General features: G+C 60.6%; 107 protein-coding genes (1 of these 107 only partly in view). 46 read left to right on the forward strand and 61 right to left on the reverse strand.

Translation table 11 applies throughout. From position 1 onward, the window contains the following. From ACI3GR_RS14905 to ACI3GR_RS14915, 3 genes are all read left to right on the forward strand, one after another. A partial coding sequence (locus ACI3GR_RS14905; RefSeq protein WP_407495599.1) for a hypothetical protein occupies positions 1-789 on the forward strand: 789 nt, incomplete at its 5' end. Positions 790-930: 141 nt separating this feature from the next. Next, positions 931-2,619: a ShlB/FhaC/HecB family hemolysin secretion/activation protein gene (locus ACI3GR_RS14910; protein WP_407495601.1), complete on the forward strand. Its 1,689-nt coding sequence runs from the start codon at positions 931-933 to the stop codon at positions 2,617-2,619. Between the two features lie 20 nt (positions 2,620-2,639). Beyond that, complete coding sequence (locus ACI3GR_RS14915; protein ID WP_407495603.1) at positions 2,640-3,218, forward strand: invasion associated locus B family protein; 579 nt, start codon at positions 2,640-2,642, stop codon at positions 3,216-3,218. 58 nt (positions 3,219-3,276) lie between these two features. Here the strand turns inward: ACI3GR_RS14915 and ACI3GR_RS14920 are convergent, their stop codons facing one another. From ACI3GR_RS14920 to ACI3GR_RS14930, 3 genes are all read right to left on the reverse strand, one after another. Continuing rightward, on the reverse strand, positions 3,277-3,954 hold the full coding sequence (locus tag ACI3GR_RS14920) for a CoA transferase subunit B (RefSeq protein ID WP_407495605.1): 678 nt from the start codon (positions 3,952-3,954) through the stop codon (positions 3,277-3,279). Further along, positions 3,951-4,670, reverse strand: a complete 720-nt coding sequence (locus ACI3GR_RS14925; protein ID WP_407495606.1) for a 3-oxoacid CoA-transferase subunit A — start codon at positions 4,668-4,670, stop codon at positions 3,951-3,953. The genes ACI3GR_RS14920 and ACI3GR_RS14925 overlap by 4 nt, the downstream gene beginning before the upstream one ends. A 192-nt stretch (positions 4,671-4,862) precedes the next feature. Continuing rightward, positions 4,863-5,744 (reverse strand): LysR family transcriptional regulator, encoded by an 882-nt coding sequence (locus ACI3GR_RS14930; RefSeq protein ID WP_407495608.1) that lies wholly within the window; start codon positions 5,742-5,744, stop codon positions 4,863-4,865. Positions 5,745-5,959: 215 nt separating this feature from the next. Here ACI3GR_RS14930 and ACI3GR_RS14935 point away from each other — a divergent pair, with 215 nt between their 5' ends. The 10 genes from ACI3GR_RS14935 to ACI3GR_RS14980 all read left to right on the forward strand — a co-directional run bounded on the left by ACI3GR_RS14935 (position 5,960) and on the right by ACI3GR_RS14980 (position 17,202). Further along, complete coding sequence (locus tag ACI3GR_RS14935) at positions 5,960-7,027, forward strand: ABC transporter substrate-binding protein (RefSeq protein WP_407495610.1); 1,068 nt, start codon at positions 5,960-5,962, stop codon at positions 7,025-7,027. A gap of 9 nt (positions 7,028-7,036) precedes the next feature. Further along, on the forward strand, positions 7,037-8,611 hold the full coding sequence (locus ACI3GR_RS14940; RefSeq protein WP_407495611.1) for a sugar ABC transporter ATP-binding protein: 1,575 nt from the start codon (positions 7,037-7,039) through the stop codon (positions 8,609-8,611). Next, entirely contained in the window at positions 8,608-9,543 is a 936-nt protein-coding gene (locus ACI3GR_RS14945) for an ABC transporter permease (protein WP_407495613.1), read from the forward strand. The genes ACI3GR_RS14940 and ACI3GR_RS14945 overlap by 4 nt, the downstream gene beginning before the upstream one ends. Before the next feature lie 2 nt (positions 9,544-9,545). Further along, positions 9,546-10,514 (forward strand): ABC transporter permease, encoded by a 969-nt coding sequence (locus tag ACI3GR_RS14950; protein ID WP_407495615.1) that lies wholly within the window; start codon positions 9,546-9,548, stop codon positions 10,512-10,514. Positions 10,515-10,534: 20 nt separating this feature from the next. After that, on the forward strand, positions 10,535-11,296 hold the full coding sequence (locus tag ACI3GR_RS14955; RefSeq protein ID WP_407495617.1) for an alpha/beta hydrolase: 762 nt from the start codon (positions 10,535-10,537) through the stop codon (positions 11,294-11,296). A 210-nt stretch (positions 11,297-11,506) separates the two neighbouring features. Beyond that, entirely contained in the window at positions 11,507-13,084 is a 1,578-nt protein-coding gene (locus tag ACI3GR_RS14960; protein ID WP_407495620.1) for an ABC transporter substrate-binding protein, read from the forward strand. Positions 13,085-13,232: 148 nt separating this feature from the next. Continuing rightward, positions 13,233-14,219 (forward strand): ABC transporter permease, encoded by a 987-nt coding sequence (locus ACI3GR_RS14965; RefSeq protein ID WP_407495622.1) that lies wholly within the window; start codon positions 13,233-13,235, stop codon positions 14,217-14,219. 10 nt (positions 14,220-14,229) lie between these two features. Beyond that, a complete protein-coding gene (locus ACI3GR_RS14970; protein WP_407495623.1) occupies positions 14,230-15,180 on the forward strand; it encodes an ABC transporter permease in 951 nt (316 codons plus the stop codon). An 11-nt stretch (positions 15,181-15,191) separates the two neighbouring features. Then, complete coding sequence (locus ACI3GR_RS14975; protein WP_407495624.1) at positions 15,192-16,199, forward strand: ABC transporter ATP-binding protein; 1,008 nt, start codon at positions 15,192-15,194, stop codon at positions 16,197-16,199. Then, positions 16,192-17,202, forward strand: coding sequence for an ABC transporter ATP-binding protein (locus ACI3GR_RS14980; RefSeq protein WP_407495626.1), 1,011 nt, complete (start codon positions 16,192-16,194; stop codon positions 17,200-17,202). The genes ACI3GR_RS14975 and ACI3GR_RS14980 overlap by 8 nt, the downstream gene beginning before the upstream one ends. A 44-nt stretch (positions 17,203-17,246) precedes the next feature. On the opposite strand, the gene ACI3GR_RS14985 is transcribed toward ACI3GR_RS14980, so the two are convergent. The 6 genes from ACI3GR_RS14985 to ACI3GR_RS15010 all read right to left on the reverse strand — a co-directional run bounded on the left by ACI3GR_RS14985 (position 17,247) and on the right by ACI3GR_RS15010 (position 21,677). Further along, positions 17,247-18,113 carry a VOC family protein gene (locus tag ACI3GR_RS14985; protein WP_407495628.1) on the reverse strand — a complete coding sequence of 289 codons (867 nt, stop codon included), beginning with the start codon at positions 18,111-18,113 and terminating at the stop codon, positions 17,247-17,249. Continuing rightward, on the reverse strand, positions 18,113-18,562 hold the full coding sequence (locus ACI3GR_RS14990; protein ID WP_407495631.1) for a DoxX family protein: 450 nt from the start codon (positions 18,560-18,562) through the stop codon (positions 18,113-18,115). The genes ACI3GR_RS14985 and ACI3GR_RS14990 overlap by 1 nt, the downstream gene beginning before the upstream one ends. An 82-nt stretch (positions 18,563-18,644) precedes the next feature. Beyond that, the gene (locus tag ACI3GR_RS14995) at positions 18,645-18,950 is read right to left on the reverse strand and encodes a hypothetical protein (RefSeq protein WP_407495632.1); all 306 of its coding nucleotides are present in this window, start codon (positions 18,948-18,950) and stop codon (positions 18,645-18,647) included. A gap of 167 nt (positions 18,951-19,117) precedes the next feature. Beyond that, a complete protein-coding gene (gene ygiD / locus ACI3GR_RS15000; RefSeq protein WP_407495634.1) occupies positions 19,118-19,948 on the reverse strand; it encodes a 4,5-DOPA-extradiol-dioxygenase in 831 nt (276 codons plus the stop codon). A gap of 81 nt (positions 19,949-20,029) precedes the next feature. Next, positions 20,030-21,058, reverse strand: a complete 1,029-nt coding sequence (locus ACI3GR_RS15005; protein WP_407495636.1) for an MBL fold metallo-hydrolase — start codon at positions 21,056-21,058, stop codon at positions 20,030-20,032. A gap of 43 nt (positions 21,059-21,101) precedes the next feature. Beyond that, a complete protein-coding gene (locus ACI3GR_RS15010; protein ID WP_407495637.1) occupies positions 21,102-21,677 on the reverse strand; it encodes an NADPH-dependent F420 reductase in 576 nt (191 codons plus the stop codon). Between the two features lie 123 nt (positions 21,678-21,800). Here ACI3GR_RS15010 and ACI3GR_RS15015 point away from each other — a divergent pair, with 123 nt between their 5' ends. Then, on the forward strand, positions 21,801-22,697 hold the full coding sequence (locus ACI3GR_RS15015; RefSeq protein ID WP_407495638.1) for a LysR family transcriptional regulator: 897 nt from the start codon (positions 21,801-21,803) through the stop codon (positions 22,695-22,697). An 18-nt stretch (positions 22,698-22,715) separates the two neighbouring features. Here ACI3GR_RS15015 and ACI3GR_RS15020 read toward each other — a convergent pair whose 3' ends face one another. The 15 genes from ACI3GR_RS15020 to ACI3GR_RS15090 all read right to left on the reverse strand — a co-directional run bounded on the left by ACI3GR_RS15020 (position 22,716) and on the right by ACI3GR_RS15090 (position 41,480). Further along, complete coding sequence (locus tag ACI3GR_RS15020; protein ID WP_407495640.1) at positions 22,716-23,750, reverse strand: precorrin-2 dehydrogenase/sirohydrochlorin ferrochelatase family protein; 1,035 nt, start codon at positions 23,748-23,750, stop codon at positions 22,716-22,718. 10 nt (positions 23,751-23,760) lie between these two features. Next, positions 23,761-24,711, reverse strand: a complete 951-nt coding sequence (locus tag ACI3GR_RS15025; protein WP_407495641.1) for a glycosyl transferase family protein — start codon at positions 24,709-24,711, stop codon at positions 23,761-23,763. Further along, positions 24,708-27,350, reverse strand: coding sequence for a molybdopterin-dependent oxidoreductase (locus ACI3GR_RS15030; protein WP_407495642.1), 2,643 nt, complete (start codon positions 27,348-27,350; stop codon positions 24,708-24,710). The genes ACI3GR_RS15025 and ACI3GR_RS15030 overlap by 4 nt, the downstream gene beginning before the upstream one ends. Continuing rightward, positions 27,350-27,679, reverse strand: coding sequence for a nitrite reductase small subunit NirD (gene nirD, locus ACI3GR_RS15035; RefSeq protein ID WP_407495643.1), 330 nt, complete (start codon positions 27,677-27,679; stop codon positions 27,350-27,352). Before nirD ends, ACI3GR_RS15030 begins: the two co-directional genes overlap by 1 nt. Further along, positions 27,676-30,111 carry a nitrite reductase large subunit NirB gene (gene nirB / locus ACI3GR_RS15040; RefSeq protein ID WP_407495645.1) on the reverse strand — a complete coding sequence of 812 codons (2,436 nt, stop codon included), beginning with the start codon at positions 30,109-30,111 and terminating at the stop codon, positions 27,676-27,678. Before nirB ends, nirD begins: the two co-directional genes overlap by 4 nt. Further along, positions 30,108-30,533: a globin family protein gene (locus ACI3GR_RS15045; protein ID WP_407495646.1), complete on the reverse strand. Its 426-nt coding sequence runs from the start codon at positions 30,531-30,533 to the stop codon at positions 30,108-30,110. The genes nirB and ACI3GR_RS15045 overlap by 4 nt, the downstream gene beginning before the upstream one ends. Before the next feature lie 5 nt (positions 30,534-30,538). Then, positions 30,539-32,218 (reverse strand): ABC transporter ATP-binding protein, encoded by a 1,680-nt coding sequence (locus tag ACI3GR_RS15050; RefSeq protein WP_407495648.1) that lies wholly within the window; start codon positions 32,216-32,218, stop codon positions 30,539-30,541. A 47-nt stretch (positions 32,219-32,265) separates the two neighbouring features. Then, positions 32,266-33,348 carry an ABC transporter permease gene (locus tag ACI3GR_RS15055; protein ID WP_407495650.1) on the reverse strand — a complete coding sequence of 361 codons (1,083 nt, stop codon included), beginning with the start codon at positions 33,346-33,348 and terminating at the stop codon, positions 32,266-32,268. A gap of 144 nt (positions 33,349-33,492) precedes the next feature. Next, entirely contained in the window at positions 33,493-34,857 is a 1,365-nt protein-coding gene (locus ACI3GR_RS15060; RefSeq protein ID WP_407495651.1) for a CmpA/NrtA family ABC transporter substrate-binding protein, read from the reverse strand. Positions 34,858-35,120: 263 nt separating this feature from the next. Beyond that, positions 35,121-36,296, reverse strand: a complete 1,176-nt coding sequence (locus ACI3GR_RS15065) for an ABC transporter substrate-binding protein (RefSeq protein WP_407495653.1) — start codon at positions 36,294-36,296, stop codon at positions 35,121-35,123. Next, the gene (locus ACI3GR_RS15070) at positions 36,293-36,877 is read right to left on the reverse strand and encodes an ANTAR domain-containing response regulator (protein WP_407495655.1); all 585 of its coding nucleotides are present in this window, start codon (positions 36,875-36,877) and stop codon (positions 36,293-36,295) included. Before ACI3GR_RS15070 ends, ACI3GR_RS15065 begins: the two co-directional genes overlap by 4 nt. 226 nt (positions 36,878-37,103) lie before the next feature. Next, a complete protein-coding gene (locus ACI3GR_RS15075; RefSeq protein ID WP_407495656.1) occupies positions 37,104-37,868 on the reverse strand; it encodes an ABC transporter permease in 765 nt (254 codons plus the stop codon). Further along, positions 37,868-38,671: an ABC transporter ATP-binding protein gene (locus ACI3GR_RS15080; RefSeq protein ID WP_407495657.1), complete on the reverse strand. Its 804-nt coding sequence runs from the start codon at positions 38,669-38,671 to the stop codon at positions 37,868-37,870. Before ACI3GR_RS15080 ends, ACI3GR_RS15075 begins: the two co-directional genes overlap by 1 nt. 45 nt (positions 38,672-38,716) lie before the next feature. Further along, positions 38,717-39,736, reverse strand: coding sequence for an ABC transporter substrate-binding protein (locus tag ACI3GR_RS15085; protein ID WP_407495659.1), 1,020 nt, complete (start codon positions 39,734-39,736; stop codon positions 38,717-38,719). Between the two features lie 250 nt (positions 39,737-39,986). Beyond that, positions 39,987-41,480 (reverse strand): fused MFS/spermidine synthase, encoded by a 1,494-nt coding sequence (locus tag ACI3GR_RS15090; protein ID WP_407495660.1) that lies wholly within the window; start codon positions 41,478-41,480, stop codon positions 39,987-39,989. 213 nt (positions 41,481-41,693) lie between these two features. On the opposite strand from ACI3GR_RS15090, the gene ACI3GR_RS15095 reads away from it, so the two are divergent. The 5 genes from ACI3GR_RS15095 to ACI3GR_RS15115 all read left to right on the forward strand — a co-directional run bounded on the left by ACI3GR_RS15095 (position 41,694) and on the right by ACI3GR_RS15115 (position 47,149). After that, positions 41,694-42,473, forward strand: a complete 780-nt coding sequence (locus ACI3GR_RS15095) for a helix-turn-helix domain-containing protein (protein ID WP_407495663.1) — start codon at positions 41,694-41,696, stop codon at positions 42,471-42,473. Between the two features lie 198 nt (positions 42,474-42,671). Next, a complete protein-coding gene (locus ACI3GR_RS15100; RefSeq protein WP_407495664.1) occupies positions 42,672-44,243 on the forward strand; it encodes a sulfatase family protein in 1,572 nt (523 codons plus the stop codon). Between the two features lie 64 nt (positions 44,244-44,307). Then, the gene (dctP, locus tag ACI3GR_RS15105; protein ID WP_407495666.1) at positions 44,308-45,324 is read left to right on the forward strand and encodes a TRAP transporter substrate-binding protein DctP; all 1,017 of its coding nucleotides are present in this window, start codon (positions 44,308-44,310) and stop codon (positions 45,322-45,324) included. A 2-nt stretch (positions 45,325-45,326) separates the two neighbouring features. Beyond that, positions 45,327-45,860: a TRAP transporter small permease gene (locus ACI3GR_RS15110; RefSeq protein WP_407495668.1), complete on the forward strand. Its 534-nt coding sequence runs from the start codon at positions 45,327-45,329 to the stop codon at positions 45,858-45,860. Further along, on the forward strand, positions 45,857-47,149 hold the full coding sequence (locus ACI3GR_RS15115; protein WP_407495669.1) for a TRAP transporter large permease: 1,293 nt from the start codon (positions 45,857-45,859) through the stop codon (positions 47,147-47,149). The genes ACI3GR_RS15110 and ACI3GR_RS15115 overlap by 4 nt, the downstream gene beginning before the upstream one ends. A 156-nt stretch (positions 47,150-47,305) precedes the next feature. On the opposite strand, the gene ACI3GR_RS15120 is transcribed toward ACI3GR_RS15115, so the two are convergent. From ACI3GR_RS15120 to ACI3GR_RS15135, 4 genes are all read right to left on the reverse strand, one after another. After that, on the reverse strand, positions 47,306-48,370 hold the full coding sequence (locus ACI3GR_RS15120) for a 4-oxalomesaconate tautomerase (protein WP_407495671.1): 1,065 nt from the start codon (positions 48,368-48,370) through the stop codon (positions 47,306-47,308). 34 nt (positions 48,371-48,404) lie between these two features. Next, positions 48,405-49,076: a 4-carboxy-4-hydroxy-2-oxoadipate aldolase/oxaloacetate decarboxylase gene (locus ACI3GR_RS15125; RefSeq protein ID WP_407495673.1), complete on the reverse strand. Its 672-nt coding sequence runs from the start codon at positions 49,074-49,076 to the stop codon at positions 48,405-48,407. 68 nt (positions 49,077-49,144) lie between these two features. Continuing rightward, positions 49,145-50,110: a VOC family protein gene (locus ACI3GR_RS15130; RefSeq protein WP_407495675.1), complete on the reverse strand. Its 966-nt coding sequence runs from the start codon at positions 50,108-50,110 to the stop codon at positions 49,145-49,147. Positions 50,111-50,132: 22 nt separating this feature from the next. Further along, complete coding sequence (locus ACI3GR_RS15135) at positions 50,133-50,864, reverse strand: PIG-L deacetylase family protein (RefSeq protein ID WP_407495676.1); 732 nt, start codon at positions 50,862-50,864, stop codon at positions 50,133-50,135. Between the two features lie 134 nt (positions 50,865-50,998). On the opposite strand from ACI3GR_RS15135, the gene ACI3GR_RS15140 reads away from it, so the two are divergent. From ACI3GR_RS15140 to ACI3GR_RS15155, 4 genes are all read left to right on the forward strand, one after another. Further along, on the forward strand, positions 50,999-52,186 hold the full coding sequence (locus ACI3GR_RS15140; protein ID WP_407495677.1) for a LysR family transcriptional regulator: 1,188 nt from the start codon (positions 50,999-51,001) through the stop codon (positions 52,184-52,186). Between the two features lie 115 nt (positions 52,187-52,301). Then, positions 52,302-52,802 (forward strand): TRAP transporter small permease, encoded by a 501-nt coding sequence (locus tag ACI3GR_RS15145; RefSeq protein ID WP_407495678.1) that lies wholly within the window; start codon positions 52,302-52,304, stop codon positions 52,800-52,802. After that, positions 52,799-54,106, forward strand: a complete 1,308-nt coding sequence (locus ACI3GR_RS15150; protein ID WP_407495680.1) for a TRAP transporter large permease — start codon at positions 52,799-52,801, stop codon at positions 54,104-54,106. The genes ACI3GR_RS15145 and ACI3GR_RS15150 overlap by 4 nt, the downstream gene beginning before the upstream one ends. 36 nt (positions 54,107-54,142) lie before the next feature. Further along, the gene (locus tag ACI3GR_RS15155; RefSeq protein ID WP_407495681.1) at positions 54,143-55,114 is read left to right on the forward strand and encodes a TRAP transporter substrate-binding protein; all 972 of its coding nucleotides are present in this window, start codon (positions 54,143-54,145) and stop codon (positions 55,112-55,114) included. Positions 55,115-55,193: 79 nt separating this feature from the next. Here ACI3GR_RS15155 and ACI3GR_RS15160 read toward each other — a convergent pair whose 3' ends face one another. The 5 genes from ACI3GR_RS15160 to ACI3GR_RS15180 form a co-directional block, all read right to left on the reverse strand. Continuing rightward, complete coding sequence (locus tag ACI3GR_RS15160) at positions 55,194-55,883, reverse strand: GntR family transcriptional regulator (RefSeq protein ID WP_407495683.1); 690 nt, start codon at positions 55,881-55,883, stop codon at positions 55,194-55,196. Between the two features lie 159 nt (positions 55,884-56,042). After that, positions 56,043-57,014: a branched-chain amino acid ABC transporter permease gene (locus ACI3GR_RS15165; RefSeq protein ID WP_407495684.1), complete on the reverse strand. Its 972-nt coding sequence runs from the start codon at positions 57,012-57,014 to the stop codon at positions 56,043-56,045. 3 nt (positions 57,015-57,017) lie between these two features. Beyond that, positions 57,018-57,878 (reverse strand): branched-chain amino acid ABC transporter permease, encoded by an 861-nt coding sequence (locus ACI3GR_RS15170; RefSeq protein ID WP_407495686.1) that lies wholly within the window; start codon positions 57,876-57,878, stop codon positions 57,018-57,020. Positions 57,879-57,881: 3 nt separating this feature from the next. Continuing rightward, a complete protein-coding gene (locus ACI3GR_RS15175) occupies positions 57,882-58,586 on the reverse strand; it encodes an ABC transporter ATP-binding protein (RefSeq protein WP_407495687.1) in 705 nt (234 codons plus the stop codon). Then, complete coding sequence (locus ACI3GR_RS15180) at positions 58,579-59,337, reverse strand: ABC transporter ATP-binding protein (protein ID WP_407495689.1); 759 nt, start codon at positions 59,335-59,337, stop codon at positions 58,579-58,581. Before ACI3GR_RS15180 ends, ACI3GR_RS15175 begins: the two co-directional genes overlap by 8 nt. A gap of 138 nt (positions 59,338-59,475) precedes the next feature. Between ACI3GR_RS15180 and ACI3GR_RS15185 the strand changes: the two genes are divergently transcribed. From ACI3GR_RS15185 to ACI3GR_RS15195, 3 genes are all read left to right on the forward strand, one after another. Next, entirely contained in the window at positions 59,476-61,098 is a 1,623-nt protein-coding gene (locus ACI3GR_RS15185; RefSeq protein ID WP_407495691.1) for a bifunctional 3-(3-hydroxy-phenyl)propionate/3-hydroxycinnamic acid hydroxylase, read from the forward strand. A 29-nt stretch (positions 61,099-61,127) separates the two neighbouring features. Beyond that, positions 61,128-62,411, forward strand: coding sequence for an ABC transporter substrate-binding protein (locus ACI3GR_RS15190; RefSeq protein ID WP_407495693.1), 1,284 nt, complete (start codon positions 61,128-61,130; stop codon positions 62,409-62,411). 74 nt (positions 62,412-62,485) lie between these two features. Next, on the forward strand, positions 62,486-63,451 hold the full coding sequence (locus tag ACI3GR_RS15195; RefSeq protein WP_407495695.1) for a VOC family protein: 966 nt from the start codon (positions 62,486-62,488) through the stop codon (positions 63,449-63,451). Positions 63,452-63,469: 18 nt separating this feature from the next. Here the strand turns inward: ACI3GR_RS15195 and ACI3GR_RS15200 are convergent, their stop codons facing one another. Then, positions 63,470-64,672, reverse strand: a complete 1,203-nt coding sequence (locus ACI3GR_RS15200; RefSeq protein WP_407495697.1) for an MFS transporter — start codon at positions 64,670-64,672, stop codon at positions 63,470-63,472. Positions 64,673-64,979: 307 nt separating this feature from the next. Between ACI3GR_RS15200 and ACI3GR_RS15205 the strand changes: the two genes are divergently transcribed. Further along, the gene (locus ACI3GR_RS15205) at positions 64,980-66,026 is read left to right on the forward strand and encodes a TRAP transporter substrate-binding protein (protein WP_407495699.1); all 1,047 of its coding nucleotides are present in this window, start codon (positions 64,980-64,982) and stop codon (positions 66,024-66,026) included. A gap of 197 nt (positions 66,027-66,223) precedes the next feature. Continuing rightward, on the forward strand, positions 66,224-66,688 hold the full coding sequence (locus tag ACI3GR_RS15210; protein ID WP_407495701.1) for a MarR family winged helix-turn-helix transcriptional regulator: 465 nt from the start codon (positions 66,224-66,226) through the stop codon (positions 66,686-66,688). A gap of 13 nt (positions 66,689-66,701) precedes the next feature. Here the strand turns inward: ACI3GR_RS15210 and rraA are convergent, their stop codons facing one another. The 4 genes from rraA to ACI3GR_RS15230 all read right to left on the reverse strand — a co-directional run bounded on the left by rraA (position 66,702) and on the right by ACI3GR_RS15230 (position 70,625). Continuing rightward, the gene (gene rraA, locus ACI3GR_RS15215; protein WP_407495702.1) at positions 66,702-67,229 is read right to left on the reverse strand and encodes a ribonuclease E activity regulator RraA; all 528 of its coding nucleotides are present in this window, start codon (positions 67,227-67,229) and stop codon (positions 66,702-66,704) included. Continuing rightward, the gene (locus ACI3GR_RS15220; protein ID WP_407495703.1) at positions 67,226-68,878 is read right to left on the reverse strand and encodes an FAD-dependent monooxygenase; all 1,653 of its coding nucleotides are present in this window, start codon (positions 68,876-68,878) and stop codon (positions 67,226-67,228) included. The genes rraA and ACI3GR_RS15220 overlap by 4 nt, the downstream gene beginning before the upstream one ends. A 10-nt stretch (positions 68,879-68,888) precedes the next feature. Beyond that, positions 68,889-69,965, reverse strand: coding sequence for a cupin domain-containing protein (locus tag ACI3GR_RS15225; protein WP_407495705.1), 1,077 nt, complete (start codon positions 69,963-69,965; stop codon positions 68,889-68,891). A 189-nt stretch (positions 69,966-70,154) separates the two neighbouring features. Next, entirely contained in the window at positions 70,155-70,625 is a 471-nt protein-coding gene (locus tag ACI3GR_RS15230) for an Lrp/AsnC family transcriptional regulator (RefSeq protein ID WP_407495706.1), read from the reverse strand. A gap of 124 nt (positions 70,626-70,749) precedes the next feature. Between ACI3GR_RS15230 and mdeB the strand changes: the two genes are divergently transcribed. Genes mdeB through lpdA form a run of 3 tightly spaced genes read left to right on the forward strand, consistent with a single transcriptional unit; the run spans position 70,750 to position 76,440 of the window. Further along, a complete protein-coding gene (gene mdeB / locus ACI3GR_RS15235) occupies positions 70,750-73,422 on the forward strand; it encodes an alpha-ketoglutarate dehydrogenase (RefSeq protein WP_407495708.1) in 2,673 nt (890 codons plus the stop codon). Positions 73,423-73,430: 8 nt separating this feature from the next. After that, positions 73,431-74,735, forward strand: a complete 1,305-nt coding sequence (locus tag ACI3GR_RS15240; protein ID WP_407495709.1) for a 2-oxo acid dehydrogenase subunit E2 — start codon at positions 73,431-73,433, stop codon at positions 74,733-74,735. A gap of 10 nt (positions 74,736-74,745) precedes the next feature. Continuing rightward, a complete protein-coding gene (lpdA, locus tag ACI3GR_RS15245; RefSeq protein WP_407495711.1) occupies positions 74,746-76,440 on the forward strand; it encodes a dihydrolipoyl dehydrogenase in 1,695 nt (564 codons plus the stop codon). A 66-nt stretch (positions 76,441-76,506) separates the two neighbouring features. Here lpdA and ACI3GR_RS15250 read toward each other — a convergent pair whose 3' ends face one another. From ACI3GR_RS15250 to ACI3GR_RS15260, 3 genes are all read right to left on the reverse strand, one after another. Then, complete coding sequence (locus tag ACI3GR_RS15250; RefSeq protein WP_407495713.1) at positions 76,507-77,805, reverse strand: TRAP transporter large permease; 1,299 nt, start codon at positions 77,803-77,805, stop codon at positions 76,507-76,509. Positions 77,806-77,807: 2 nt separating this feature from the next. Then, the gene (locus ACI3GR_RS15255; RefSeq protein ID WP_407495714.1) at positions 77,808-78,350 is read right to left on the reverse strand and encodes a TRAP transporter small permease; all 543 of its coding nucleotides are present in this window, start codon (positions 78,348-78,350) and stop codon (positions 77,808-77,810) included. A gap of 112 nt (positions 78,351-78,462) precedes the next feature. Then, entirely contained in the window at positions 78,463-79,302 is an 840-nt protein-coding gene (locus ACI3GR_RS15260) for an IclR family transcriptional regulator domain-containing protein (protein WP_407495715.1), read from the reverse strand. 325 nt (positions 79,303-79,627) lie between these two features. Between ACI3GR_RS15260 and ACI3GR_RS15265 the strand changes: the two genes are divergently transcribed. Genes ACI3GR_RS15265 through ACI3GR_RS15285 form a run of 5 tightly spaced genes read left to right on the forward strand, consistent with a single transcriptional unit; the run spans position 79,628 to position 84,850 of the window. Beyond that, entirely contained in the window at positions 79,628-80,608 is a 981-nt protein-coding gene (locus ACI3GR_RS15265) for a VOC family protein (RefSeq protein ID WP_407495717.1), read from the forward strand. A gap of 39 nt (positions 80,609-80,647) precedes the next feature. Next, the gene (locus ACI3GR_RS15270; RefSeq protein ID WP_407495719.1) at positions 80,648-81,490 is read left to right on the forward strand and encodes a fumarylacetoacetate hydrolase family protein; all 843 of its coding nucleotides are present in this window, start codon (positions 80,648-80,650) and stop codon (positions 81,488-81,490) included. A 24-nt stretch (positions 81,491-81,514) separates the two neighbouring features. Further along, entirely contained in the window at positions 81,515-83,227 is a 1,713-nt protein-coding gene (locus ACI3GR_RS15275) for an FAD-dependent monooxygenase (RefSeq protein WP_407495721.1), read from the forward strand. After that, a complete protein-coding gene (locus ACI3GR_RS15280) occupies positions 83,214-84,209 on the forward strand; it encodes an NAD(P)H-quinone oxidoreductase (protein WP_407495722.1) in 996 nt (331 codons plus the stop codon). Before ACI3GR_RS15275 ends, ACI3GR_RS15280 begins: the two co-directional genes overlap by 14 nt. A gap of 20 nt (positions 84,210-84,229) precedes the next feature. Further along, a complete protein-coding gene (locus ACI3GR_RS15285; protein WP_407495724.1) occupies positions 84,230-84,850 on the forward strand; it encodes a glutathione S-transferase family protein in 621 nt (206 codons plus the stop codon). A gap of 42 nt (positions 84,851-84,892) precedes the next feature. Here the strand turns inward: ACI3GR_RS15285 and ACI3GR_RS15290 are convergent, their stop codons facing one another. The 8 genes from ACI3GR_RS15290 to ACI3GR_RS15325 form a co-directional block, all read right to left on the reverse strand. Beyond that, positions 84,893-85,690: an SDR family NAD(P)-dependent oxidoreductase gene (locus ACI3GR_RS15290; protein WP_407495725.1), complete on the reverse strand. Its 798-nt coding sequence runs from the start codon at positions 85,688-85,690 to the stop codon at positions 84,893-84,895. Positions 85,691-85,886: 196 nt separating this feature from the next. Further along, positions 85,887-86,879: a TRAP transporter substrate-binding protein gene (locus ACI3GR_RS15295; RefSeq protein ID WP_407495727.1), complete on the reverse strand. Its 993-nt coding sequence runs from the start codon at positions 86,877-86,879 to the stop codon at positions 85,887-85,889. 102 nt (positions 86,880-86,981) lie between these two features. Further along, on the reverse strand, positions 86,982-88,289 hold the full coding sequence (locus ACI3GR_RS15300; RefSeq protein WP_407495729.1) for a TRAP transporter large permease: 1,308 nt from the start codon (positions 88,287-88,289) through the stop codon (positions 86,982-86,984). Continuing rightward, the gene (locus ACI3GR_RS15305) at positions 88,286-88,798 is read right to left on the reverse strand and encodes a TRAP transporter small permease (protein ID WP_407495730.1); all 513 of its coding nucleotides are present in this window, start codon (positions 88,796-88,798) and stop codon (positions 88,286-88,288) included. The genes ACI3GR_RS15300 and ACI3GR_RS15305 overlap by 4 nt, the downstream gene beginning before the upstream one ends. 94 nt (positions 88,799-88,892) lie before the next feature. Beyond that, positions 88,893-90,542 carry a bifunctional 3-(3-hydroxy-phenyl)propionate/3-hydroxycinnamic acid hydroxylase MhpA gene (gene mhpA, locus ACI3GR_RS15310; protein WP_407495731.1) on the reverse strand — a complete coding sequence of 550 codons (1,650 nt, stop codon included), beginning with the start codon at positions 90,540-90,542 and terminating at the stop codon, positions 88,893-88,895. A 126-nt stretch (positions 90,543-90,668) separates the two neighbouring features. Beyond that, positions 90,669-91,493: a helix-turn-helix domain-containing protein gene (locus ACI3GR_RS15315; RefSeq protein ID WP_407495732.1), complete on the reverse strand. Its 825-nt coding sequence runs from the start codon at positions 91,491-91,493 to the stop codon at positions 90,669-90,671. Between the two features lie 358 nt (positions 91,494-91,851). After that, complete coding sequence (locus tag ACI3GR_RS15320; RefSeq protein WP_407495734.1) at positions 91,852-92,721, reverse strand: beta-keto acid cleavage family enzyme; 870 nt, start codon at positions 92,719-92,721, stop codon at positions 91,852-91,854. An 11-nt stretch (positions 92,722-92,732) separates the two neighbouring features. Further along, the gene (locus tag ACI3GR_RS15325) at positions 92,733-93,308 is read right to left on the reverse strand and encodes an NADPH-dependent FMN reductase (RefSeq protein ID WP_407495736.1); all 576 of its coding nucleotides are present in this window, start codon (positions 93,306-93,308) and stop codon (positions 92,733-92,735) included. A 340-nt stretch (positions 93,309-93,648) separates the two neighbouring features. Between ACI3GR_RS15325 and ACI3GR_RS15330 the strand changes: the two genes are divergently transcribed. The 6 genes from ACI3GR_RS15330 to ACI3GR_RS15355 are packed head-to-tail and all read left to right on the forward strand — an operon-like array spanning position 93,649 to position 98,737. Further along, on the forward strand, positions 93,649-94,047 hold the full coding sequence (locus ACI3GR_RS15330; RefSeq protein ID WP_407495737.1) for a YciI family protein: 399 nt from the start codon (positions 93,649-93,651) through the stop codon (positions 94,045-94,047). Positions 94,048-94,084: 37 nt separating this feature from the next. Further along, entirely contained in the window at positions 94,085-95,155 is a 1,071-nt protein-coding gene (locus tag ACI3GR_RS15335; RefSeq protein ID WP_407495739.1) for a C4-dicarboxylate TRAP transporter substrate-binding protein, read from the forward strand. Between the two features lie 20 nt (positions 95,156-95,175). Next, positions 95,176-95,760, forward strand: coding sequence for a TRAP transporter small permease subunit (locus ACI3GR_RS15340; protein ID WP_407495741.1), 585 nt, complete (start codon positions 95,176-95,178; stop codon positions 95,758-95,760). Positions 95,761-95,774: 14 nt separating this feature from the next. Further along, complete coding sequence (locus tag ACI3GR_RS15345; protein WP_407495743.1) at positions 95,775-97,088, forward strand: TRAP transporter large permease; 1,314 nt, start codon at positions 95,775-95,777, stop codon at positions 97,086-97,088. A gap of 40 nt (positions 97,089-97,128) precedes the next feature. After that, positions 97,129-97,857 carry a GntR family transcriptional regulator gene (locus ACI3GR_RS15350; protein WP_407495746.1) on the forward strand — a complete coding sequence of 243 codons (729 nt, stop codon included), beginning with the start codon at positions 97,129-97,131 and terminating at the stop codon, positions 97,855-97,857. A 40-nt stretch (positions 97,858-97,897) separates the two neighbouring features. Further along, positions 97,898-98,737 carry a fumarylacetoacetate hydrolase family protein gene (locus tag ACI3GR_RS15355; RefSeq protein WP_407495747.1) on the forward strand — a complete coding sequence of 280 codons (840 nt, stop codon included), beginning with the start codon at positions 97,898-97,900 and terminating at the stop codon, positions 98,735-98,737. 46 nt (positions 98,738-98,783) lie between these two features. On the opposite strand, the gene ACI3GR_RS15360 is transcribed toward ACI3GR_RS15355, so the two are convergent. Further along, positions 98,784-99,725 (reverse strand): AraC family transcriptional regulator, encoded by a 942-nt coding sequence (locus ACI3GR_RS15360; RefSeq protein ID WP_407495748.1) that lies wholly within the window; start codon positions 99,723-99,725, stop codon positions 98,784-98,786. A gap of 233 nt (positions 99,726-99,958) precedes the next feature. On the opposite strand from ACI3GR_RS15360, the gene ACI3GR_RS15365 reads away from it, so the two are divergent. Further along, the gene (locus ACI3GR_RS15365) at positions 99,959-100,903 is read left to right on the forward strand and encodes a nuclear transport factor 2 family protein (protein WP_407495750.1); all 945 of its coding nucleotides are present in this window, start codon (positions 99,959-99,961) and stop codon (positions 100,901-100,903) included. Between the two features lie 44 nt (positions 100,904-100,947). Here ACI3GR_RS15365 and ACI3GR_RS15370 read toward each other — a convergent pair whose 3' ends face one another. The 5 genes from ACI3GR_RS15370 to ACI3GR_RS15390 form a co-directional block, all read right to left on the reverse strand. After that, on the reverse strand, positions 100,948-101,790 hold the full coding sequence (locus ACI3GR_RS15370) for a DUF1932 domain-containing protein (protein WP_407495752.1): 843 nt from the start codon (positions 101,788-101,790) through the stop codon (positions 100,948-100,950). Between the two features lie 220 nt (positions 101,791-102,010). Then, a complete protein-coding gene (locus ACI3GR_RS15375; RefSeq protein ID WP_407495977.1) occupies positions 102,011-102,097 on the reverse strand; it encodes a hypothetical protein in 87 nt (28 codons plus the stop codon). Positions 102,098-102,283: 186 nt separating this feature from the next. Beyond that, on the reverse strand, positions 102,284-103,174 hold the full coding sequence (locus ACI3GR_RS15380) for a VOC family protein (RefSeq protein ID WP_407495754.1): 891 nt from the start codon (positions 103,172-103,174) through the stop codon (positions 102,284-102,286). Between the two features lie 33 nt (positions 103,175-103,207). Next, positions 103,208-104,062 (reverse strand): fumarylacetoacetate hydrolase family protein, encoded by an 855-nt coding sequence (locus tag ACI3GR_RS15385; protein ID WP_407495755.1) that lies wholly within the window; start codon positions 104,060-104,062, stop codon positions 103,208-103,210. Positions 104,063-104,471: 409 nt separating this feature from the next. Next, positions 104,472-105,182 carry a TetR/AcrR family transcriptional regulator gene (locus tag ACI3GR_RS15390; RefSeq protein ID WP_407495756.1) on the reverse strand — a complete coding sequence of 237 codons (711 nt, stop codon included), beginning with the start codon at positions 105,180-105,182 and terminating at the stop codon, positions 104,472-104,474. A gap of 32 nt (positions 105,183-105,214) precedes the next feature. On the opposite strand from ACI3GR_RS15390, the gene ACI3GR_RS15395 reads away from it, so the two are divergent. Beyond that, positions 105,215-105,820 carry a flavin reductase family protein gene (locus tag ACI3GR_RS15395; RefSeq protein ID WP_407495757.1) on the forward strand — a complete coding sequence of 202 codons (606 nt, stop codon included), beginning with the start codon at positions 105,215-105,217 and terminating at the stop codon, positions 105,818-105,820. A gap of 44 nt (positions 105,821-105,864) precedes the next feature. Beyond that, positions 105,865-107,070 carry an acyl-CoA dehydrogenase family protein gene (locus tag ACI3GR_RS15400; protein ID WP_407495758.1) on the forward strand — a complete coding sequence of 402 codons (1,206 nt, stop codon included), beginning with the start codon at positions 105,865-105,867 and terminating at the stop codon, positions 107,068-107,070. A 205-nt stretch (positions 107,071-107,275) separates the two neighbouring features. On the opposite strand, the gene ACI3GR_RS15405 is transcribed toward ACI3GR_RS15400, so the two are convergent. Beyond that, on the reverse strand, positions 107,276-107,659 hold the full coding sequence (locus ACI3GR_RS15405; RefSeq protein ID WP_407495760.1) for a winged helix-turn-helix transcriptional regulator: 384 nt from the start codon (positions 107,657-107,659) through the stop codon (positions 107,276-107,278). Between the two features lie 2 nt (positions 107,660-107,661). Between ACI3GR_RS15405 and ACI3GR_RS15410 the strand changes: the two genes are divergently transcribed. Continuing rightward, positions 107,662-108,846, forward strand: coding sequence for an NAD(P)/FAD-dependent oxidoreductase (locus ACI3GR_RS15410; protein ID WP_407495762.1), 1,185 nt, complete (start codon positions 107,662-107,664; stop codon positions 108,844-108,846). Positions 108,847-108,929: 83 nt separating this feature from the next. Here ACI3GR_RS15410 and ACI3GR_RS15415 read toward each other — a convergent pair whose 3' ends face one another. The 5 genes in view from ACI3GR_RS15415 to ACI3GR_RS15435 are tightly spaced (at most 34 nt apart) and all read right to left on the reverse strand, a layout consistent with a single transcriptional unit that may run on beyond the window. After that, a complete protein-coding gene (locus ACI3GR_RS15415) occupies positions 108,930-109,739 on the reverse strand; it encodes an ABC transporter permease (RefSeq protein ID WP_407495763.1) in 810 nt (269 codons plus the stop codon). Next, the gene (locus ACI3GR_RS15420) at positions 109,739-110,518 is read right to left on the reverse strand and encodes an ABC transporter ATP-binding protein (RefSeq protein WP_407495765.1); all 780 of its coding nucleotides are present in this window, start codon (positions 110,516-110,518) and stop codon (positions 109,739-109,741) included. Before ACI3GR_RS15420 ends, ACI3GR_RS15415 begins: the two co-directional genes overlap by 1 nt. Positions 110,519-110,547: 29 nt before the next feature. Further along, positions 110,548-111,564, reverse strand: coding sequence for an ABC transporter substrate-binding protein (locus ACI3GR_RS15425; RefSeq protein ID WP_407495767.1), 1,017 nt, complete (start codon positions 111,562-111,564; stop codon positions 110,548-110,550). Positions 111,565-111,598: 34 nt separating this feature from the next. After that, entirely contained in the window at positions 111,599-113,335 is a 1,737-nt protein-coding gene (locus tag ACI3GR_RS15430) for a hydantoinase B/oxoprolinase family protein (RefSeq protein ID WP_407495769.1), read from the reverse strand. Beyond that, positions 113,335-114,039: the end of a hydantoinase/oxoprolinase family protein gene (locus ACI3GR_RS15435; RefSeq protein WP_407495770.1), read on the reverse strand. The gene runs 1,374 nt beyond the window's last position; 705 of the gene's 2,079 nt are visible here — the last part of the coding sequence; its start codon lies beyond the right edge, outside the window; it ends in the stop codon at positions 113,335-113,337. The genes ACI3GR_RS15430 and ACI3GR_RS15435 overlap by 1 nt, the downstream gene beginning before the upstream one ends.

Raw genomic sequence — 114,039 nt, forward strand, 5'->3', positions numbered from 1 at the left:
GGCGGCGGAGATACCTCCGGCGGTGGCGACAACACTGGTGGCGAAGATACCTCCGGCGGTGGCGACAACACGGGTGGTGGAGATACATCCGGCGGCGGCGACAACACGGGCGGTGGAGATACCTCCGGTGGTGGTGACAACACGGGTGGTGGAGATACGTCTGGCGGCGGCGACAGCACGGGTGGCGGAGATACCTCCGGCGGTGGTGATAACACTGGTGGTGGAGATACCTCCGGCGGCAGCGATAACACGGGTGGCGGAGATACGTCCGGTGGCGGCGACAACACGGGCGGTGGAGATACGTCCGGTGGCGGCGACAACTCGGGCGGTGGAGAGACCTCCGGTGGTGGTGACAACACGGGTGGCGGAGAGACGTCCGGTGGCGGCGACAATACGGGCGGTGGGGATACGTCCGGCGGTGGCGACAACACGGGTGGCGGGGATACATCCGGTGGTGGTGATAGCACGGGCGGCGGTGACAATACTGGCGGCAACGGTTCGTCCTCGAACGGCGGAAGCTCTGCCGGGACCGGATCCAGCACCACTGGCGCGACCAGTGCACCGTCCAGCAGCGGATCGCGCGGGACTGAGCAGGGGGTTAGCGATCCCTTTGGCTCCAAGGCGCCTGAACAGGGTGCGAAGCCCGGAAACGATGATGATCCGCGTGACACGCGCACATCCGAGGACGACACGACCTACGACGGCGACAAAGAGGATGAAGAGGACGAGGAAGAAGAAGAGGAGAGCGACGGCGAGGGTGATGAAACAGAGGATGCGCGGAGAGAATGATCGTCTGGCGGTTAGGTTGCGGCAAATCTGCCACAAGCCCGCGCGGTGCGGCGCGGTTGTCACAAAACGTCGCGAATCCAGAGGCTTGGTCTGTTAATGTCGCCGGAAAGCAGAAAAATACGATTGCAGGCCTTTGATCTTATGTTGACCGCGTCCCGTCCGTTCGCCCTGTTCCTTGCCGTCCCCCTTTTTCTGGCCGCCGCTGCCCATGCGCAAAGCGTTGACCTGAACGCCGCAGATGCGGTGGATACACAGGTCGAGACCCAGACCGAAACACCCCAGACGGCGGACGAAGCGGGCCAAGCGGCTGCCGCCGCCGAAACGGCGGGCGAAGCGGCGGACACCACGCCCACCCAAACGGCACCCAGCAAACAACGCACCGCTGCCAAGCCGCAACCGCGTCGCGCACCGCAGGGTGTGCTGATCCGCGATGTCGTTTATTCCGGCCCCTCCAGCTATCTGAGCGAGTCAGAGCTGGCCAAGATCGAAGCCGGGCTGGTGGGCCGTCGCTATTCCAACGCGGGTCTTGCGCTGATCCCGCAGGCGATTAACCAAGCTTACGCCGAAAAGGGTATCGTTACCGCCCAAGCCATCCTGCGCAGCGTCGCCGGGGGCCGGGCCGAAGTTGAACTGCTGGAAGCACGCATCGGGGCGGTTCGCGCCTCTGGCGGGCTGGTGTCCGACGATTACGCGCGGTTCCGGCTGCAACTGCCCGCAGGCACGCTGGCCGATAACCGCGTCATCTCGACCCGTGTCGAACAGCTGGCCCTGACGGAAAACCTGCCGCTGGATATCGGCTATGCCCCCGGTCAGGCCTATGGCACCACCGATCTGACCGTCGCCTTCCCGCCGCAGAAACGGCATTTCACCAGCGTGACGGTCGACAACTATGGCTCTGCCAGCTCGGGCGAGGCGCAGATGACCATCGCCCACACCGTGCGGTCGCTGACCGGTTGGAACGACCCGCTTAGCCTGTCGGTTCTGCTGCGCAAGGGCGCGACGGGTGGCACGATCAGCTATGCCCGGACGATCACGCCCTCGGGTGGGTTCATCAGCCTTGTCGGTGCCTACACGAAGTCCAAAAGCATCACCGGCCCCAATATCCGTGGCGAACAGAAAAGTCTGGATATGGCCTTTACCCAGCCGCTGGTGGTGGAGCGGGCGTATCGCACATCGCTTGGTTTTGGCCTGACCGCCTTTGCCGAAACCTCGTCCCTGCTGGGTGTGCAGACCCTGAACCACCGCGGGACAGAGCTGTCGCTGAACGCCTCTTATTACCGTGCGGGCGAGGGGTGGAGCGTCACCTACGCCCCGCGCGCAATCTTTGGCACCTATGACGACGCGGTCACGCCGCGGGCCAACATCAGCTATGCGGCGGCGCAGGTGAACCTGTTTGCCTCGGTCGCGCTTGGCGCGGATGCGGTTGGATCGGTCACCGCGTCTGGTCAAAAGCGCGGCTGGGGCGTGTTGCCGTCGCAGCGGAAATTTACGGTCACCAGCCCGGCGGGTGTGCGAGGTTACCCGACCAACCTGTCGTCCGGCGACAGCGGCTATTACGCCCGCACACAGGTGGAAAAGCTGACACCCTATGCCATTTCGGGTGACTTCGGTCTGCGCCCGTTCGCGTTCTACGACATGGGCGAAGCCTACGACAGCACCGACACCGGGCTTGGCTTCGCCTCTAGTGTCGGGATCGGCGCCAGCTTTGGCGTGGGCAACACCGCCTTTGGCGATGTCTATGTTGCCAAACCCCTGACCACTGGTATCACAGGCTGGGCTGCACCCAGTCGAGCGCCTGTTTTCGGCGCCTCTGTGTCCATCACCTTCTGATTGATTTGAAAGGAGTTTTTATGTCCTCTTTTGTTTCCCGGTTCGCCCCGGCGCTGGCGCTGATGCTGGCCGTTTCCGTCCCTGCTGCCATGGCGCAGGACACTGACGCGGCCGCCACGACCGACGACAGCGCTGCCGCAACCGCCCCGGTGCGTATGGCGAATGGTCAGCGTTTCGGCGCATGGACCGTGACCTGTGAAGCACTGGCCGTGAACGAAACCGCCTGTGTGCTAAGCCAGACGCTGGTGCAGACCGAAGGCAATAATTTCCTGGCTGAAATTCTGGCGTTCTGGTCGGGCGACGGCTCCTCTAGCTACATGGCGGCGCGGGTGCCGAACGGGGTCTATTTCCCGTCGGGCTTTGCGTTCAAGCCGGAAGACAGTGAAGAGCGTCAGACTTTTGTCTGGCAAAGCTGTTCGCGCGAATTGTGCGAAGCGCTGATCGAGATTGATGCCGAAACGCTGAAAGAGCTTGAGGCCGGCGCACCGGTCTTTGCGGGCTATCGTCCCCGTCTGGGCGCGGACCCGATGGTGTTCCAGCTGAACTTGGATGGGATCGGCGAAGGCATGGACGCGCTGCAGGCTGCGCTGTCGAACTGAGCCTAATCTTCAAGGATTTAAGAGGGCCGCGCCGGGTGATCGGCGCGGCCCTTTTCGTTCAGTCCAGATCGGGCACGTCCAGATCGCCGATGCCGCCGTCGACATGCAGCGTGGCCCCGGTGACCGCCTGAAGATCGTCAAAGGACATCGCCGCCAGCTTTTCGCGTAGGACAAAGCCACGCTCGGTCACATCGACCACCGCCAAAGAGGTGTAGACCCGAGTTACACAGCCAAGGCCTGTGAGCGGGAAGGTGCATTCTTCGACCAGCTTGGGTTTGCCGTCCTTGGTCACGTGGTCCGTCACGACCGCGACGTTCTTGGCCCCGTGCACCAGATCCATCGCGCCGCCCACGGCCGGAACACCCTTTGTGCCGACGCGCCAGTTGGCAAGATCGCCGTTCTGCGCGACCTGATAGGCGCCCAGAACCGCCAGATCCAGATGGCCGCCGCGCACCATGGCAAAGCTGTCGGCATGGTGAAAGAAGGACGCGCCGGGGTTCAGCGTGATCGCCTTTTTACCCGCATTGATCAGGTCCCAGTCTTCCTCGCCCTTCTTCGGGGCGGGGCCAAAGCCCAGCACGCCGTTTTCGGTGTGATAGATCACCTCGCGGCCCTCGGGCTGGAAGGTGGCGATCATCTCGGGGAAGCCGATGCCAAGGTTCACATAGGTCCCGTCTTCGATGTCCTGCGCGGCGCGCCATGCGATCTGGGCGTTGGTCAGTTTGGGATGTGTCATGCGACGGCTCCTGCCTGCACAAGCAGTTCTTCTTGTTGCGGATCCGCGACCTTGACGATCGCATCGATAAAGAGACCGGGGGTCACGACGATCTGCGGGTCGATATCACCTGGCGTCACGATGTCCGACACCTGCAAAACCGTGCGATCGGCGGCCATGGCCATCAGCGGATTAAAGTTGCGCGCGGCCATTCGGTAGGTCGTATTGCCCATCGTATCGGCGATATCGCCCTTGATCAGAGCCACATCAGCCTTGAGCCAGCGTTCGCGCACATACATGCGACCGTCGAAGTCTTCGGTCGGTTTGCCTTCGGCCAGTTCGGTCCCGAAGGATGTCGGCGTGTAGAAGGCCGGGATGCCAGCGCCCGCGGCGCGGATGCGTTCGGCCAGCGTGCCTTGGGGGACCAGCTCCAGCTCGATCTCTCCGGCTGCGTATTTTTCGTTGAACGCCTCGGCATTGGACGAGCGGGGGAAAGAGCAGATCATTTTCCGCACCATGCCCGCGCGGATCATCGCGGCGATGCCGACGTGGCCATTGCCCGCATTGTTGTTGACGACGGTCAGGTTCTTGGGGCTGCCGGTTTCGCGAAAGCGGTCGATCATCGCGTGGATCAGTTCGATCGGAGATCCCGATCCGCCGAACCCGCCGATCATCACGACGGCGTCGTCCTTGATATCGGCAACCGCCTCGGCCACCGAGGAGAGGGTTTTGTCCATAGTCCCGTCCATCCTTACTGTTGCTGGGCTGCGGTATACCATCGTAGACCGCTTCGCGGCAGACCATAGCCCTTTGCGCGTCCGTGGCCAGCGCGAAAACAAGATGTTTCACTGTGACAGGTGGCAAGAAAATCCGCCGCGGGTCCCTTAGGTCACCGCATGGACATTCATGCAGATCACGCGTCCGTTCAGCTAGTCCAAATCGTGAAATTCCTGACGGAAGGCCTGAAGCAGTTGGGTGTCCGCCGTCCGGCTCCACGCCATGGCGATGGTCAGCTCTGCGTCCAAGCCCTCGACTTCGTGGATTTCCAGCGTTGCGGGTAGGTTTTCTTTGATCGACATCGGATAAAGGGTCACCCCCCGACCGGCGGCGACCCGTTGAAAGATCACGTGCACATCCCACGCCTCATCAACAACCTTCGGAACAAGGCTGGCGGCGTCACAGGCAGCATCAAGGATCATCCGGAAAGACCGCCAATTTTCACGAAGACCCATGACAAAATTCATGTCCCGCAGGTCCTGCAGGGTAGGTTGGCCGTGACCGTTTGGGCAGATCACGCCGATCCGCGTGGTCCAAAGTGGGCTTTGCGCGATCTCATCGTCTGCAACGCTTGGGTGCGACAGCAAAAATCCCACGTCGATTTCGCCTGTTCTTAACGACTGCATCATCACGTCGGTCGACAGGACATGCATTTCGATCTGAACGTCTGCCAGCCGGTTGTTGAACGCTTCAAGCCCCGGAGAGAATTGCTGAGGCGCCGCCAGTGCAGAATAACCGACGATGATGTGACCTTTGGTGCCTTCGCCATCGTGGCGCGCGGACCGGATCGTGCGCAGAAACTGGGCCACCACTTTGCGGGCGTCATCCAGAAATCGGCTGCCATTTTCGGTCGCCGAGATGCCATTAGGGTGGCGATCAAAAATCCTGTAGCCAAGGTCGGCTTCGGTATCCTTTACGCTTTTGGACACCGCGGGCTGCGACACGTTCAGCGCCTTTGCCGCCCCCCGGAACCCACCGTGGTCGGCGACCGCCAAGACATAGCGCATGTGGCGAATATCAATCCTAGTCAGCATCACGACAGACTTTTCACGATAACCTAAGTCGATAGCTTTTGGTTATCAGGGTATGAAAAGTTACGATTTGTCAACCTACCGACAGGTCAGCAAAAGTTTTCCAAGGGCCGGGCACTGGTTCGGGATTGTCGCACAACGTTTTGATCTGACTGGCTTTGGTCGGATGGCTGACCAGTGACAAACCTGGGCGAATACGGCCATTGGGAGGATCAAAAATGATTATCAAAGCTTGGGGCATGCGCGCATGCCTTCTGGCCGGGTGCGTGAGTTTGTCATCCGGCGCGGCCTTGGCCGAGGATCTGCTGGCACCGGGCCTTCTTGACCCGACAACGGATGAAATGACCGCCGAAGGCGCGTTCGCTAAGGAAGGTCCCTACACGATCGGCATGTCCTTCCCCGGATTGGGGAACACTTGGATCGTGCAGATGGTGCAGGAAACCAAATACGAGGCCGCCAAGACCGACGCGATCGAGGAGTTCATCTTTACCGAAGCCGGTTGGGCCTCGGCCAAGCAGGTCGCTGACATGGAAGATTTGATCGCACGTCAGGTCGATGCGATCATTGTCGCGCCGATGGCACCTGCGACCGTCAAGAACCAGGTCGACGCGGCTATCGATGCGGGCATTCTGGTGACGACCTATGGATCATCCGAAGGTGTCCTGAATTCCGCGGTCGAGCTGAACCTAGGCGGCAAGGCCTTTGGCCGGGCTGGCGGTGAATGGCTGAAGGAGAAGCTGGGCGGCACCGGCACGATCTGGGCGTTCCGCGGGATCGCTGGCGTGAACGAAGAAACGCTGCGCTACGAAGGCTTGATGGAAGCTTTGGAAGGCACCGACATTAAGATCGGGTCCGAAGTTTTTGGGGACTGGAACTATACCAAGGGCAAGCAGCTTTGCGAAAACCTTGTGCTGTCCGGCCAGCCGGTGGACGCCATCTGGTTTTCGGGCGCCGACATGACCCGCGCCTGCGTTGACGTGTTCAAGGACGTCGGCAAACCGCTGGTTCCGATGACGGGCGAAGGGAACAACGGCTTCCTGCGCATCTGGACCGAGAATGAGCTCGACTCTGTCGCGCCGGTCTACACCCCCGGCATCGGGCCGGCGCTGGTGCGGGCGACGGTTGCCCTGCTGGAAGGCAAGCAGCTTTACAAAAGCTACTATTCCGATCCGGCCCCGATCACCAATGAGACTGTTCAGGATTACTACCGTCCGGAGTTGAACGATGCGTTCTGGGTCACCTCGACCTATCCGGAAGACGAAATCATGAAAAATTTCGCCAAGTAAGAGCGATTGATGTCGAAGGACACTGAACAGTCTGTCGCCGGCCCGGAGGCCGTAAAGTCTCCGGGCCGGCCTTTTGTCGAATTCGCCGATATCACCAAGCGGTTCGGGTCGAACACAGCCTTGTCAGAGGTATCGGTCACTGGCGCATACGGATCGGTCCATGCGGTGACAGGCGAAAACGGGGCAGGAAAATCGACCCTGATGAACCTGTTGGCGGGGGTGCACCGGCCGGATGGCGGCACGCTGCACCTGCAGGGCGAGGCTGTGACGCTTGGGTCGCCACAAGATGCGCGCAGGCACGGGATCTCAACTATTTTTCAGGAGCTTACGCTTCTGCCCAACCTGACCGTCGCCGAAAATATGTTTCTGGGGCGCGAACCGCGCCGCTTTGGGCTGGTTGATCGGCGCGCGATGCGGCGTGCCGCGCAGACAGCGCTGGATCGTCTGGATAGTCAGATTTCGCCAGACACCTATTGCGAAGCCCTGTCCGTCGGCGAACAGCAGATGGTCGAAATCGCCAAGGGGATCGCAGCCGATGCCGAGGTCTTTATCCTCGACGAACCAACCGCCGCGTTGAACGGGCCAGAGGTTGAAAAGCTGGCCCGCCTGATCGGGCAGTTGAAAGATCAGGGAAAGCTGATTTTCTACATCAGCCACCGGCTGGACGAGATTTTTCAGTTCTGCGACGTCGTATCAGTGCTTAAGGACGGGCGGCACGTCGCAACGCACCCCACTTCTGAACTGGATCACCAGCGCCTTGTGTCGCTGATGGTCGGGCGCGAGGTTGGCACGCTTTACCCGGGCCGGCCCCAGCCATCGGCCAATGCCACCCCCCGTATGAAGGTTGACGCCCTGACGCCAGCAGCCTTCGGGCGCGAGGTTTCGTTCCAGCTTTTCGCCGGTGAAATTCTGGGCCTTGCGGGGCTGGAAGGTCAGGGGCAGCGGTCGATCATCCGCGCCCTTGCCGGGATCGAGCCGCCGTCGCGCGGGTCGGTCCATAAGGTGGATCCCCAGTCTGACGCGCTGACGGTTTTGCCGCCCTCTATCGTTGCGACGGCGCGGGCGGGCGTTGGGTTCATCCCCGAAGACCGCAAGACCGAAGGGCTCTACCTGCCGTTGTCGATCCGGCAGAACGTCGGCCTGGGCATGTTGCGCGATCAGGGGATCTGGCACCGGGCGCGTGTCAGCGGATCACAGATCGAACAGCTACTGGCCAAGATGCGGGTTGTCTCGGTCGGGTCGGGGCAGGCTGTTGGCGCGCTTTCGGGGGGTAACCAGCAGAAGGTGATGATCGGGCGCTGGCTGGCATCGGGCGTGGACGTCCTGCTGATCGAAGAGCCGACGCGCGGTGTCGACGTGGGCGCCAAGGCCGAAATCTACAAGCTGCTCCGCGAATTCGCTGATGCCGGTGGGGCCGTGCTGATCACGTCCAGCGAACTGACCGAAGTGCTGGGCCTGTGCGATCGCATCCTGACGGTGCGCGGCGGGGCGCTGGTAGCGGAATTCATGGGCGCGGAGGCCACCGAAGAACTGGTGATGCACGCCGCGCTGACAGGCACCATAGAACAGGAGGCAGTGGCATGACCCTGCAGCAGATGATCCGGTTCCCCGGACGATCGGGCCTTGGGCTGGTTGCCTTGGGTATCCCGGTTGTGATGTTCGTGTGCCTCAGCTTTACCGCGCCGAATTTTGCGACCGTGCAGAACTACACCAATGTGAACGCCCAGATCGCCGCGCTGCTTCTGGTGGCGCTTGGTCAGATGATCGTGGCGATTTCTGGCGGGATCGATCTGTCGGTCGGGTCAGTGCTAAGCGTCACCAGCGCGATCATCGTGTCGGTCGATCCGGCGCTGGCCGTGCCCGCCGCGTTGATGGCCGGGCTGTGCATCGGTCTGGTAAACGGGATCGGCGTGACGATTTTCGCGGTGCATCCGTTGATCATGACGCTGGCAACGATGACCTTCGTGCAAGGTCTGGCCCTGCTGATCCTGCCGGTGCCCGGCGGCGATGTGCCCGACTATTTAGAAGCAATGGTGCGGTTCAGTTTCCTTGGCCTGCCGGCGGCATTTTATTGGTGTGTATTGGCGGCGGCTTCGGCATGGCTTTTGATCAGCCGCACCCGCTTTGGTCTGCGGATCTTTGCGGTGGGTGCGAATGACAATAACGCCGCACGAAACGGGGTGAACGTCACCTTGCACCGCATCGCTTGCTATGTGCTGTGTTCCTTTGGCGGGGTGTTCGCGGGCCTGTTCCTGTCGGCGCGTGTCGCATCGGCCGAACCGACGATGGGCGTCCAGTTCGCGCTGGAGTCGGTCACGGCCATTGCCATGGGTGGCGTCATTCTGGCGGGCGGGATCGGCAGCGTGCCGGGAGTGATCGCGGGCACGATCGCGCTTGGCCTGATGACCAACGGCATGAACCTGATCGGCGTGTCCCCCTTCATCCGCGCGGCGGCGACGGGGGTGCTGTTGTTGACAGCCGTTAGCCTGCAACCCCGCAAGACGATCGGCGCATGACAATGACGACCCGACCCGATGTGCCGCGCCTGCGTGCGATGGATGTGCTCCGCTATGTGATGAACCTGCCGTTCGCCTATCTAGGGACGGCGCTGCTGTTGCTGTTTGCCTATTTCACCCGGCCGATGCTGTTGTCGCCGCTGCTTTTGCTGCTGATCGTCAGACAGGCCGCACCTCTTGGCATTGCGGTGATCGGTCAATCGATCTGTATGCGGGTGCTGTCGCTGGATTTGTCCATCGGCGGCGTGATCGTCGCCGTCAGCTATATCCTGACCAGCGGCGCGCTGGATTTCCCGCCGCCCGTGCTGATCGCGATCTGTATCCTGTTCGGGATTGCCGTGGGTCTGACCAATGCGTTTTTCATCACCCGCCTGCGGGCCTCGTCGGTCATCGTGACGCTGGCCATGGCGATGATCCTGTCCGGCGTGGTCATATCGCTTGGCCAGTTCTACGCCCCCGGTGATGCGCCCGAGGTTCTGAAGTTCATCGGTCAGAAACGGATCGGCATCGTTCCGATCGCGCTGCTGGTCTGGCTGGCGCTGCTGGTTCCCTTCGCGCTTTTCCTGCGGTTTTCAGTCTTTGGCCGCTATGTGGATGCGATTGGATCGAACCCCAACGCCGCATGGGTATCGGGCATTCCCTACATCCGTGTCCTGACCATCGTCCATGTGATGTCGAGCCTGTTCGCCGTGGCCAGCGGGATGCTGTTGGTCGGCTTTGTCGGGGTCGGCAGCATGGATATCGGCAGCGATCTGGCGCTGAATTCGCTGGCTGCCGTGATCCTTGGCGGGGTGACCTTCGGATCGGGCCGGGGCGGCGTTCTGGGCCCGGCCGTTGCCGCCTTTATGCTGACCTTCAGTTTCAACCTGCTGACATCGCTAGGCCTTGGGGAACCAGGTAAGCTGATGCTGCAGGGCGCAATCATCGCCGTCGCGGCCATGGCCTATGCCGTGCGGATGAACAAAACCTGATCGATAAGACGGAGAATAGAATGACGGAATACATGCCCGGCGCAGAGCCGTTCGAATTCAAGGGCGATGGCTGTTCGGTCTTGGTTCTGCATGGCTTCACAGGCTCGACCCAAAGCATGCGGTATCTGGGTCAGACGCTGAACGAAAAATTCGGCTTTCACGTCTTGGGCCCCTGTCTTGCGGGCCACGGCACATCGCCGGACGAGATGGAGAAGACGGGCTTTCAGGATTGGATGGCATCCGCCGACGCCGCATTTCAGCAATTGGCGGCGCGGGGCAAACCGGTCTTTGTGACGGGGCTATCTATGGGCGGAATGCTGACCCTTGGGCTGGCCGAAGTATATGCAGACCAGATTGCTGGCGTCATTCCGATCAACGCCATCGCTGGCGAAAACGACGGCGGGTTGGCCGAACTTATTCTTGCCCCCGAAGCCCCGCCGCGCATTCCCGGCATCGGGTCCGATATCAAGGCCGAAGGCGTCGAAGAACTCGCCTATGCAGAGGTGCCGGTCAAATGCCTGCGCGATGTCTATCTGGCACAGGCGGCCATCGGGGATCGGCTGGATAAAATCAGCTGCCCCGTCATGATCATCCAATCGCGGGAAGATCACGTCGTCCGCCCGATGAACGCGCACCGCATCATGACGCGGGTCGGATCTTCGGATGTTCGCCTGCGGTGGCTGGATAATTCTTACCACGTTGCGACCTTGGACAACGACAAAGACCTGATCGCCCAGACTACCGGACGTTTTATTCAAGAGGTCTTGGCCGGCGACGGCTGAACATCAGGCCCAATCTGAAAACCGCAAGACGGGCAGGGGACGTTTTGAACCGCTCCTCTGCGCGTCATTTGGTGTGCCTGCTGCTAAGAAAGCAATCACGGGTTTGTGAAGAGCCTGCGCCTCGGGGCAAGAATTGACTTGTTGGTCAAACCTGTATCTCTTCTGCACCATTGCCTGATTAAAATGGCAAATTACCAACAGGAGACGACCATGACCAAGCTACCACGCGCCCTGAGCCTTTCGGCTTCAGTCCTCGCGCTGGCCCTGGCCGCCGGAACTGCTTCGGCCGAGACGCTGCGGTGGGCCCGTGTGGCCGATGCGCTGACGCTCGACCCGCACAGCCAGAACGAAGGGCCGACGCTGGCCCTGCTACGCCACATCTACAGCACCCTCGTGTCGCGCAGTGTCGACGGCACGCTGGAACCGAACCTTGCCACCAGCTGGGAAATCCACCCCGACGATCCGTCGATCTGGGTTCTGACCCTGCGCGAAGGCGTGACCTTCCAGGATGGCTCTGCCTTTACTGCCGAAGACGTCGTGTTTTCCTACGAACGCGTGCTGCACGAAAGCTCGGGCTTCCGCGCGATTCATGCGGATGTCGAAGGCGCCGAGGCGATCGACGACTATACCGTGCATGTGAAGATGTCCGGCCCGTCGCCGCTTTATCCAAACAACCTGACCAACTTCTTTATCGTCGATAAAGACTGGGCCGAAGCCAACAATGTGGTCGCACCGCAGAACTTTGCCGCAGGCGAAGAAAACTACGCGGTCCGCAACACCAATGGCACTGGCCCTTACCAGCTGGTGTCCCGCGACCCCGAAGTGCGCACCGTACTTGAAGCCTTCGACGGCTACTGGGGCGACGCACCTGCCGTGACCGAGGTGATCTATCAGCCGATCCCCGAAGCCGCGACCCGGATTGCGGCGCTGCTGTCGGGCGAAGTCGACTTTGTTCAGGACGTTCCCGTGCAGGATATCGCACGTCTGGAGCAGACCGACGGTGTCGAGGTCGTCACTGGCCCTGAAAACCGGAACATCTTCTTTTCCTACGACATGACGTCGGAAACGCTGCGGTCGTCCAACGTGGATGACAACCCGTTCTCGCATCCCGAAATCCGCGAAGCCATGGCGCTGACGCTGGACCGTGACGCGATCCAGCAGGTTGTCATGCGGGGCCAGTCGCAGCCCTCTGCCGCGCCGCTGCCGCCCTTCGTCAATGGCTGGACGGAAGAGATGCATGCCTATGATGCACCCGATGTCGCCCGCGCGACCGAACTGGTGCAGTCGGTCTATCCCGACGGCTTCTCGGTCCAGCTGGACTGCCCGAACGATCGGTACCTGAATGACGAAGCGATCTGTCAGGCGGTTGTCGGCATGATGGGCCGGATCGGCATCGATGTGTCGCTGAACGCACAGTCGCGGTCGCTGCACTTCCCGCTGATCGAGAACTGGGAAACCGACTTCTACATGCTGGGTTGGGGCGTTCCGACCTTCGATTCCGCCTATATCTTCAACTTCTTGGTGCACACCCGCGAAGATTCCTACGGGGCCTACAACGGTGGCAAGTACTCCAACGAAGAGGTCGATGCGAAGATCGAACAGATCGCGACGATGACGGACCTTGAGGCCCGCAACGAAGTGATCGGTGAAATCTGGGATCAGGTGATGGAAGACCGCGTCTTCCTGAACGTGCACAACCAGCTTCTGGCTTATGCCGTGAAGGAAGGGGTCAACATCGACGTGCACCCCGAGAACTCGCCCACCATGTGGACGGTGACGTTCGACTAAACTGATCGGTTACGATCTGCGCCCGGCCGACCATCATGGTCGACCGGGCGTTTGCGGTTGCGGCGCCAAGCCGTCCGCCTTTACGATCCGACCCGGCTATCCTAACGCCCCAAGCCCCGCCACGCGCGCAACATGACGGGACAGACCAATGATCGCTTTCATCATCCGCCGCCTGCTGCAGTCGATCATCGTTATGGTCGCCGTTGCTGCCGTGTCCTTTGCCCTGTTCCGCTTTGTCGGGGATCCGATCAGTTCGATGGTCGGTCAGGAGGCGTCGATCGACGACCGTCAGGCACTGCGCGATAGCCTTGGGTTGAACGATCCGATCCTCACGCAGTTCGGCCGCTTTATCGGCGGCGCCCTGCAAGGAGAGTTCGGGATCTCCTATCGCCTGCAGATGCCGGTCACTGAACTTATCATGCAACGCCTTCCGGCCACGCTGGAACTGGCGCTGGTGTCTGGCACACTGGCGTTCGTCACCGGCCTTGGCCTTGGCGTTTACACCGCGCTGCGACGGCGGGGTGTGCTGTCTAACATCATCATGACCGGGTCATTGATCGGCGTGTCGCTGCCCACCTTCCTGATCGGCGTCCTGTTGATCTGGGTGTTCGCGGTTGAACTCCGCTGGCTTCCCTCAAACGGACGAGGAGAGGTCGTATCCCTTGGCGGATGGTGGACCACCGGGTTCCTGACCACCTCCGGGCGGTTGGCCTTGATCCTGCCCGCGATCACGCTTGGGTTGTACCAGATGACGCTGATCATGCGGCTGGTGCGCGCCGAACTGCTAGAGGTGCTGCGTGCCGACTATATCAAGTTTGCCCGCGCCCGCGGTCTGTCCGCCCGCGCGGTGAACTTTGGCCACGCGCTGAAAAACACGCTGGTGCCTGTCATCACGATCACCGGGTTGCAACTTGGGTCGATCATCGCCTTCGCGATCATCACTGAAACCGTGTTCAACTGGCCCGGGGTCGGCGCGCTGTTCATCAGCTCAGTCCGGTTCGTCGATGTGCCTGTGATGTCGGCCTACTTGATGATGATCGCGCTGATCTTTGTCGTCATCAACCTGATCGTTGATCTTCTTTACTACGCGGTCGACCCCCGTTTGCGCATCGACCGCGCCGCGCAAAACCATTGAGGAGCCGCCGATGACTCCCGAAACTCAGATACCGGAACCCAAGGCGCCCAGCCGTTTGTACCGCGCGTGGGACAGTGATCTGGCCTATGCCTTCCGTACGGCGCCCGTTGCCATAGTGGCGACGCTGGTGGTGCTGGTCGTGGTCTTTTGTTCCATCTTCGCGCCGCTGATTGCGCCGATGAACCCCTACAACCCGGCCGCGCTGAATCTGATGAACGGCTTTACCCCACCGATGGAGCCGAACGCCTTTACCGGTGAGGTCTTTCTGCTTGGGGCCGACGGGCAGGGCCGCGATATGCTGTCGACGATCATGTACGGCACCCGCACCTCTCTGTTCGTGGGGGCGATGGCCGTGTTGTTTGCCATGGTCATGGGCATTTCCATCGGGCTGTTCGCCGGATGGCGCGGCGGCTGGGTGGACAGCACGCTGATGCGGATTGCGGACGTGCAGCTGGCGTTTCCGGCGATCCTGATCGCGCTGCTGGTCTTTGGCATCGCGCGGGGGTTCATTCCCGACGGATTGCGCGACCAACTGGCCATCTGGGTCCTGATCGTCGCTATCGGCCTGTCCGACTGGGTGCAGTTCGCCCGCGTGGTGCGCGGGGCGTCGATGGTCGAGAAGAACAAGGAATACGTGCAGGCCGCGCAAGTGATCGGGGCGCATCCGCTTAAGATCATGTTCCGCCACATCCTGCCCAACGTCATGGGGCCGGTGCTGGTTATCGCGACGATCAGCCTTGCGCTGGCTATCATCGCCGAAGCGACGCTGTCGTTCCTTGGCGTGGGCGTGCCGCCGACCCAGCCCAGCCTTGGGACGTTGATCCGGGTGGGGCAGGGGTTCCTCATCTCGGGCGAATGGTGGATCCTGCTGTTCCCCGCCGTGACGCTGCTGGCACTGGCGCTGTCGGTCAACCTTCTGGGTGACTGGCTGCGCGACGCCTTGAACCCGCGCCTGCGATAAGGGGACCGAAGATGAGTGATGCAAAGACCGATCCGCTTTTGTCTGTCCGCGATCTTGTGGTGGAATTCCCGACCCGCCGGGGCGTGCTGCGCGCGCTGGACCGGGTTAGTTTCGACATCATGCCCGGCGAAGTGCTGGGCATGGTTGGGGAATCCGGTGCGGGCAAGTCGATCACCGGGGCGTCGATCATCGGCCTGATCGAACCGCCGGGCCGCATTGCCAGTGGCGAGATACGGTTGAAAGGTGAACGGATCGACAACCTAAAGCCCGACGCCATGCGCCGCGTGCGCGGACGGCGCATCGGTATGGTGTTTCAGGATCCGCTGACCTCTCTCAACCCGCTTTATACTGTGGCGCAGCAGTTGATCGAAACGATCCGGACCCATATCGACGTGTCCGAAAGCGAAGCGCGCAAACGGGCCGTCGCCCTGCTGGACCGGGTCGGCATTCCCGCCGCCGCCCGACGTATCGACGATTATCCGCACCACTTCTCGGGCGGGATGCGGCAGCGCGTGGTCATCGCGCTGGCGCTTTGTGCCGAACCAGAGCTGGTGATCGCGGATGAACCGACCACCGCACTGGACGTATCGGTCCAGTCGCAGATCATCGAGGTGCTGAAAGACATCTGTGCCGAACGCGGTGCGGCGGTTATGCTGATCACCCATGATATGGGCGTCATCGCCGAAACCGCTGACCGCGTCGCTGTTCTTTATGCCGGGCGCATGGCCGAGGTGGGCCCTGTGCGCAAGGTCATTACCGAGGCGATGCACCCCTATACCGCCGGTCTGATGGGATCGATCCCGACCCTGACGCAGGAAACGGACCGGCTGGTTCAGATCCCTGGGACAATGCCCCGGCTGCACGCAATTCCGCAGGGCTGCGCCTTTAACCCGCGCTGCGATAAGGTCTTTGCCGCCTGTCGTGAGATTAGGCCAGACCTGATCGATCAGGGCGACGGACGCGAAGTTGCCTGTTTGCTTTACGATCCCGCCCGAACAGGAGAGACGCAAAATGTCTGATCCGCTTCTTAAGATCGATGGCCTGACCCGCCGGTTCGACGTGTCGAAACCTTGGTTGAACCGGGTGATCGAACGGGACGAGAAACAATACCTGACGGCCAATGCCGACGTCAGCTTTGAGATCGCCAAGGGCGAAACCTTCGCGCTGGTCGGGGAAAGCGGATCGGGGAAATCGACCATCGCCAAGATGGTGGTCGGACTGCTGAAACCCTCGGCCGGAACGATCACCTTTGACGGGCAGCGGGTCGATGCAGGCGCGGGTATCCCGCGTAGCCTACGGCGCAGATTCCAGATGATCTTTCAGGATCCCTTTGCCAGCCTCAATCCGCGGTGGAGGGTCGGAGAGATCATCGCCGAACCGATCCGCACTTTCGGATTAATGAACCCCACCGACGCCCGCGCCGAAGCGGCGCGGCTGCTAGAGGTCGTCGGCCTGTCGGCCTCGGATCTGACGAAATATCCGCATGAGTTTTCGGGCGGTCAGCGGCAGCGGATCGCCATCGCGCGGGCCTTGTCGTCGAAACCGGAATTCATTGTTTGCGACGAACCCACATCGGCGTTGGACGTGTCTGTGCAGGCGCAAATCCTGAACCTGATGCGCGACCTGCAGGACGAATTCGGCCTGACCTACCTTCTGATCAGCCACGATCTGTCCGTGGTTCGGCACATGGCCACCAGGATTGGGGTTCTGTATCTGGGTCGCTTGGTCGAGGTCGCGCAGGGCAAACGCCTGTTTTCAGAGCCGCAGCATCCATACACCCGGATGCTGCTGGATGCTGTGCCGGACCTTGCCCTTTCGGGCCGTCGTCGCCGCCCGGTCGAAGGGGAGATCCCGAATCCGATCTCTCCGCCCCCGGGATGCGCCTTTCACCCGCGCTGCCCCTTGGCTTTTGACCGCTGTCGGGTCGAAATTCCTCAACCTCGGATTACACCGACCGGTCAGGCCGCGTGCCATGCGCTGGACGACATGCCCCGGCCCGAGTTGGCAGCGGCCAAGGTATAATGCGGCCCCATCTTCGCTAAAGGGGCCGCAGGCGACGGGCCGGATCAGACCAGATTGATCCGGGTTCCCCAATCGTCCTGAAACTGACCAATGGCCCCGCCATCGCGCCTGCGCAGTTCGACGAAATCCAGACCCGTGGCGTTTTCGGAACGCAAACCCGCCCCGGCGCTAAGCCATTCATTGACAGCGACGTGGTGGTGATAGCCGCCGGTCGATAGAAACACCGCGTCATCGCGGGTGCTGACCGCGTCGAAGCCCATAGTGTCCTGCCACCATTGCCCCGCGCGGGTGGCATCACCGACTTTCAGATGCACATGGCCAATTGACGTACCCTCGGGCGCGCCGCGCCACATCGGCGGCAAAAGCCCAAGCGTGCCCATTATGCCTTCGACGTCCAACTGGAAGGTCCCCATCTGGACCTCGCCGTTTTTCCATTCCCAAGTGTCCTGCGGCATGTCCGCGTAGATCTCGACCCCGTTGCCCTCTGAATCGGTCAGGTAGATCGCTTCACTGACGCGGTGATCGGCGGTGCCCGACACGGGAACCTGTTGATCGATGGCCATGCTGATCCAATTCGCCAGATCGCGGCGTGAGGGCAACAGGAAGGCGGTGTGGAACAACCCCGCTTCGCGACGGTCAGCCAGTGTCAGGCGGCTGTCTTCTGTCAGCGCCAGCAAACGCTCCGTTCCGACGCCCAGCCAAAGGGTCGATCCGTCCCGCTCCAGTTCGCGCAGGCCTACGGCCTGTTGATACCAGAGCGACATGGCTTCGGCGTTCTGGACCCGCAGACCAACCGTGCCGACATGGATTGGCGCGTCCAACGGTAGGCTGTTGGACGCCGTCGCCAGACCCGGAAGAGTGGAGGCGAGCGCCGTGGCGCCCGCTCCTTTCAGAATGTCCCGACGGTTCATTACACTTCCTTTCGCAGCAGGCGATCCACAGAATATCGGCCGCCGCCCCGGGCGACAAAGGTCAGCGTGATCGCCGCCCAAAGCCAGGCAAGCTCTGCCCCGCGATAGCCCTGATCCAGTTGCACCCAGTGGAAATAGGTGGCCACCAGCAGAATCACGGTGGTTCCTGCGGCGGCGACGCGGGTCAACAGGCCGATGACCAGAAGGACACCCCCAAAGAACTCGGTCGCAGACAGCAGGATGGACCACAGCCAGCCGGGCGCGAAGCCAAGGCCGGATACCATATCGGCCGCGCCGGTGGGGTTCAGGATCTTGGGCCAGCCATGAACCATCAGCGCCACGCCGCACACCACGCGCAGCCAAAGGTTGGTTAGGGGTACTGCGGCTTCATAGATGGGGGCAAGCGCCGGAAGCAGCAGGGTGGGTCGGGTGTTTGTCGTATCAGTCATCTTAATATCTCCATTAGGCGCGATCGCCCGCGGGCGTCGCTTGTCTCAAAGCACCTCTGGTGCCGTTGCAGGTGGGTGGAGATCAGATGCGTGGGGGTCGGTGGTCCGGTGGCACGACCCGGTCAGAACCGGCCGCAAAGCGGATCGCCGGGCTTAGCGAAAGCTGCGCATAAGCCGGGGCGCGCAGGGCTGCGGCGGCGGGGAGAACACAGGTGAGACATGGTTTTTCAAGGCTGACGCGCGAGGGTGCCGAAGGCGCGGGCGCGGGGCAGACGTCCAGCGCCGTAACCTCGCTTGCGCAGGCAGAAGGCGCGGCGGCCTGAACCGGCAAAAGCATCGACACCAGCAGCATTGCAACCGTTGCGCATATGATAAGCGGCTTCAGCATCCTCGGCCCGTTCGTCCCTCTTTCCGCTTGGTTAGCCGGGTTCGTTTCCTGACCTCAATGGCAGAGCATTACGGCTCTCATCTTTGTGACCCGCCGCGTGGTTTTGTGCGTGACGACCGCCTGATCCTGCGGCACGCCGGGCGACGCAGGATCAGGAAATCGGGACATTATCTGGCGTGGAAGACGTACGACCGCATCGAGACAGAGGCCAGATCGATGGCGTCCGTCATATAGGTCAGGTCGTCCCGGTCATCCGACGCCCCGGCGATGGTCAGCGCGGGCATGTAGTGATCGACCGACGGATGCGCCATCTTCAACAGCGACCCCAGACCTTTGCGGTCGGCCAGCGTGGCAAAGTCCCGTTCCGTCAGGCGGTTGGCAAAAAGCGTGTCGAATTCCAGCGCGAAGTCATGCGGTTTGCTTTTCGGGCCCCATTTGATGGCCTGAAGGTTGTGCACCACGTTGCCCGACCCAAGGATCAGAACGCCACGGTCGCGCAATTCCGACAGGGTGCGGCCAATTTCTAGCTGGTGGGCCAGATCGCGGCTCATGTCGATCGAGACCTGAAAAACCGGAACATCCGCGCCGGGGTAAAGGAACTTCAGCACTGTCCATGCGCCGTGGTCCAGACCCCATGTGTCGTCTTCTTCGGCATGGTGGCTGGCCAGCAAGGTGGTCACTTCGCGCGCCAGATCCGGTGCGCCGTGGGCGGGGTATTGCTGGGCGAACAACTCGTCCGGGAAGCCGTAGAAATCGTGGATGGTCTTTGGCATGGCCGAGACATCGACCAGCGTGGTGCGGCGGGTCATCCAGTGAGCCGAGACGACCAAGATCGCGCGCGGGCGGGGCAGGCTTTCCCCCAGCTTGGTCCAGGCGCGGCTATAGGCGGTGTCCTGAATAGCGTTCATCGGGCTTCCGTGGCCAAGAAAGACCAGCGGCATGCGGTCAGACGGGGCAAGACGCTCTTTCAGGTTTTCAAGTTTCTGCTTCACAGACATGGGTCACGATCTTTCTTGGGTCCGAACTTCGGAAAAGGTGGACCGGCGCCGGGACAGATCCCGGCGCCGGTAGGTCACTGATTAACGGTACGAGAACATGTACATCCCGACCATTTCGGCGTTCTTGGGCGTAGAATATTCGAAACCGTAATATTCGCCATACTCCGGACGCAGCTTATCGGTCGCGTAATCGCCCACCGCGTCGATCCAGGTCGACAGATAGGCGGTGTGGCCGTTCAGTTGCGACGGGTCTTCGACGGTCGAGCCAAAGGCGATGGTGCCAAGTGCTTCGCCCACGGCGGCCTCTAGGTCGTCGAGGAACCGGTTGTAAAAGGCGATGTCATCGCGCGAGCCGACGTTGCCGTGGCCACCGGACAGATAATCCCATTTTAGCCCGTCGATCTGAGCGATCAGGTCGCGATAGCCCAAGTAGCTGTCAGCCCCGGCAAAGGACCAGAACGGCGGCTGATCGGGGTTGATGACATCCGGCACGTGCACGACGCCCGTGCCTTCCAGAACAAATGCCGCGTGGTCATGGGCGTGTGCTTCGGCGTCCAGCGGTACAACGCGGATCGTCAGGTCCTCGAAAGTGATGGTGTTGGTTTCGGTCGACACGACCTCGGTTGGGCGGGGCAGGTTGGAGCCCAGACGCTCCATCAGCTCGACCGTGCCTTCGGTTGCGATGACGCGCAGGTCGGGGTTGGCCTCAATCAGCTTGCCCGCGTCGGCGATGTGGTCGGCGTGGTCGTGGCTATAGACCAGTGCGGTGATCGGCAGATCGGTCACTTGGGCCACAGCGGCCTGCAGGGCCTCGGCCGAGCCTTCCAGCGCGTCGATCACCAGCACGCCTTCTTCACCGACGTAAAAAACCGTGCCGTAAAAGCTGCTTTGGAAGAAATACACGCGATCGGTCAGCTTTTGCAGGATGAACTGCTGCGTGGTGTTCTTGGTGAACAGGTTTTCGATTTTTTCGCCGGGGGCCAGTGCGGTGGTGGCGGATTCAGCCACATAGGTCGCGTCGACCGTCGACGGGGCTTCGTTTGCGGCCATTGCCGGCGTGAACGCCACGGACAGGGCAATGGCAGAGGTCAGGGTCAAAGTGCGGAACATGGTATTTTCCTTTAAGTTTTGTGGTGTTGGGGAAGGGGTTGGATCAGGCGATCTGCCATTGCGGCGCGATTTCAGCGCCCAAGCCAAGGACATAGCCAAACTGGATATTCATGAAGCCAAGCGGTTCGAGGAACCGGGCGTTTTTCAGCGGACCAGCCGCCACCGGGTCCAGCCCGATGTCCGTGGCCAGCGACATCACCGTGGCTTGGGCGGCTTCGTCATCTGCGGCGACAAAGGTTTGGATCTTTGCGCCGTTGATCGTCAGGTCGCCTGCGTAATGCTGGGCAAAGACGGTGTTGAAGGCTTTCACGACCGTGGCGTCCGGCATCAAAGCTGCGATGCTTTCCGCGGCAGAGGTGTCGTGACCAACTGACAGGCCCGAGAAGTCTTCGGTGATGGGGTTCGACACGTCGACGACGATCTTGCCCGAGAAATCGGCTGACTTCGCGACGTCTTCGGCCGCGCCGAACGGGGTGGAGAGGATGACGACCTGGGCTGCGCTGACAGCAGCGGCGAGATCGTCGGCTTTGTCATAGGCTTGTGCATCGTGACCCGCGCGGGTGAGTGCCGCTGTCAGGCCTTTGCCGATGTTGCCGTTTCCGATGATGGCGAGTTTCATGGGCTTTCCTTTTCTGCCGCTCGGGGCGGCGCTTTGTTTCGTTGACCAAAGCTAGGACTTGCCATTGCGTTATAAAATGGAGACTTTATTGAATGACTTTCCACAATTTGTTCGTAATGAAAAATGGACCTCACCGTTGAACTTCGCGCCTTCGTGGCGACGGCCAAGACAGGCTCTTTCACCGCTGCGGCGGACCAGCTGGGGATTTCCAACCGGCTGACATCGAAATACGTGGCCGAGCTGGAGCACCGCCTTGGCGTGCGGCTGTTGCAACGCACGACGCGCAAGGTCGGGCTGACGCCTGCCGGGGAAAACCTGCTGGCACGGGCCCCGGCGCTGCTGGACGAATTGGACGATATTCTGGTCGAAGTGTCCGAAGGGTCGCGTGGGTTCACCGGGGCGATCCGCATCTCGGCCCCGGTGACTTTCGGCGAAGAATACGTGGCGGCGATGTTAGGTCGGTTCGCGGCGCAGAACCCCGGACTGACGATCGATCTGCGATTGGACGACGGGTTCGTCGATCTGGCCGGGGACGGGATCGACGTGGCGTTCCGGATCGGACTATCCCAGATGCTGTCGCTGAAAACCCGAAAGCTGGGCGAGATTTGTACGATCGCCGTCGCCAGCCCAGATTACATCGCGAACCGGGGTGCGCCGAAGCGGCCCGACGACCTTGCCGACCACGACTGCATTCTGGATACCAACCGCCGTATCCCGCGCCGCTGGAGTTTCTTCCGAAACGGAGACGAGCACATCGCAGAGGTGCAGGGCCGTTTTCAGATAAATTCCGCCCGCGCGGCGGCCGATCTTGCGATCTCTGGTCTGGGTATCTGCTATGCCCCGCGCTTTGCCGTGGAAAAGGCGGTGCGTGCGGGCAAACTGGTCCGGGTTCTGGAAGATTTCGACGGCGCCGTGACCCCGGTCAGCGCGGTGTACCTTGAGGGCCGAAGCCTGCCCCGAAAGGTCCGCGCCTTGATCGATTTCGCGTTGGAAGATATCGCCCGGTCGGACCTTCTGTAACGCCCAAGAACTTGCCAATCATCGTTCGGAAAGCATCGTGGGCGCAGCACCGTGCGCGTCGTCGGATCGGTGGTCAGAGCTGTGTCCATGCGCAAGTACTTCGATGTTTGCGTGATCTTCGATCGCATAAGGGCCGACACCTTTCGAAAAGGTCGCGCGATTTGCAATCCATACGGCGGACTGGCCCGGTTTCACATGCGCCTGCATCAACCCCGACAACCCGCCCGCAAACCGGCTGTCTGCATTGACATGCACCCGTGCCGCATCACGCCGGGCAAGCTCTAGGATGTCGGAATTCGTCTCTGCATCGCAAAAGATCACATCCGCGTCCTGTAGCCGTTTCACCATGCGCAACGTCAGCAAATCGGTCGAGCGGACGCTGCCTTCGATGATTGAGAACGCGGCAGGCTCATCTTCCGGTGTTTTGCCCTTCGCGATGGCGGTTTTGGTGATGGCTGCGGCCTCACGCTCGGCCCCGCGGGTCCAGGCGGCGCGCGGGGTGGAGGTGAAGAACCACGTCCAGAACCGGCGGCGATCTTCCCGCCGCAAGGACCGTGCAACGGCGGGGCGCAGACGACCTGCAAGTGCCGCCAGCGCGCCAAGGCGAGGAGAGAGCATGACCTCAATCTGGGTCTTGATCTCTCGGGTCAGGATCGGTGCGGTGCCTTCGCTTCCGATGGCGATCACCACCGGGTCGCGGTCCACGATCGCGGGCGTCGTCAGATCACAAAGCTCAGGCCGATCCACGACATTGACGGGGCAGCGGGCCGCCGCACGGGCAAGAGCATGGGCCGATGAGTCCAGAGCGGGGCATTCAGTGGCGATGAAGGCCATTGCGGCGTCGTCAAAGACCTCTGCCGATAGATGCGTCTCGTGCTCGGCGCGTCCGTCGTTGACAATGGCGGCCACCTCGTCATCCAGATCGAAGGCGACAAAGACCAGTTTGGCGTCCGTCTTCAACATCAGCCGGGCCTTTTGCGCAGCCTGTTCGCCCCCGCCGACAATCACGACGCGGCGGTCTGTGGTTCTGATGAACATCGGAAAGGCTTTCATGGGCGAACTCCTAAAGGGCGGGGCAGGGGGACCGATTGGCCCAGAGGGTTGAGGCGTGATCCATCGGGGCCGGATGGCCCAAAGTGGCCAGAGCAAGTGCGGCGGTGCCCAACACGACCTCGGTTTCGAAGGCGTCGGTCGCGGTGCCGGACCAGAGGTCACCAAGGCCAGGGGCGCTTTCAGAGGTCAGGCGGCGCGTTTCGTCGATCAGGTTGGGCGCCACGTCATGCCATGGGTGGCCGCCTCGCAGGCCAAAGGCCGCGATATCCTTGCCGGGGTGCCGCTCAAATTCGCCACCACCGCCTTTGATGACGCTTAGGTTTTGCCAGCCAAGCAATGCTGCCGCATCGGCCTGCAACAGGCGATAAGACGGATGAAAGACACCTTGCACGCTGGCAGTGGCACCACAGGGGTTGAGCATCCGACAAACGGTGTTGATACAGGACCGAAGACCCAGCACGCTGCGTAGCCGCAGAAGGTCAAACAGCGCGGGATGGATAGTCTCCAACGGGGCGTAGGCGATGATGTCCCGATCCAGCAGGCGGGCGGCATCGTCGGTGGATTGGGCAACACTGATCCCCGCTGCGGCCAGACCGTCCCGCACCTGAGCGTCCGCGCCGTTCCAACCATGGATCAGAACCCGAGTGCCCGACTGGGCCAGAAGTTTCGCCGACAGCAGGAAATAGGGCTGACCACGGGTGCGGCCTGCGGCATAGCTGGGCCAGTCCAGATCGGCCGTTGGCATCGCGCCAAGGCTGGCCTGCGCCTGACCGGCAAGGCCTGCGATTTCCTCTGCCGTTTCGCTCTTCATCCGCAGCAGCATCAACAGCGCGCCGACAGCTTCGGGGGCCGCGTCGCCGGACAGCATCAGACGCATGGCATCTGCGGCCTCTTCCTGTGTCAGGGATCGGGACCGACCGGGGCCGCGCCCCAAGGTTCTGACATGGGTATCAAGGCTCATTCCGCTGCGGCCTTCTGGTGCAGGCTTTGTAGCAGTTCAGCGATCTCTGGCCGACAGGACCCGCAGTTGGTGCCTGCGCCCAAGGCTTCTCCGACGGCTTCGACGCTCATCAGCGATTGGGTTTCGACCGCCTGCAGGATCGTGTTCACACCGATGCTGAAACAGGAACACAGGATCGGACCGGGGGCTGGCACGTTGGCGGGCGGATGGCCGGTCAGCGCGTCCGCAGTCGGTGTTCCGGGCAACGTCACAAGGTAATCGCGCGTCACCGCGACCGGCTGGGCCGAGACATAAAGCGCCCCGATCAAAACCCCGTCCTGCATCAGAACCACCCGCGCCATACCACGGCGGGCGTCTGACACGATGGCCGCTTGCGCATCGGGCGCGTTGAACAGGCGGCGGGCTTCGGCTTCCCAATCCTCGATCTCGGATATCCCCGCCATTTCAGCGCGATAGCCCTGCGCGGTGCGGGCCTGCGCCCAGTACTCAGCGGTCAGGTCCATGGCGTCGCGCGACACGGCGAACCCGTACCATTTCGCGTCCAGCCGGGCCGCGGCCACGGCGCTGGCCTTGCTTTCCGGTTGGCCGGACACTGGATCGACGACGCCCGCAACCACGGCGTCGATCCGCGCGGCCGGAGCCGTTTCGCCGGTCCAGTGCATCGGCGCAAAAACCTGACCCGGCTGCACCGCATCGGTGATCCGGGCGCGCAGGATCGCGCTGCCCTGTGGGCTTGTGATGCGGACCAGATCAGCGGCTTTGATGCCCTTGGTCGTGGCGTCCTGAGGGTGAATTTCCAAAAACGGCTCGGCCAGATGGGCGGACAGGCGGGGGCTAAGGGCCGTGCGCGTCATCGTGTGCCATTGGTCGCGGACCCGCCCGGTGTTCAGCCGGAAGGGAAAGCGTCGTCCGGTGCGGGCCGCAGGCGGGCGCCAGCTGACAGGGAGCAGCCGGGCCTTACCATCGGGGTGAAAGAATTGCCCATCGGCAAAGAACCGACCGCCTTTGCGGGCCTTGGTGATGGGCCATGCCTGCGGGGTCAGCGCGTCGTATTCCGCGTCGCTGATATCGGCGAGCGCCGAGATATCGAAATCGCGGCCGAACTGGCCTGCCACACCGGACAACGCTGCATATTCACGAAAAATCTCGGCCGGGGACTGATAGTCAAAGGCTTTGGCAAAGCCCATACGCTGACCGACCTCGGCCAAAATGGCCCAGTCGGGGCGGGTGTATCCGGGCGCGGGCAGGGCCGCGCGTTGGCGGCTGATCGTGCGGTCGGAATTGGTGACGGTGCCCGATTTTTCGGCCCAAGCAGTGGCGGGCAGCAGCACGTGGGCCAGCCGGGCAGTGTCGGTTTGGCCGGTCACATCGCTGACCACCACGAAATCGCAACCCGCAATGGCGTCGCGGACGGCATCCGCATCCGGCATCGACACAGCGGGATTGGTGTGGATGATCCACAGCGCTTTGATCCGCCCGTCGCCGACGGCCCGGAACATGTCCACCGCCTTCAGCCCCGCAGCATCCGGCGCCTGCGGCGCGTCCCAAAAGTCGCGCACGGCGCTGCGGTGATCAGCGTTTTCCAGATCCAGATGGCAGGCCAGCATATTGGCCAGCCCGCCGACCTCTCGTCCACCCATAGCGTTGGGTTGACCCGTGACCGAGAAGGGGCCGCATCCGGGCTTGCCGATCCGCCCCGTCGCGAGGTGGCAATTCAGGATCGCGTTGACCTTGTCGCTGCCAGACGTCGATTGGTTCACGCCTTGGCTGTAGATCGTCACGACGTTTTCTGTTTCGACCCACAGCTGGCAGAAAGCGGCAATCTGGTCATCGGTCAATCCCGTGGCGCTGCTGTCGTCGTTGAAAGCGGCGCGTAGGGCATCGTCAAAGCCGGTCGTGTTCAGCAGAAATTTCGCATCCGTTGCACCTTTTTCGTGGATCGACGCCAACAGCCGATTGAACAGCGCAACGTCCCCCCCCGGCGCGATGGGCAGATGCAGGTCCGCCCCGTCACAGCTGGCCGTGCGGCGCGGATCGATGACCACGATCTTGGTGCCGCGCGCCTTACGGGCGGCCAGCAGCCGCTGATACAGCACCGGATGGCACCACGCGAGGTTCGATCCCACCAGCACCACCAGATCGGCCTGATCGATGTCTTCGTAAGAGCCGGGCACGGTGTCGGTGCCAAAGGCGCGTTTGTGACCCGCGACCGAGGACGCCATGCAAAGCCGCGAATTGGTGTCGATATTGGCGGATCCGATAAAGCCCTTCATCAGCTTGTTCGCGACGTAATAGTCTTCGGTCAGCAACTGACCCGAGACATAGAAGGCCACGCTGTCGGGCCCGTGATTCGCGATGGTCTGTTTGAAACGGTCTGCCACAAGGTCCAGCGCGCTGTCCCAGTCCGTCGCCTGACCGTTGACCTGTGGCGCCATCAGCCGATGCCCCAGGCCGACGGTTTCCCCAAGGGCCGAGCCTTTGGAACACAGACGCCCGCGGTTTGCCGGATGATCCGGGTCGCCGCGCACTTCTAGCCCACCCTGACCGTCCGCACGCAGCAACACGCCGCACCCGACCCCGCAATAGGGGCAGGTTGACCGGGTCTCGGGACCGATATCTGTCAGACCGGCCCCGTCCATCAGGCAGCGCTTTGCGCGATCAGCCGGGTGCCGTCGATCAGCACGCGGCCGGCTTCGACGCGGGCGAGGAAGGTGGCGATCTGACCATCTTCGGCCCGTGCTTGGCCGGTGTTCAGATCGAACACCCAGTTGTGCAGCGGGCAGGTGACGGACTGGCCGTGCACGATGCCCTCGGACAGGGGGCCGCCCTTGTGGGGGCAGCGGTCCGAGGTGGCAAAAACCTCGTCCTTGTCGGTGCGGAAGACGGCGACGCAGCCAAGCGCGGTTTTTACCTTGCGGGCCCCGCGCAGGGGGATGTCGTCGATGGGTCCGATGTCGATCCAGCTCATTCCGCGGCCTCCAGTGTCAGGTCGGCCAGCGGCTGATAGCGCTTGGCCTCTTTCGCGTGTTCTGCCCATGGGTCTTTGCGATAGATGGATTGGGACAGTTCGAACGCCTCAATCAGACGGGCACGTTCGGTCAGGTTTTCGACGACCTGTTCCTTGACCCAGTCCAGCCCCACCTTGGCGACCCATTTGTAGGGGCGATCCAGATATTTGGCGTTCTCACGATAGAGCTGGATGAAGGCCACGGTCAGGTCGATGGCTTCCTGCTCGGTCGTGGCATTGGCCAGGCGTTCGGTTTCCTTCAGGTCCATGCCCGCTGCACCCGCGACGCCGATCTGGTAGCCGCTGTCGACGCAGATGATGCCGACGTCCTTGCAAGTCGCCTCGGCACAGTTGCGGGGGCAGCCAGACACGGCGAGTTTCACTTTATGCGGCGTCCAAGAGCCCCAGAGGATCTCCTCAAGCTTGATGCCCAGCCCTGTGCTGTCCTGTGTGCCAAATCGGCAGTGATCCGTGCCGACGCAGGTTTTCACGGTGCGCAGACCCTTGGAGTACGCGTGCCCCGAAACAAGACCAGCGCGGTTCAGATCTGCCCAGATGGCGGGCAGATCTTCGCCTTTGACGCCCAGCAGGTCGATGCGCTGGCCGCCGGTGACCTTGACGGTCGGGACGTTGTACTTCTCTGCCGCGTCGGCAATGGCGCGCAGTTCGGACGGGTTGGTGATGCCGCCCCACATGCGCGGCACGACGCTGAAGGTGCCGTCCTTCTGAATGTTGGCGTGTTTGCGTTCGTTCACGAACCGCGACTGCGGATCGTCCTGATACTCCAGCGGCCAGTCCGCCAGCAGGTAGAAGTTCACCGCCGGTCGGCAGACGTGGCAGCCATTGCGGGTTTTCCAGCCCAACTCCTGCCAGACCGCTTCCTGAGACTTCAGTTCCTGCGATTTGATCAGGCGGCGGACGTCTTCGTGGGTCAGATCACAGCAGGCGCAGATCGGCTGCTTGGTCGGCATGGAGAACTCATCGCCAAGCGTCACCTGAAGCAGTTGTTCGACGAGGCCCGTGCAGGTCCCGCAGGAGGCGCTGGCCTTGGTCTGTTGCTTGACCGCGCCAAGGTCGGTCGCGCCGCCTTCGATGGCCTGAACGATGGTGCCTTTGCAAATGCCGTTGCAGCCGCAAATCTCCGCCTCAGGCGGCAATGCTGCAACGGCTGACAAAGGGTCCGCGGCGGCACCCCCCTGATAGGCCGGACCAAAGATCAGCGTCTCGCGCATCTCGTCGATGTCGGTGGCATCCTTGATCAGGTTGAAGAACCAGTTGCCGTCGGCGGTGTCGCCGTACATCACGGCGCCGATCAGACGGTTGTTTTCGATGATCAGCCGCTTGTAGACGCCGCGCGACGGGTCACGGAACACGATGTCTTCGCGCCCCTCACCATCGGCGAAATCGCCCGCACTGAACAGATCACACCCGGTAACCTTCAGCTTGGTGGACAGGCTTTTCTGTTTGAACGCCGCCTCTTGGCCCACCAGCGTCTGTGCGGCAACCTTGGCCTGTTCGTAAAGCGGCGCGACAAGTCCAAAGACCGCGCCATCATGTTCGACGCATTCCCCAAGGGCCAGCACATCCGGCACAGACGTGTTCATCTGGTCATCCACATGGATGCCGCGTCCAACGGCCAACCCTGCGTCGACCGCCAGCTGCGTGTTGGGGCGGATACCCACCGCCATGACCAGCAGATCACAGGGCAGTTCGGTGCCATCATCCAATTGCAGCGCCCGGACATGACCGTTTTCGCCAAGGATCGCCTTGGAGTTCGCCTGAAGGCGGATGGTGATCCCCTTATCCTCAAGCGATTTCTTCAGCAGGTAACCCGCGGCTTCGTCCAGTTGACGCTCCATCAGGTGGCCCATGATGTGCACGACAGTCACGTCTACACCGTGCGCGGCCATGCCAGCCGCAGCTTCCAGCCCTAGCAGACCGCCACCGATGACAACGGCGCGCTTGCCTGCGCCAAGCGACATCATCCGCTGCGTATCCTCCAGATCGCGGTAGGCGATCACGCCATCCAGATCGTGGCCGGGCAGGGGGATAATGAAGGGGTTCGAGCCTGTCCCGAACACCAGCTTGTCGTAGGCCAGCTTGTCGCCAGCTTCGGTCGTGACGGTCTTGGCCGTGGTATCAATCGCTGCGATTTTTTCGCCGAAACGGCAGGTGATGTTGTGCTGTTCGTAAAAGGCCTCGTCGTGGGTGACGATCTCTTCGTAGGTCTTTTCGCCGGACAGAACGGGCGACAACATCAGGCGGTTGTAGTTGCCGCGCGGCTCTGCGTTGAAGAGAGTGATGTCGTAGGCATCGGGCGTGTTTTCCACCAGATGCTCGATCATCCGGCCCGACGCCATGCCAGCGCCGATAACGATCAGTTTCGCGGTCATTGGGCGGCCTCCGTGCCATAGGCGGCGTCGATCATGACGCCGGAAAGAGTGGTATATGCGGTAATCCAGGCGTCTTTGACCTCTGGTGTGAAGCCGTCGCCCAGACCCTTTTCCAGAGTGCGCAGAAGGGAAGCCCCGACAGCCGCGTAGTCTTCGGCTTTGACGCCATAATCGACGTGCTTCACAGCCAGATCCTGCGCCACCGGAACGATGGCCGGCAGATTGCGCAGACCGTTGACGACGATGCCTAGGGTCATCATCAGCTTGGACCCCTGTTCGGCCATATTCGCGTTGGCGAAATAGGGTTGCACATGCGGGGCGGTTTCAAACAGGTCGGCATAGAAAATCTCGGCCGCGGTATCCTTGATTGGCACCACCTGCGCGAAACTGTCCTGAACCAATGTGATTGTCTTGTCGTCCATCAGGCTTACTCCGCTGCGATTGCCTTGGGGGCGGTTTTGGGTTTGGGCTTGGCGCCGTGTTCGTATTCCTCAAGGAAATCCAGAACTTCTTGGCGATAGGCGTAGTAATCAGGATGCTCCAGCAGCGCCTTGCGGGTGCGGGGGCGGGGCAGATCGACATTGGTAATCTTGCCGATGGTGGCCTGCGGGCCGTTGGTCATCATGACGACGCGGTCGGCCAGCAGGATCGCCTCGTCCACGTCGTGGGTGACGCAGATCGCGGTGACCTTGGTGCGGGACCAAACCTCCATCAGCACTTCCTGCAGCTCCCACCGGGTGAGGCTGTCGAGCATGCCGAAAGGTTCATCCAGCAGCAGCAGCTTGGGCGACAGGGCAAAGGCGCGGGCGATGCCGACGCGCTGCTTCATGCCGTTCGACATCGACGACGCAGGCTGGTTCATCGCATCGGCCAGACCGACGCGTTCAAGGTAATACTCGACCACGTCCTGCCGTTCCTGCATCGACGCTTTGGGGTAGACCTTGTCCACACCGATTGCGACGTTTTCCTTGGCGGTCAGCCATGGGAACAGGTTGGGCGATTGGAACACCACCGCACGTTCCGGATCCGCGCCGCGCACCTCGTAGCCGTCCAGCTTGATGACGCCCTGAGAGATGTCGTTCAGACCGGCGACCATGGTCAGCACCGTGGACTTGCCGCAGCCCGAATGTCCGATCAGAGAGATGAACTCGCCACGGTTCAGTTTCAGATTGAAATCTTCGACCACGGTCAGCGGGCCTTTGGGCGTCGGATAGACCTTGTGAAGATTATCGAAGCTTAGGAAGTTCTGATCGATCATCCCCTTTTGCGCGTCTTCGACGGCAGAAGGCAGATGGTTCGGCTTGACGTTCGGCAGGGTGCGGATCCCTTCGGCCTTGGCCGCGATCCCGACATCCATCAAATAGGTGGTGACGCGGGCGCGCAGGGATTTGAACACCTCGTCATGGTTCATGGCGGACCGGTCGCGCGGGCGGGGCAGGGTGACCTTGAACTCTTCGCCCAACGTGCCGTCGGGATTGAGCGCGATGATGCGGTCGGCCAGCAGGATCGCTTCGTCCACGTCGTTGGTGATCAGGACGCAGGTCTGCTTTTCCTCGTTCCAGATCGCCTCGATCTCGTCCGCCAGATTGGCGCGGGTCAGCGCGTCGAGGGCCGAAAGCGGTTCGTCCAGCAACAGGACCTCGGGGTTCATGGCCAGCGCACGGGCCACGTTCACCCGCTGGCGCATGCCGCCCGACAGTTCCGCGGGACGGCGGTTGGTAGCATGGCTCAGCCCCACCATCTTGACGTAATGCGCGACCTTTTCGGCGCGGTCTTTTGCAGGCAGGTTCGGAAAGATCGTGTCGACCGCCAGCCCGACATTTCCGTTCACCGTCAGCCACGGCATCAGCGAATAGTTCTGGAAGATCACGCCGCGTTCGGGGCCGGGACCGGTGACAGGTTTTCCCTTATAGGAAACCTGCCCCTTGGTCGTCTTTTCCAGACCCGCCATAAGGTTGATCAACGTGGTCTTGCCGGTGCCGGAAAAGCCCAGCAGGACTAAGAATTCGCCTTCCTCAACGCTCAGGTCGATGTTTTTCAAAACGTGCTTGGCGTGGGTGCCCTCGCCAAAGCTTTTTGAGACGTCTTTGAATTCGATAATACCCATGGTGATCTCCTTAAGTGCGCTTGTTGCGGTGCGGGCTTAGGCGCAGGTCACCGGTTGTTGGTGAAGGTGAAGAGGGATTGCAGGGCGTACATCACACGGTCCAGCAGGAAGCCGATGATGCCGATGGTGAAGACGGCAACCATGATCTTGGCCAGCGATTGCGACGACCCATTCTGGAATTCATCCCAGACGAATTTGCCAAGCCCGGGGTTCTGAGCCAGCATTTCGGCGGCGATCAGAACCATCCAGCCCACACCAAGCGACAGGCGCAGCCCGGTGAAGATCAGCGGCAGGGCCGAGGGCAGGACCAGCTTGGTGATCTTGGTCCAGGTGTTCATTTTCAGAACCTTGGACACGTTGACCAGATCCTTGTCGATGGATGCCACGCCAAGCGCGGTGTTGATCAGCGTCGGCCAGAGCGAACACAGCGTTACGGTGATCGCCGAGATCAGGAAGGATTTGGCAAACAGCCCGTCGTTGGTGGTGTACACGGCGGCCACGATCATGGTGACGATGGGCAGCCACGCCAGCGGAGAGACCGGTTTGAAAATCTGGATCAGCGGGTTCAGCGCGGCGTTTGCGGTGGGCGACAGGCCTGCTGCGATGCCCATGGGCACGGCCACGGCAGTGGCGATCAGGAAGCCGAAGAACACGGTCGTGATTGAGGTCCAGATCTGCTGGTAGTAGCTGGGCGCGCCGGTATAGGCGACGTTCTTAACCTGATCCTCTTTGCCTGCGGCGATCAGCTTTTCGTTCCGCTTGGCGACCATCTCTTCGAACTTGGCCTGTTTGGCGGCCTTGGCCTGCGCGTCTTCGTGCAGGTTCACGACCTCGGTCCAGACCTGCGCCGGGCCGGGGACCGCGCCAAGCGATGTCTGAACCTTGGGCGCAAGGGTGGCCCACATCAGCAGAAAGGCACAGATCGCCAGCAGCGGCACAATGGCCAGACGCCAGATCTCTTTGACCTGCGCCTTGGGGTTGTCCCCGGCGGCGGCTTTAAGCATCGGGGTGATCCAAGCCAGCCCCAGAACCTGGAACCACTTGTCGGCAGAGTTGATGCGGGTGAACAGCCGGGCGCGGCGTGCTTCGCGGTCGGCGGTTTCGGTGAAGTTCGGATCGACGGTGGTCATATCTGCGGTCCTCGCGAAGAAAGAATTCAGGGCGGTGGCGTAGGGTGGGTTTGCAACCCACCGCGCATCGGCGGTGGCTGGGAAACCCGCCCGGTCTGGGCTGGCAAGGCGGGGTTTTCCCCCGCCCTACCGGATGTGTTCAGGTCAGCCTTTGACCTCGGTCCCTTCGACGGTCTGGCCGCCCTTCAGGCCGATCGGCAGGCTTTCCAGATAGGCGTTGGGGGTGCGGCCGTCGTAGGGGATACCGTCGATGATGTCGGCAGCAGGCGTCGGCTCTTTGTAGCCATCGCTGTCCCAGGGGAAGTCGGCTTCGTTCGCCAGACCTTCGTCGACCAGCATACGGGCCGCTTCAAGGTAGATGTCAGGGCGGTACACCGACTTGGCGACCTCATCATACCACTCGTCCGATTTGGCTTCGGCGATCTGGCCCCAACGGCGCATCTGGGTCAGGTACCAAACAGCGTCCGAGTAGAAGGGGTAGGTCGCGTTGTGGCGGAAGAAGACGTTAAAGTCGGGCACGTCACGCTTGTCGCCCTTCTCGTATTCGAACGTCCCGGTCATGGAGTTCGCGATCACCTCGGCATCGGCGCCCACGTATTCCGGCTTGGCCAGCATCTCGACCGCGTCCATGCGGTTGGCGTTGTCGTTTTCATCCAGCCACATCGCGGCGCGGATCAGCGCCTTGGTAACGGCCTTGGTGGTGTTGGGGTACTGCTCTGCAAACTCGGCCGAGATGCCAAAAACCTTCTCCGGGTTGTTCTTCCACAGCTCGTAATCGGTTATGACCGGAACGCCGATGCCTTTGAACACGGCCTGCTGGTTCCAGGGCTCACCCACGCAATAGCCGCTGATGGTGCCTGCTTCCAAAGTGGCGGGCATCTGCGGCGGAGGGGTCACGGACAAAAACGCCTCGGCGCCGATCTGGCCGGTCACGTTTTCGGGGCTGTAGTAGCCGGGGTTGATCCCGCCCGCTGCCAGCCAATAGCGCAGTTCGTAGTTGTGGGTGGAGACCGGGAAAACCATGCCCATGTTGAAGGGCTTGCCTTCGGAATTGAACTTTTCAATCACCGGCTTGAGGTGCGAGGCCGAGATCGGGTGCGCGACCTTGCCGTCGTCATTGGTGGGCAGGTTCGGCTTCATCATCTCCCAGACCTCATTCGACACGGTGATACCGTTGCCGTTCAGGTCCATTGAGAAAGGAGTGATGATGTGCGCTTCGGTGCCATAGCCGATGGTCGCGGCCAAAGGCTGACCCGCCAGCATATGCGCGCCGTCCAGCTGACCGCCGATCACACCGTCCAGCAGAACCTTCCAGTTGGCCTGCGCCTCTAGCGTGACGAACAGGCCTTCATCCAGGAAGTAGCCGTTTTCATAGGCCACGGCCAAAGGTGCCATGTCGGTCAGTTTGATAAAGCCGAAGGTCAGTTCGTCCTTTTCCAGTTCCATTTGCGCAAAGGCCGGGCTGGCCAAGGCGGTGGCGGCGGCGAACGCCATCAGAAGCTTCTTCATCTTTGGTCCTTTCGATCCACCCGGCAGGGAGAGGGCCGGGATCAAAACGCAAAAAAAGGCCGTCCACTAACCGTCGAATTTTCGACAGAAAGCGAGCGACCTTGCTCAGGGATATTCCCGATCATTGGGAAAGAATTCCGACCGACCCACGCCATTGTGCGTCGATGGGTTACTTGTGCCGCACTGCAGCGCCGTCGGGAAGGAAAAGTTGCAACCTTGGCATTGCATTTCGGGGCGCGCGGGCCCCGCTGCTTAAAATTTTGTCAGTTGTCTGCGCCGGGGTCGAAAATCTGACCGTCGAAAAAACGATCCGGCATCAAACTCAGCGATCCCTGAGCCGAGGCCACGGCGGTGGCATGACGAATCGAGCCTTCCAGCTTTTCCGACGCGCCGGGCAGGTCGTTTCCGGCAATATCCAGATGATCACGATAAAGATCGCTGCGAAACGCCTGCGCCAGATCCTCTAGTGACCGGCCGTTGCCCGGCCCATGGGTCAGGCGCAACCGGCTCGCGATCCATTTCGCCTGCGACCGCCACGGGAAGGTCGCGGCCCCCCTGTGGAAACGAACAAAGCCGTCGACCTGCCGCTGCTCTCCTCGACTGGAAATGGTGATATGTCCGGTCAGGGCGCGGTCGATAAGCTCGGGCGGCAGATCAAGGTAGATTTTGCGCGACAGGATTTCGGCTGCGGTGGTGCGGCTTTCGTCGCGGGCAAGCCAGCGTCCCGCCTGCCACGTGGCGCGCATCAGGCGGCCCAGCAGGTCGGGTTCCGTTTCAGCCCAGTCCCGGCGGGTGGCCAGAACCTTTTCCGGCGCGAACTCCCATATGGCACGTCCGGGCAACAGCAACGCGCCCGCCCCGTTTTCGACCGAGACAGAGCCCCATGGTTCGCCCACACAGAAGGCATCGACCTCTCCGGCGGCAAGTGCCGTGGCCATCAACGGCGGCGGCACGGTGCGGATCACGATGCCATCCGCCCCGAGATCGGTCGCTGCCCCCCAGTAGCGCAACAATTCGACATGCATCGAGAAAGGGAAGGGAACGCCAAAAGTGATCGGCCCGTCGCGAACGGCGGCCAAGGCTGCGGCGGCGGCCACCGGGTCCGCAAAGTCAAATCCATATCCATGGTCGCGCAGCTTCTGTTCCAGATCCTGCCCGACGCCGATGACATTGCCGTTCACCGACAAGACCGACACCGCAGCCAGTTCCGTCGCCACGCCGCCCAGCCCCATGCCCATGGCGATCGGCACGGGCGACAACATGTGCGCCGCATCCACACGGCCAAAGGCCAGCATATCGCGCACCGAAGACCACGACGGCGCGGCGATCAGATCCAGCCCGATTCCTTCGGTCGCCGCAAACCCCATTTCCTGCGCGATGATCAGCGGTGCCGCATCCACCAGCGGCATATAGGCGACAGGCAGGGTAACCATATTCATCCCAGCAGCCCCGACGCGGTAACCAGCGCCTCGGCTACGTCCGCGACGCGACGGCCCTGATCCATGGCGGTCTTGCGCAACAACGCATAGGCCGCATCTTCATCGATCCCCTTGGCTTTCATCAGCAGGCCTTTGGCCCGGTCGATGACCTTGCGTTCTTCCAGCGCGCGTCGGGTTTCCGCCAGCTCGGTCCGCATCTGGCGGAACAGCCCGAACCGCGCGATTGCCGTATCGATGACTGGCTTCAGTCGGTCGGGGTTCAACCCGTCGACCACGTAGGCCGATACGCCCGCCTCGATCGCCTGCTGCGCCAAGCCGCCGGCGGCACCGGATACGAACATCGCGACGGGCCTCTCTAACGGGCCAGAGGCCAGCGTCAGCTCTTCCAGCATATCGCGGGTTGGATTATCGACGTCGATCAGCACGACATCGGGCATATGACCGGCAATTTTCTTGGCCAGACCAGAGGTGTCAGAGATCACGTGGACCTGATGATCCCCGCTTTCGCGCAACGCGTTCACGATGCCAATCGCGCGATCACGATCTTCTTCGACAACGACAATGGTAAGCGTGGTGGCCATGTTTTCCTAATGTCGCTGCGCAGCGACGACAGCAAGGTTCCTTTGAGACAAAGATTTGGGGCGGTCGAGGAAAAGGCCCTCGTCAGTGCGCTTTGCCTGAATTCTCATCGAATAGATGACTGAAGGGGCGGATGGTCCAATGTCTTGCGGGCGCTTGCCATGTGACACGGCCTCGGGATTGGGCGTCAGCAGCCAATCGTTCGGACCGCTGACGACGATCTTTTGTCTAGCTCTGCGGACGCTCTGCCCAACCGGCGAAAATCTTCTCCAGCATCACGACGACGTAGTAGAGAATGATCCCCAAAACGGCGAGCGCGATGAGAACGGCGAACATCAGCGGATAGTTAGAATTCGTCTGCCCCGACAGGAACAACGCCCCCAAACCCCGACCGTGAGGAGAGATAATCTCGACCAGGTTGGTGCCGATAAAGGCCAGCGTGACCGAGACTTTCAGCGCGCCAAAGAACTCTGGCAGGGTCTTGGGCAGGGCGATCTTGCGGAAGATCGTCACCCGGCTGGCCCCGAGGGACCGCAGGATATCGCGGTATTCAGGCTCTAGCGTCGACAAGCCGATGCCCACGGACACGGCGATTGGGAAGAACGAAATCAGAAAGGCCATCAGCACCGTGTTGAAGTTGTGCTGCCCGATGAACAACAACGCCAGAACGGGGACAAGCGTGGCCTTCGGGATCGCATTGAAGCCGACGAGAATGGGATAGAGCGCGTCGCGGGCGATGCGCGAAAAGCCCATGATCATCCCCAGCAGCGTGCCGAACAATACGGCTAGGGCCAGCCCGGCGACCGTGCGCCAAAGCGTCTGCCAGCTTCCGATCAGGAACAGGTTCCAGAACTTGCTGTAGGCCGCAGGCAGGTCAGACGGCGATGCCATCACGTAATCGGGCCAGTTGTTGGCCCACACCAGAAATTCCCACAAGGCCACAAAGATGATGATGGCAACGAAGGGAATTGCGATCTTTTGGAACGACTTCATCAGTGACCTGCCGGTTCTGCGTTTCGCCCTTGGGCGATCTTTATCTGCTCGCGCAAGGTGGCCAGCATTTCTGAACTTTCGGGAGTATAAAGCCCGTCGAGTTTTCGGCGACCGTCCTGAACCGGGTATTGCACGTCCATCACGTATTGGGTCGTCGCGGGGCGACCCGACAGCACAAACACCTGATCGCCAAGATAGACGCTTTCGCGGAGATCATGGGTGATCAGAACGGCGGTAAAGGGTTCTTTGGCCCGAAGATCGTGCATGGTTTGCCAAAGGTCTTCGCGGGTGAAGGCGTCGAGCGCCCCGAAGGGTTCGTCCATGATCAGGACATCAGGTTTGTGCACGATGGACCGACACAGCGACGCACGCTGACGCATGCCGCCTGACAACTCTGATGGACGCTTAGCCTCAAAACCCGAGAGGCCCACCAGTGCCAGCAGCTCTTCCGCCCGTGCGATTTTTTTCGCGCGGGACATGGTCGGCGCGACGATTTCCAGCGGCAGGATCACGTTGTCCAGAATAGACCGCCATTCCAGCAGAACAGGGTTCTGAAAGGCCATTCCAACCGTCTTGCGCGGGGATTTGACAAGCTCACCATGCAACCAGACTTCGCCCTGATCGGGCTTCATCAGCCCGGCCACAAGCCGCGTCAGGGTGGATTTCCCACACCCGGACGGGCCGACAACGGCGGCGAATTCGCCTTCGGGAACCGAAAGGTTCAGATTGTCCAGAACCGGCAGCGGGCCCTTGGGCGTTTTATAGGCGTGCGTGACGCCCTTGATATCGATCAGATTTGTCATGCGTGGATTTGACTGCCGGCAGCGAGCCGCCGGCAGTCGGTGCCTTTACTGAAGCATCCGCAGGTCTGCGGCCGGCAGGTAGCTGCCATCAAAGTATTTGGACATGTCCGGCTCGGTCGTGAACTCATACACCGATTTGGTCTGGTCGATGGCCTTCGTCATCCGGGCCTCATCGATGCCACCAATGCCGTTTTCCTTTACGTAATCGGTCAGCACATTGGCGTCGATTGCCATCTGCAGACGTTCGGTTTCCAGATCGGCGTCGGCGGCCGGGTTGCGTTCGATCAGCGCCTCAATGGCGGTCGCAGGATCAGCGATGGCGCCTTTCCAACCGGCGGCAATCGCCGTCAGGAAGCCGGTGACAACCTCGGGGTTTTCGCTGGCAAAGTCGGTGTTGACGATGATGGCGTTGCCATAAAGCGCGACGCCGTAGTCAGCCATAAGCAGCACGCTCTGGTCTTCCATCGGCACACCAAGACGCTTGAGGTTCAGCGTCGACGAGAACGAAAAGCCCGTGACCGCGGCGACCTTGCCTTCGGCCAGCATCGGTTCGCGGGTGGGGAAGCCAACCGGCTCGACCGTGATAGCGTCGGTGTCCAGATCGTTCTCTGCGGCGAAGATCGGGAATTGCGCCCAAGCACCATCCGGCGGCGGAGCGCCCAGAACCTTGCCTTCCAGATCTTTCGGTGCCTCGATACCAAGCGACTTGCGGCCTACGACAGCAAAGGGCGGTTTGTCGTAGATCATCATGACGGCCTTGACCGGCGCATCGGGGTTCTGGTCAAGGAACCGCATCAGGCTGTTGATATCGGCAAACCCGAACGGGAACGCCCCGGTGGCAACCTTCGGGATCGCGTCGAGAGACCCCTTACCTTCAGAAATCGTCACGTTCAGGTCGGCATCTGCAAAAATGCCTGCATCGATTGCGTGGAAGTAGGGTGCGGCCGGGCCTTCGAACTTCCAATCAAGCGCGAATGGGATGTCGGTTTCTGCCAGCGCAGCACTGGACGTGCCCGCAATGAGAAGAGATGCAGCAAAAGCTGCGGAAATGAAGCGGTTGAACAAGGTTTCCTCCTGAGGATGAGACAAGAAGGATGTTTATCATGCACCGGGTAATTGGAATTCATGGCAGTATCCTGTGATTGGAATTTGGCTGCCGGATGACCTTACTGCTCAAGTTTTAGGCATCTGCGCGTTTTCTGATCTGTAGGCCCGCGCCGCTTTTCGTGTCGCGCATCTGCCTTCCCTTGGTCCAAGACGCTTTGACACCACGAGTGGTTCACTTTCTTCAACCGTTACCGGCGGCACACCACAGCTATCGATGCCCGGTCCACCCTCGATCATCGGTAAATGCCCGGGCGGCTGATATCGTCGTGTGTCGGTACCCTTCTGGCAGGTCGGTCAATGGACGCACCGGCGTGTCGGATGCCACGAACAGGATGTTCCCGCGATCAAACCGGTTCCACGCCCCGTCGACCACCTCTACATGCGCGAAGAGGTCCCGCAGGATCGCGTTGACCCCGCGCGCCAGCGGGCCGTCCTCTGTGTCGATCAGGTTCACGTAAACTGGTCCGTCGACGATCTGTTGCAGCCGGGCGAAGGTCTCGACCGTGACCAGATGCGCAGGGACGGAGTTGGAGGAAAACGCGTCCATGACCACGGCGTCAAAGCGCTGGTCGGTTTCGTTCAGGTACACACGGCCATCGGCATGGACGAGGCCAAGGCGTCCCTCAGCATCCAACCCGGAAACGCTCAGATCATATCCGGCTTGCACGATCATCTTGCCCGCGCGCGGCATGTGGTCCCGGACGACCTGAGTGACCAATGGATCGATTTCCACCGCGACCGCATGGGCCTCGGGGTCAGTCGCCAGCAATTTCGTCGGCAGCGTGTAGCCGCCGCCGCCGATGAACAGAACCGAGGGCGCCGGTCCAAGGTCGCGCTGCATCCGGGACCAGATCCATTCGGTGTAACTAAGCCCCAGACCGACGGTCGTGTCGGGTGACTCAGGTGGCACCCGGCGTTCCGAGGCCTGAACAATGCCGTCGGAAATCAACCGCACCTCAGGCCCTCTTTCGTCGACGTAAAGGCAGGAAAGTCCGGATTCGAACTGGCACGACGACGTGCCTGCCAGCCCGGCGATCGCGATGAACCCGGCGGCGGCAACGGTGATGCCCTTGTTGTCTGCCTCTCCTCCGCGCAGAAACGGCAGGCAAAGCAGCGCGACCGCCCCGCAGGCGGCAAACGTCATGGTCGATCCGATCAGCGGCAGCGTGACGAACCCGGCAAGAATGGCCCCAAAGATCGCGCCGATCGATCCGGCCGCCATGACGATGCCAAGCGATGACCCTTCGCGGCCCGGACGCGCCTCGATCGCGAGTTTGGCCAGCAGAGGCGACGGCAGGGTTACGGCGACAGAGGCCGGGAAAAATACGAAGATCACGGTGACGATCATGCCAAAGGTGCCACGCGCACCAGAGGAATGGAACGCGCCCAGCAAGGTCGGCGACACGGCCATCAGCACGCCCGTGGCGATCAGCGCGTTGCGAACATTCCTAAGCGCGATAGGGCGAGGACGCTCTGCCACGAACCCGCCAAGCGCGCTGCCTAAGGAAAAGCCGCCCAGCACCGTGGCGATGACAGTGGTCCAGGTCAGCAGTGAGGTCCCGAAGAACGGCGCAAGGACGCGACCGGCGGCGATTTCGTAGGTCAGACCGACGGCGGACAGGACAAGGATCAGTAGGATAGTAATCGAGAAACGGATCGTGCTCTCCTTCGTTTGATCGTGAAGGTAAGCTTGCTTGATCAATTGTCTATGTGGTCAGGTGATCGTGGCATGTGTCGGATGAAGGTATCCAATGACCGCGCTGAACTCCAATATTCCACTACCTCATAATAGGCGCAACGCGTTCGATGTGTTTGGTGCATTCTAAGATGATGCGGGTCTGCTATGGTTGAAGCGAAGGTAAGGTTCGAAGGATGAGCCCCTTTACAATAGGGCGAACAAGGAAAGGGGGTTTAGGTGTCACGCTCTGACAACGGAATTCGCGCGCTAGAGCGGGGGCTGGCCCTGCTGGAAGAATTGAACCTGCATGACAGCGCCCGTCCCACGACTCTGTCCCGCGCACTCGGCCTGCCCCGCAGTTCGGTCTACCGCATCCTAGAAACGCTTGAGGAGCAGGGGTATGTCGAACGCAGTGTGTCGAATTCCCAGTTCCGCGTCACCGATCGTGTGCGGCTGTTGGCGCGCGGGGTTACCAGCCGGACGCGTCTGGCTGCTGTAGCGGGGCCGATAATTCACAGGATGGCCACAGAGATGACCTGGCCGGTCGACGTCGCTGCGCATGAAGCCGGGGCGATGTATGTGCAGGAAACGACCAACCCGCTGTCCCCGATGGCTATGGCTCGCAGCATGATCGGTAAACCCCTTCCCATGCTGCGCACCGCGGCAGGGCGGGCGGTTCTGGCCTTCAGCACGGATGCGGAGCGTGACGCGATCCTCGCCCTTGTGCGCGCGCGCAATGACCCTGCCAATCTGCCCTATCTCGATCCGGCCTCGCTTGAGCGCATCCTCGCGGATACGAAAGAACGGGGCTACAGCACCCGGTCGGGCGAAACCGCGATCCCCGACAGCTACAGCGACCGTACCAGCAGCATCGGTGTGCCAATCATGAACGGGACGAGCGTCATAGGCTCGATCGTGGTGATCTGGATCACCCCGGCCATGCCAATTTCGGAAGGCGTCGACCGTTTCCTTGGCCTCCTGACCTCTGCCGCGCAGGATATCGGCGCGGCTCTTTAATCGACCCGAAACGCGCGAAAGGGCGGGGGGGAACTCTAAAACGCCCGCCTGGCGGACGCTTTGAGGACTCTTGTAGGATTTTGACAACCACGCCCGCACCCTGCTTCCAAAGCGACTCTGGGAGGAGGACTTTGACATGCGGCACCCGCGTCAGCAGGGGCACGGCACAACTGCGTACGGACGACAAGGTCCACGGGCATGAGCCGTCAACCGAACATCCTTTACATAATGACCGATCAGCTGCGGGCCGATTGCCTTGGCTGTTATGGCCACCCGCTGATCAAGACACCGAATATCGACCGTCTGGCCGCGCAGGGCGCGCGGTTCGACCGGTTCTATGTCGCCACCCCGGTCTGCATGCCGAACCGCGCCAGCATCATGACCAGCCGGATGCCGTCGGGCCATCGCGGCCGCTTCAATGGCATCGGCCTTGATGTCGACGAAGTGACCTTTGTCGACGTCCTGCGGGATGCGGGCTATGCGACCGCGCATTTCGGCAAGTCGCATTTGCAGAACTTCTCGACCGTTCCGGCAGGCATGCATCACGAACCGCAGGGGCGACGCCCCCTGCCGCATGATCTGCAGAGCGCCCGCCGTCGCCACGAGGGCCCGGAGTACGCGCAAGAACTGCCGACCAGCTGGGAAGACCCAGATCACCGCGTCAGGACGCCATTCTATGGCTTCGACCATGTCGATCTGGCGACCTACCACGGCGATGCGATTGGCGGTGACTATGAACGCTGGCTGCGCACGCGAGTCAACGATCTGGATGCGCTACGGGGCCCCGAGAACGGGCTGCCCCGGCCGGGCTATGAGGCGCCGCAGACCTGGTGTTCGCCACTGTCTGCCGACCAGTGGTCGACACATTACATCACCGACCGGGCTTGTGACTGGCTTTCAGGACGCGACACCCCCGATGCGCCCTTCTTTGCGAGCGTATCCTATCCGGACCCGCATCATCCCTTCGTGATCCCTGAGCCTTATTTCAGCATGTACCGGCCTGAGGACATCACCCTGCCGGACAATTTCGATTGCCGGATGCCGCTGCCTGCCAAGAACCTGCACGCGCAGTTGGCAGCCGGCACCGCCAACCGGGAACATCAGGTCGCTTTTGCAGTCACGCCAGAGGAGGCACGGGCGATCATTGCCGTTTCGCTTGGAATGATCACCTTCATCGACGACCAGATCGGGCGTCTGCTGGCTCAGCTCGAAGAGACCGGAGAGGCCGACAACACCATCGTCATCTTCAATTCCGACCACGGGGATTTCCTTGGCGACTACGGTCTGATGCTTAAGTTTGGCATCCATAATGACGGCGTCACGCGCGTGCCCTTCGTCTGGTATGATCCGCGCACCCCCGAACATGTCGGGACGGTCCGAAATGATCTTGCGTCATCACTGGACGTCGCGCCGACATTCCTGGCCGCGGCAGGGATCGATTGTTTTTCCGGCGCTCAGGGGCGGGACCTTTTCGATGCCACGCAGCCCGAACCGCAGGGTCTGCTGATCGAGGAAGAGTCGCAGCGTCCGATCCTCGGGATGGAGCATCCGCTGATCATGCGCAGCCTTGTCACGCAGGACTGGCGGCTGACGCTGTCAGCGGCGAACGACAACCACGAGATGGTCCATCTGTCCGAAGACCCGGACGAGACCAGAAACCTCTGGGACGACCCGGCACATACAGAGAACCGCCAGGCGCTGACGGAGCTTTTGGCCCTGCGCCTCATCGAATTGGCAGATCGTACACCTCTGCCAACCACGCGCGCCTGATCTCGGGGCGGAGGACCCTGAACCGAACGCGCACCACAACCGAATTGCCATCAGGGAGGATGACATGTTTCTAAGAACTCTAACTGCCGCGGCCGTACTTCTGGCCAATGCCGCATCGGCCCAAGCCGACACTACGGTCGTATTCAACAAATATTTGCCCGACCGGAACGAGATCATGCGCACCGGACTTACGCCCTGGGCTGAAGCGGTCGAGGAAAAGTCGGGCGGCTCGGTGAAAATCGAATTCACGGCGTCATCGCTGGCCCCGCCGCCGCGTCAACTGGACATGGTTCGTTCGGGTATCGCGGATGCGGCGATCAACCTATCGTCCTTCACGGCGTCTCAGTGGCTGGCTCCACTGATTGGTGAGCTGCCTCTACAGTTCGAAACGGGGACGACGGATGCGCGGTCCATCGCGCTGTGGCGCACCTATGACAAGTATTTCCGCGAGGCCGAAAAGCTGGACGGTGTGCATGTGGTGGCGCTGTGGTCGTTGACCGGGAACCACGTCTGGAACAACAAGCGGGCGGTCGAGACGTTGGCAGACGCCGAAGGTCTGAAGCTGCGCGTCAATCCGAACGGGACGGACTCCGCTGTTGCCATGGGTGGCGTTGTCGTGTCGCGCCCCGCGATCGAAAGCTATGAATTGATCACCCGCGGCGTCGTTGATGGTACGCTGCTACCGATTTCTTCGGTCGAGGGCCTAAGGCTGCTTGAAGATTTGGAATACGGCACCCTCATCGGAGATGGCATGTATCGTTCGACCGTTTCGATCCTGTTCAACGAGAATTTCTGGAACGACATGCCCGAAGAAGATCGCAAGGCGATCGAGGCGGCCAGCGGTGAATATATCGCGCGGCTGTCTGGCAAGAACCTTGAAGCTTCTGAGGTAGAGGTTCGGGCCAAGCTTGAACCAAGCGGCATCCAGATCACCGAGATGCCAGCAGAGCAGATTGCCGAGCTTAAGACCCGCACAGCCGGAGCACGGGAGAAGTGGGCCGAGAGGGTTACCGCGCTTGGCCTCGATCCCGAAGAAGTGCTGGCCTATTACCGCGAGCAGATCGCGGCGGCCGGGGAGTGATCATGGACAGGGCAGGGGGCAGCCACTGGCTGACCGCGACCCTTGACGCGATCCTGAAGGTTCTGGTGACCGCGACGCTGCTGTGCATTGCGGTCATCACCTTCATCGATGTCATCGGCCGCTATTTCCTAAGCGCGCCCGTGCCGGGTGCCTTCGAAATACAAGAGTTCGGCATGGGCATTCTGATTTTTGCCGGTCTTCCACTGGTCACACGGTCCCGCGATCATATCACTGTATCGCTGTTCGACGGAGTCTTTCAGCGCAACGCCACGTTGAACCGGATAAAGACCACGCTGGTTTATCTGGTCAGTGCCGGAATTCTCCTCTTCGTGGCCTATGCGCTCTACGTTCAAAGCATCGGGATGAAGAACTGGGGAACGTCTTCTGCTTTTCTAGAACTGCCTTACTTTCCGGTGGCCTGGTTCATGACGGCGATGAGCGTGATCGCCGGGCTCGTCATGTTCGGCTTTGCTTTTCTTTCGGTGATTGGGCGCCTCGATAACGAACTCAAAGGCGAAGGCAGGTCCATACTATGATACTCGGAGCTATTGGACTTGCCGTCCTGCTTTTGGTTGCTTTCATTGGCGTCCCGCTTGGCCTGACGATGATGATAGTCGGCTTTGGCGGTTTCGCGGTGGTTCGCGGAACCGACGCAGCCATTGCCATGGTTGGGCAGACCATCACTTCGAACAGCATGTCCTACGGGTTCATCGTAGTGCCGCTCTTCGTGCTGATGGGTAACTTTATCTTCCGGGCGGATTTGGCTCGGGACCTGTATCGTGCGTCCTACACATGGTTCGGGCGCTATCCCGGCGGTCTGGCCATGTCCACGATCGTCGCCTGCGGCGGCTTTTCGGCGGTCAGCGGGTCGTCCGTCGCCACCGCCGCGACCATGGGCAAGGTGGCCTATCCGGAAATGCGTCGTTACGGCTACAGCGCGTCGATCTCGGCCGGGACGATCGCGGCGGGGGGCACAATCGGCATCCTGATCCCGCCTTCGGTAGTATTGGTCCTTTACGGTCTGTTGATCGAAGGTGACATCGGGGCGCTTTTCATTGCCGGGATCGTCCCTGGCGTCCTGTCGGTCCTCAGTTACCTGCTACTGATTGCGCTGCTCTGCTGGATCAAACCCGACCTTGGCCCGCGCGGAGAGGTCTTTCCCATGTCCGAACGCCTTGCGTCGATCAAGGGTATCTGGCCGATCATGGTGCTGTTCCTGTTCGTCATCGGCGGCATCTACTTCGGCATCTTCACCCCGACCGAAGCGGGCGGGATCGGTGCTGTCGGCGCTCTTGGCTTCTGCTTGTTGCGCCGCCGGATGACATGGAGCGTATTCTTCGAGTCGATCTTCGAGGCGGGCAAGATGTCGGCCATGATCTTCACCGTTGCGCTTGGTGCGCTGATCTTCTCGAACTTTGTCGAAATCGCGCGCATGCCATCCGAGCTTGAGGCCTGGGTGGAGTCGATGAACCTGGCGCCAATGACCGTCATGTGGCTGATCTTGGCGATCTACCTTGTGTTGGGCTGTGTCTTCGATGGACCGGCGATGGTTCTTTTGACTGTGCCGCTCTTTGCGCCGCTGGTCGAACTGCTGGGTTTTGACCTTATCTGGTTCGGCATCGTGGTGGTCATCGTGACCGAAATTTCGATGGTCACCCCGCCGGTCGGGATCAATGCTTTCGTGATGAAAAGCGTTCTGCCCGAGGTCTCTTTGGGCGAGATCTTTAAGGGCATCGCGCCCTTCTGGGTCGCCGACATCGCGCGGCTGCTGATCATCGTCCTCTATCCGCCCGTCGTGCTGTACCTCCCGACACTGATGGGCTGACCCGCGTCGGCCGCGATCACGCGGCCGACGTTTAAAACGTTGATACGGATCTGCGTGGCGCTATCGCCGTAGCACTTCGCGACAATGGCTGAACCTAAGAACTTTGCCTTGGGCCACCGGAACAAAAGATTTCAGGTGAGCCTTCTATCGACTGGGCTAGGATCGCGGCGGTGCAGGGAAAACCATGCCATCCATAAGTTTCCGTGCAGTCCGGACGACACCGGCTTTCCGCGTGTCCCGTGAATCAAGCAAAACTTCTGCCATGCCACTGGGGTGTTCTACCCGGTGAATGTCGCCTTCAGGAGTCACGGCAATGCGCTGCGCAGGCGTTCCCTCGATCGTGGCAGCCGTCGCCACGCTTACTGCCGCGAATACACCTATCGTCGCATGACACCGATGTGGAATGAACGACCTGGTGGAGATTACGCCACCAGATAACGGTGGAGAGACAAGCGTCATTTTCGGGACGCTTTTGTCCGTCACATCGCCCAAGTTCATCAATGGACCAGCCTGAAGCCGGATATGTTCCAGCTTGGCCTTCAGCACTTCGTCTGCATCCAGTGTTTCGCGGCTTTCGGTTCCGGCGATGCCAAAGTCTCCGGCGGCCATCACCACGCAAGGCATCCCATTGTCGATCAGTGTACAATCCACTCCGTCGATGACGTCCACCGCTGACCCGGAGGGCAGCAGCGCGCCACACATAGAACCGGCAATCCCGTTGAAGAACAGCCGAACGGCCGCATGTCGCCCGGGTACACCGTCGATGGCCGTATCGCCGTCATAAGTCACCCGCCCGCCGGGTGTCGCGATATGAGCCTGTGCGATCTCTCCGGTGTTGACCATGTGGATCCGGACCACAGTCTCGTCGCCCGTGGCCTCAACAAGACCACGTTCGATCGCGGCCGGACCGACCCCTGCCAGAATATTCCCACACCCTTGCGCGTCGGACACGACGGCCCGGTCAACGAAGACCTGCAGGAAAAGGTAATCGACATCCGCATCCGCACGATCGGAGGGCGAGAGGATCGCAACCTTGGAGGTCAGCGGATCGCCACCGCCGATCCCGTCGATCTGATTGGCATCCGGAGATCCCATGATGCGCAGCAGCAAATCATCGCGGGTGGGCTGCTCCGAAGGGAGATCGGTCGCAAGGAAGTAGGCGCCCTTGGACGTCCCGCCCCGCATCCAGATACAGGGAATTCCGTTTGCGTAATCTGACATTCGAACCCTCCCATGCTGTTCCGGTCGCGTCGGATCAGATGTATTTCAATCCTTTTTCGGCCAGCCGTTCCCGCATGCCGTAGATGTCGAGCCCCAACTCGCCCGAGGCGAGCCTTTGACGCTTGGCCTCTTCCGCGGCCAGCCGCTCTTCGGCCTTTGTCAGCACATCTTCCGCAGCGGCGCGACGCACCACGCAGACACCGTCATCATCGGCGACGATAATGTCGCCGGGCTCTACATTCTGTCCTGCACAGACCACTGGGACATTCACAGACCCAATAGTTTCCTTGACGGTTCCCTGGGCGCTAATCGCCTTGGACCAGACCGGAAAACCCATTTGGGTCAGGTCCTTGATGTCCCGTACGCCCGCGTCGATCACCAAACCGCGGCAGCCTCGCGCCATGGCAGAGGTTGCAAGAAGATCGCCAAAATAGCCGTTGTCGCAGGGCGAGGTCGGCGCAAGGACAAGAATGTCCCCGTGCTTCAACTGCTCGATTGCAACATGTATCATCCAGTTGTCACCCGGTGGGGCGCTGATCGTCACGGCCGTTCCGGCGATCTGCGCGCCAGTATAGATCGGCCGCATGTAGGACTGGAAACAGCCAGTCCGGCCCTGCGCTTCATGAACGGTTGCCACGCCCGCCCGGCCCAGACCGTCAATGACTGCCGGATTGGCCCGGTCGACCTTTTGCATAACAACGCCCATGTTGGTCTCCTATTCATCTTGCCAGAAATGCTCCGGGGGAAGCCTGCAATCCCCTGCAGGCGCTTGCGTCACTTTTCGATCGGTGGGGTGCCGTGGGTGTGAAACGTCTCGATCGTTTTCAGTCCCCAAGCCTGACCCTTCTTGCGGTCTTCCTCGGTCCAACAGACGGGTTCCCAGTCAGGTGCCATGATCAACCGGGCGCCGGCATTGGCCAGCTCGACCCGGTTCCCCGCAGGTTCCCAGACATAAAGAAAGAACGTCCCCTGGATTGCGTGCTTGTGCGGACCGGTTTCGATATGGACACCATTTTCAAGAAAGATGTCGGCGGCGCGCAGGATGTCTTCGCGCTGGTCAGTCGCATAGGTCACGTGGTGGAACCGGGCGTGGCCGCCGCCATGTTCCTCGGTGCAGGCCAGATCGTAGGTCTTGTTGTTGACCGTGAACCAGCACCCGCCCAGACGACCGTTGTCCAGCTGGATGTATTCCGTCACCCGTGAGCCGAGGCACGTTTCCATGAACCGTTTGAATTCGGTCACGTCTTCGGACAGCAGGTTCAAGTGGTCGATCCGGCGTGGACTGGCGCCGCGGCCGTGGTATTTGCTGGCTAAATTCTTAAGCGCCGGGCGCGTGCTGTCGTCCAGCACGGGGCGATTGGTGTCGTAATAGATCTCGAAGACATGGCCGAACGGGTCCTCGAACCGGAATGCCCTTCCGTGACCCAGATCACCGTCGGTCCAGCCGTGGACCTTATAGCCCGACGCTTCGATCACCTTGACCCGCCGCTCCAGCGCCTCGGGAGAGGCAGCGCGATAGCCGATGTGGCCGACGCCGGTGGTGTGATGGCGGGTAAGCTTCAGCGAATGGTATTCGTAGTCATCCCAGGCCCGCAGATAGGCTGAGGTCTCATCCTGCCCCGACAGGCTTAACCCATAGACGCGTGTGAAGAAGTCCAGGCTTTCATCAAATTTGTCGGTATAGACCTCGACATGGCCCAGATGGGCGATGTCGAAGGACGGATTTGTTGGCTTTGTCATTCCGGTCTCCTCTCCGTTTCGGTCAGAGTTCGTCTACCGTGCGCGGGAAGATGGATTGGAACCCTTCGGCATATTTACAATCGCGACCACCGGATTGCCCGCCGGAGTTTCGCTTGAAATGGTTGGCGCGTTGCTGCGCGACACGTGTGTAGTATTCCCACAGGTGTTCCTGTCCCTGCATACATTCAATCGCCGCGCGCTTCTTGTCCCAGACTGGCGTGATGTCGAGGAAGGTATCCGGCTTCCATCCCATTTGCTCAGTCTGGTGCGGCTCGAAGAGGTAAAGCTGCGGCGCGCCCAGTACCTTTTCTCCGGGATTGTGGCCCCAGGCCTGCGCGATCATCCGACATTCAAGAACGGCGTTGGTCGTGTTCATGTGGTCGGTGTTGTAAGGGTCGTACTGGGAATGGGACAACATGAATGCGGGTTGGACCTTGCGGATCACATCGACAATCCGCTCCTTGTTCTCGCGGCTGAAATCCAGCGGGTAGTCACCCATGTCCAAGGTGACGAGGTCGTGGACGCCAAGCGCTTTAGCGGCAGTTTCGGCTTCGGCGTGGCGCGCATCCTTGACCTTTTGAAGGGTCATGCCCTCCTGTTTCCACAGTTTCGCGCTTTCGCCGCGCTCTCCATAGGAAAGACACAGGACGGTGACGTCATAACCCTTCTCGGCATGTAGGGCGATCGCGCCGCCACAACGCCACACAAAGTCCGCCGCATGGGCGGAAATGACAAGCGCAGTCTTATTGGACATTGGTCGTCTCCTCTCGAACCTGTGTCCGGTCATTCCATCAAGCAAGCTCTGGAACAAATCGAAAGCCTGTCTCTTGTCATAAGCTAACACTATAGTGGCTAGGTGAGGTACAATCCGGGCGAAAGGGGTCAGCCGTGTCATCTCCTGTGATTTCAAGGAACCTGCGGCATCTGCGACTCGCTGTGGCGGTGGCGGACACCGGGTCGCTGACATTGGCGGCAGGGCTGCTGAACGTGTCCCAGCCAGCGGTGACTCAGGCAATAGGAAAGCTTGAGCGGAACAGCGGCGGCGCGCTTTTCGATCGCAGCCCCCAGGGTCTGTTTTTGACCGAACGCGGGCGTATCCTGACCGATCGACTAAGACGATGTTTTGCGCTTCTGGATCCGGCGCTTGGCGATGTGTCCTCACGGTTGCGCAGAACGGCCTCGACCGCGCAGCTTCAGGCCCTGGTGGCAGTGCATGAAACCGAAAACTTCACGCTAGCAGCCCGCCAACTGGGCCTGGCACAGCCGACCGTACATCGTGCGATCACCCAGCTGGAGCAGGAGGCAGGGCGGCAATTGTTCCGGCGGACCGCGTTCGGCGTGGTGCCGTCCCGTCAGACCAGAAGTCTTGTCCAGGCGGTGATGCTGTCCTTTCGTGAATTGGATCAGGCCGAAGCCGATCTGGCGGAGCTTGACGGTGGGGAGGCGGGTCGGATCGTGATCGGCGCCCTGCCTCTTGCGCGGTCGGTCCTGTTACCCAAGGCGCTCAGCCTCTTCAGGGCGCAGCGCCCGCGCCAGCCGATCCTTGTTATCGACGGGCTTTACGACGACCTGTTGACCGGCCTGCGTCGCGGTGAAATCGATGTCATCGTAGGGGCGCTGCGTGAGCCTGCGCCAATTGGCGATATTGTGCAGGAACGGCTGTTCGACGATCATCTTACCGTCCTCGCCGGCAATCATCATCCGCTGGTCGGGCAGGGTCCCCTTGATATGAACCAGTTGCGCAATTCCGCCTGGGTGGTGCCGCGCCGCGGAACCCCGTCTCGGGACCAGTTCGACGCTTTCTTTGCCAAGGTCGGTCAGCCGGATAGCATTATCGAAGCCGGTTCCATTCTTCTCATGCGGGAAATCCTCGATATTAGCGACCATCTGGGATGTATCTCGGTCTCGCAGGCGAAGGCCGAGGTCGCTAAAGGATTGGTAAGCGAAATAAGCGTTGATGCAAGTTGGAAGCCGCGCCGGATCGGTCTGACCTACCGTGAAAGCTGGACCCCTACGGCCGCCCAGAAGCTGATGATAGACCTTATTCGCGCGGGGGCTGACGCTAAGTCTCTATAGCCTTGGCTTATGTTGGTTCGGCCCAATTGAATTGGCGTTTGGCGGGGGCCGCTGGATATTGACGATCCAGCCGGTCGATACCTGAGCATGACCGGTAAGAACGGGAGGAGCCGTCATGCAAGCCCGCATGAACACCTGGTCCGCGCGGATGCTCGGCGCCACCAAGGTGCTAACCGTGATCGGCAGCATCTGCTTGATCGGGATCGTCACGATCGTGACGGGTGGAGTGGTGATGCGGTACGTTTTTGCCGCACCGATTTTGGGCACGAATGAAATCGTTCAGCTGACCGCCGTTGCGCTGGTCATGTCGGCATTGCCTTACTGCACCATTCGTAACGAGCATGTGGCCGTCGATGTCTTTGACGCATATCTTGGGAACATTGGTCGCCTGATCGGGGATATCATTTCGCGCGGGTTGTCGGGCTTTATCTTTGCGATCCTCAGCCATCGCGCCGCACTAAAGGCGCTGGATGCCTGGGAATGGGGCGATGCGACAAACATGCTTCAGATGCCCATCTGGCCTTTCTACGCGATGATTTCAGTTGGCGCGGGGCTCTGTGTCATCGTTTTCGCGCTTCAACTTGTCTTAGCGATATTCGAAAGGGGTCGGGCATGACACCGGTTGCAACAGGTCTGGTCGGGATCGGCGTCCTTTTCGTCCTTCTTATCCTGCGCACGCCGGTTGCCTTCGCCATGCTTGGCGTCGGATTCCTTGGCTATTGGGCGCTCGAGGGCCTGCGCTCGGCCAGCGGCATGCTGCTGACCGAAAGCTATTCGGCCGTTTCCAATTATAACCTGATCGTGGTGCCAATGTTCGTCCTGCTGGGCAATATCGCGTCGGTTTCGGGGTTCTCTCGCGGTCTTTATGATGCAGCCTTCGCCTGGGTCGGCGCGTTTCGCGGCGGTCTGGCATCGGCTTCAGTTTTGGGCTGTGCGGTCTTCGCGGCAGTCTCAGGATCCTCTGTCGCCACGGCAGTCACGCTTGGCAAGGTTGCCCTGCCCGAGATGAAGCGCCTTGGGTATTCCGCCAAACTCGCCACCGGGTCGATCGCGGCGGGCGGCACGCTTGGCTTCCTGATCCCGCCGTCCACGGGCTTCGTTCTTTACGCCATCCTGACCGAGGAATCGATCGGGCGCCTGTTCATGGCGGGCATCCTGCCTGGCCTGTTGCTGACCGCACTTTTCATGGGAGCGATCTGGATCGTATCGGTCCTCGACTCCTCGGCTGGCCCCAAGGGCGAGGCCGTGCCTTTGCGAGAGAAACTCGCGCGGCTTGCCGATGCGGGACCACTTCTCGCCGTGATCGTTATCTCCATCGGAGGGATTTATGTCGGCGTCTTCACCCCGGTGGAGGCTTCAGGCATTGGCGCGGCACTCGTCATTCTTGTCGCGCTTTTGCGGCGACGCCTCACGATTGACGGGTTCAAAGAGGCTCTGCTGTCGACCCTTTCGACCTCGGCCATGCTTTACGCCATCGTCATCGGGGCCAACGTGCTGAACCCCTTCTTCGCCATTACCCGTATTCCGGCGACGTTGGGCGAGGGGCTGGGTGCACTAGGCCTTGGCGCCTATGGCACGCTGGCGGTGATCATCCTTGCCTATATCGTTCTGGGCATGTTCATGGACGGGCTGTCGATGCTCGTCATCACTGTGCCCGTCGTTTTTCCCGTCATCACCGCGCTTGGCTTCGATCCGATCTGGTTCGGTGTGGTCGCCGTGATCGTTATCGAGATGGGCATGATCACTCCGCCCGTTGGACTGAATGTTTTTGTCGTACGCGGCGTGGCAGGGGACGACGTCCCGCTGACCACCGTTTTCCGCGGTGTCTTTCCGTTTCTCGCGGCGATGATCATCGGACTGCTTTTGATCATCGCGTTTCCCGGCATCGCTTTGCTGCTGCCGAATACCATGTTCGGGTAACCCCCGTCCCAACATCCCAATCAGGAGGATAACAGGATGTTAATCAAAGCACTTACCGCCGCAGCGCTGGTTTCTAGCGCCTCTGTCGCCGTTGCCGAAGACCTGAAACTGGCCGATTTCCAGCCGCCCACCCACTTTGTACTGCCTCAGGTCTACGAACCCTTCGGGACCGCGATTTCCGAAGCCACCAACGGTGAAGTTACGATCACGACCTACATGGGCGGCGAACTGGGACCGGGTCCGGTCGAACAGTATAACCGCGTTGTCGATGGTGTGGCAGATATCGCCTTTGGCCTGCCGGGCTACACCGCATCGAACTTCCCTGTCACGCTGATGACCGAACTGCCGGGCGTCATCGACGCCGAAACCGGTACTCAGGCGGTTCAGGACAACATCGATATGCTGTCCGACGAATATCGCCGCGTCGTTCTGGTCGCACTGTGGAACAACGCACCGAACCTGCTGCTGATGGGCAGCAAGGCCGTCGACAGCATGGACGATCTGGCCGGGCTGAAGATCCGCGTGCCCTCGCGCAATGCCGGACTGGTGGTCGAAGCCTGGGGTGCAAGCCCTGTGTCGATGCCCGCACCCGAGATTTACAACGCGATGCAGACTGGCGTGATCGATGGTGCCATGATCGACGCGACCACGCTTAAGGCGTTCAAGCTGGCTGAGGTGACGAACCACATCACCATGGGCATGGATACGACGATTTCGTCTTTCTACATGATCATGAATCGCGACAGCTTTGGCGAACTGAGCGATGAGCAGCAACAGGCGGTTCTGGACGCCGGTCGTCAGGCATCGCTGGACGGCAATGCCGCATGGCTTGCCGTTGCCGAAAAGGCCTTGGCCGATTTCGAGGCGACTGATGGCAAAGAGGTGATCACACTGTCCGACGAAGAAGCGGCCAAGTTCAACGAGGCCTCTGGCCCGGTCGTTGAAAAGATTATCGCGGATGCAGGTCCGAAGGCGGCAGCCTATGTCGAGGCGCTGAAATCCGAATAAGCATCGGATCGTGAATCGAATTGACCCGTCCGGTTCTCCGGGCGGGTCTTCTTATGCCCTGACCGCAAAGGGGCCGTGGTCACGCATCGGTATCGGTGAACGGCAGTTTTGAGTTGAGCAGGATTTCGGTTGTCGTCTGAAGATGATCTTGCATGTGCTTTGCCGCTGAAACGGCATCGCGGGCTAGGGCGGCGTTTGCAATGGCATCATGTTCTGCGGTGACGTTGCGGTGCGTCTCATCACCCGGGGCAGACAGTCGGCGATATCGCTCTGACTGGATATAAAGCTGTTGGCGCAGTCGCTGCCACCAGATGTTCTGGCAGGCTGATGTCAGTTCTTCGTGGAACTGATAGTGCAGCGCATGCCATTGCTGCGCATTAGGCGATGAAGGCGCATTGATGACATCCTCAAGCGCTCGCAGTCGGTGCTGCAGGGACAGGACCCGGCCCTCCCAATCAAGATCTCCGTTTTCGATGGAATCCGCGAGGCAGCGGCACTCGATATCAATGCGGACATCAGTCAGATCCTGAAGTTCCTTGCGCGAAATCGGTGCGACAATGAACCCACGTTGAGGTTGGGCCAGAACGAGGCCTTCGGCGGTCAGGCGTGACAGCGCTTCGCGTACCGCGCCGCTGCTGGCGTCAAGCGTCTTGCCCAACTGGTCGATGCGAAGCTTTTCGCCGGGAAGATAGCGGGCGCAGACAATGTCGTCGCGCAACATGTCGCAGGTTCGCTCTGTGCGGCTTTTATGAACGACCTGTTGATCCATGAGGTGCACCCGGCGTGGCAATTGACTGCAGGGTAGAATATATATTTTCGCCCAAGGAACTGCAATCCCGTAGGATAAGATTCGATAAAGTTTGCAATCCCAAAGTCCGAATTGTTCGCAGGGCGAACGACTAGGGCGCCGCGCGACGGCGTACCAGCATCAACTTTTTCGTCGTGTTGGCATCAACGACCAGCCGAACCCTTTTTCCACCGCGCCCCAAATGCCGTTGCGCGAATAGATCATCACCAGAATGACAACGATGCCGAGGACGATCAGGTACACGACACCATAATCGACCAGTAGTTCACGCAGAATGAAATAAGTAATGGTTCCGACGATGGCGCCTTCGATCCGACCAATGCCGCCGATGACAACCATGAAAATCACGATCACGGTCCAATCGTTGAGCGAGAACCCGGAGTCCGGCGAGACGCGGAGCTTTTGCAGAAAGATCACCGAACCGACAACGCCGGAACAGGCCGCGACACCGACGTAGGTCCAGAACCGGGTCCACCATATATCGACGCCAAGCGATGCTGCCGCTACCGGATTGTCCCGCAAAGACATTAGTGCCAGTCCGGCCTTCGACCGGATCAGCGCATAGGACAGGCCCAGGACGCCCATGCCGATCCCGACGAGCAGCCAATAGATCAGCGCCTCACGCGCGTCCCGGCCCGACGCGATAGATTTGACTGCCGCCGCCGGAAGCGACATGCCCGCCCCCGCGCCAAGCGAAGGGATCGCGGCAAAAACCAGCGCGACGGTCTCGGCTGCCACCCATGTCCCGATCGAGAAATAGGCTCCTTCCAGACGGAAAAGGAGCGGGGCAAAAATCGCCCCTACGAGGCCTGCAGATACGAAGGCAAAGGGGATCGCCATCAATGGCGGCAACCCCAGCCAGATGACGCAGATGAAAAGGGCATAGCCCCCCAGCCCGACAAATGCCTGCTGCCCGACCGAGACGAGGCCAGCGTAGCCCGCCAGCAGATTCCATAGCACAGCGAGCGCAAGGTAGCTCATGATCTCGCCGATCAGTCGCAGGTCGGAGCGTCCGGCCCAGTAGGGGGCAGAGGCAAGAGCGGCCGTCACGACAATCAGCCCGATGAGAACGCGAAGAGCAGAAGTCGACATTGGTCAGTCCATCCTTGGAAATAGGCCGCGGGGCCGGATCGCAAGCACGATGAAGAACACGATGTGTCCTGCGAGGATCTGGAACGAAGGAGAGATCTGCGCACCGAGGGTTTGGGCCACGCCAAGCACGACCCCCCCGGCAAGCGTTCCCCAGAGATTGCCGAGCCCGCCGATGATGACGGCCTCGAACCCGTAGATGAGGCGCGCAGGGCCGGAGAATGGATCGAAGTTCGACCGCGCGGCCAGCAGGACCCCAGCCACGGCGATCACCGCAAAGCAGAGCGCCATGGCCAGCGCAAAGACATGGCGGGTGCTGACCCCGATGCTGCGGGCCATTTCGGGATCGTCCGATGTCGCGCGGAATGCGCGCCCCAATCGGGTGCGGAACGACAACCATTCAAGAGCCGCAATCAGCGCGACCGCCACGCCGAAGGTCAGTAGCGGCAAGACGCCTAAGTTCAGTCCGCCGACCTCGATGCTCGCCACTTCTATCGGACCGGCGCTCAGCCGCTGCGCATCCGTTGAGAAAAAGGTCAAAAGCGTGTTCTGGATTATGATGGCAAGCCCGAAGGTGATCAGGATCGGGGGCAGAATGTTTTCTCCCAATGTCCGGTTCAGCAGAGCTTTTTGGATCAGGTACCCGATACCTGCCATGACAGGTACGACGATGATCAACGACAGGAATGGATGCAGCCCAAGCGTCTGAGTCACGATCAGGGCAACGTAGGCGCCCAGCACGATGAAATCCCCATGCGCGATATTGACCAGTCGCATGACTCCGAAGATCAGTGACAGACCAGTGGCGAACAGGGCGTAAAGACCGCCCAGAAGGATGCCCTGAACGACAGCGTCGACGATGTTCATCGGCTATTCTCCAAAATAAGCAGTTATCAGGTCGGCCTTGCTGAATGCGTTGGCCGCACCGCTCAGCACGACACGGCCTTCCCGCAGGCAGACAAGGTTCTGGGCGAGATTACGCACCCGTTCGACATCCTGTTCGACGACGATGGCCGAAATGCCGGTCTCGAGAATCGCGGGCAGGGCGGCATAAACGTCGTTCACCACAATCGGCGCAAGACCGAGAGAGATTTCGTCCAACAGCATGACTTCGGGGTTGGCGACCAGCGCGCGCCCGATTGCGACCATCTGCTGCTGTCCGCCAGAAAGGGAAGTCGCAGGAGCATGACGCTTTTCTCCAAGAATAGGGAAAAGGTCATAGACTTTTTCTCGGGTCCATTCGCCCGAACGTCCATGTTCGGCCGAAAGCATAAGGTTTTCATCGACCGACAGCGATCGGAACAGCCTACGCCCTTCAGGCACCATTACGATGCCCATCGGAGGCAAGGCTTCGGTCGGCAGGGCGCCGATTGGTTTCCCCTTGAAGTGGACCATCTCTGTTTCGCGCGGCAAAAGCCCAAGGATCGCCTTGAACAGGGTCGACTTGCCTGCGCCATTCGCCCCGACCAGACCCAGAACGGTGCCCGCGGGCAGGGCAAGATCAACGTCGAAGAGCGCTTGGAAATCGCCATATCCGGACGACATTTTGCTGACGGACAGGATCGGGTCAGACATGGGCGGCCTCCTGCGGTTCGTCCGCGTCGGGGCCAAGGTAAACCGCTGCGACTTTGGGGTTCTTCATCACCTCGTCAGCAGGGCCGGTGGCGATGACCTCTCCGAAATCCAGCACGATCACCTCGTCCACCACCGACAGCAGCGCGTGCAGCACGTGTTCGATCCACACGATGGTGACGCCTGAGGCATGGATTTCCTTGATCAGCGCGATCAGCTGGCGGCACTCGGCCTCGGTCAGCCCGCCAGCGATCTCGTCCAGCAGCAGGATCTTGGGATCCGTCGCAAGGGCGCGGGCCAGTTCCAGTCTCTTGCGGTCCAGCAACGTCAGCGATCCGGCCAGCACGTCCGCCTTATGCGCCATGCCACAGCGCGCCAGCGCCTCGTTCGCCGGCTCTCGGGCGGTGGCCTCGCGGATTCCGCGTCCGAAGGCAGCGGCTACCAATACGTTTTCGAATGTCGTCAACCCGGAAAACGGCTGGGGCACCTGAAACGACCGGGCGATCCCCATATGACAACGCTGCCGCGAGTCGATGGCCGATATATCCCGCCCGAACATCGTGACGCTTCCGGCATTTGGCCTGAGCGTTCCTGTGATCAGATTGAACAGTGTGGTTTTGCCCGCCCCGTTCGGCCCGATTATTCCAACTGCCGCCCCCTCTGCGACTGTCAGCGAAACGTCCTTTGTCACGACAAGCGAGCCAAAGGATTTCGATAGGCCGGACAACTCCAGCGCTACCCCAGCTTCGGACATGACCTCCTCCGTCTCAATGCCTCTGCGTCCGGCGACGATAGGGACAATATGCACCTTCCACAAGGAAATATATTTTTTGTTGCCCGAAATTCTGATCTGTGCCAGCCTCATACCGTCACAGCGTTGGAGGAGCGTCTGATGAACACCGAATACGATATCATCCAGATCGGCTATGGACCTGTCAGCAAGGTCTCGGCCCTCATTCTTGCGAGAATGGGCTGGAAGGTCGGAATTTTTGAAAGATTCCATGATGTCTACCCCTTGCCGCGCGCCGTCTGCATCGATCACGAAATGTTCCGGATGCTGCATGCCGTCGGGCTGGGCGACATTGCTGACAAAGTGACAGAGCCGTCCCCGGTCTATCGTTGGTTCAACTCCGACTGGAAGGAACTGTTGGCCATCGACTGGACGGATACCTCTGTCTCGGGCGGGCTTGGCACGAATTTCGTCCACCAACCGAGTTTCGAGCGCGAGATGCATGCCGCCGTGGTTGCGACAGAGGGCGTGGACCTGTTCCTAGAGACCGAGTGCATTGCCCTGTCGCAGGATGAAAGCAAGGTGACTGTCACGGTTCGCGACGTAAAAAGCGGCCAGACGCGGGACGTAACCGGCAAATACCTTCTGGGCGTGGACGGGGCGAATTCCTTTGTCCGCGAAAGCCTTGGGATTTCGCGGACTGACAAGGGTTTCGAGGCTGACTGGCTGGTCGTGGACTTTGCCCTCAACGATGGTTTGACCGCGCGGCAACTGGGGCTGGTCGAATGCGGCCAGTTCTGCAACCCGACCCGCCCCACGACCATCGTGCCCGGCGGTACGGACGAAAACGGCCGGGTCTGCCGCAGATGGGAATTCATGCGGCTTCCGCACGAGACCCGAGAAGAGATGAACGAACGCGCCAAGGTTGAAGAACTTCTGGGCGACTGGATAAAGCCGGAACAGGGCGAGTTGGTCCGTCATGCGGTCTATACCTTCCGCTCGTTGATTGCCGATAAGTGGCGCGAGGGGCGGGTGATCCTTGCCGGGGACGCTGCGCACCTGATGCCGCCCTTCATGGGGCAGGGCATGTGCTCGGGCATGCGCGATATTTGGAATCTGGCGTGGAAACTCGATCCCGTTCTCCGAGGTGAGGCTGATCCGGCAATCCTCGATACATACGGGCCCGAACGGTTGCCGCATGTCTCGGACGTCGTGGACATGTCGATCTTCCTAGGTTCGATCATCTGCATCCCGGACCAGGCCGCGGCCGCCGAACGTGACGAGATGTTCCTGTCGGGCAATGCGCCGCCACCTGCCGACTTCCCGATTCTGACCAACGGATTCATCGAAACCGGGGCTGATGGTGCGCCAGTGGGGTCCGCAGGCGATATCGGACCGCATGGTCATGTTCGCCACAAAGGCCGCACAGCCCGGTTCGACGCCTTCGTGGTACCCGGCTTCAACGTCATCTTGTCGCCAGAGGTCGATATAAATGCGATCTCGGCTCGCTCGAGAGCCGTGATCGAGGCCCTCGGCGGACAGATCGTCACGATGCATCCGCGGGAAACAGCCACGGACGACCAGATTGCCGACACCCAGGGCCAGTTCCTGTCGTGGATGGGCGCGCGCGGGATCAAGGCCATCGTCACACGGCCAGATTTTTACCTGTTCGGGGCGGCGGACAGCCTGTCGCGACTGGAGGAAGTGATCGCGGCGCTCGACGCGCAGGCGACACATTATGGGCTGCGGGGGAAGGCGCCCATGAAGGAGGCAGTCGCGGTCTGACAACGCGACGCGGACAAGGGAGGAAACCAATGTCACGCTATTCGAAATCACTCTGGACCCGGCGCAGATTGCTGGGAACCGGCGCGGCTGTGCTGGCAGCGCCGGTCATCGCGCCCCGCCACGCCTGGGCGCGCGGCGACGAGATTCGGCTGGGCTGGGTCAGCCCTACCACCGGCCCGATCGCATCCTTTGGCGCATCGGACGATTATGTGCTGGACGGGGTGCGCAAAGCGATCGGCGAGGGCATCGAAATCAATGGAAAGACCTATCCGGTGCGCATCATCGAAAAGGACAGTCAGTCCAGCCCGAACCGCGCCGCCGAAGTGGCCAGCGAATTGATCCTAGACGACGAGGTGCACCTGATGCTCTCGTCCTCGACTGCCGATACGGTGCTACCGGTTACTGATCAGTGCGAGCTTAACGAAGTGCCATCAGTCTCGACCGACACGCCGTGGGATGCGTTTTTCTTCGCTCGTGGTGGTGACCCTGCGGTTGGCTTCGATTGGACCTACCACTTTTTCTGGGGCGCGGGTCAGATCATCGACTGCTATGCCTCGCTTTGGTCTCAGATCGACACGAACAACCGGGTTGGCCTGCTGCTGTCGAACGACAGCGACGGCGTGGCCATGTCGCACCCCAAGGTCGGCATGGCGGCCATGATGCGCGAACGCGGGCTCGAGGTCATCGACGGCGGCTTGTTTGAGCCGCTCTCGGACGACTATTCGGCCCAGATCGGCAAGATGAAAGACGCTGGTGTGGACATCATCACCGGCGCCTTCTTGCCACCCGACTGGACGACCTTCTGGGTTCAGGCGTCGCAGCAGGGCTTCCGGCCTAAGGCTGCTACCATTGCCAAGGCGATCCTGTTCCCCACGGCTGTCGAGGCGCTAGGCGATCTTGGGCAGGGTGTGTCGTCCGAGGTCTGGTGGTCGCCGGATCACCCCTACAGCTCGGGTCTGACCGGCCAGAGCTCTGCCGAACTGGCCGCGGGGTACGAACAGGCCTCCGGTCGTCAGTGGATCCAGCCGACCGGCTACAAGCACGCGCTGCTTGAGGTCGCGATCGACGTGCTCAAGCGTTGCGACGATCCGATGGACGCAGGCGCGATGATGGAATCGATCAAAGCCACCAATGCCAACACCATAGTTGGCCCCGTTAGCTGGAAGGACGGACCTGTCCCGAATGCTGCCACAACCCCGGTTGTGGGCGGTCAGTGGGTCAAGGGAGAGCAACATCCCTACGACCTGAAAGTTGCCGAGAACAAATATGCACCAGAAATCACGGTGCAGACCGAGTTCAAAGCGCTGAGCTGACTTCGGACACCCGGGCTTCGGCCCGGGTCTTTTCACAATCTCGCGCCCTGGATTGGGCAGGCAGGACGGACGTCATGACGGCGATTACCGGCAAGATCGGCATTACCAAGCGCCCCGGTGAACTGGGTGTGCATTCCATGGACCAGTTCAACATGGTGGTCCCAGACCTCACCAAGGCCGAAACCTTCTACAGGGAATTTGGCCTCGACGTGCGCGAGGAGGGTGAGACCCTCGGTCTTTACACGTTCGGTCACGACCACAGATGGGCGACACTGAAGGAAGGCAACCGCAAGAAGTTCGATCACCTCTCTTTCGCGGTCTTCGAGGAAGACTTCGACGGCATGAAGAAACGGATCGAGGATCAGGGAGTCCAGTTGATGGACGCGCCGCGCGGTATCGACAGCAACGGCATCTGGTTCCGCGACCCCTTCGGCGTGCTGATCGAGGTTAAGGTGGCCGAGAAATCCTCGCCCAATGAAAAAAGCACCTTCACTCAGACTTCCGCCCCTGCGAACGTGGCGGGCGCACCGCTGCGTTCCAAGGTCGACATGGTCCATCCAAGGCGGCTGGCGCATGTGCTGCTGTTCACGCCGGACGTGGCAGAATGCATCCGCTTCTACTGTCGCGTCCTTGGCCTGCGACTGTCGGACCAGTCTGGCGAGGGTGTCTGTTTCTTGCACGGCATCCACGGCTCGGATCACCACATGATCGCCTTTGCCAAGTCCGAAGCGCCGGGCCTTCACCATTGTTCCTGGGATGTCGGCAATATCGACGAGATCGGGCGCGGCGCGATGCATATGGCCGACAAGGGGTTCCAGAAGGGCTGGGGCCTCGGACGGCATGTGCTGGGGTCGAACTACTTCCATTACGTGACCGACCCATGGGGCAGCCACGCAGAGTATTCGGCCGATATCGACTACATCTCGCTGGACGAAGACTGGGAACCCGGGGATCACGCGCCGGAAGACAGCTTCTACCTCTGGGGTCCTGAACTGCCTGCCGATTTCGTCCGGAATTACGAAGCGGACCCCGTGGACTGATCCGCTCGCGCAAGCTGGCTATGCCCTTCGGCGCATGGCCAGCGCCAATCCGATCAACGTCATGCAGACCACCGTCAGAGAGGCAAGCGGGACGATGAAAGCCCCTGTCGCCTCGCGCAGCAGACCAAAGCTAAGCGGGCCCAGCACGCCGCCGATCTCGGCGGCGGAAAAGAAGATGCCCCCTGCAATTCCGACGCGGTCCTTGGGAACGCTCGGCAAGTCCATCAGGATTAGCACGGCGATGGTGTTCATTGTGCCGCGCGCGATACCCTGCAGGATCAGCCCAGCCAGCAGCCCGGGGCCTGTGGTGAGCTGTAACAGCAGGCTGGCGAGCAGTGCGCCCGTCACGATGACGACAAGCATCGACAGCCGCCGCCCCTCGGTCGCGAACCTTGGAAGGGTGATCGCCGCGACGATCCCGACCAGCGTCGGCACGGCCGACAGCACCCCGGCGCGGGCCGGTTCGGTGCCATAGCTGCGCAGGATCGTCGGCAGCCAGTTGTTCAGCGCGTGGTTCACGTAAAAGATCCCGACCGCCATAAGCAGCACGAGGATCACGTCGCGCTGACGCACCATCCGCATGACGGCGCGGCGGTCGAAGGGTTCGGCATTCACCTCGACCTTCGGCAGCCGGGCCAGTGCCGCGCAACCCAGCCAAATCCCGCCGGACAGAAGCGCGCCGACAGACAGCAGGACCATTACGCCGCGCCAGTTCCCGACCAGCGGCACCAGCACCTCGTTTGCAGTCGATAGCATGATGATCGCACCAAGGCTCGGTCCGGTGACGTAGATCCCCATGGCCATCCCTCGGTCAGCCCCAGTGAAGAGCGACGCAATCAGTTTGGGCGCGCCCACGGAAATCAGAGGACCGCCAAGCCCAAAGACACCGACCGCCAGAAGCATCATCGTCGGGCCATCCGCAACAGACCGCAGCAGCCCCGACAGTGCGATGACTACCGTCGCCGCCAGCAGCCCAATGCGCGGCCCGACGCGGTCCAGTAGGATACCGCAGGGGATTGCTGCAGCGACATAGGTCAGAGGCCAAGCCCCCAAGATCGCCCCCATTTGCCCGTTGCCCGCCCCAAGATTCGCGCGGATTTCGGGCAACAGGGGCGCGACGCTCGCGGTCATCATCCCGAACAGAGCGTAAACCAGCCAGACCCCGGCAAGGGCAAACCAGCGGCGTTTGTCGGGGGGCTTCGCGGTCGTCGTTTGCGTCATGGCGCAGAAAGCCCCCTTTTCGCCGAAAAATACATTTTGCATACGGTTGTCTGACTTGATGGCCGTGGGGTCAAGCGTCGGCTTAGTCTGGCTGCCGCAGCCCCCGAGCCGTCTGTCAAATCTGTTGCAGCGGGGTCGAAACCCATGTCTCGGCGCCTGTTTTTCTCAGTATGCGAACAGTTTTGGATTTCTGATTGTTTGATGTCGGGCACCCGATACCGTCGACCTCCTGAACGGATTGGTCGGGTGGCCGCGCCCCTGTGCCAGCTATAAGGCACCGATCCGGAGCAAGATTAGGGAGGATCTCATGCTCACCATTTCTAGAATGACCCGGCGCCGTGTTGCCAAGGGCCTGCTTGGATGCACCGCTGCTGTACTGCTTTCGCTGACGGCGGGGCAGGGCGCACAGGCCAAGGACACGTTACGCTTTACCACCAGTCTGCCGACCCAGGCGTTCATCTACTCCGATATCCTGTCCGTATGGGCGGAACGCGTTGTCGCGGATTCGCAGGGGACGCTAGATATCCAGATGTTCCCGGTCGGCACTCTTGGCCGCGATCCCGCGACGCACCTCGATATGGCGCGTGATGGAGTTGCCGACATCGCCTATTTCATTCCCGGCTACACTCCCGGCGCGATGAACGAAGCCACCATTCTTGAACTGCCCGGATCGGCCCCAAGCGCAACTGTCGGGTCGGTTGCCGCGACCAAGATGGTCGAGGCAGGCCTGTTTCCGGGACAGGGCATGGAGAAGGTCAAGATCCTCGGCATGTTCTCGACTGCACCTACGCTACTGACCACGACGACTAAGGTTGAGTCGCTTGAAGACGTCGCGGGCCTGAAACTCCGTGGCGCAGGTCCGACATTGCTGGCCACAATCGAAGCCATCGGCGCAACGCCGGTCGGCGGCATCACCTCGCCCCAGATCGCCGAGAGCGTGTCGCGGGGGCTGCTGGATGGCTCTGTCAACGAATGGGTCGCGCTGACTATTTTCGGTGTGGCCGAAACCGCGAAATACCATCTCGACGTGAACTTGGGCGCCTCTCCCATCATGGTGGCGATCAACAAGGCCAAGTATGACAGCCTGCCTGAAGAGGCGCGTGCCGCCATCGACAAGCATTCCGGCGAAGCCTTCGCGCGTCTCTGGGGCGAAGAGTTCGATGGCCACATCGAGAAGTTCCGCGGCGCGGCCATGAAGGACGATGAGCGCACCTTCACGACATTGTCGGAAGAAGAGCAGTCGAAATGGGATGCCCGCCTTCAGACCGTGGTCGACAACTGGATCGCGGAGACCCCGAACGGCCAAGCAATCTATGACGCCTTCACCGAAGCCGTCGACGCGGCGTCGCAATAATTTTCCCTTCGGGGCGTTAGGCACATGGCAGGCAACCATAAGGCAGGTGGGGCGTCGGATTACACCGGCGCCCTTTTCCTATGCGGATAACAAATTGACGCTTGTCTGATCCGGCGGGTGACTTGCCATTGAACAGCATACTGCCTATCGCGCATACTTGATACACAGCGCAATGGCGTGCCGCAGGGGTCAAAAGATTGAAAGCAAGCCAGATATATGACCAGCCGGGCTATCTGCTGCGTCGGATGCACCAGATCGCGACCTCGGCTTTTGGGGCGATCAATGCGGATGTCGATCTGACGGCAGTCCAATTCGCGGCGCTTCTGCATATCCGCGACACCCCCGGCATCGACGCCACCCGTCTAGCCGAGGCGATACGTTTCGACCGTACGACCATTGGGCATGTGATCGGGCGGCTAGAGCAGAAGAAGTTGATCATTCGGACGGCAGGCAGCCTCGACAAGCGGACCAAGCAGCTGCGCATCACTTCTACTGGGTCGGACCTTCTGGCGCAGGTCGTGCCGCGCGTTTCAGGGGTTTCCGACCGGATTCTCGCACCGCTCGACAAGGCTGAACAGGAGGAGTTGATCCGCCTGCTGGTGATCCTTGAACGCCACGCGTCCGGCCCCGCACAGGCCGAAGACAGACAGGCGGATAGTTGAGCCGCGCCGCGGTTCAGACAGGTGCGGGGGCGACCGGGGCTCCGGGATCAAGGCGCGTGCCCGCGATCATGACCGCGTCTTCGTCGCAATAGGCCCAGTTTCCCGGCTCAACGCGTATCGCGCCGAACTCGAGCGGAAGACTGCGCTGACCTTCGGTCGCGGTCCAACCGCGTCGGGCGGTAGTCCCGAGGGCCTTCACACCTATATCCACCGCATTGATCTCAAGGCTGTCGCGGATCAGACCATTGATCACGACGCCGGCCCAGCCGTTAGTCGCTGCAATCTTAGCCAGCCGGTCGCCCATGACGCCGATGCGCATGGAGCCGCCAGCATCGACCACCAGAACCCGCCCGTGGCCGGGGGTAGACACTGTGGCTAGCACCGGCGTGTGATCCTCAAAGGTCTTGAGCGTCTCGACCATACCCCAGAAGCTCGCGCGTTTCCCGAAAGACCGGAATTGCAGGGTCGAAACCTGCAGCGCCTCGGGATTGGCGTCGTAAAGATCGGCGGCACAGAAGCGTTGAGGCTCAGGCCGGGTCATGACAATTCTTTCGTTTGAATTTGTGCCGTGTCGGACGGGACCAGCAGGCGACCGCTCACCGTGGCCCAGATCGTCTCGGGCCGATCGGGCAGAATATCGCCGCGCCAGCAGACATGGCCATCCGGACGTACCAGCACATAAGCGCATTCGTAGAGCTTTCGCAGTGCTTCGTCCTTATAGTGTACCGCACGCACCGGTATGCCGAGCGTTTCGCCGACGCCGATAAACCTTTCGACCCCAGCCCCGTCATCTGTGACGACCAGCGTATACCCCCGCCCGAAGTCATCTAGGGTCGAGCGGCCATCGGCAAATTCGTAATGTGGCGCGCGCGATCCGGGGCGGGTCGTTGGAATATAAACCATGTGGTCGTCCGGTCCCTCAAGGCTGCCGTCCTGCACGATGATCGGTGACGCGCGGTACCGATGACCAAGCTGGATGCCGGGGGTGTTGAATTCTCGCAGCCTGAGCGCGAACAGGCGTTCATGCATGGCCCGGCGCGCGGCTTCTCCGGCCTCGCCGTCTTCGTCCAGCAGGGGGTCGGGCTGGATCATCTGGTCCAGCACGCGATTGTTCGCGGCCTCGTTCGTGTTGCGGATGGCGATCGGGCGGCGTTCCGTTTCGTAAGTGTCCAGCAGCGCCTCGGGTGCCCAGCCATCGGTGACTGCGGCGACCTTCCAGCCGAAATCCACCACGTCGCCGAACCCGGTATTCGCGCCGAACCCGCCCTTGGGCCAGCGCAAATGGGCCGCGTCTCCCATGATGAAAGCCCTCCCTTCGCGATAGCGGTCTGCCACGACGCGGTGCCCGGACCAGGGTTGCGCCTGAAGCACCTCGAACGGCAGGTCGTCCCCGATGACCGAGGTCACGACCTCGGCTGGATCAAGCTGTTCGACTTCCTTGGCGTAGATCGACAGGCGCCATTCCTCGGCCCCATCGACCGAGGTGAGGTATGCGCGCCGCTCATCGCTGAGCGTGTGGACTTGCGCCATCTTGTGCCCGAACATCGCGTTCAGGCGGTCGGCCAACCCGGCGCAGCGGAAGTAGGTGGCAAAGTTGTAGCCTTCGCCGAAGGTTCCGACAAAGCGGATGTCCAGCGCCTTCCGCACCGCGCTGCGGCCTCCGTCACAGGCCGCAAGCCATTTGGCGCGGATCACGTAGGCCGTGCCATCGGGCCCGGTTACGGTGCAGTCGACGTGGTCTGCCGTCTGGTCGAAACTATCGAGCCGCGTTTCGTACCGCAGATCGCCGCCCTGATCCTCGGCCGCCTTGCGCAGCATCGGATCGAAGGCCTTCTTCGGATAGAAAAACCCGCCTTCAGGCGAATAGGGATCGGCCTTCGGGGCCTCGGCATTGGACGTTCCGGCGAACAGCGCCAGCGTCTTGCCTCCGATCCGGGTGCAGAAGCCCATGGTTCGGGCCATGTCCTGCGGGAAGGCATCGCCATAGCGGAACTGGTCCGCGATGCCCCAACGGCGCATATGCTCCATCGTGCGGGAAAAGAAGTTCTCGCCCGCCGGGAAATAGACCTTCCCCTCGCCCTGCTCGACGAGGATGTAGTCGACCCCGCGATAGCTCAGCTCGTTCGCGAGGAAGAGCCCGACCGGCCCGCCGCCAATGATAACGACCGTTGTTTCGTCGATCCGTGTCATGCCCATCCCCTCAGCCGCGCCGTTCGCCGCCGGCTTCGCGGTAGAAGCCGAAGGCCTGAAGAACCGGGCGGTCGCTGTAGGAAAACAGCACGGCCTCTCCGTCGGTGCTCCAGTGCTCATGCTCCATCCAAGAGGGTACGACGAAGGTGTCGCCTTCCTGCCAGAGGATTTCCTTGTCGCCGATCAACGACCCGCCGCCGCCTTCGGCCACATGGTAGATCGTGCTGGCGGTGTGCCGGTGTGATTTCGTGTGCTCACCTTTGCGTAGCAATTGCAGGTAGGCAGAAATTGTGGGCAGCGTCGGTCCGCCGTTGTGAGGGTTCACGTACTGCATGATGATCCCGTCATACGGGCTGCCCGCGTCGTCGCGCAGTGCGTGCAGGTTGGCGCGGCTGTCGGTCCAGCGGTAGTTCAGGATCGGCGACTGGTGCGGGTCGGTCGGCTGTTCCCACGCGGGTTTCATGCCGCGACCCCACCGATGCAGGCTGTCTTCGTTGTTGCGATAGATCGGCTGGGTCTGTTTGTTGCCGTCCTGATAATCCTCGAAGAAATTCGCATCCAACAGGTTCACGAAGGGCAGGTCCAACCCGTCGAGCCAGGCCATAGGCTGATCGGACTCATTGCCGTGGTCATGCCATTTCCATGCGGGCGTGGTGACGAAATCGCCCTTCTTCATGATCGTGCGTTCGCCGCCGACCGCCGTATAGGCGCCTTCGCCTTCGATAATAAAGCGGTGCGCGTTCGGCGAGTGCTGGTGGCTGTCGGCGATTTCGCCGGGCATCAGGAACTGGATGCCGCCGAAGATCATGCCGACGGTGCGGGCGCTCTTCTTCTCATAGCTTGGATTAATCAGCATGAGGACCCGGCGCTCTGCCTCCTGTGGGGTGATCAGGTCGCCCCCGCGCAGCATCATCGGCTTGATCTCGTTCCAGCGCCAGATATGCGGGACGGCGGCGACGTTCGGTTCGTGTTGCGCGGCGGCCCCTAGGTTCAGCCAGAGGGGAATGATGCTCATCGCGTCCAGTTCGTTGTGAAACGTGTCGCGCTGTTCCTGCAGGTCGTTCGGGCGGTCGGTGGTGGTGGGCATCAGGTGGCTCCCTTGGCGGTTCGACTTGTGCAGAGACTGATCGAACCGCCGCCCGGCCCCGCCTGCGCCGATAGGCGCGGCCGGACCGCCGATGTTTCGGCGGATGATGTCCTCTCCCTGATTAGACAGTGTGCTGTCAGATAGGGGCGGGTCAATCGTCGCGACCCGACTGTCCGGAGCGCGAACAGATCAGGAGACGCTGATCTCTGTCTTGTACTTGACCTGCTTGAGCGCGAAGCTCGACTTGATGTTGGCCACACCTTCGATGGTCGAGATCTTCTGCACGATAAACCGCTCGACCTCGGAATTGTCCTTCACGAGGATGCGGACCAGATAGTCGCTGTCCCCGGTCATCAGGTAGCATTCCATCACTTCGGGAAAGGCATGCATGCGGGCCTCAAACGCCTCAAGCGCGCGTTCCACCTGCCGCTCTAGCGTGACGTGGATAAAGACGCTGACGCCCAACCCGACGGTCTCGGGATTAACCAGCGCCACGTACCGCCCGATCACGCCCGATTTCTCCATCGCTCGGACCCGCGCAAGACAGGGGGAGGGCGACAGCCCGACACGTTTTGCAAGCTCGACATTGCTTTGTCGGGCGTCGTTCTGAAGCTCTGCCAAGATTCTCTCGTCGATCTTGTCTAGCGTATTTTGCGGCACGATGTGCTCCTTATGGCAGGTATGGCAGCACAAGATGCGGCAATTTTCTGGTAACGACAAGCAATACAGTGACACCTGCGGTCACTCCCTCTGTAAACTGCCGGAAATCACGCGGAGGGGACCCATGTCCGATCAGATCACTCATCTGGATGCAGATCCGGAAGAAACACGGGAATGGCTTGAGGCCTATCAAGCCGTCTCTCAGGTTGGCGGTGGCGAACGCGCAAGCTTTTTGCTGGGCAAGCTGGAAGAGGCGGCGCGCCGCGACGGTGTCTTTGCCGGTGGGGGTCTGCCCTATTCCTCCTATCGCAACACCATCCCGCTGGCCAAACAGGGTGCCTATCCCGGCGATCTGGAGATCGAAACCAAATTGACCGCGATCATGCGCTGGAATGCCTTGGCGATGGTGGTGCGTGCGAACAAGGCCTATGGCGAACTGGGGGGACACATCGCCTCTTACGCCTCAGCTGCGGAGATTTTCGAGACCGGGTTCAACCATTTCTTCCGCGCGGCGGATGAAAATTTCGGTGGCGATCTGGTCTACTACCAGCCGCATTCCGCCCCGGGCGTCTATTCCCGCGCCTTCCTTGAAGGGCGATTAACCGAAGAGCAATTGGCAAACTACCGGCAGGAAACCAAGGGCGGGGGCCTCTGTTCCTATCCGCACCCCTGGCTGATGCCGGATTTCTGGCAGTTCCCGACCGGGTCCATGGGGATCGGCCCGATCAACGCGGTCTATCAGGCGCGGTTCATGCGTTACCTCGAAGGGCGCGGTCTGGCCGAAACGTCCGGGCGGCACGTCTGGGGTGTGTTCGGCGACGGTGAGATGGATGAGCCCGAGTCAATCGCGGGCCTGACGCTGGCGGCGCGCGAAAAGCTCGACAACCTGACCTTCATCATCAACTGCAACCTGCAGCGTCTTGATGGTCCCGTCCGCGGCAACGGGCAGATTATCCAAGAGCTGGAAAGCCTGTTCGTCGGCGCCGGCTGGAACGTGATCAAGGTGCTATGGGGCTCTGAATGGGACAACCTGTTTGGCCGCGACAACGACATGGCGCTGCTGCGTCGTTTTGCCGATACGGTGGATGGTGAATACCAGGATCTTGGGTCCAAGGACGGCGACTATAACCGGAGCAAGTTTTTCGACCGCGACCCGGCGACCCGTGCGCTGGTCGCGCATATGACGGATGCCGAGATCCACGCGCTGAAGCGCGGCGGCCACGACTTCCGCAAACTCTATGCCGCCTTTGCCGCAGCCAAGGCGCACAAGGGTCGTCCGACCGTGATCCTCGCCAAGACCAAGAAGGGTTATGGCATGGGCAATGCGGGCGAAAGCCGCATGACCGCGCACCAGTCCAAGAAGCTGGACATGGAGGCATTGGTGGCCTTCCGCGACCGGTTCAACCTACCCCTGTCCGAGCGTGATCTGGAGGAACTGCGCTTCCTCAAGCCCGCCGCCGACAGTGCTGAGATGAAGTACCTGCATTCCCGGCGCGAGGCGCTTGGTGGCTACATGCCGCAACGCCGCCAAACGACCGAGGAACCGCGCCGCCTGAAGGTGCCCGAGGCCGATAAATACGCCAAATTCGCCGTCGCGGCGGATGGCAAGGAAATGTCGACTACCATGGCCTTTGTCCGGATGCTCGGCGCGCTTCTGAAGGACAAGACCTTCGGCCCGTCCATCGTGCCGATCGTCGCGGACGAGGCGCGGACCTTTGGCATGGACAACCTGTTCCGCCAGATCGGCATCTATGCGCCGGACGGTCAGCTGTACGAGCCTGAAGATGCCGGGTCGATGATGTTCTACAAAGAGGCCAAGGACGGCCAACTGCTCGAAGAAGGCATTACCGAAGCCGGGGCGCTGTCGTCCTGGGCTGCGGCGGGCACCTCTTATTCGATCCACGACACGCCGATGGTGCCGTTCTACATCTATTATTCGATGTTCGGTTTCCAGCGCGTGGGCGATCTGATCTGGGCGGCCGCGGACCAGCGGTCGCGCGGGTTCCTGATCGGGGCCACCGCCGGACGGACGACCCTATCGGGCGAGGGGCTTCAGCATCAGGATGGCACGTCGCATCTGTCCGCGTCGGCGATCCCGAACTGCCGCGCCTATGATCCGGCCTTTGCCGGGGAACTGGCGGTTATCATGGATCACGGCATGCGCCGTATGATGGAAGAGCAGAAGGACGAGTTCTACTACATCACCGTGATGAACGAGAACTACGCCCAGCCCGACCTGAAGACGGGCAGCGAAGAAGACATCATCAAGGGGATGTACCTGTTTGATCAGCGGGGCGATGCGAAGGCGAAGAAACGCATCCGTATGGTCGGGTCGGGCACGATCCTGAACCAGGTGATCGCGGCGGCGGATATTTTGGCAAACGACTATGGCATCGCGTCCGACATCTTCAGCGCGACAAGCTGGAGCGAGCTGGACCGCGATGCGCGCGAAGCAGAACGCGCCAACCGGTTCGGCACCTACACGCGCGAAAGCCATGTTTCGAAACTGTTGGATGGTGACATGCCGGTCATCGCGGCGAGCGACTATGTCCGCGCCGTGCCGGGCCTGATCGCGCCTTATGTCGATGCGCCGATGACAATCCTTGGCACGGACGGGTTCGGGCGGTCCTCGAACCGGGTGAACCTGCGCGACTTTTTCGAGGTCGACGCCAAGAACATCGCGCTCGCGGCGATTGCCGCCATGGTGAAGGCCGGGCATCTGGAGGCGAAGGTTCAGGCCGAGGCGATCAAGAAACTGAATGTGGACACGGGCGCAGCCGCCCCGTGGACCGTGTGAGGTCTGGCATGAGCAACATTATCGAACTGCGTGTCCCGGATATTGGCGACTTCAAGGATGTCGAGATCATCGAGATCCCCATTGGTCCCGGCTATACGATCAGCGCCGACGATACGGTGATCGTGCTGGAAAGCGACAAGGCGACGTTGGATGTCCCCGCTGAGATGGGCGGCAAGATCACCGAGCTGAAGGTCGCCGTGGGCGATACGGTCAGCCAGGGATCCGTGATTGCCATGATCGAGGTGTCGGAGGATGCAGCGGCTACTTCTGCACCTGCGCCATCGACCGAGGCGGTAGCCCTGGCTCCGGCACAATCTACGGCCCCTGAACCTGATGCCCCAAAAGCCGCCCCGACCCCTGCGCCAAGTGCCGCCCCAAGCGCGGCACCAAGTGCGCCGTCGACGGACAGGCTGGCCCATGCGTCCCCCTCCATCCGAAAGATGGCGCGGGAACTGGGGGTTGCGATTGGCGACGTGCCGGGCACTGGTCCACACGGGCGGATCACGCGGGACGATCTGACCAAATTTGTCAAACGGGTCGTGTCCGGTGGCGCGGGCGCGCCCATGGCGGGTCCGGGTGTGGGCGGCGATCTGCCCGCTTGGCCCGAGGTCGATTACGCAGCATTCGGCCCGATCGAGCGTGTGCCGCTAAGCCGGATCCGCAAGATTTCTGGCCCCAGCCTAGCGCGCAACGCCATGGTCATCCCGCATGTCACCAATTTCGAAGAGGCCGACGTCACCGACACCGAAGCCTTCCGCAAGACGGCCAATGCCGACGATCCAGACGCCGCCAAGCTGACCATGCTGGCCTTTGTGGTCAAGGCCTGCGTTTCGGCGTTGAAAGCCTATCCGGAGTTCAACTCTTCGCTCGACGGTTCTGACATCGTGGTCAAGAAGTACCACCATATCGGCGTCGCGGCGGATACGCCCGGCGGGTTGGTCGTGCCGGTGATCCGGGACGCTGACACCAAATCCCTGCGCGAGATCGCGGGCGAGATGAAAGACCTTGCCGGGAAGGCGCGGGCGGGCAAGCTGGGGCCAAAGGACATGCAGGGGGCGACCTTTACCATTTCGTCGCTTGGCGGGATCGGCGGGACCAACTTCACCCCGATCATCAACGCGCCCGAGGTGGCGATCTTTGGCATGACCCGCGCAGCGATCAAACCGGTCTGGGACGGGTCGGCGTTCCAGCCGCGGCTGATCCAGCCGATGAGCCTGAGCTGGGATCACCGCGTCGTCGACGGCGTGGCGGCGGCAAAGTTCCTTGTGCATGTGCGCGACGTCCTGTCGGATTTCCGCCGGATCAGCCTGTGAGGGGATGGCAATGACGTTTCAGGTCAAAGTCCCGGATACGGGCGGAGCAGCCGAAGTGACCGTGGCAGAGATCACGGTCGCGGTCGGAGATACGATCGCGGCTATGGACGAGGTGGCCCTGCTGGAAAGCGACAAGGGGGTGATGGATATTCCCGCTGAAGTTGGCGGTAAGGTCGTGTCTATCGACGTGAAGATCGGCGACGTGGTGACAGCTGGGCAAAGCCTGATGACGCTGGACGCGGTTGCGGAGGAGAAATCCACGCCCGTGCCCGCACCCAAGGCCGAAGCTTCCGCTGCACCGGTGTCTGCACCGGCCGAGGGCGAGGCGCAATTGGTGGTTCTGGGCGGCGGGCCGGGCGGGTATACGGCGGCGTTCCGTGCAGCCGACCTCGGCCTGAACGTGACCCTTATCGATCAGCGGGCGTCCCTTGGCGGGGTCTGTCTGAATGTCGGCTGTATCCCGTCGAAAGCTTTGCTGCATCTGGCGAAGGTCATTGATGAGGCCAAGCACAGCGCCGACGCCGGGATCAGTTTCGGTGCGCCGAAGATCAATCTGGAGGGGGTACGGGCTTTCCGAGACAAGACCACCGGTCGTCTGACCTCGGGTCTTGCGGGGTTGGCCAAGCGGCGGAAGGTTCGCGTCGTGACGGGTCAGGGGCAGTTCATCGGTCCGAATGAGATCGAGGTGACGGGCGCAGAAGGGTCCGAAACGATCCGCTTCCGCAACGCGATCATCGCTTGTGGGTCCGAACCCGTCCGCCTGCCATTCCTGCCGGACGATCCGCGCATCATGGACAGCACCGGCGCACTGGCGCTGGAGGATGTGCCCGAGCGTCTGCTGATCATCGGCGGCGGCATCATCGGGCTTGAGATGGCCGAGGTCTATCACGCCCTTGGCAGCAAGATCACCGTGATCGAGTTCATGGACAAGATCATCCCCGGTGCCGATGCCGACATTACCAAACCGCTGCACAAACGGATTTCGGCGCGCTACGAAGAGGTGCTTTTGAAGACCAAGGTCACCGGCGCGACCGCCACGGATGCGGGGATCGAAGTGAGCTTCGAGACCGGTGGCGAGACACGAACCGCGACCTTCGATCGGGTTCTGGTCGCGACGGGGCGTCGCCCCAACGGCGACCGGATCGGGGCTACTGCGGCGGGGATCACCCCGGACGAGCGGGGCTTTATCTCGGTCGACATGCAGATGCGCACGGCGCAGCCGCATATCTTCGCGGTGGGCGACGTGGTTGGCCAGCCGATGCTGGCGCATAAGGCCGCGCATGAAGGCAAGGTCGCGGCCGAGGTCATCGCCGGAGAGAAGGCCGCCTTTGATCCGCTGGCGATCCCTTCGGTTGCCTATACCGACCCCGAAATCGCCTGGGCCGGGCTGACAGAGACCGAGGCCAAGGCCAAGGGCATCCCTTATGAAAAGGGTGCGTTCCCCTGGGCTGCTTCGGGGCGGGCGCTGTCGATGGGACGCGACGATGGGTTGACGAAAATCCTGATCGATCCCGAGACCAAGCGCGTGATCGGTGGGGCCATGACCGGCCCGAATGCCGGTGAGCTGTTGGCGGAAATCGTCGTCGCGATCGAGATGGGGGCAGTGGCCGAAGACCTTGGCCTTTCGATCCATCCGCATCCGACACTGTCGGAAACCGTAGCCTTTGCGGCGGATGCCTATCTGGGAACATTGACTGACGGATAAGGCCTGCGCTTTATTCGCCCGACAAATTGACCGCCCAGTCCTGATCTTGGACCGGGCGGTTTTTCTTTACATGACCGACGGAAGCCAGAGCGTAACCTGCGGAAAGAGCACAAGGATCAGGATCCGCACGCAATCCGCGAGGAAGAACGCCATGATCCCGCGATAGATCGCCGTCAGCGGTATGTCGGCACGCATCGCGTTCAGAAGCATCACATTGATGCCGATCGGCGGCGTCAGCATGCCGACCCCGATCAGCGCCACGTTCAATATGCCCCACCAGATCGGGTCATACCCAAGCGACAGGATGATCGGCAGCACGAAGGGCAGAGTGACCACGACCGCCGCGACCTCGTCGAAAAAGGCGCCAAGGATGAGATACATCACCACCAGCACGAAGATCACGCCAAGTGGGGGCAGGCCAAGGTTCCGGATCGCGCCCATCATCTCCTGGCTGACGCCACTGATGCTGACGAAGTAGGAAAAGATCATCGCGCCGAAAACGATGATGTAGATCATCACGGTTGCGACGCTGGCCTCGGACAGGACAGCGAGGAAAGTGTCGCGGTTCAGCTTGCCGCGTCCAAGGGCGAAGACAAAGGCAAAAACGACGCCGACGGCGGCTGCTTCGTTCACAGTGAAAAAGCCCGAGTAGATGCCGCCAAGGACGATGATCGCCAGCGTGATCGCGCCCCAGGATTTCCCGATGGCTTTGATACGGGTCCGGAAGGGCAGTTTTTCTGATCCGGGCATGGCAGCGGGGTTGATCCGGGCGACGACCCAAATGGCCGTCAGGTAAAGGACGACTGACAGCAAGGCTGGCAGGATTGCGGCCGAGAACAGTCGCAGCACGGATTCCTCGGTCAGCACGGCGTACAGGATCATGATGCTCGACGGCGGCACGATGATGCCCAAGGTCCCCCCGGCGGCGACGGTTCCGGCGGAGTTACCCTTAGCATAGCCGCGAGAAATCATTTCGGGCAGCGCGACACGACCGAAGGTCGCAGTGGTGGCAACCGAAGAACCGCAGACCGCGCCGAAACCGGCACTCGCCACGATGGTTGTTGCGGCAAGCCCGCCGGGCCGATGTCCTACTAGCGCCTCGGCCGTTTCGAAGATGTCGCGCGCCAGCCCTCCTGTCGCAGCTAGGCTTCCCATGAGCATGAACAGAGGTATGACAGCAAGGTCGAGGTTGGCCATGGTCGCGGCGGGTTCCGACGCCATCAGCTTGATTGCCGGACCCCAGCCGGTGATGGCGGCAAAGCCGGACACGCCCACGACGGCCATGGAAACGCCAATCGGCACGTGCAGAGCGATCAGCCCGAACATGCAGATCAGCCCGATCAGCGCGATAGTCGTCGGATCCATGGTCAAAGCCCTTCGCTTTTGGTGGCGTCCTGCGGCTGGTCAGGGGCAGGTGGACCGCGGTCTTCGATCAGCGCAATCACATCATGGATTACGTTGGAAACCTGAATAACTGTGGCGTAGTAGAGAAAGACGGTCGCGACGCTCCACCACGGCCAGATCGGCCAGGCCAGAACCCAGGTTCGGCGACCGCTGGAATAGACGCCCTCTACGAAGGGGATGAACTCCCACGCCATAACGGCGATGAAGGCAAGGACGATCAGGCTCGCGAAAAGTCGGAGGATATTGTTGACCGTGACGCCAAGTACTGCGCCAAGCACCTCGACCGAGATGTTCTTGCGCCCGGCCAGGTTCGCGGGAATACAGCTGGCGATCACGATCGCCATCACGACCGAGCTTACGTCGTTGACCCCGTGAATGGGCGCGGAAAAGATAGACCGTAGCAGCGCATCGATCGTCGTCATCACGGCCAGCACGAAAAGCCCGGCAAAGCCGATTAACGCCAGCCAATTTGCGCCGCGGCGCAGTGCCATGTCGAAATTGGCCAAGGATCACCCCTCCCCGATGATGTGGCTGGACCATCCCTAGCCGGATTTCCAATGAGATTTCATTCGGATCTTGGATCTGTTCGAGGGGCGAACACCCGCCCCGGATACGAGATCAGCTGGCGACCCGGAACTGTGCGATTTCGGCTGAACTGAGTTTGCCGACCAGATCACGCGAGATTGCATCGACAGTGCGCAGCAGCTTCTCTCGATAAAGCTCGACCGCCTTGTCGAAGCTGAGTGAGCTGGTGGACCAGATAAGTGTCAGACAAGCGAATACTCGGTCCTCGTACCATATAGGGGCCGCGATACTGCCCGTTTCGGGGGTGAAATCCGACTGCCGATAGCCAACACCCAATTGCCGAATCCTGGGCAGGATCGCCTCGATCGCGCCGTCCTTGGTGACGAAGGGGGCCGTGCGACCCGTCATCTCGGTCAGCAGGCCGAGCACGGCGCGGCGTTCGTCTTCGGGCAGGTAGGCCAGATACGCACGGCCCGAGGCGGTTTCGAGCAGGGGCAGCTGCTTGCCGACCATGCCATGATGCACCGAGTAGGGGCTGAGCTGATGGGTGGATTCCCGTACCTCCATATGGTGGCTGCGGAAGGTCACCAGATCCAGCGGCCATAGCACATCACGGCCCAGGTCGATCATGTGTGGCACCGCGACTTGGCAAACCCAGTCTTCCTCCCGGAACCCCGAACTCAGAGATTTGACATGCAGGGTGGGGCGCCACCGGTTCGAGAAGTGATCTTTCGAGACGAGCCCCATGTCTTCCAGCGTCTTTAGCAGACGATAGACAGACGGGCGCGGGATATCGGTCGCCTCGGCGATTTCTCCGGGTTTGGCCCCGTTGAAGCGGTTTACGGCCTGAAGCACGGACACGCCGCGTTCAAGCGCTCTGATTGACGATTCAGAAATAGGTGCCTCCCCTCGCCAATTTCTTCGACTCTGCAATCAGTGTGTATGCTGTCGAATTACGAGTAAAGGTATTTATGCAGTAAGCTGTCAAAAATTGGTGACTACGTCCAGTTCCCTGAATTTTGTGAAACTACATTAATCACAATGAGTTAGTTTGTCCGCGCGGCGCATATTCCGTCGCGATCACATCCTAGAATTCGCCTGCTTTGTTCAACAGGCGGACAAGGCGGAGTTTCCACGGGAACTGAGACGGCGTGACAGGTAGAGGTCAGTCGAGCGTATTCCGTATGTTTCGGCCCTGCCGGGCCGTCAGCGTATGGCAGACACACCCGTGCCATAACTTGCGAGGAGGAGTTAGCACATGTCCATCACGTCACTTGGCTATATCGGTATCAATTCCAAGAAACTCGGAGACTGGGACGGGTTCGCCACCGACCTGCTGGGCATGCAGAAAGTTGACGGCGGCGGCTCTATGGGCCTCTACCGTATGGACGACCGCAAGCAACGCCTGATCGTGACCGGCGAAGGCGAAGAGGACCTGGCCTTCATGGGCTGGGAAGTCGACACGCCGGACGATCTGGATGCCTTGGCCTCTAAGCTCGAGAACCATGGCGTGAAGGTAACCTGGCACGGCGAAGGCCTTGCCGACCAGCGTCATGTCGCCCGGCTCATTTCCTTCTGCGACCCCGACGGCAACCGGCTTGAGGCATTCTGCGGCCCGGAAATCGCGAGCGATCCTTTCCTGTCCGGTCGTCCGATCTCGGGCTTTAAGACTGGCTCTCTTGGTATGGGACACGCGGTTCTGCATGTCGCGGACGTTCAGGGCATCCTGCATTTCTACCGAGATATCTTGGGCTTCAATGTGACCGATTACGGGCTGACGCCTTACCCGCTTTACTTCTTCCACGTGAACGGACGGCACCACAGCTTTGCCATGGTCGGATCAGGTAAGAAGGGCATTCACCACTTCATGGTCGAGCTTCTGTCGCTGGATGACGTGGGCCAAGGCTATGACATCGCGCAAGAGCGCGAAGAGGGCGTGGCCTATTCGCTTGGCCGCCATTCTAACGACCACATGATGAGCTTTTACACCAACACGCCGTCCAAGTTCTTTGTTGAATACGGCTGGGGTGCGCAGATCGTCGATCCCGCCACCTGGGAGCCTTTCGAGACGCACGAAGGCCCTTCCACCTGGGGTCACGAGCGTCTTTATTTGCCCGAGGACGATAAGGTCCGGAACAAGATGCGCGAGATGCGGCACAACAATGCCAAGACAGGCTTCCGCGCGCCAGACCCGCAGCCGAACTGCGCATGGCTTGACCGCATCGTTCACAGCGAATGATCGCTGACTGATACCAACCAAATTAAAGGAGGCCGACTCATGCGGATCGCTTCTTATGTTCTTCCGGACGGAACGGGATCTTATGGCCGTGTCGACGGTGACACCATCGTGGATGCAGGTGGACTGCGCGGCCAGTACGCCGATCTGAGAGCGCTGATCGCGGCGGATGCGCTCGACGCGCTTGAATCGGCCAGTGGTGAAACGCTGGCTGTGTCGGACGTCACGATGCTGCCCACGATCCCAAACGCGGACAAGATCATCTGCATTGGCCTCAACTACCTTGGTCACATCAAGGAAACTGGCCGCGACCGGCCAGAGTACCCCTCGATGTTTACCCGCTACGGGTCGTCCATCGTAGGTCATGACCAGCCGCTTGTCCGGCCGACTGTGTCCGACAAATTCGATTTCGAGGGCGAATTCACCGTTATCATCGGGAAGCCCGGCCGACACATTCCCAAAGACAAAGCTTACGAGCATGTGGCGGGTTACACCTGCTTCAATGACGGATCGATCCGGGACTACCAGCGTCACACGACGCAGTTCTGGGGCGGCAAGAACTTTTGGCGATCCGGTTCCATGGGGCCTTGGATGGTGACCTCGGACGAACTGGGCGATCCGACTAAGCCGCGCATGGTCACCCGCCTGAACGGCGAGGTCATGCAGGACACCTCTGTCGGTGATCTAGCCTTCGATATTCCCGATCTGATTGCCTACATTTCGACGATCATCGACTTGGCACCGGGCGACATCATTGCCACCGGCACACCCAGTGGCGTTGGCAACTTCCGGGACCCGAAGGTCTTTATGAAACCGGGCGACACCATCGAGGTCGAGATAGAGGGGATCGGAACCCTGACGAACTCGATCATCGACGAAAGCTGATACCAAAAAGGCGGGAGAGACCCCATGAAAGCGTTGTACACCGACGTCGCTGTGATTGGCGGAGGCCCTGTCGGGCTGAGCACGGCAAATCTACTGGGCCTGCTTGGAATCGACTGCCAACTTTACGAGCAGAACCCCACAACGTCGTTCCACCCGCGCGGCCACGTTGTGAACACCCGCACGATGGAAATTCTGCGAACGGCGGGGATTGCTGAGGCCGTCGATGAAGTCTCGCTCCCGCTGGAACGTCATGCAGGGATCGGATTCGTCACCAGCCTTGCGGGGGACGAGATCGGGGTGATCGAAACGCGAAGCGATCCGGAATGGGCCCGGATCGAGCAATCGCAAAGCCCTGTGTTCAAACGTTCGTGCCCGCAGGACAGGCTTGAACCCGTGCTGCGCGACCATGCCGAGGCGCTGAAAGGCGTGGGCGTCAATTTCGGCCATACGGTGACGCAGGTTAGGCAGGATGCCGACGGCGTGACGCTCGACTGGACCGACAGCGAGGGCCAGAGCGGCCAGACACGGGCGAAGTACCTCGTCGCGGCGGACGGCCCGCGTAGCAAGACACGTGACGCGGTCGGTATCGGGATGGAAGGGCGGTCCATCGGGCAGCAGATCGGTATCTACTTCCACGCTGACCTGTGGGCTTATGTCGAGAAGCGGCCCTATCTGCTGTGGTGGATATACAATGCACGGACTTCGGGGGTCCTGATCTCTCTCGATGGTCGCCACCGCTGGACTTACAATTTCGGTTATCGCGAGGATCAGTCCCGCGACGAGTTCACCGAAGAGCGGTGCCTTGAGATCCTGCGCGCGGCCATCGGTGACGCGGATGTCCCGATTGAGATCAAGAACATCATGCCATGGCGGATGCAGGCGCGGATTGCCGACCGGATGTCGTCGGGCCGTGTTTTCATCGCCGGGGATGCCGCACATCCGTTGCCGCCGACGGGCGGGCAGGGGATGAACACCGGCGTGGCCGACGTGCACAACCTTGTCTGGAAACTGGATCTGGTGCTGAAGGGACTGGCCCCCGCCAGCCTGCTGGACAGCTACAGCGAGGAACGCCTGCCCGTTGCCCGGTTCAACGTCGAACAAAGCGAACGTAACGCGATGGCGATGGCCAAGCGCGGCCTTTCGGGCATCATGGCAAATGACAACGACCTTTTGGCCCATCTCGAAGGGCCAGAAGGTGCCGAGAACCGCGCGCGGCTGGCCGAGGGGATCCCCGAACAGCGCGAACATTTCGACTATCCCGGCCAGACCTTCGGCTTCTTCTACGACTCCGGTCTGATCACGCCGGACGGCACGCCGGAGCCGGAATTTTCGGTCAAGACCTACACGCCGACCGCCCGCTCGGGTCATCGCGCGCCGCATATGGTGGTTTCGGTTGGGGGCAAGGAAACCTCGCTGCTCGACCTTTTCAGATATGAGGGTTTCACCCTGCTGACCGGACCGGATGGCGAAGCTTGGAAAGCCGCAGTTGATCCAAAGAGAGCCGTGACCTGCTACACGATTGGCCGCGAGATCGAGGTCAATACAAAGGCATGGTGTGATCTTTATGGCGTTACCGCAGAAGGCGCGGTTCTGGTCCGGCCCGATGGGCATGTCGCTTGGCGGTGTGCCCGGGCCGGGGACCCGTCGGTGCTGCGCGATGCATTGGCGCGGGCCGTCGGAGGGACGCCGCAGGACATCAAAGCAAAGGAAGAAGTGGCAGATAATGCAAATCCCTGAAACGCAGACCGCCGTAATCATTAGCGAAGCCGGCGGGCCAGAGGTTCTGGTTCCCGCTGAGGTGCCGGTTGAGGCACCGGGCAAAGGGCAGGTCCTGATCAAGGTCGCCGCCGCCGGGATCAACCGCCACGACGTGCATCAGCGCTCTGCCGGACGGCATGCTGACGGAAAGGCCATTCCGGGGCTGGAGGTCAGCGGGACGGTTGTGGTGATTGGCCCTGATGTTGCAGGTCTGGCTGAAGGTGACCGGGTGATGGCGCTGGTACAGGGCGGGGGCTATGGCCAGTACGTCGTTGCCAATGCCGCGCTTGTCATGCCCGCACCCGAAGCCCTGTCGGACATCGAGGCCGCGGGCTTTCCCGAAGCAGCCTTCACCACATGGTGGAACTTTTTCCATCTGATGTCGCTGCGCGAGGACCAGTTCGCTCTGTTTCACGGCGGCACCAGCGGTGTGGGTCATATCGCGCTTCAGGCTATGTCGGCACTTGGCTATCGGGTCATCGCGACGGCGGGCAGTGACGAAAAGGTCGAGGCCTGCAAGGGCTTTGGCGCATTTGCCGCGTTTTCTTACAAGGATGCCGATCTGGCCGACAAGGTCATGAATGTGACGGACGGTGCAGGGATTTCCGCGCTGCTCGACGTCTCGGCTGGGGCGCATCTTGAGCAGGATTTGAAGATGATGGCACCCGATGGCCAGATCGCGCATCTGTCGGGCGGCGGCGGTGCTGCACTGAACATTCCGCTGCGCGATTTGATGGCGAAACGGGTCAAGATCACCGGGTCGCTGCTGCGTCCGCTGCCGCTCGACCGAAAAGCCGCCGTGGCCGAGACTATCCGCAAGGAAGTCTGGCCGCTGCTAGGCACCAAGGTGCGCCCGACCATCGCGCAAGAGTTTGATTTCCGGGATGCCGCCGGTGCGCATCGCGCCATGGAAGCCAACAACCATATTGGTAAGATCATGCTCAAGGTTTTGCACGACTGAGAGGTACAGGGAGGTACTCTATGAAGTTCTATTACTCGCCCGGCGCATGTTCGCTTGGCATCCATTTCTTGCTTGAGGAAATCGGCGTCGATTACGAAGGTGTGCCTATCCTCATCAAAGACGGCGACCAGTTGAAAGAGCCCTATGTTTCGGTCAACCCGAAGTCCAAGGTGCCGGCGGTCCTGCGGGACGATGGAACGCTGCTGACCGAGTTCGGCGTAATCGCACATTGGCTGGCTCACACCTATGCCAAGGACAGTTTCGTTCCCGAAACCTTTGAGGAAGAACTGCGCACAATGGAGACGCTCGATTATCTCGTCGCGACCGTCCACATGCAGGGATTTTCTCGGATGCTGCGACCCCAAAAGTTCACCCCGAACGAAGCCGACCTCGATTGGGTGCGCGAGAACGGCAATGCCATCGTCATGAAGGCGGCCAAGCACCTGTCGCAGCAGCTGTCCGACAAGCCGTTCATCATGGGTGACAAGATGACGATCGCCGACGCCGCGCTGTTCTACACAATGTTCTGGGGCGTTGTGCGGCTGAACCTCGATCTGCCCGAGAACCTGATCGCCTATTTCAAGCGGATGTCTGACCGGCCGGCCGCGAAGAAGGCTCTCGAACTCGAAGGCCTCGTCTGAATTTGCCGAAGGCGGCAGGTTGATCCTGCCGCCATAAAGCTCTTAGACAGGCGGCTTTCCCAGATGCAGACCGGCGTCGGTCAGCATCAGTTCGCCGGTGACATGGCGTGACGCGTCCGAGAAGAAGAAAAGCGCTGTGTCCGCGATGTCGTCCGGGCCGGAAGCCACGCCAAGTGGGGTCGATTGTTCCACACGGTTGACGACATTCTGAAAGCTTTCTTCATCCATGCTGTCTTTGAACCAGCGGGTGCCGATAAAGCCCGGGCAGATCGCGTTGACGCGGATTGCCGGGGCCAACGCACGGGCCAGCGACAAAGTCATGGTGTTCAGAGCGCCCTTGGACGCGGCGTATGAGATCGAAGACCCTATCCCCTTCACCCCCGCGATAGACGAAGTATTGACCACTGAACTGGCCCGGCCCGACTTTTCATAGGCGGCTACCAATAGCGGTTTTGTTGCTTGCAGCACCAGGTAGGGGGCGACGACGTTGACCGCGTAGACGTCCAAGAAATCCTCTCTCGACAGCGCATCAAGATCGGCATGGTTGGGCGCGTGACGTGTGATTCCGGCGTTATTCCCAAGAATATCCAGCCTGCCGAATTCTGCAGCGGCATCAGCCAACGCACGGCATCCATCCGGATCGGCGACATTGGCCTGAACGACGCTGACCTTCACGCCATGGGATCGACACATATCGGCAGTTTCTTCGGCCTCTTTAGCCGACCGGGAGTAGTTGACGATAATATCCGCGCCGCGTTCCGCGAGTTTGACGGCCATGGACCGACCAAGCCCTGACCCGGAACCCGTAATAAGCGCCACTCGATCTTCGAAGTCTGTCATCGCAAAATCCAATCTATTTTAGTAAATAAAATATATTTTCATGCACGGGACGCGATTTCAACTTCTTATTACTATACGCCGATGAATGTTGGCGAAAAATTTGGTGCGCTGGCGACTAGCCCTTGATCAAAAAAAACGGGCCCGCCGAAGCGGGCCCGGAAAATTCCCGGCAACCTGATGGTCGCACGAGGGAGGATTAATTAGAGTTCGCCGCCACGTACGCGTCGAACAGTTCCTGCCGACCTTCACCGCCAGCAATCCAGGCATCGGTCGCAGGCTGAGACGCTGCTTTCCAGGCATCCATCGTTGCCTGATCGGCTGCGTGGATCTCGATCTTGCCCTCTGCAACATACTCTTCCTTGGCGGTTGCGTCATAGGCATCGAATGCCTCGCCGAACATGGTGGCAAAGGCCGCGCCCGAGACTTTGTCGATGCCGGCTTTGGCTTCGGCAGAGAGGCTTTCATATTTTTGCTTGTTCATCACGACCATCAGCGGGCTTGTGCCCATAGGCACCTCGAGAACGTGCTCGATAGTGTCGCCGATCCGGAAGGTTTTGATTGCGTTCCAGTCATTGAACGACCCGTCGATCACACCGCGCGAAATGCTTTCCGCGATGGTCGGTCCGGTGATCCCGCCGACAGCGACAGCGCCCATGTCTTCGATCGCAACCAAGAGATTGGGAGAAGACGCCCGGAAGTTGCGGCCTTTCAAGTCCTCAGGCATTATGATTTTCGGCTTCGAAACGACGTTCTGCGGTGTCGTGGTGAAGAGACCAATAATTTTGAATTTGTCGAAGTCGCCTTCCAGAAGTCCCTGTTCGAACATGGACCACATTGCTTCGGATCCAGCCTTCGAGCTGGTGACCACGAAGGGCAGTTCGCCGACCGTCAGGCCGGGAAAGACACCGGGATTATAGCCCGCAACGATAAAGGCCACATCCGCCACGCCGTCTTCGACCAGCTTCAGTTGCTGTGCGGGCGACCGGCCAAGCGTACCGCCCGGGAACATCTTGACGGTCACTTCGCCGCCCGTCGCGTCTTCGACATTCTTGCCCCACTGCGGGAAGACCTGCGACGTCAGGAACGCAACAGGCGGTTCGAAGCTCGAAAAGCGAAGCTGCTCTGCCTTGCTCGGCAGAGCAAGGGCGGCGGTGGCCAGAATGGCGCTGGCGATGGTTTTGTAGAACATGGTTCCTCCCATGGGTTCAGTTTCTTTCGTGCATCGAATTCATATATTTGAGCGACTTTGCGGTATTTCGATTCGGCCGTTCGGTTCACCAGGTGGACAGCTTCAGTTCAGCATCCCCGGCAACCACAGCGTCAGGGCCGGGAAGAATACCAACACCGCCAGCCGGAACATGTCGGCGATGAAGAAGGGGAAGATGCCCTTGTAGATTTGCTGCAGCGGTATATCCCGACGCATGGCGTTCAGAACCATGACGTTGATCCCAATCGGCGGGGTGATCATGCCGATCTCGATAACTATGACATTGATGATACCCCACCAGATGAGGTCGAAGCCAAGGTGCTGCACGACCGGAATGACGAAGGGGATGGTGATGATCATCGCGGCCACTTCGTCAAAGAAGGCGCCCAGAACGATGTATAAGGCGATGAAGGCCAGAATGACGCCTGCGGGAGGCATGTTCAGCGCCGTAATCCCATTTACGATCATCGACGGCGCGTCAGTCACGGACATGAAGTAGGAAAAGATCGTCGCCCCGAAGACCATGATGTAGATCATTGCCGTCGTGGTGGAGGCGCCGACAAGGATCCGACCCAGTTCCTTAATATCCAGCCCCTTGCGTGCGATCAGGAAGGCAAAGGCAATAACCACGCCGACAGCTGCCGCTTCGTTCACCGTGAAAAAGCCGCTGTAAATGCCGCCCAGAACAGAGATCGACAGCACCATGACGCCCCAGCCCTGCAACAGGGCCCGGAACCGCTCCCTCCAGGGCAGGGGGGCCAATTCGGCAGCGGCGGATTTGTCGAAGTGCACCGTGGCGCGGACGGCCAGGGTATAGAAGGTCACGGCGATGATCGCGGGAATGATCGCTGCGGTGAAAAGATCGACGACGAACTGTTCGGTTAGAATGGCGTAAAGCACCATGATGGTCGAAGGCGGCACGATGATGCCAAGAGTGCCGCCTGCTGCGATCGATCCCGAGGCGAGCGACGGCGCGTAGCCGCGTTCCAGCATTTCGGGAAGGGCGACCCGCCCGAAGGTCGCGGTTGTCGCGACGCCCGATCCGCAGACCGCGCCGAAACCGCCGCAGCCGATAACGGTCGCCGTCGCCAACCCACCCTTGCGATGCCCGATAAAGGCATGCGCGATATTGTAGACGTCATTCGCCAGCCCGGCCGAAGCCGCGAGATTCCCCATGAGCATAAACAACGGGATGACGGCGAGGTTGAGGTTCGTCAGCGTGGCGGCCGGTTCACTGGCAATCAGTGATAGGGCAGGCCCCCAGCCCACGACCATGGCAAAGCCGCCCATTCCGACAAATCCCATGGCGATGCCGATGGGAATATGTACGGCAATCATGAGCAGCATGAGGGCAAAGCCCAGTCCGGCGATCAGAAGAGGATCCAAGGTCACACGCCCTCCTGCGGGTCGGGTTGCGACCTTGGTGTGCCGTTGTCCGTAAGCAGCGCGATTACATCATCAACGAAAACCATGAGCTGGGTGACTGCCGAGACGAAAAAACCAACGGTCGCCACATACCACCACGGCCCGATTGGCCAGCCCAGAACCCAGGTCCGTTCACCGCTTGACCAGACGGATTCCGAATAAGGCACGAATTGCCAGGCGAGCAGGGTGAAGAAGATCAGCACAGCAAGGCTGGCAAGCGCTTGCAGAAACAGGTAGACGCGCCCGCCTATAACCTGCCCCAAGATCTCGACTGAAATGTTCTGTTTCAGAAAAAGCGCCTGCGGGATGCAGGCCGCTATGACGACCGCCATGACCATCGCGGACACATCGTTGACCCCTTTCAGGGGGAAGTCGACGGTCGTCCGCAAAATGATGTCTAGAACGACCATAATCGAAAGGATCAGCAGGCCTGAAAAGCCCACCAGCGCCAGCGCATAGGCGGCGCGTTCTGTCACGATATGGAATTTCTGGTACATGGTCCCCCCAATCGGAATAACAGGGCCGGGTGGCTAATCCGCCTGTCCGATCTTCATTTTTCGTGTTTTCTTCTCAGTCGTTATCCGCCCCGGCAGTCACGTCGAGCCGGCGCAGGTCCGGATCGGGCGCGGGCTGGAGTTCGGCGTTCGACCGGAACAGGGTGGCATAGCGCTCCATCCCTTCGGCCAGTGCGTCGGGATGGAAAGCCGCAGCGGTGTAACGGTCAGGCCGGACCAATAGGATTTCGTCGCGATGCGTCCGCAGCATACGGACCCGGTCATCCGCCGCAGTGGCGGGGGGCATCGCCTTGGAGACCTGGCCATAGGGAATGTATGTCTTGGACAGCGGATGCCCCAAGAACGCGTCGGCCTTGAGCACCGAAAGCGCTTTCGCGCCCTTGTCGTCCTGCGCGATCAGCGCGAAACCTGGCCCTAGCAGGTGATCAAGCTTGAACGTCTCGCCCTTCAGGACCACATCCGGCTGCGGCACCATCTCGCCCACGATCGCGCCCTCGAAGGCGGCCGAGTTCAGGCCTGAAAACAGTCCCCGCGTATAGCGGGGCCGGGGTTTGAATTTCATCTTCAGCAGGTAATCCTGTGCTGCTGGGAACGGCTTCAACGCCTCCATCAGCTGGGTCCGGAAGGCGACCTGTGCGGGGTCAACCGGCATGACGATGTCGCCCATAACGACTGCCAGCTGGATCATAGCCCAAGCGGGTTCATGCCGTTCGGCCTCATAGCTGTCGAGGATCGCGGGATCGGCCCCGCCTTTGAGGATCGAAGCGAGTTTCCACGCAAGGTTCGTCGCGTCGCGCAGGCCCGCGTTCATGCCCTGACCGGCAAACGGCGGCGTCATGTGGGCCGCGTCACCCGCCAGCATGATCCGGCCCGATTTCCACGTCTTCGCAATACGCGCGTGGAAAGTGTAAATCGTGGCTCGGATGATGTCCTTGTCGTCCAGAGTCCGATACGGTGCGACCAGTTCGCGGATCTTGGTCCGGTCAAGGATCTCTTCATGCGTCTCGCCGGGCAGCAACATGAATTCGTAGCGCCGCCCGCCATTTGGGGCCGGGACCGACACAGCTGGACGTTTATTTGAACAGATGAAATGCGTGTAGTTAACCAGGTCGGGATCGTTCATCGTATCAAGCACAAGCCAGTCCTGCGCATAGGTCGACCCGTCCATGGGAATCCCTAGACGCTCGCGGATCGGGCTGCGGCCACCGTCGGCCGCAACAACGTAATCGGTACGGATCGTGCGGGCTTTGCCCTCGGGATCGGTCAGGTGAACGACGACGCCATCGGGGCCGTCATCGGTGCCGGTTACCTCGGAGGAGAAAAAGACATCGCACAGGTCTTCTTTCTCGATCAAACCGCGCAGTGAGGCTTCCATTTCAGGCTGGTTGATGAAGTGGCGTTTTGGGAACCCGTAGTCTTCGGGGCCCGCGCCGACGCGGGCAAATTGCTTGCCGTCGTCGTCGACGTATTCCGCGCCGTCCCCAATCTCGGTATGGGCTAGGCAGGCACTGTCCCCGCCGAAGATCTGAAAGGTCCGCGCGCCTTCGTCATCCAGAACGATCGCCCGCGGGATGTCGAGAGCTTGGGCATTGCGATCCAGAATGACAGTACGCACCCCGTACTGCGCCAAAAGCAACCCAGTCGTCAGCCCTGTCGGACCCGCGCCGACGATGACCACCGGACAATCGGAGGGGTAGCTTGTCATGTCGTGTCCTCCCTGAACTGGCATGTCCTGACCGCAAGGCATCTACAAAATGTGCCAAAGTTGCATCCGATACTCTGTTTCTGTTCACCTAGTGAACTAAAGGCCCGCTCGGGTGCTGTTCGCCGGTCAGTCTGACAGGTCCGCGATCCGCAGTTCGATCTGCTTGCAAGTGCGCCGCAGCGGGTCGGCGAACTTTCTTGCCTGTGCTTCCAGTGAGAGGGCGGATTTGAGGCTGATGATCGTCAAGCAGGCGATCGGGCGGTCATCTTTGAAAATCGGCATGGAAATCGAAACTGTGTGTGATTTGAACTCTTCGGCACGAAAGCCGTAGCCACGGTCCCGTGTTTCTCGCCGGATCATCTCGATATACTTGGGTTCGTGGGCGAGAACATGTTCCGGTTTGCCGGAATTCCGCATGATCTCAAGGATTTGTTCCCGTTCCTCATCGGGACAATAGCTCAGGTACGCCCGCCCCCCGGCCGTCTGGAGCATGGGAAGATGCGTGCCGACCATGCCGACGTCGAAAGAAAATGGGCTGAGTTTGTGTGTCGATTCCCGCACCAGCATGGCAGCTTCGGAATAGGTCACCAGATCGACCGGCCAGAGAATCTCGGCGCCAAGCGCCACCATTTCTGGCATGGCAACCTGTCCGATCCAGGCTTTGTCGAGAAACCCGGAGCTTAGCAGATTGACCCGAAGCGTCGGATGCCAAGAGCCGTCGGAGGGCGATTGCTCTACGAAACCAAGGTGTTGCAATGTCTCAAGTAGGCGATACGCAGTTGGGCGGGACAGGTCGGCGCGGTCGGCGACCTCCTGTGTCTTCATTCCGTCTTTGAGGTTGATCACTTCGAGGATGGCAAGTCCGCGTTCCAGAGCACGAACCGGTTTGTACACTGTCATCGTTGCATTCCATTTCTGAGTGAGCCTGCCACCCTTCGGTTCTGCCCGCATGACAGGGCCATGTCGCCCCTCATGCGTCTACTTTGTGAACGATCGTAGGTTTGCCGTCGGATCGGTCGCCCGGATCTCCCCAACCGGACAAAAGAGGTCGAGGGCCGAAGAAGGTGACTAGGGAAATCGACACGCTTGGATATTCGGGCAGCAATTTGGGCCGGGTCTTGGACCGGGGGGCCTATGCCAACACTCTGCTTGGGACACACTAGGTGTATCACGTAGGCTCGACCCGTGCTCTTCCGCTCGACGACCGTAAATAACGCCGCGTGGCAACCGGGGCCGAGGAAGAGGCTCGACCCGCGCGTCGATATTTTGGCGCACTTCTGTCTAATGGGATCTCTCTGGCCCCCTAAGCTCAGAAACCATATGCGGCCCGTGTTTCTTTCGACGACATAACGGCAAAGCCTAGATCATCCAGCAAACGCATAGCCTTTTCGACCATCGCGCCGTTCGACGGGGCCTTTACACCCTTGGTCAGCCAGACCGCATCTTCCATTCCGATCCGGACATTGCCACCCAGCATGGCGGCCTGCGCCATCATTGGATAGGCCTGCGCGCCCGTGCCGAAACCAGTCCAGACGGCAGAGGACGGCAACAGGTTTCGGGCATAGACCATGGTTTCAGGCGTTGGGATAAAACCATGTTTCACCCCTGTCACGATCGAACAGAGCGGGTCTTTCTCGAACACCTGCTCGGCCATCAGCATGTTCAGGATCGAGATGTCGCCGCTGTCGAACAGTTCTATCTCGGGACGGGATCCGACGCTCTGGATCAACTCGGCCATGCGGCGGATCGACGGGATCGTGTTGATCACGACCTCGCCACCGAACACCATTGTGTTCAGGTCCAGTGTCGCAATCTCGGGCTTCAGCTCAAGAATATGCTCGACCCGCGCCTCAGGCGGCAAGAGATTGGTTTTGGGCCCGGCGACGGCGGGGTTGTCCGGCAAAGGATCGAACCGCCCCCCAGGCCCGCAGGTCAGATTGATGATCAACTCGTCGTTTGCCTGCCGGATCCGGTCCACGACTTCACGGTAAAGCGCGACCTCCATCGAGGGTTCTTCAGTTTCCGGATCGCGTACGTGGATGTGCACGATAGCGGCCCCCGCCTTAGCTGCAGAGAGCGCATCGTCGGCCAGTTCTTTGGGCGTGATCGGTAGATTCTCGTTCTGCTGGCGGGTTGAGAAACTGCCCACTAGGGCGCAGGTCAGAAAGATCGATTTCATTTGGGGTGTCCTTATCCGGCCTGTCGCGCGGTGTTGAGCGACTTGGCCCAAAACAGCAGTTCGTCCAGCAGCGTCTTGGCACCGTCTTCCATCGGTTGCGTCGGTTTGAAAGCGCCGTCTTCATCGAAGAAGTTGCCCATGATCAGCGGTACAGGAACGGTCTGCGGAATTGGGTGCAGGTTCACGCTCGACATCAGGTGACGCAGCATCTGTGCCGCGCGCAGACCGCCGGAAATACCACCATAGCTAACGACCGCGGCGGGCTTGCGACCCCATTCCGCGACGATCACCTGCATCGCGTTCACGATCGATGCAGGCGGAAAATAGTTGTATTCCGGTGTTACAAAGATGAAGGCCTCGGCGTCCTTGACGCTCTCACTCCAGCGTTTGGTCGTTTCGTTCTGGTATTTCTGAAGGCGGGGATGATCCGGCTCATCCAGCAATGGAAGATCGAACGTTGCAAGATCAACGAGTGACACATCGAATTCACCATTTGCCTTGGCGGCGGCCTCAACCCAAGTCGCGATCTTAGGGCCGACCCGACCCGGCCGGGTCGAGCAGATGATGATATTAAGCTTTGGCTTCATGACGTCTGTCCTATGCTGAAGATGGCCGAACGACGGGATCTCTCTGTTGTACAGGCCAACCGAAGTTGGAGGCCTGCTGCACCCGCCCCATTTTGTCGACGATTTTTCATGGTGCAACTGTGGCGTCAAGAAAAAATATTTTTTATTCCCTTGGCGATAATGGCTAATAAACTGTTTTCACTAATAATAATATGAATATCGTGGCTAGGCGGCGAATGTCTGGCCATTTTCCCCTCCAATTTATCCTTGTATTGTCGACAAAACTTTCAATAGGTAATTTCTGTCGATGATCGACTCGGAGGAGGAGACGTTCGTCGTAATCAAGCGGAGGGACGACCCCATGACAGGAACATTTGCCTGGCGTGACATGCTGGATCGCGCACAAGCCGCGAAGCTACTCGGCAAGGAAATGTTCGTCGTTCTGACAAGCCCGGCGAAGACCATGGATGACATCAAGGCCGTGCTTCCCGAGCATCTTGCATTTCAGCGCGGCCTAGAAGCGCAGGGCATCATGTTCGCCGCCGGTCCGCTCGCGGATCGCGACGATCCCGAGACATGGGGCGGCGAAGGTATGGTGCTGATCCGTGCTGCATCGCTCGACGCCGCCAAACAGATCGCGGACAGCGATCCAATGCACAGCTCGGGTGCGCGGACCTACGTCCTGCGCCGCTGGCTGATCAACGAAGGCGGGTTCACCCTGCGCGTCGGTTTTTCATCCGGCGGATTCGAACTCTGCTGACACCAAAACTTTGAAATCTTTTACGGGAGGATACCTAATGATTTCTGCTTTCAAGACCGTGGCCGCAACCTGCGTTGCCCTGCTACCGCTTGGCGCCCTGCCTGCGGTCGCCCAAGAAACCATTCCGATCACCATCGGGGCCGGACTTCCACCGCACAGCAACTCGGTCGCGCGTATTATCGACTACGTGATCCCCGAAATCGACCGCCGACTGGCCGAGAACGGCAACTACAAAATCGAATGGACCACCGGATGGAGCGGCACGATTGCCGGCCAGTTCGACATGTTCGAAGCAGTTCAGGACGGGATCATCGACATCGGGTCCGTGAACACCCTTTTTGAGGGCGCGAAGCTGCCGATGGAGCAGATCACCTATGTCACGCCATTCGGCGGCAACGATCTGGTCAAGACGATGGAGATCTTCGATAAGGTCCGCGCCGAGCTCCCTGAACTGGACGAGCAATTCCTGCGCTTTAACCAGCGGCGTCTGGGCGTCGGCGGGCTGGTCGATTATCACCTGTTGTCGACCTTTGAAATCAAGACGCTCGAAGATCTTCAGGGCAAGAAATTCGGCACGCCCGGTCTTGCCGCGAACTGGCTGGACGGCACCGGCGCGACCCCGGTGGCAGGTTCTCTGTCGGAATACTACAACTCACTCAAGACTGGCGTGTACGACGGCATCGTCATCTTTGAATCCGGCATCGCCCCCTTCAAGTTCCACGAGGTAGCCCCGATTATTACTCGGGTCGGCTTCGGCTCGCAGTTGACCACGAACCTTACCATCAATGAAGACAAGTGGCAGAGCCTGCCGGAAGAAGTGCAGAATATCCTCGTCGAAGTTGGCGCAGAATACGAGAATAAGGCAACCGAAGGCACGATCGCATTGGCCACGAAGAGCCTTGAGACCGCGGTCGCCGAAGGGGCCAAGATCAACGATATGGAGCCGGGCGAAGTGGCCAAGCTTGCAGCGGCCCTTCCGAACATCGCGACGCTTTGGGCCAAGTCGATCGACGACAAGGGTCTGCCGGGCACCAAAATGCTTGAGACCTACATGCAGATGTCCCGCGACGCCGGTATAACCTTCGCCCGCGACTGGGACAAAGAGTGAAGGTCGGAAAGGCGAACGTTATGGCTGACACTCAGTCCAAAGCCGCAAGCCTGGTCACGATGCTTTCGCGCATCGTGGCCATCCCGACGACAGCGCTGGCTGTCGTCGGATCCTTGTGGATCTTCGGAATCATGATCCTCGTGAACCTCGATGTTTTTGGCCGGACACTCTTCTCCCGACCGGTGGATGGCGTGCCCGAGATTGTTTCGCTTTCGATCGTAGGCATAGTCTTTCTTCAAATCGCCAACACGCTGCGGCGAGGCCGCTTCATCAACTCCGACATGTTTATCGGGCGTCTGCAACAGAGACGCCCGCGCCTTGGCTACGCGCTTGAGGGCACCTATCACCTGCTTGGCGCGATCACCTTCGTCGTCATCTGCTGGTACGTGCTGCCCAAATATGCCGATGCCAAGGAGTTTGGGACTTACGTGGGCAACCTTGGCCGCTTCACCATGGTCATTTGGCCGATTTTGCTAATCCTATTGATCGGATCGATCCTGACATTCACCCAGTATCTGCTGATCTCTGCACAGTATTTCCTGGCCGCTTTCAAACTCGCTCCGCCGCCGCTGTCAGGACATGGCAGCGAGCCGGACTTCGAATAAAGGGGGCTGGTCACATGGACGCGTCCACCATCGGCCTGATTTCACTCGGCCTCATGATCGTGCTCATCCAACTGGGCATTCATATCGCGGTCGTTCTTCTTGTCCTGTCGTTCATCGCGACATGGATGATCCGCGGCAATATCGACGTCGCTGGCAGCCTGCTTGCCAAGGCGGTCGAAACTTCTCTGCAAAGCTATTCTTTCGGGGTCATTCCACTTTTCGTCGCTATGGGACTGCTGGTCAGCGTGTCGGGCGTGGGGCGGGACACCTTCGACGTCGCAGGCCGGGCGTTCCGGCGCGTGGGTGGGGGTCTGGGCATGGCCACCGTCGCGGCGAACGCGGTCTTTGCGGCGATCAATGGGTCCTCCATCGCTTCGGCCTCTGTTTTCACCAAGCTCGCAGTGCCTGAACTGATGCGGCAGGGCTATACGCCGCGCTTTTCAGTCGGCGTTGTGGCTGGGTCGTCGGTTCTGGGAATGCTTATCCCGCCGTCGTTGCTGCTGATCTTCTTCGGGATCATCGCCGAGGTGTCGATCGGGGACCTGTTTACGGCGGGTATCCTGCCGGGTCTGATCCTTGCCGGGGCCTTCATGCTGGTGATCGCGCTGATGGTCCGCATCAGTCCCCAGATGGTGCAGAAGGCCGACACGCCCGAGCACTTCCACGAGGATAGCACGCTTGGACGCGAACTTCTAAAACTTGCGCCGATCGCGACCCTGATCCTGATCGTTCTGGGCGGCATCTACGGCGGGATTTTCACGCCCGTTGAAGCGGGCGGTGTCGGGGCGCTGGCGGCGCTTGTGCTTGCCATTGCCAAGCGGAAGCTGACGCTTCAGGGCCTATGGCAGGTCCTGACCGAGACGGGCTATGTCACAGCCTCGGTTTCGGTTCTGATCATCGCCGCGCACATGTATGCCAACATGCTTGCTCTGTCGCGTCTGCCGAACGTTCTGGGTGGCTGGTTCGCCGAAGCCGAGGTGAGCTTTGCCGTGCTTCTGCTGATTTACCTGATCGCGATCTTGCTGCTGGGTACGATCCTCGACGCCGTGTCGATCATCCTGATCCTGCTGCCGCTGGTGCAGCCGATCATGATGGCCGAAGGCGTGGACATGATCTGGTTCGGGATCATCACCATCATCGCCGTGGAGGTCGGCCTGCTGACCCCGCCGTTAGGATTGGCAGTCTTCGTCATCAAAACGAACCTGAACGATCCGAACATTTCGCTTAGGGACATTTTCCTCGGCACGGCGCCTTTCGCGGTGACAATGCTTGCCGTACTCGCTCTGATTGTTGCAGTGCCACAGCTGGCGACGGTACTTGTGAATTAGCGATTGAGCGACGCGGACAGATCCCAAGGATACACAAATCATGAAGCAAGACAGCCCACCAGAGTTCGGCAGCACCGAAAGCGGGAGCATGCGGATGTATGAAGTGTACCACCGATTGCGCGAAGACATCATTTCGGGCCGCCTTCCCGCGGGCCGAAAGCTGAGGATCGAGACGTTGAAGGCTGAATATGGCACCGGCGCCTCCCCGCTGCGTGAGGCGCTGTCCCTTCTGATCCCCGAAGGTTTCGTCGACCGTCTGGAAAACCGCGGCTTCCGGGTATCGAATGTCAGCCGGGAAGAGTTCGAAGACCTTAATGGCATGCGCTGCTGGATGGAGGGGCGCGCGCTGCGCAGTTCCATCCAGCGCGGCGGCAAGGATTGGGAAGGCAAAATCGTCCTTGCCCTCTACTGGTTCTCGCAGGCTTTCCCAACGCACGAAGACACGCGCGAGCAGGCGTTCGAGCGGCGTCGGCTGCATAAGGAATTCCATATGGCACTGATCTCGGAATGCGACTCTCCGATCCTCTTGCACCTGTGCGATCAGCTGCACGACAAGAACGCCCGCTACCGGTCCTTGGTCGACTACTGCGTCCCGTCGGAACGCAATTATCTTGAGGAACATGAAATGATCGTCGAGGCCGCATTGCGTCGCGATGGCGATGCTGCCGTGGACCTGCTTGTACAACATTACGGGCGGTCCGGTGAGCAGATCACGGCGGCCCTCAAAGGCGACCCGCCGAAGTCGGATGGCTGCGAATCCGCAGCCTGATGTTGACCCCTATCCAAACCGCATAAAAGGAACATACCGCATGCGCCTAGTCTCATTTCTTCGTCCTGATGGCACGGCCAGCTATGGCACCACCGATGGTGAAACCATCCACGATGCAGGAGCCGAGCTGTCCGGCACCTATGCTGATCTGCGAGCCGTCATGGATGCCGGTGCTGTCAGTGACCTTGAAGGCAAGGGCGCAAAGCTGGCTCTGGGCGACGTGACGCTTCTGCCGCCGGTACCGAACCCGGACAAGATCCTCTGCATCGGCCTTAACTATATGAGCCACATCAAGGAAACCGGTCGGGACAAGCCTGAGTATCCTTCGATCTTTACCCGTTACCCGTCGTCTCTCGTCGGCCACGGCACGCCGCTGGTGCGCCCCAAGGCGTCTGCGAATTTCGACTATGAAGGCGAGTTGGCGGTGATCATCGGCAAGAAATGCCGTCACGTGTCCGAAGGCAACGCGCTTGACTATGTCGCGGGCTACACCTGCTTCAATGATGGTTCCATCCGCGACTACCAGGTCCACACCTCCCAGTTTTGGCCGGGCAAAAGCTTTGAGGCTTCGGGCTCCATGGGCCCCTGGATCGTCACCTCTGACGAAGTCGGCGACGTGACCAAAGAGACCCTGACCACGCGGATCAATGGAAATGTCGAACAGCAGTCAGGGATTGACGATCTTGCCATCACTATTCCCGAGATGATTGCCTATGCTTCGACCGTCATTACCCTGCTGCCGGGCGACGTGATCGCCACCGGTACGCCGGGCGGCGTCGGCCGGTTCCGCAAGCCGCAGCTTTACCTCGAGCCCGGCATGACCGCGGATATCGAGATCACCGGCATCGGTACGCTGAGCAACGGGGTCGTGGACGAATAAGCAAATCGGCGGCCGTCTCCCGAGTCGGGGGCGGCCGCACCACCGCCTAGCCAATCTGTGATTGGGCGACCCTTAAGGCAGGGATGCTATCGACCCGGCGGATCACGTCTTTCTCGATTCTGCGGAATTCATCCGGCGCCAGACCGAACTCTCGCTTGAACGCACGGCTGAAGGACGCCTCGGATTCATAGCCGACCGTAACCGCGATCTGCGCCAGCCCGTCATCACGATTGGCAAGACAACGCGCCGCCACCTTCATCCGCCATGCGGCCAGATAGCTAAGCGGCGGCATTCCGACACTCTGGACGAACCGCCGGGCCAAGACCGCCCGGGATAGACCGACCTCGACGGCAAGATCCTCCACCGTCCACCGACGTGCGAAATCATCATGGAGCAATTGCAGCGCCCGCACCACCGCACCATCGCGCATGGAGGTGATCCAGTGTTCCTTCCCGCATTTCAGGTAGGACGAGCGCACCGTACTAAGCAGCAGCGCATCCATCAGATGTCCCATCATCATCTCGCTTCCGACACCGGGCGCTCGGGCCTCTTCGCAGATCGCAGTCAGAAGGGACTGGACCCGCGGTATCTCGGCTATCCGGGCGGCGGGAACGTGGACGAGGGGCGGCAAAGGCGGAAAGGTCGACTGTGGGATGTCCGTGTCGTAGGCCGCGCAGATGATCTCTTGCGTGACGGGGCCGTCATAGCCGTTCAGCGAGCGGTTGAAGTCATCCTTTGAGACGGCGCGCTGATCAGGATCGGATACCAGCTCATGCCCAACTGACCGGATAAGAAGAACGTCGCCGACGTCAAAACGGATGGGTTCGAACCCCTCAGCCCGGACCCAGCATCCTCCCGTCATCATGACCCGCAGTAGCATAGGCCCTTGCGGATCCAGACGGACACCCCACGTGCCGCCGGTCCGCGCGATGTGAACGCGCATCAGGTGGCCGAGGGACGGTTTAAGCCAGTTCGAAAGGACATCCATGACAACTCCTCCCCAGGGTTGGTCATGGCTGTAGTGTTGCAGAGATCAGCGCTACGTCAATCCATTGCGCGGACGTGCCCGCCACGTGAACAACACGCGAACGGCAGAACGATACGACCTGTCAGGTTTTCGTCCGGTTCGGACATGGACGGGTTCGCCGGAACGCCACACACTCCCTTGGCAAGGGGTGCGAGACGTCTTCGCGCCCGCAGAATTCTGGGAGGAACTTCAATATGTTGAAACATGGCATCCAAATCGCGGCAGCCGTCCTGTCGATGCAGGCAGGTATGGCTATCGCGCAGAGCGAGCGGGACTATCCGACCACGTTCCAATCGGATCACGCAGCGCCCGAAACGGCCCAGCTTTTCGACGACGTGTTCCGGGCGAAAAGCACTGGCCAGGCCGAAGAGATGATGTCCAATTTCTCGACCGACATGGTGGGCTATTGCGACACCACACTGGGCTGGCCCTGCAAGACCCACGCGCCTCTGGTCGAAGCCTTCAAGGGCTATATGCCAAAATGGGTGAACGGCTTGTCCTACCCGATCGAGGTCCTTGGCGGACCTGAAAGCGCGATCGTCTACTTCATTGATACACCGGAACTTTTCGGGTCTGACCTGCGGGTGATCGGCGTGGTCGACATCCGCGACGGTAAGATCGTGCGTTGGGCAGATTACTGGGACTCCTCAGCTTACCCGGTCGAAGGGTACAACAAGCTCGTGATGCCGCCCGAGAAGTTCAATACCGACTACCTTGAAGGCAAGATCGAGCAGCGGGCGAGCGACAAGATCATCGAAGTGTCGAACGGTCTGGCCGAAGCGCTGGCTTCTGGCGACAAGGAAAAGCTCGACGCGCTGATGGCCTATGACGTGGTGCTAGAGGATGCCGCCCTGCGGACCCAGATCGTCGGTGAACCCGCAGTTCAGGCCTATCTTGACCGCGCGCTTTCCAAGCTGCCCTATGGTGCGGGCTTGACCGTCCGACACGTTGTCGGGGGCGATCTTGGCGGCGGCTTTGAATGGACCTCTGGAACAGAGGACGCAGTTAAGCACGGGGTTGCTGCGCTGACGCTCGATGACAAGGGCAAGATTTCCCGCATCACCATGGTCTACAACGGTCGACTTTTGGACAGCGACCTGAAGCGAGAACTGATCCTGCTGTCCGCAGCGGAGATCTAAACGCCCCAGCAAGGGAGACTGATCCACCCGCAAAGCAGGCCGGATCAGTCGCTCTTGCGTGATAAGAACTCAGTGAGACGGCGGACTTCGTTTTGGCTCCCGCTGAAATCCGCCGCGACCACCTCGTAATAATCGGCGATTGCGAGCCAGATGCGCGCCTCTGGCCGGTCGCCCAGAAATCCCGCGATCTGACGCATCTCATCGATCCAGCGGTAGGCCTTTGGGAACATGTCGGGCAGGGCGCGTTCGGCCTGAGAGAGCGCGGCGGGACGGCTTCGCATCATCTCTGCATGTAGCTCGGACCCCAAACCTTCGCGCTCTACCGCGCCCAGCATGGCCGCAGTCAGCGCAACGGTTCCCTTGGTCATCGCGCCGTAACACATCTTGACCGCAGAGGCCGCGCCAACCCCGCCGCCAATCACCTTCAGATCCAGCCCGTGTCCTGTCAGATCCATCAGATCCTCAGCGTGGTCGCCCGAGAAATAAATGGCAGGTCCTGCGGCCCCCGGTTTCGGCGGGCCACCGATGATGCCTCCATCGACAAAGGCAAGCCCCGCCGCAGAGGCGACCGCACTAACCTCCTTAACCCGCTCAGGGTTGACCGCATTCAGATCGGCGTAGATCGGACGATGCCCTTCGGGCAAATGCGCGACGATGTCCTCGGATATCTGCACAGCCAGATGCGGCGGCACGACGGAGAGGATGATGTCCGCACCTGCTATGTCCGCCATCGTCACGTCAGTCATGCCAGCGGCCTTTGCGCGTTCACGGGTCGCGGCGCTTCGGCCTTCGAGACAGGTTAGAACGGTTAAGCCGCTGTCGACCAGAACGCGGCCCAGTCCTGCGCCCATGGCACCTGCAAGGGGCAGGGCAATTACCTTGGTCATGGTGTCCTCCGGTCCGTAATCGACCTGAGTATGATGGCTAAGGCACGGCGCGCCAATGCCTTGGATCTATCAGTCGCGCAGTCCGGCAGGCACATCCTTGGATCGCTGGAGGATACGGATCACTTAGTTCAGATACGATCGGGGGCCTCATAGAAGGTGATAAGCCGACCGGTCAGCAGCCGTTGTGAGCCCGGCACAAAACCCGAGAAATTGTCGCCCTTCACCGCGTTGGCGCGCAGGCCTGAAAGTGCCGGAGGGACGCGCGGATCGGTTCGCTCGTCGATCCGTAACGCCCGTCCTTCAGCATTAGGGCGATGAATTGATCAAAATGCGTACAAGTGTGGCGCTGGTGCAGGCAATCTCCGATGCCATTGATACGCGCGACTAAGAAATATGAATATCAACTGCTTTTCGACCGAGGAGCGACGGGCCGCGCCGTGGTCACATTTAAAAAGGCCGGGAAACACCCGGCCTTTCCCAAACTGTAGGTGTCTCAACCCTCGGCGAGGTTGAAGCCGAAGGGGGTTTCCCAGACCGTCATCTTCTCAAGCGGCCAGGACTTGGGCACCATCGGATATTCTTCGTGCCAGTCGCGCGGTTCGAAATGACCAAGGGCGGGGATATAGACATCCATCTGGGTGTAGAGTTCGATCATCACCCGGTCCGGATCGTGGTGGTAGGCCGCAACGTTATGTCCGGCCCCATGCCGCGACGGCCCCCAGAGCGTGTCCGTCCCGTTACGCGACAGGATATCCGCTGCCCGCACATGTTCGCCGTTGTCACGCAGTTCAAAAGCGATGTGGTGGATGCGGGATTCCGGCAGGCCCAGCACGTTGACCACGTGGTGATCGCGGTTACAGGTCATAAAGAAAGCCAGCTCACCAATGTCATCGGTGTAGTGGAAGCCAAGCACCTCTTCGTAGAACTTGAAAAGCGCTTCCCGCTCGGGCGTGATGATCGCCAGATGACCCAGACGCAGCGGTGCCACGCCGACCGGAGGGGTCGGCAACTTGCGGTCGATTTCCTTGTAGAACTGGAAGGTCACGCCGCCCGGGGCGATGCATTCAACCAACTTGGCGACGCCGGGCTGGCTGTCTGACTTTATCTCGGCCTTGAAACCGGCGTCTTCTAAAGTCTTGGCCATTTCGTTCAGTTCGATATCGCCGCGCAGCTGATAGCCTTGGTGGACAAAGGATTTCTCGGTCGTCTTGGTCAGCACAATGTCATGGTGCGCGCCGTTGACCGACAGATAGGTCGTCCCGTCTTCGCTACCGGTCTCTTTCAGGCCCAGCACGTCACGATAATGCGCAACTTGTTTGGCCGGGTCGGAGCTGCCAAGAGCTACATAGCCCAGCTCCACCGTTTTCGGATTGAATGGTTTCATGGTTCCTCCCTAGAACTCCAGCAAGTGTTGGGGTCAGCCCTGTTGAACGATCGGGTTCGTCAGCGTGCCGATCCCTTCGATTTCGATCTCACAGACATCACCGGGCTTCATCCAGACCTTTGGGTCGCGCGCGCCGCCAATGCCCGAGGGCGTGCCGGTCGCGATGACGTCGCCCGGCTCCAGCGTGAAGGCCTTGGAGAGATGCGCAATCAGGCTCGGCACGTCAAAGATCAGGTCGTCGGTTTTTGTATCCTGCATCACCTCACCATTCAGCTTCAGCTGCATCCGCAGGCCAGAGGCCCCGGCCGGAAGTTCGTCTGGCGTGACCAGAACGGGACCGAACCCGCCGGTGTTGTCAAAGTTCTTGCCGACCGTCCATTGAGGTGTGGCCAGTTGCCAGTCGCGGATCGACCCGTCGTTGAAGATCGTGTAGCCAGCCACGTGATCCAGCGCGCTCTCCTTCGGAATGTCGCGCCCGCCCTTTCCGATAACGACGGCCAGTTCGGCCTCGTAGTCGAGCATGTCGGAGACTGTCGGCCTGACGATCGGGGCGCCCGAAGGCACAAGCCCGGTCGAAAAGCGTGCAAAGACGGTCGGAACACTCGGCAGCTCCAGCCCGGCCTCGGCGGCGTGGGCGGCATAGTTAAGGCCTATGCAGACGATCTTGCCGGGGCGTTCGATTGGCAGTGCGATGGTGACCTCGTCGGGGTCAATGGCGGGACCGGCGCGGAGAGCGTCCAACGCAGCCGCCGGAAACCCATTTGAAATCAAAGCCATGAGAGAGCCAGGCCAAGACGAGTCATCCGCCGTCAATCCATGGTATCCCGCGTCACCCTCGGACAGAGCGAGGCCTTCGACGCCGTTTTTTGTGAATGCCAGAAATTTCATGCGCTTCCTCCCTCGTCGCAACTGGATTCGGGTTTAGGAGGGTTTTATGAATCTTTCAAACAAAAAAGTATTTTATTGGATTTGTGCGCTTTCCCTTGGGTTTTGGTACCGTGGGCACAACCGCAGACGTCAGCAAACTGCGTTACTTGGCCTGTCTTTACAATCAGGGGACCCGGCGCCGGACGGGGCAAAAAAGCGCTGGCGCCAAAGCCAATCGCTGTCAGGAATCCGCAGGAAACGGGCAAAACCGCATCCAGCACGGCATCCTAGGTTGGGGGTGTCACCCATTCCATAAACATCGAAAACGGTCTTCCGGCGAGACGGTTCAGGCGCTCAATATTTGGGGTCAAAATGACAACCTGTGGATGTCTTTGACATCCGAACGGTTGGACCGAAGGTCTCTGCAGGCTCAGCCCTTTGCATCCGGCACGGTGATGCGGGGTATATCGATGATGTGTTGATCATCGCCCGAAAGGGCTGGCAACGGGGGCAATGGGCGGTTGGCAATGTCGCGCGCTTTTTCGACGGACAGGCCATAAGCGATCAGCAAGCGACTGGCGATTTCTTCGATATAGCCCTCCGGGGCCTCTTCGGACAGAAGGCGATACATGGATGTGATAGCGATGCCGAACAGGATGTCGCGTCCCATGGCCGCGTCCGGCAATTCCAACTCTCCTGAGGCTATGCCGCGGTCCAAGTTCTTGGTGGCGTTGTCATAGACCGCATGACCGAAAAACGCCGGTCCCTTCATCGTGTTCACCATGACCCATCCCCATTTGGGGTTCTGGGCCGCTGCATACAGATAATACCGCAGGCCTGCGGCGCTTTCTTCTGCGGCGCCGCTCATCTGGGCAAAGGCCTGGTTGACGCTGTGGTCAAACTCGCGCGACAGCGCGTCCGACAGGGTGTGGTGAAACTCTGTCAATGACGTGAAATGGTTGTAGAACGTGCCACGGGAAATCCGCGCGCTTTTCAGGATATCCGACAGGCGAATATTGCCACCATCCTGAGTTCCCAAAAGGTCGGCCGCCGCCCGCAAAAGACGCAGTCGGGACCGGGAGCGACGTTCCGCGCCGACCTCGATTCGCCTAGATTGACTGACGTCTGCAGCCTTGGGCATGCTTATATAACCTCTTATTTTTCCTGCCGTTTATGCACCAACCCGACTGGCGGGTCAAAAACCCTTTGCAAAATATATTTTTTGAACTCATCCTCCAATTTGGAGGAGAAGTACAAATTATGGACGAGTCGGAATTCAAGAATCTGATGGCCAGCGTACCTGCACCTGTCACCGTCGTGACGTCGGTAGACAGGGGCGCCCCGGTTGGAGCGACAGTGTCATCCTTCGCATCGCTGTCGCTTGAGCCGAAGCTGGTCTCGATCGGATTGATCGAAGGCAGCAGGATCCTCGCGACCCTGCGAACCAACAGGCGCTTTGCGATCAACCTGCTGTCGCATTCACAAGCCGACCTTGCGCTGCAGTTTGCCAGCCGGGAGCCGGACCGCTTCGCGCAGGTGAACTGGGTCTGGCACAATGGTTTGCCCCGGTTGAATGGCATCGCCAGTTATCTGGAATGCTGCATCGAAAGCGACATTCAGGCCGGAGATCACGCGATGATCTTTTGCCGCGTTCTGGCCTGTCAGACCCATGAAACACCGCCGCTTGTCTATACGGCCCGCAAGTTCGGCACGCATTCCAAGTTGATCGCCGACCGCACCAGAAGCGTTAGCGATGCAATCGAAGCGTGCTCGCGCTGACTTCGGGCCAAGTTTTCACATCATTTCATCAGGGAGGAACTAAGATGAATACACATACCCAACCCATTACGGCCGATGACGACATCGGGGGGCTGATCGAACGGATCCGCGCGTTACAGCCGATGATCCGCGATCATTCGGCTCAGGGCGAGCAGGACCGGCGCTTGCCCGAGCCCGTGTTTCAGGCACTGCAAGAGGCCGGGGCTTTCAAGCTGGGCGTGCCCAAACGCTACGGCGGCTATGAAGGCGGCATGAAAGACTTCCTGGATGTCAGCAGCGTCGTGGGCGAAGCCGACGGTGGTGCGGCGTGGGTCGTGACCCTGATCAACATCTGTAATTTCTTCACCGCCACCATGCCGGTGGCCACGCAGGACAAGGTCTTTGGCGCGAACCCGAACGCGACCGTATCGGGCGTGCTTAGCCCTACGGCGCAAAGCAAAAAGGTCGACGGCGGATACCGGATCACCGGCAAGTGGTTCTACAACTCAGGCGGCTGGCACACGGATTGGGCGCTGATGGGCGTTCCGATCACCGATGAAGACGGCAATATGATCGATCAGGGCGTCGCGCTGATGCCAAGCGACCAACTGACCAAAGAGGATACGTGGTTCGTCGCAGGGATGAGCGCGTCGGGCAGCATCTGCATGATCGCCGACGACGTCTTTGTTCCCGACGAGAATGTGATGTCAGTTTCGGCAGGGTTGCAGGGACAGATCGCGTCGGAAGAAGCCGACACCGAATGGGTGTACCGTGGGGCGATGGCCCCGGTCTTTGCGCTGGTTCTGGTGGGCCCGCAGCTTGGTCTGGGCCGCGCGGCGGTGGATTTCGTGAAGTCGAAGGCGGCACACAAGCCAATTTCCTACACCTTCTTCCCGAACCAGGCAGCCTCCACCGGGTTCCAGCTGCAACTCGCCGAAGCGGCCATGATGATCGAAACGGCGCATCTGCACGCCTATCGCTGTGCTGCCGATATCGACGCCGCGGCAAAGGAAGGGCGGTATCCCAATCTGGAAGAACGGACCCGCATGCGGGCCGATGTCGGGCTCGTCGCGGACAAGGTCACCCGGGCAATCGATATTCTCCTGTCGGCTCATGGCGCAGGCAGTTTTGCTCAGGTTTCCCCGCTTCAACGCATATGGAGGGATTCAAACGTCGCAGCGCGTCACGCGGTGGTCGGACCACAGATCGCCTATGAAAGCTATGGCAAGGCGTTGCTGGGGATTGAAGAGCAGATTACGCCACTTCTCTGACCTCTGGGGTGTCCCTCTGATTTGCATCTAAAGAGGGACACCTGAACTTTCTGTACGTGTCGGAATAGACGGGGCCAGATTTTGCGGAGCTTTCGCGCAACGCGGCGCAGACCCCGTCGTTATGCGCAAGGCCAATAATGATCCACGGCCCTGCCCCTGATCGGATTGATCACGGCATGGTGCAACTGATCTGACCCGTCGCAGACTATTCCGGGTTGGCGCGATCATACTCCGCGCGGGCGCGCTTCAGATCTGTCTGGTGGCTCAGCGCCCAAAGGCCAAGTTCTTGAACAGGTTTAAATAAGGAATGTCCCAAATCGGTCAGCGCATATTCCACACGCGGAGGCACCTCTGGGTAGATGGTCCTGATGACTAACCCCTCACGTTCCAATTTGCGCAGGGTGAGGGTCAGCATCCGTTGAGTGATGCTACCGATCTTTCGTTTGAGTTCATTAAAGCGGCAGGGACCAGCGGACAGATACATGACGATAAGCATCGACCATTTATCGCCGACCAGTGACAGCGTGGCCGCGATGTCTTCGCAGGGGTAGTTGTGCAAGATCTCGTGCACATCAAACGGCGGTATCATTTTTGTGCCTTCTTGCACCGTATTCCAGTTCCCTATTTATACCAAGGCACCAATACATACCACCATGTTGGGTATGTGACAACGCACACATGGTTTCAGAAAAGGGGCACTTCGTGACGCAACACATTATCATCGTCGGCGGCGGTTATGCGGGGTCCAACATCGCGCATGCCTTGGACAAGATCGCAAAGGTCACACTGATCGAACCAAGAGAGGCCTTCGTTCATAACGTGGCCGCCATGCGGGCGCTGGTCTCGCCCGAACTGCTGGATCAGATCATAATTCCCTATGACTGGCTTTTGACAAACGGTGAGATTATTCGCGCGCGCGCCAGCCGTATCGAAGAAGGTCGGGTGACGCTGGAGGACGGGCGCATCATTGACGGGGATATCGTTATCGCCGCGACAGGATCGACTTACGCGCAGCCCTTCAAGCCGACATCGCCGTCAATGACCGACTTCAGGGCACAGCAACAGGCCACGCATACCGCGCTGCAGGCGGCAAAAACAGTTGCGATCATCGGGGCCGGGCCTGTCGGGGTAGAACTGGCAGCCGAAATTGCCAGCCGACATCCGATGAAAAAGGTAACGCTCTACGCCGGATCCGATACAGTGGTGCCGGGCGTTTCAAACAAGCTGTCTTCGGCGCTGCACAAACAGATTTTGGAAATGGGCATCGATCTGCGACTTGGCGTCATGACCAGCGATCTGGAGCACACGGACAAGCCTTACTCAGGCACGTTTATGGCCAACGGGAAAAGCGTAGCTGCCGATCTGGTCGTGCCGGTTTTTGGCGCCGTGCCGGTTCTGCCGCCCTTGGATGGGACCGCGGCCCCATCAGGCCGTCTGAAGGTCGATGGGTGGATGCGGCCTGAAGGCTATATGAAAGTGTTTTCCTTTGGTGACGCAGCCGAGAGTGGCGACCCCATGACGATCATTGCAGTTCGTCGACAGATGAATTGGCTCGTCAAGGCGTTGACCGCAATGCTTAAGGGAACCGATCTTGAATCCATCGCCCCGTACAAAGCCGCCGAGAAACCATTTCTCTTGGTGCCGCTTGGACAATCCTCCGGATCAAGCGTCTTTCCGTTCAGCCGATCTGGTTGGGTGGTCGGGCCTTGGTTGACGCAGAAGATCAAGGGGAAGGACTTGTTCATCGAAAAGACCCGCAAGGAAATGGGGTACTGATGGATTGGCCGATCCGGCGGTGACATGCCGGATCTGGAACAAGTTTCCGACTGACCGGCGCAGGGCCGGTCAGCCGGGCAAACTCAGGCGCCGCGGCGCCACGGGATCACGAGGTATTCTAACCAGACGATCAGGTAGAATAGGGTGACCCCCATGGCCGATAGAACCACGATCGCGGCAAAGGTCGCCTCCATCTCCAACTGGCCCGCCATGAACTGCGACATGTAGCCAAGGCCGCCCTGTCCGGCGATCAGTTCCCCCACGACCGCGCCAATGGTGGCGAGTGTGATCGACAGCTTGAGCCCGGCGAAAATGCTGGGCAGCGCGGTCGGAAGCCGGACCTTCCAGAAAATCCGGAAGGCATTGCCGCCCATGACCCGGCCCAGCTTGATCAGGTTCTGATCGATCGAGGTCAGGCCAAGCACCGTGTTGATGACCATCGGAAAGACCGCAACCAGCATGGCAAGAAACGAACTGGTGGTTGACCCGAACCCGATCCAGACCAGCAGCAGCGGCGCAAGGGCCACCTTGGGAACGGAGTTGCCGATCACCAGCACCGGATAGACGATGCGCGACAGGATCCGCGAAAACGCCAGCGCGATGCCAAGCGACGTGCCGACGATGACCGCAAGCGCATAGCCGGTGAGGATTTCACGCAGCGTGATTAGCGCGTTCTTCCCAAGCTGGGGTGCGCGTTCGATCATTTCGGCGAAGACCGCACCAGGGGAGGGGAGGAGCAGGTTCGAGATATCGAACACGATGACCGACACATGCCAGACCGTCAGGATGATGATGAACCCGACAAGCCCCCAGAGCTTGTCCAGGTGTTCCGTCAGATTGCGCATCGGACGCGCGGGTGCCGCCGCAGTGGTCGTTGTTTCGGTCGTGGTCATCATGCCCCTTCCAGGCGGAATGCGCCTTCGTCTTCCAGAACGGCGCGGGCCTTGCGCACGTAGGGATCGAAATGGGATTCACCGCGCGGCCATTCCTTGCGCGGCTGCGGGATAGGTACGGCGATGTCGGCCGCGATCCGGCCCGGACGCGGCGACATGACGATCACCCGATCACCGAGGAACACAGCTTCTTCGATCGAATGAGTCACGAAGATCACCGTGATCTGTTCGTCAGCCGCCAACCGGCTAAGATCGAGCGTCATCTGTTCACGCGTGATTGCATCAAGCGCGCCGAAAGGTTCGTCCATCAGCAAGATGGAGGGTTTGTGCACAAGCGCCCGGCAGATCGCCACACGCTGGCGCATGCCGCCGGATAGCTGCGACGGCAGGCTGTCGTGGAACTTGCCCAGCCCGACCCTGTCAAGCAGTTCGCGGGCATGGTCGATATGAGGTGTCGTGCTTTCGCCCCGCATCTCGATTTGAAGCAGGACGTTGTCCAGCGCGCTGCGCCATTCAAGCAGCAGGTCGCTTTGAAACACGACGCCGGAGCGGGTGTTGGGGCCGGTTAGCGCCGCGCCCTCGACGGTGACGGCGCCGGTCGTGGGCGCCTCCAATCCCGCGACGATGGAGAGCAGGGTGCTCTTGCCGCAGCCGGACGGACCAAGAAGGCTGACAAATTCGCCCTTCGCGACCGAAAGGTTAATCGTGTCCAGCGCCTGCACCCCCCCGGACTTGCCGGGGAAGTGTTTGGATACGTTATCAAGGGTTATCGTGGCCAACGTATGTCTCCTGGCTGTCGCCCTGGGGTTCACTCGCACTTCGCGGTGATTTCGATGGCATCGGATCCCTCGAAGAACCGGTTGGTGGACATCTGGTCGGCCGAAACGGCGTTTTCGATGATCCCGGTTTCGACAAAGAGGTCGAGCGCCGTTTGCAGGTTCTCCACCGGCAGGAAGCCGCGCGATTTGCCTTTCTGCTCGTCCGTGCAGGCAAAGACGTCATAGGCGGCATAGTAGTTCTTGACGAAATCAAGGTCCGCGCCCTGCATCCATTCGGAAGTGATTTTCGCAGCTTCGTCCATGTTGTTCGCCACGTCGGCATAGCCGCGATAAGCCGCCTTGAGGAAAGCGCGGACCTGTTCGGGATGTTCGTCCAGCGCGGTCTGGGTCGTCGCGAAGACATAGCCCGGATCGGTCACGCCGTTTTCCGACAGCAGGAACAGGTTAAATTCGCGGCGGTCCTTGATGATACCCTTGCCGAACGGGACGGTGGTGATGACTGAATCCACCTTGCCTTCGGCGAAAGTATTCACCATGGCCGACAATTGCGGCACGAGGATGTATTCGTTGCTGTCGGGGTCCGCGCCGGATTTGCCGATCACATAGCGCACGATCTTTTCAAGCGTCGAGAATGGCACGGCGATCTGCTTGTCGGTCAGGCCCGCCACCTCAGTGATCGACTTGTCGGCAAACAGGCCCGAGGGGTTTTCGCCATAGCGGCTGCCGACCATGACAACCTCTTGACCCTTTGAGGCGCCCTGCATCACGCTTGATCCCTGGGACGAAGCGATGAAAGCCGAGCCGGAGATCAGCGCGTTAACCGCATCCTGCGAGGATTTGCCGGGAATGATTTCAAGATCGATGCCTTCTTCGGTGAAGTACCCTTTCTCGTAGGCGTAGAAGATCGGCAGTTCGAGCGCGGAGGGCGCGAAGTGCAGCTGGTATTTCACCTTAGGCAGGTCTTCAGCTTGCGAAGTCAGGGTGCTCGCGAAAACCGCAGTCGTCGCCAGCAGGGCTAGTGTCGTCTTTCTGATTTGGTGTTTCATCTTTCCTCCCTTTGCCGCCCGTATTGCGGGCCAGCTATTGCTTCGTCGCTGTGTCGACGAATCCGTAATCGCGTTCTGCCGCTTCGGGCGTGATGTAACCGGCGGTCAGGTCCGCCCTGATCCGGTCGGGTGAGCGTTGGGACGGATCACCACACCCGCCGCCGCCAGCCGTGAAAAGCCGCATGCAGTCGCCGGGCTCAAGCACCACCAGACCCTTGGTCATCTTCTGCGGCTCCTGCCCCTCGCGTTCGATGACCGCATAGCCCGGTTCGGCGGGCTTGCCGCCGTTCGCGCCCCAAGGCGGGCAGGTGGTGCGTTCGATGCTGATGTTCAGCTTGGTGCGTTCCAGCACGCGCACGACCTTTTCCGTCCCCAGCCCACCGCGAAACGTCCCGGCGCCGCCGGAGTCGGGACGCAGGCTCATCTGTTCAATGCGGTGCGGGAACAATGCCTCCTGCACCTCGGCGGGGACATTCAGCGTGTCACCGTGCGCCATCGTCTTGTAGGGGCCGCCGCCGTCGCTGTGGCTGGTCGCGCCCCAACCGCCAAGACCGGTGTCGAGGTGCTGATAGCCTTCATCATCACCCCGCCCTTCAGCAAAGAAAAGGTGTGACGAAAAACTGCTGTGATGCCCGGCCGCGGCCTGATCCGGATTGGCCTTGGCAAAGGCCTGAATGATGGCGTCGATGACCGTAGGCAGGGGCGCGCTGTACTTGCCCATGGCGGCGTTCGCGCTGGCGCTTAGAAACTTGCCATCCGGGATCTCGACCGTGAGGGCGCGGAAATTGCCATCATTGGCTGGCTCGCGCGGGGTGGTCATGTATTTATAGGCGATCCGGGCCGCGGTGATCGCACCGCCCAGACGGCCCGAGTTGAGCGGCCCTTCGACCTGATCCGCGACGCCCGACAGATCGACCGTGACGTCTTCGCCCGCCACCCGGACCACCACGTCGACCGGGATCTTTTTGCCCCGGTTAAGCCCGTCGTCATCCAGATGCGCGCTGGCGGAATAGACCCCGTCGGGGATCGCTCGGACAGCGGAACGGGCGGCCTGATCGGTCTTGTCCCATGCGGTTTCGATGGCGCCCTGAACGGCCGGGCGGCCATAGCGCTTCAACATCTGCTCGAACTTGTCCCGACCCAGCAGGCAGCCAGTCAGCTGTGCCTCCAGATCGCCCAGTACCGCGCCGGGAAAGCGCGTGTTGTATTGGATGATGCGATAGATTTCCTCGTTCTTCTCACCCTTGTTCCACAGCTTGATGCTGCGGTACTGGATACCTTCCTGATAGATCTCGGTGCTGTCGTTGGCGGTGCAAGAGCCCACCATCTTGCCGCCCAAGTCGATCCAGTGGACAAGCACCACCATGAACCCGGCCAAATCCTGCCCGGCCTCGTCGGAATAGACCGGTGTATAGAGCGACACGTTGTTCAGGTGCTGCCCAAGCGTGCCGGCATGGTTCGACATGATGACGTCGCCGCGATGAATGTTCTCGCGCCCGTAGATTGCCAGACCGTCACGCACCGCCGTGCCAAGCGCGTCTGTCACGAAGATCGGGATCGACCCGCTGCCCTGCGCGATCAGGCGGCCATCAGGATCGACCAACCCGCAAGCGAAGTCCTTGTATTCGTAGACCAGCGGGCTGTGCGCCGTGCGGGTGATATTGGTCGAGATTTCGTCGGTAATCGACTGCAGCCCATGGCTGATAATCTCGGCCGTGATCGGATCGACGGCTGCCGCGTCGAGAGTTTCGGATTTCAGGGCAAGCGACATCAGGCGTCTCCCATCAGGGTCTGCGAACAATCGATGCGGATTTCGCCAAGCGCGCCGATTTCGAAACTATCGCCCGGTCCAATCAATGTGGTGGAGCCGTACTCCTCGACGATGGCGGGGCCTTTGGCGGCGAAGCCCACGGGCAGGTCACCGCGCTTGTATACATGCGCTTCGACCGGGTGCGTCTGGTCGCCCATATGGACCATGCGGCGGCCCGCCTCGGGTGTCGCGTCGTCGGGCAGGTCGCCCTTGAGCGATGCGATCGGTGGGGCAGGGGTGCGGCCATGGACGCTGCAGTGGATGCCGACCAACTGGATCGCTGCGGTTTCATCGACCCGGCCATAACGGCGGCGATAGGCGTCGTAGAAGCGCTCTTCCAGCACGCCGAGCGGTTCGATGTCGTCCGCATCCACGGGGATGCGGAGCGAGTGGCTTTGCCCCTTGAAGCGCAGTTCAAGCTGGCGGCTGACCCTGAGTTCGGCATCGCCGACCTCTTCTACCAGTTCACTGCGTGCTTCTTCTTCCATCGCGGCGTATTGCCCGGCGGCGTCCTTCAGCGCGTCGGTGTCAAATGCGCGCACAGTCGTCTGGCTCACGTCGCGACGCGCGTCTGCCAGAAGCATGCCGATGGCCGAGTAGTTGCCGGGTTCCGGCGGGACGATCACCACGGGAATGCGCAGTTCGCGCGCAAGGAGCGAGCCGTG

This window comes from Pseudooceanicola aestuariicola (assembly GCF_045763785.1).
Lineage (GTDB): Bacteria > Pseudomonadota > Alphaproteobacteria > Rhodobacterales > Rhodobacteraceae > Pseudooceanicola.

Excerpts from the sequence above, each read along its gene's own strand:
- ACI3GR_RS14910 (WP_407495601.1), top strand. The coding sequence starts at position 931 with ATGTTGACCGCGTCCCGTCCGTTCGCCCTGTTCCTTGCCGTCCCCCTT.
- ACI3GR_RS14915 (WP_407495603.1), top strand. The coding sequence starts at position 2,640 with ATGTCCTCTTTTGTTTCCCGGTTCGCCCCGGCGCTGGCGCTGATGCTG.
- ACI3GR_RS14920 (WP_407495605.1), bottom strand. The coding sequence starts at position 3,954 with ATGACACATCCCAAACTGACCAACGCCCAGATCGCATGGCGCGCCGCG.
- ACI3GR_RS14925 (WP_407495606.1), bottom strand. The coding sequence starts at position 4,670 with ATGGACAAAACCCTCTCCTCGGTGGCCGAGGCGGTTGCCGATATCAAG.
- ACI3GR_RS14930 (WP_407495608.1), bottom strand. The coding sequence starts at position 5,744 with ATGCTGACTAGGATTGATATTCGCCACATGCGCTATGTCTTGGCGGTC.
- ACI3GR_RS14935 (WP_407495610.1), top strand. The coding sequence starts at position 5,960 with ATGATTATCAAAGCTTGGGGCATGCGCGCATGCCTTCTGGCCGGGTGC.
- ACI3GR_RS14940 (WP_407495611.1), top strand. The coding sequence starts at position 7,037 with ATGTCGAAGGACACTGAACAGTCTGTCGCCGGCCCGGAGGCCGTAAAG.
- ACI3GR_RS14945 (WP_407495613.1), top strand. The coding sequence starts at position 8,608 with ATGACCCTGCAGCAGATGATCCGGTTCCCCGGACGATCGGGCCTTGGG.
- ACI3GR_RS14950 (WP_407495615.1), top strand. The coding sequence starts at position 9,546 with ATGACGACCCGACCCGATGTGCCGCGCCTGCGTGCGATGGATGTGCTC.
- ACI3GR_RS14955 (WP_407495617.1), top strand. The coding sequence starts at position 10,535 with ATGACGGAATACATGCCCGGCGCAGAGCCGTTCGAATTCAAGGGCGAT.
- ACI3GR_RS14960 (WP_407495620.1), top strand. The coding sequence starts at position 11,507 with ATGACCAAGCTACCACGCGCCCTGAGCCTTTCGGCTTCAGTCCTCGCG.
- ACI3GR_RS14965 (WP_407495622.1), top strand. The coding sequence starts at position 13,233 with ATGATCGCTTTCATCATCCGCCGCCTGCTGCAGTCGATCATCGTTATG.
- ACI3GR_RS14970 (WP_407495623.1), top strand. The coding sequence starts at position 14,230 with ATGACTCCCGAAACTCAGATACCGGAACCCAAGGCGCCCAGCCGTTTG.
- ACI3GR_RS14975 (WP_407495624.1), top strand. The coding sequence starts at position 15,192 with ATGAGTGATGCAAAGACCGATCCGCTTTTGTCTGTCCGCGATCTTGTG.
- ACI3GR_RS14980 (WP_407495626.1), top strand. The coding sequence starts at position 16,192 with ATGTCTGATCCGCTTCTTAAGATCGATGGCCTGACCCGCCGGTTCGAC.
- ACI3GR_RS14985 (WP_407495628.1), bottom strand. The coding sequence starts at position 18,113 with ATGAACCGTCGGGACATTCTGAAAGGAGCGGGCGCCACGGCGCTCGCC.
- ACI3GR_RS14990 (WP_407495631.1), bottom strand. The coding sequence starts at position 18,562 with ATGACTGATACGACAAACACCCGACCCACCCTGCTGCTTCCGGCGCTT.
- ACI3GR_RS14995 (WP_407495632.1), bottom strand. The coding sequence starts at position 18,950 with ATGCTGAAGCCGCTTATCATATGCGCAACGGTTGCAATGCTGCTGGTG.
- ygiD (WP_407495634.1), bottom strand. The coding sequence starts at position 19,948 with ATGTCTGTGAAGCAGAAACTTGAAAACCTGAAAGAGCGTCTTGCCCCG.
- ACI3GR_RS15005 (WP_407495636.1), bottom strand. The coding sequence starts at position 21,058 with ATGTTCCGCACTTTGACCCTGACCTCTGCCATTGCCCTGTCCGTGGCG.
- ACI3GR_RS15010 (WP_407495637.1), bottom strand. The coding sequence starts at position 21,677 with ATGAAACTCGCCATCATCGGAAACGGCAACATCGGCAAAGGCCTGACA.
- ACI3GR_RS15015 (WP_407495638.1), top strand. The coding sequence starts at position 21,801 with ATGGACCTCACCGTTGAACTTCGCGCCTTCGTGGCGACGGCCAAGACA.
- ACI3GR_RS15020 (WP_407495640.1), bottom strand. The coding sequence starts at position 23,750 with ATGAAAGCCTTTCCGATGTTCATCAGAACCACAGACCGCCGCGTCGTG.
- ACI3GR_RS15025 (WP_407495641.1), bottom strand. The coding sequence starts at position 24,711 with ATGAGCCTTGATACCCATGTCAGAACCTTGGGGCGCGGCCCCGGTCGG.
- ACI3GR_RS15030 (WP_407495642.1), bottom strand. The coding sequence starts at position 27,350 with ATGGACGGGGCCGGTCTGACAGATATCGGTCCCGAGACCCGGTCAACC.
- nirD (WP_407495643.1), bottom strand. The coding sequence starts at position 27,679 with ATGAGCTGGATCGACATCGGACCCATCGACGACATCCCCCTGCGCGGG.
- nirB (WP_407495645.1), bottom strand. The coding sequence starts at position 30,111 with ATGACCGCGAAACTGATCGTTATCGGCGCTGGCATGGCGTCGGGCCGG.
- ACI3GR_RS15045 (WP_407495646.1), bottom strand. The coding sequence starts at position 30,533 with ATGGACGACAAGACAATCACATTGGTTCAGGACAGTTTCGCGCAGGTG.
- ACI3GR_RS15050 (WP_407495648.1), bottom strand. The coding sequence starts at position 32,218 with ATGGGTATTATCGAATTCAAAGACGTCTCAAAAAGCTTTGGCGAGGGC.
- ACI3GR_RS15055 (WP_407495650.1), bottom strand. The coding sequence starts at position 33,348 with ATGACCACCGTCGATCCGAACTTCACCGAAACCGCCGACCGCGAAGCA.
- ACI3GR_RS15060 (WP_407495651.1), bottom strand. The coding sequence starts at position 34,857 with ATGAAGAAGCTTCTGATGGCGTTCGCCGCCGCCACCGCCTTGGCCAGC.
- ACI3GR_RS15065 (WP_407495653.1), bottom strand. The coding sequence starts at position 36,296 with ATGAATATGGTTACCCTGCCTGTCGCCTATATGCCGCTGGTGGATGCG.
- ACI3GR_RS15070 (WP_407495655.1), bottom strand. The coding sequence starts at position 36,877 with ATGGCCACCACGCTTACCATTGTCGTTGTCGAAGAAGATCGTGATCGC.
- ACI3GR_RS15075 (WP_407495656.1), bottom strand. The coding sequence starts at position 37,868 with ATGAAGTCGTTCCAAAAGATCGCAATTCCCTTCGTTGCCATCATCATC.
- ACI3GR_RS15080 (WP_407495657.1), bottom strand. The coding sequence starts at position 38,671 with ATGACAAATCTGATCGATATCAAGGGCGTCACGCACGCCTATAAAACG.
- ACI3GR_RS15100 (WP_407495664.1), top strand. The coding sequence starts at position 42,672 with ATGAGCCGTCAACCGAACATCCTTTACATAATGACCGATCAGCTGCGG.
- dctP (WP_407495666.1), top strand. The coding sequence starts at position 44,308 with ATGTTTCTAAGAACTCTAACTGCCGCGGCCGTACTTCTGGCCAATGCC.
- ACI3GR_RS15110 (WP_407495668.1), top strand. The coding sequence starts at position 45,327 with ATGGACAGGGCAGGGGGCAGCCACTGGCTGACCGCGACCCTTGACGCG.
- ACI3GR_RS15115 (WP_407495669.1), top strand. The coding sequence starts at position 45,857 with ATGATACTCGGAGCTATTGGACTTGCCGTCCTGCTTTTGGTTGCTTTC.
- ACI3GR_RS15120 (WP_407495671.1), bottom strand. The coding sequence starts at position 48,370 with ATGTCAGATTACGCAAACGGAATTCCCTGTATCTGGATGCGGGGCGGG.
- ACI3GR_RS15125 (WP_407495673.1), bottom strand. The coding sequence starts at position 49,076 with ATGGGCGTTGTTATGCAAAAGGTCGACCGGGCCAATCCGGCAGTCATT.
- ACI3GR_RS15130 (WP_407495675.1), bottom strand. The coding sequence starts at position 50,110 with ATGACAAAGCCAACAAATCCGTCCTTCGACATCGCCCATCTGGGCCAT.
- ACI3GR_RS15135 (WP_407495676.1), bottom strand. The coding sequence starts at position 50,864 with ATGTCCAATAAGACTGCGCTTGTCATTTCCGCCCATGCGGCGGACTTT.
- ACI3GR_RS15145 (WP_407495678.1), top strand. The coding sequence starts at position 52,302 with ATGCAAGCCCGCATGAACACCTGGTCCGCGCGGATGCTCGGCGCCACC.
- ACI3GR_RS15150 (WP_407495680.1), top strand. The coding sequence starts at position 52,799 with ATGACACCGGTTGCAACAGGTCTGGTCGGGATCGGCGTCCTTTTCGTC.
- ACI3GR_RS15155 (WP_407495681.1), top strand. The coding sequence starts at position 54,143 with ATGTTAATCAAAGCACTTACCGCCGCAGCGCTGGTTTCTAGCGCCTCT.
- ACI3GR_RS15160 (WP_407495683.1), bottom strand. The coding sequence starts at position 55,883 with ATGGATCAACAGGTCGTTCATAAAAGCCGCACAGAGCGAACCTGCGAC.
- ACI3GR_RS15165 (WP_407495684.1), bottom strand. The coding sequence starts at position 57,014 with ATGTCGACTTCTGCTCTTCGCGTTCTCATCGGGCTGATTGTCGTGACG.
- ACI3GR_RS15170 (WP_407495686.1), bottom strand. The coding sequence starts at position 57,878 with ATGAACATCGTCGACGCTGTCGTTCAGGGCATCCTTCTGGGCGGTCTT.
- ACI3GR_RS15175 (WP_407495687.1), bottom strand. The coding sequence starts at position 58,586 with ATGTCTGACCCGATCCTGTCCGTCAGCAAAATGTCGTCCGGATATGGC.
- ACI3GR_RS15180 (WP_407495689.1), bottom strand. The coding sequence starts at position 59,337 with ATGTCCGAAGCTGGGGTAGCGCTGGAGTTGTCCGGCCTATCGAAATCC.
- ACI3GR_RS15185 (WP_407495691.1), top strand. The coding sequence starts at position 59,476 with ATGAACACCGAATACGATATCATCCAGATCGGCTATGGACCTGTCAGC.
- ACI3GR_RS15190 (WP_407495693.1), top strand. The coding sequence starts at position 61,128 with ATGTCACGCTATTCGAAATCACTCTGGACCCGGCGCAGATTGCTGGGA.
- ACI3GR_RS15195 (WP_407495695.1), top strand. The coding sequence starts at position 62,486 with ATGACGGCGATTACCGGCAAGATCGGCATTACCAAGCGCCCCGGTGAA.
- ACI3GR_RS15200 (WP_407495697.1), bottom strand. The coding sequence starts at position 64,672 with ATGACGCAAACGACGACCGCGAAGCCCCCCGACAAACGCCGCTGGTTT.
- ACI3GR_RS15205 (WP_407495699.1), top strand. The coding sequence starts at position 64,980 with ATGCTCACCATTTCTAGAATGACCCGGCGCCGTGTTGCCAAGGGCCTG.
- rraA (WP_407495702.1), bottom strand. The coding sequence starts at position 67,229 with ATGACCCGGCCTGAGCCTCAACGCTTCTGTGCCGCCGATCTTTACGAC.
- ACI3GR_RS15220 (WP_407495703.1), bottom strand. The coding sequence starts at position 68,878 with ATGACACGGATCGACGAAACAACGGTCGTTATCATTGGCGGCGGGCCG.
- ACI3GR_RS15225 (WP_407495705.1), bottom strand. The coding sequence starts at position 69,965 with ATGCCCACCACCACCGACCGCCCGAACGACCTGCAGGAACAGCGCGAC.
- mdeB (WP_407495708.1), top strand. The coding sequence starts at position 70,750 with ATGTCCGATCAGATCACTCATCTGGATGCAGATCCGGAAGAAACACGG.
- ACI3GR_RS15240 (WP_407495709.1), top strand. The coding sequence starts at position 73,431 with ATGAGCAACATTATCGAACTGCGTGTCCCGGATATTGGCGACTTCAAG.
- lpdA (WP_407495711.1), top strand. The coding sequence starts at position 74,746 with ATGACGTTTCAGGTCAAAGTCCCGGATACGGGCGGAGCAGCCGAAGTG.
- ACI3GR_RS15250 (WP_407495713.1), bottom strand. The coding sequence starts at position 77,805 with ATGGATCCGACGACTATCGCGCTGATCGGGCTGATCTGCATGTTCGGG.
- ACI3GR_RS15265 (WP_407495717.1), top strand. The coding sequence starts at position 79,628 with ATGTCCATCACGTCACTTGGCTATATCGGTATCAATTCCAAGAAACTC.
- ACI3GR_RS15270 (WP_407495719.1), top strand. The coding sequence starts at position 80,648 with ATGCGGATCGCTTCTTATGTTCTTCCGGACGGAACGGGATCTTATGGC.
- ACI3GR_RS15275 (WP_407495721.1), top strand. The coding sequence starts at position 81,515 with ATGAAAGCGTTGTACACCGACGTCGCTGTGATTGGCGGAGGCCCTGTC.
- ACI3GR_RS15280 (WP_407495722.1), top strand. The coding sequence starts at position 83,214 with ATGCAAATCCCTGAAACGCAGACCGCCGTAATCATTAGCGAAGCCGGC.
- ACI3GR_RS15285 (WP_407495724.1), top strand. The coding sequence starts at position 84,230 with ATGAAGTTCTATTACTCGCCCGGCGCATGTTCGCTTGGCATCCATTTC.
- ACI3GR_RS15290 (WP_407495725.1), bottom strand. The coding sequence starts at position 85,690 with ATGACAGACTTCGAAGATCGAGTGGCGCTTATTACGGGTTCCGGGTCA.
- ACI3GR_RS15295 (WP_407495727.1), bottom strand. The coding sequence starts at position 86,879 with ATGTTCTACAAAACCATCGCCAGCGCCATTCTGGCCACCGCCGCCCTT.
- mhpA (WP_407495731.1), bottom strand. The coding sequence starts at position 90,542 with ATGACAAGCTACCCCTCCGATTGTCCGGTGGTCATCGTCGGCGCGGGT.
- ACI3GR_RS15315 (WP_407495732.1), bottom strand. The coding sequence starts at position 91,493 with ATGCGGGCAGAACCGAAGGGTGGCAGGCTCACTCAGAAATGGAATGCA.
- ACI3GR_RS15320 (WP_407495734.1), bottom strand. The coding sequence starts at position 92,721 with ATGAAATCGATCTTTCTGACCTGCGCCCTAGTGGGCAGTTTCTCAACC.
- ACI3GR_RS15325 (WP_407495736.1), bottom strand. The coding sequence starts at position 93,308 with ATGAAGCCAAAGCTTAATATCATCATCTGCTCGACCCGGCCGGGTCGG.
- ACI3GR_RS15330 (WP_407495737.1), top strand. The coding sequence starts at position 93,649 with ATGACAGGAACATTTGCCTGGCGTGACATGCTGGATCGCGCACAAGCC.
- ACI3GR_RS15335 (WP_407495739.1), top strand. The coding sequence starts at position 94,085 with ATGATTTCTGCTTTCAAGACCGTGGCCGCAACCTGCGTTGCCCTGCTA.
- ACI3GR_RS15340 (WP_407495741.1), top strand. The coding sequence starts at position 95,176 with ATGGCTGACACTCAGTCCAAAGCCGCAAGCCTGGTCACGATGCTTTCG.
- ACI3GR_RS15345 (WP_407495743.1), top strand. The coding sequence starts at position 95,775 with ATGGACGCGTCCACCATCGGCCTGATTTCACTCGGCCTCATGATCGTG.
- ACI3GR_RS15350 (WP_407495746.1), top strand. The coding sequence starts at position 97,129 with ATGAAGCAAGACAGCCCACCAGAGTTCGGCAGCACCGAAAGCGGGAGC.
- ACI3GR_RS15355 (WP_407495747.1), top strand. The coding sequence starts at position 97,898 with ATGCGCCTAGTCTCATTTCTTCGTCCTGATGGCACGGCCAGCTATGGC.
- ACI3GR_RS15360 (WP_407495748.1), bottom strand. The coding sequence starts at position 99,725 with ATGGATGTCCTTTCGAACTGGCTTAAACCGTCCCTCGGCCACCTGATG.
- ACI3GR_RS15365 (WP_407495750.1), top strand. The coding sequence starts at position 99,959 with ATGTTGAAACATGGCATCCAAATCGCGGCAGCCGTCCTGTCGATGCAG.
- ACI3GR_RS15370 (WP_407495752.1), bottom strand. The coding sequence starts at position 101,790 with ATGACCAAGGTAATTGCCCTGCCCCTTGCAGGTGCCATGGGCGCAGGA.
- ACI3GR_RS15375 (WP_407495977.1), bottom strand. The coding sequence starts at position 102,097 with ATGCTGAAGGACGGGCGTTACGGATCGACGAGCGAACCGATCCGCGCG.
- ACI3GR_RS15380 (WP_407495754.1), bottom strand. The coding sequence starts at position 103,174 with ATGAAACCATTCAATCCGAAAACGGTGGAGCTGGGCTATGTAGCTCTT.
- ACI3GR_RS15385 (WP_407495755.1), bottom strand. The coding sequence starts at position 104,062 with ATGAAATTTCTGGCATTCACAAAAAACGGCGTCGAAGGCCTCGCTCTG.
- ACI3GR_RS15390 (WP_407495756.1), bottom strand. The coding sequence starts at position 105,182 with ATGCCCAAGGCTGCAGACGTCAGTCAATCTAGGCGAATCGAGGTCGGC.
- ACI3GR_RS15395 (WP_407495757.1), top strand. The coding sequence starts at position 105,215 with ATGCACCAACCCGACTGGCGGGTCAAAAACCCTTTGCAAAATATATTT.
- ACI3GR_RS15400 (WP_407495758.1), top strand. The coding sequence starts at position 105,865 with ATGAATACACATACCCAACCCATTACGGCCGATGACGACATCGGGGGG.
- ACI3GR_RS15405 (WP_407495760.1), bottom strand. The coding sequence starts at position 107,659 with ATGATACCGCCGTTTGATGTGCACGAGATCTTGCACAACTACCCCTGC.
- ACI3GR_RS15415 (WP_407495763.1), bottom strand. The coding sequence starts at position 109,739 with ATGACCACGACCGAAACAACGACCACTGCGGCGGCACCCGCGCGTCCG.
- ACI3GR_RS15425 (WP_407495767.1), bottom strand. The coding sequence starts at position 111,564 with ATGAAACACCAAATCAGAAAGACGACACTAGCCCTGCTGGCGACGACT.
- ACI3GR_RS15430 (WP_407495769.1), bottom strand. The coding sequence starts at position 113,335 with ATGTCGCTTGCCCTGAAATCCGAAACTCTCGACGCGGCAGCCGTCGAT.